Origin of the sequence: Sinomonas sp. R1AF57 (genome assembly GCF_002224485.1) — a bacterium.
Taxonomy (GTDB): Bacteria; Actinomycetota; Actinomycetes; order Actinomycetales; family Micrococcaceae; genus Sinomonas; species Sinomonas flava.
Genome location: NZ_CP022463.1, coordinates 580,804 through 684,018, shown reverse-complemented (window position 1 = coordinate 684,018; position 103,215 = coordinate 580,804). Strand labels below are relative to the sequence as shown.

The following is a 103,215-nucleotide window of genomic DNA, read 5'->3' as shown; positions in this document are numbered from 1 at the left end:
CCAGTTCCCGCCCTCCTTGCCCGCCACGGTGAACTCCCGCCCGTCCACGACCAGCTGGGCCCCGGCCTCGGCCGCGGCGGTGACGATGCCCTTCATCCGGTCCCTGGACGCGGCGGTGATGATCGGGCCCATCTCCGCGCCCGGGTCGGTGCCCTCGGCGACCTTGACCGCCTCGGCCCGGTCCTTGACCTTCCCCACGAGCGCGTCCGCGGCCTCCCCGACCGCGACCGCGACGCTGATGGCCATGCACCGCTCCCCCGCGGAGCCGAACGCGGCCGCGGCGAGGTGGTCCGCGGCGTTGTCCATGTCCGCGTCCGGGAGGATGATCGCGTGGTTCTTCGCCCCGCCCAGGGCCTGGACCCGCTTCCCGTGCGCGGTCGCGGTCTCGTGGACGTAGCGCGCGATCGGGGTCGAGCCGACGAACGAGACCGCGTCCACGTCGGGGTGGGTCAGGAGCCCGTCCACGGTCTCCTTGCCCCCGTGGAGGACCTGGAACACGCCCGCCGGGAGGCCGGCCTCGGCCCACAGCCGGGCAAGCAGCATCGAGGCGGAGGGGTCCCGCTCGGAGGGCTTGAGGATGAACGCGTTGCCGGTCGCGATCGCGACCGGGGCCATCCACAGCGGGACCATGACGGGGAAGTTGAACGGGGTGATCCCCGCGACCACGCCCACGGGCTGGCGGTAGGAGAACACGTCGATGCCGGTGGAGGCCTGGTCGGAGTAGGCGCCCTTGAGCAGCTGCGGGATCCCGCAGGCGAACTCGATCACCTCCAGGCCCCGCCCGATCTCCCCCTTCGCATCCGAGATCACCTTGCCGTGCTCGGCCGTGACCAGCGCGGCGAGGTCCTCCACATGGGAGGCGACCAGCTCGCGGAACCGGAACAGCACCGCGGTGCGCTTGGCCAGGGAGGTCTCACCCCAGGCCTCGGCGGCCTTGCGCGCGTTCGCCACCGCCGCCTCCAGATCAGCCCGGTCCGCCAGGCGCAGCTCACCCGTCTGGACGCCCGTGGCCGGATTGAACACCGGCTGCGTCCGCTCCCCGACACCGTTGGACTCCTCACCATTGAGGAAATGCGGAATGGTCTTGATGCTCATGTGCTTCGTACTCCTGATGGACTTTCGCGGTTCGTTCTGAGGGGTCAGCCGAGGAAGGGCCGCTGGCGGGACTTGTGGTCGATGTAGGTGGCGAAGGCCTGCTTGGTGGACTCGAGCTCGGAGGCGCCGGAGACGGGAACGTCCCACCAGGACTCCGAGCTCGGGGCGTCCACGAGCGGATCGGACTCGATGTGGATCACGATCGGGCCCGAGCCCTCGGGCGCGGCCTTGGCCTTGCCGATCGCGGCTTCGAGGTCGGCGATCGCGTTCGGTCCGGGCTCGATCCGGTACACGGTCACGCCGAGGCTCTCGGCGTTGGCAGCCAGGTCGATGGGGAGCTTCTCGCCGTCGTCGAACGTGTGGTGCTGACGGTCCAGCGTGCGGTACTTGGTGCCGAAGCGCTGCGAGCCCAGCTGCTCCGAGAGTGCGCCGATCGAGGCGTAGCCGTGGTTCTGGATGAGCACGGTGATGAGCTTGATGCCCTCCGCGACCGCCGTGACCAGCTCCGTGTGCATCATGAGGTAGGAGCCGTCGCCGACCATCACGACGACGTCGCGCGGCGCGTCCTCGCCGCCCCCGCCTCGCGCCGCCTCGTCCAGTGCCGCACGCTTGACGCCGAGGCCGCCGGGGATCTCGTAGCCCATGCAGGAGTAGGCGTACTCGACGTGGTAGCCGAACGGGTCCTGGATCCGCCACATCTTGTGCAGGTCGCCCGGCAGGGAGCCGGCGGCGCAGACCACGACGTCGCGCGGGTCCATCGCGCGGTTGACCGCGCCGATGATCGCGTTCTGGGACACGAGGGGCTGGTTGTCCTCGGCAAAAGCAGTGTCGACGGTGTCGTCCCAGCGGGCCTTCTCGTCGGCGACCACGCGCTCGAGCTCCGCGCCGACGCGGTAGCCGCCGAGCGCCGTCGTGAGCGCCGCGAGGGCCTTGCGCGCGTCGGCGACGATCGGCAGCGAGGTGCCGTGCTTGTAGGCGTCGATGGGAGCGACATTGATGTTCACGAAGCTCACGTCCGGGTCCTGGAATGCGGTGCGCGAGGCCGTGGTGAAGTCCTCGTAGCGCGTGCCGATGCCGATGACGAGGTCCGCATCGCGCACGACGGCGTTCGCGGCCGTGGTGCCCGTGGAACCGACCGCTCCGAGCGCCTGGGGGTGGTCCCAGGCGAGGGAGCCGACGCCGGCCTGTGTCCAGCCGACCGGGATGCCCGTGGCCTCGGCGAACGCGCGGAGCTGGTCCGTGGCGAAGGCGTAGAGGACGCCGCCGCCGGCGATGATGACCGGGCGCTTCGCGGCGCGGATGCGGCGGGCGGCCTCGGCGATGTCCTCGGCCTCGGGCTCGGGGCGGCGGATGCGCCATTCGCGCTCGGCGAGGAACTCCTCGGGAACGTCGAAGACCTCGGCCTGGACGTCCTGCGGGAGGGCGATGGTCACGGCTCCGGTCTCAGCCGGGTCCGTGAGGACGCGCAGGCCGTGCAGGAGCGCGGAGAAGAGCTGCTCGGGGCGGTTCACCCGGTCGAAGTACTTCGAGAGCGGCCGGAACGCGTCGTTGACCGTGATGTCGTAGCCGTGCGGCTGCTCGAGCTGCTGCAGGACCGGGTCCGCGGCGCGGGTCGCGAACGTATCGCTCGGCAGGAGCAGGGCCGGGAGGCGGTTGGCCGTGGCCAGCGCCGCGCCGGTGAGCATGTTCGACGAGCCCGGGCCGATCGAGGTCGAGATGGCGAACGTCTGCCGGCGGCGCGTATGGCGGGCGTAGCCCACGGCCTGGTGGACCTGCGCCTGCTCGTTGCGGCCCTGGTAGTACGGCATCAGCGTGGGGTCGACGACCTGCCACTGCTTGAGCGCCTGGCCCACGCCGGCCACGTTGCCGTGCCCGAAGATGCCGAACATGCCCGGGATGAGCCGCTCGCGGTAGGCGCCACCGTCTGGGCCGCCCACCGAGTCCACCGTGTACTGGCGGCCGAGGAACTCGACGAGGGCCTGGGCGACCGTCATCGTGCGGGTGGATGTCACTTCGATGCCTCCATTGGCTTGGCCGCCGCAGCGGGGGTGATCTCTTCGGCGCGCAGCAGCGATGCTGCGGCAGCGACGGCGCCGGCCACGTCGCCGTCGGCCGGGTACAGGAGGGTGCGCCCCACCGTGAGTCCCTGCACGCCGGGAAGGGCGAGCGCCCGGCCCCACGAGGCGAAGACCTCGTCCTGGTGGCCGGCCGGATCGCCGCCGAGGAGCACGGTCGGCATGGTCGTCGCCGCCATGACGCGCTCCATGTCCTGCACCACCGGCAGCTTCATCCAGGTGTACGCGCTCGTGGAGCCGAGGCCGGACGCGATCGCGACCGACTTGACGACGGCCTCAGTGGAGAGGTCGTTCTTGACCTTGCCATCGACCCAGCTCGAGAGGAAGGGCTCGACCATCGCGATGAGGCCGTGGGCGGCGAGCGAGTCCACGGCCTTGGCCGTGTTCTCGAGGATGGACGCCGTGGCGGGATCGCCGAGGGCGATGCGCGTGAGCATCTTCCCGCCGTCGGCTCCGAGGGCCGCGAGCGCCTCGGCGGTGTGGCCGGTGAAGCGGTCGTCGAGCTCGTTGACGAACCCGGCGAGGCCGCCGCGGTTCATCGAGCCGAAGACGAGCTTGCCCTCGAGCGCGCCGAGCAGGAGCAGGTCGTCCATGATGTCCGGGCTCGCGAGCACGCCGTCGACGGCCGGGTTCGCGAGGGCGATCCGGAGGCGGTCGAGGAGCTCGAGCCGGTCGGCCATGGCCTCGGGCTGGCCCTGCGCCGAGAGCGCCCCGCGGGCGGGGTGGTCGGCCGCGACGATGAAGTTCTGCTTCCCGAGGACGGCGCCCGGGTGGCGGTGGCGGGAGGCCGCTGCGCGGGCCACCGCCTGCGGGTCCTCGAGCCGGATCTTGGTGAGGTACTCGTAGCGGCGCGGGTCGTCGTCGTGCGCGTTGGCGAGGGCGGCCGACGGCGACCCGGCGGCGGTCGTGGAGCCGGCGGTCACTGGGCCACCGCCTCGGGGACGAGGCGGCCGCGTTCGGCCAGCAGCGAGGTGACTTCCTCCGGCGTCGGCATCGCGTCGGAGCAGGCGAGGCGGGAGGCGACGATCGCCCCCGAGGCGTTGGCGTAGTCGAGGACCTGGGCGAGCGGCCATCCGGCCAGGAGGCCGTGGCAGAACGCGCCGCCGAACGAGTCGCCGGCGCCGAGTCCGTTGAGGGTCTCGACCGGGACAGGGGCGGAGACGACGCGCTCGGTGCGGGTCTTGGCCATGACGCCTTCAGGGCCAAGCTTGACGACGGCGATCTCGACGCCCGCAGCGAGGAGGCGGTCCGCCTGCTCGTCCGGGGTGCCGTGGCCGACGGCGACCGCGCACTCCTCCTCGTTGCCGATCGCAACTGTGACGTGGGGCAGGACCTTGGCGACCTGCTCGCGGGCGGCCTCCTCGCCAGTCCAGAACATCGGGCGGTAGTCGAGGTCGAGGACGGTGAACTGGCCCGCTGTGCCTGTGGCCTCTGCGAGGCCCGCGCGCGGCCGTGCCTCATGCGCGGCGATGTGCGCGGACCGGCTGGGCTCCTGGCACAGGCCCGTGACCGTGGACCAGAAGATGCGCGCATCCCTGATGGCGTCGAGGTCGAGCTCGTCGGCCCGGATCTGCAGGTCCGGGGCGGTGGGGAAGCGGCCGTAGAAGTAGAGCGGGAAATCATGCGTGGCGGGCATGATCGCGCAGAACGTCGCCGGAGTCTGGAGGCCCGCAACCGGGGTCACGAAGCGGTCGTCGACGCCGAACTTGGCGAGCTCGCGGTGGAGGTACTCGCCGAAGGGGTCGTCGCCCGTGCGGGTGACGACGGCGGTGGCGCGCCCATGGCGCGCAGCTGCGACGGCGACGTTCGACGGCGAACCGCCCAGGTACTTGCCGAAGCTCGTCACGTCCGCCAGGCCGACGCCGATGTCGTTGGGGTAGATGTCGACGCTGATGCGCCCCATCGTGAGAACGTCGTAGGTCACTACTGCGCGCCTTTCCTTGGGAGCCCGGTGACCCGGGCCGGCTTCGCCGCCTGTGGCGGCGGCCACAGGTCCACTCTGCTACAGATTTAATGTCCTGTCAAAGGTTTGTACTGACAATTGGCTATTCTCATGCGAAGGTCTCAGCGCGAGGGACAGCCAGTTGCCCGGTGACGTACTGAGCCCGGCCGAAGCCGAAGGACCAGTCGCCGGCGGTGTTCTCGACGTAGCCGATGAACACGTCCTCGCCCGGCACGCCCGCCTCGCCGAGGTTCCGGGCGATCGCCTCGAACAGGCCCTCCTTGGCCTCCTGCCCCCGGCCGCCCTGGGTGAAGATCTGGATCATCACCACGCCAGAAGTCCGGTCGAAGCCGAGCCCGGCGTCCTGCGCCACGATCTGGCCCGGGGCATGCTCGGTGATGATGTGGAAGTAGTCGCGCTCGGGGATGCGGTACTCCGCGAGGACCGCGTCGTGGATGGCCCGGCTGATGGCTGCGAGCTCCTCGGGGCTGCGGCCTGCGGCGACGTCGATGCGGATGAGGGGCATGCGCTCAAATCTTTCGTTCGTACTTTGTCCTGACATAACTACAATATGAGAACCGGCCCCTGTCTGCAACACTTTGTCCTGACAAATTCTGCTGGCCTCCTCCCGGCCGTGAGAGAGTGGGAACGCCGCCCGGAACCGCATTCGACGTGGGAGCCCGCCGGCCGTCACCCGTCGAAAGGACTCCCCGTGACCAGCCGGATGAGCCGCGCCGCGGCGCTGGCCCTGCTCGCCGTCGGCCTCGTCTCGCTCAACGCCCGCGCGCCGCTCGTCGCGCTCGGCCCGGTGCTGCCGGACATCCAGAGCGGCACCGGCCTCGGGGCCGCCGTCGTCGGGCTCCTTACCGCGATTCCCGTCCTGTGCTTCGGGCTCATCACGCCGGCGGCGGCCTGGTTCATCGGCCGGATCGGGATCAACCATGCACTCCTGTACTTCTTCGGCGGCCTCGCGGCCGGCATCCTGCTGCGCTCGTACGGCGGGGCGGACGGAGCACTGGCGGGAACCGTGGCGATCGGAGCCGCGATGACCATCGTCAACGTCGCCACTCCCCTGCTCGTGGGCCGAGACTTCCCGCACCGTGCGGCGCTCATGACGGGGCTCACGACGGCGGCGGTCAACGTGGGCACGACCCTCGCCTCGGCGCTCACAGCGCCCCTCGCAGCTGCGGTCGGATGGCAGGCCTCGCTCGCCTCCTGGCTCGCGGTCACAGCAGTCGCGGCAGGCGCCTGGCTGTTCGTCTTCCCGCCCGGCAAGGACGGGCCGCGGTGGTCGGACGCGGACTTCCCCGGCCCGCTCGCCCGGGCGGCCGCGCGCCGTCGTGCGCAGGCCGCACCCACGCCGACGGTCCCGCGGGCGAAGGTGAGCCCGGCGAACAGGCGCATGATGTGGCTCTTCACCGTCACGTTCGGGCTGCACAATCTGGGCTACTACGCCGTCACGCTGTGGTTCCCCACGTTCCTGGTCGAGACCCGGGGCATGACGCCGTCCGAGGCCGGCCTCGCCGCCAGCCTGTTCCAGGTGCTCGCCATCGCAGGACCGCTGCTCGTCCCGGTGCTCGCGCACGCGTTCTCCTGGGGCCCGACCCGGCTCTTCGCCCTCGTCGCCGCGTGCTGGGTGGCCCTTCCGGCGGGCCTGCTCGCGGCGCCGGGTGCTTGGCTGGCCTGGGCCGTCCTCGGCGGCATCGCCCAGGGAGGGACATTCACGGTCGTGTTCACGGTGGTGATCCAGCGGGCCCGCACGCTCGACGAGAACCGCCGCATGACCGCCCTCATCCAGACCGTCGGCTACGCCGTCGCGTCCTCCGGGCCGATCGTGATGGGCGGCCTGCGTGCCTGGGCGGGCGGCTGGACCGCGCCGCTCGCCCTCATCCTCGTCGCCGTCCTCGTCATGGCTGCCAGCGGCTTCGCGGCGATCCGCACACGCTGACGCACGACGCCGCCCCTCCCCTCCTGCTCCCGGCGCGCCTAGCATCGTGTGGACGAGAGCGGGAACGGCCCACAACGGAAGGAGCCGGCCATGCTGCCGGAGTCAGTGCAGGCGTTCATCGACGCCGAGGTCGCGGCGAGCACCACGGACTTCTCGGACCTGAGGGCGGTGTACATCAACGGCACGCTCAAACCCAGCCCCGAGCAGAGCCATACCGACGGCCTCATCGCGGTCAGCAGACGGGTGGTCGAGGGCGTGGGCGCCAGCGTGGACGAGATCCGGACGGTGGACCACGACATCCCGCCGGGGGTCTACCCCGACATGCGCGAGCACGGCTGGCCCACGGACGCCTTCCCGGAGCTCTACCGCTCCCTCATCGAGCCCGCGGACATCGTCGTGCTCGCCACCCCGACGTGGCTCGGCGACCAGTCCTCGGTCACCCGGCTGATGGTCGAGCGGCTGTACGGCTACTCCGGCGAGGCCAACGAGAAGGGGCAGTGGGCCTATTACGGCAAGGTGGGCGGCGTCATCGTGACCGGCAACGAGGACGGCGGCAAGCACTGCGCCTCGCAGCTGCTCTATGCCCTGAGCCACATCGGCTTCACGATCCCTCCGCAGGCGGACGCCTACTGGAACGGGGAGGCAGGCCCGGGCCCGTCCTACCTCGACGACAACCGGGGCGCGCAGAACCACTGGACCACCCGGAACGCGGTGTTCGCCGCGTGGAACATGCTGCACACGGCCCGGCGCCTCAAGGACGCCGGCGGCATCCCGGCCCACGGCAACGTGATCTCGAACTGGGACCTGTCCAACAAGGATCACCCCAACCCCGAGTACCGCTGACGAACCCAGGCACGCGGGGGCGCGTTCGCGCGATGGCGGCGGGGGCGGCATCGGCGCACACTGTCCCCATGGACACCGCCGAACCCGCGGAGACTTCTGGGCCCCTGGACAGCGGCCATAGCGCACGCCGGGGCAGCGTGCTGACAGCGTTGGTCTTCGCCGGTGCGGTGGTCGTCACGGGAGGCAACGCCGTGGCGATCCGCGTCAGCAACCGCGAACTCGATCCCCTCTTCGGGGCGGCAGCACGGTTCGCCGCCGCAGCACTCGTGTTCGTGGTCATCATGGCCCTCAGCGGCAAGGCCTGGCCGCGCGGTCGGCAGCTTGCCGGGGCCCTCCTGTACGGGGTGCTCAACTTCGGGCTCGCCTACGGATTGATCTACGAGGGACTGCGCACCGTCCACGCGGGCCTCGCCCAGATCATCCTCGCTTCGGTGCCCCTGGCCACGATCCTCCTTGCCGCAGCCTTCGGGCTAGAGGTCTTCAGCTGGCGCCGGCTGCTCGGCACCGTCGTGGCGCTCGGGGGGATCGCCGTCGTCAGCGGGATCGGCACAGGCGGTGCGCCCGAGTTCTCGATCCTCGGCGTGCTCGCGATCACCGCGGCCGCCGTGTCGGTCGGCGCGGGAGCCGTCGTCGTCAAGCGGTTCCCGCCCCTGCCGATCGCGGCCCTCAATGCCATCGGCATGGCGGTCGGTGCCGGCCTCCTCGCCATCGCCTCCGTCGCAAGCGGCGAGCGCTGGGCGGTTCCCGCCGTTCCCTCGACATGGGTGGCCCTCGGCTTCCTGGTCGTGTCGACGGTGGCGATCTTCGCGGCGTTCCTGTTCGTCCTGCGGCGATGGAGCGCCTCCGCGACGTCGTACCAGTTCCTGCTGATCCCGATCCCCGCCATCGTGCTGTCCGCCCTCATCGACGCCGAGCCCCTCACCCCGGGCCTGGCGGTCGGCGGCCTGCTCGTCCTCGCGGGCAGCTGGGCGGGAATGCGGCCGGGGAAGGGCCGCTCCACAGCGCGTCAGACGAAGTCTGCGACGATGATCTCCACGTCCAGCCGGCGGATGAGCCGCTCGCGCTCCTCCTCGAGGACCTGATCCGGCAGCGGCGCCGCGCCGTGGGTGCGGGGCGCGACCGGGTTTCCGAGGCCGCGCGGAGCCCGCGGGATGCGCCGCTTCACCGCAGTCCCCCGATCGGGAACGGGCGGGAGTCCCGCATCGGGCCGAGCCCCTCGCGGGCCAGATCGTGGAGCATCTGGTGGTAGCTGGACAGCGCGAGCGGCGGCATCTGGTGGAGGTCCGCGATCGTGGCCTGCGGGCGGTCCACGCGGTAGAGGGCGAGGATCGCCTGGTCCTCCTGGGCGTCGTCGAGGGCCCGGTAAGGACCGACGGGACGATCGGCAGTGAGTGCTTGGGCGTAGCGGCCCAGTCGGTCATCCGGAGTTCCGTGACCGGCGCGGCTCCACACATGGACGACTTCGTTGACATCCACCATGGCCCCCGCCTCCTTAGGTCTTTCTCTGTGGCGGTCGGTCCGGGACCTCGATCCCTTCCCGCTGATATTTAAACTCTAAACCTGTGAGATCACATGTCAAGAGTTATACTGAAATCCTTCCGCGGGAGGAGGATGGGATCATGACCAGCTGGAGGGAACAGCTCGCGTTCGCCCCTTTGGAGACCGGCGAGCGCGGCGAGGAGATCGGGCGCCGGATCCGCCACGCCATCGAGCTGGGAGTCCTCGAGGACGGGGCCCAGCTGCCGAGCGAGAACGACCTTGCCGCGATGATGCGCGTCTCGACGCAGACGCTGCGGACCGCGCTTGCCGAACTGCGCCATCTGGGCCTCGTGGAGACCCGCCGCGGGCGCGGCGGTGGGAGCTTCGTCAAGGCGAACACCGGCGAGCTCGCCCGGGCGCGGCGGGAAACGCTCGCCGCCTACACGCTGGACGACCTGCGCGACATCCGCGAGTACCGCGCCGTCCTAGCCGGTTCGGCGGCGGCAGCGGCAGCGGCGAGGCCGCAGCAGATCTCCGTGGCGCGCCTGGCCTCGCTCGGCGCCATGGTCGAATCGGCCGCCGAGCCCGCCGGCATGGCCCGGGCGGACAGCAGGTTCCACCTCGAGTTGGCGGCAGCGTCACGCTCCGTGCGCCTCACGCGCCAGGAGATGGCGCTCCAGGCCGAGGTCGGGCCGCTCATCTGGACGAGCGCCGCGGGCAGCGGCGTCCGCGCCGCCCAGGAGCATGCCGCCATCGTCGAGGCGATCCGGCTCGGCCAGGCCGCCGAGGCACGCGTGCGCGCGGAAGAGCACGTCCGGCACGAGATGAACGCCCTCATCGACCTGCGCATGTCCATGGACGGTTCGGCACCGATGGCCCCGCGGCAGCGCCGTGCCGGGAGCGCCGAGTCCGAGGCGGTCGCCGGCATCGAGTCGTTGGCCGTCGAGATCGAGGAGCGCGCCGTCGCTGCGATCCGCGCTGTCGACGACACCGTCCTGGCGGCCCTCGACGCCGCGCCGGACAAGGGGCTCGCCGCCCTCGAGGCCGTCTACGGCGTCACGCTGGACTCCCTGATCGCGGCCCGTCCGGTGCTCTACGGGGTCGGTTTCCTCGCCGATGCGGCCTACTTCGGCGACACGGGGATCGTGTGGTCGTACGTGCCCGTCGGCCGGCAGGCACCCGAGCGGCTCGAGATGGACCTCCAGTACTACGACTACTCGAGCTCCGCCTGGTGGCCCAAGGATGAGAAGGGCAGTGTGCAGGCGAGCTACTCATACGTGGACGCGCTCGGCTCCAACGCGTACCTCGTCACGTTCAGCAAGCGGGTGGTGAAGGACGGCCGGTCGGTGGGCGTGGCGGCGGCCGACGTCCTTGTCTCACGGATCCAGGAGCAGTTCGCGCCCTTCCTCGAATCGCTTCCGGCCGGCTCATGCATTGTGGACCAGATGGACGTGGTCATCGCCGCCAACTCGGGCAGCCTCGTCGGCGACATTTTCTCCCCCGACGGCGCGGTGGCGCGGACCCTCGCACTCCCTGCCGTCCCCTGGCGCCTGCACGTGGCCGCCGCCGAATGACACGGCCGCTCACCTAGGCACGTCTGGCTGGGCCACCACCTAACCACGTCTGGGGGTCACCTCCTGATGGTCAATGTCGTGACAAAGACCATCGGGAGGTGACCCCCAGAACGTGACCCCTGGAGCGAGGGGAGGAGGAGCGGGCTGCTAGCGCAGCACCACCGTGCGGTTGCCGTTGAGGATCACGCGTCCCTCGCAGTGCCAGCGCACCGCGTTGGAGAGCGCCTTGCACTCGGCGTCGCGGCCCACGGCCACGAGGTCCTCGGGCGAGTGGGTGTGGTCCACCTCGATGACCTGCTGGGCGATGATCGGCCCCTCGTCGAGCTCGGCATTGACGTAGTGCGCCGTGGCGCCGACCGTCTTGACCCCGCGCTCCCACGCCTGGTGGTAGGGCTTGGCGCCCTTGAACGACGGCAGGAACGAGTGGTGGATGTTGATCACCCGTCCGGACATCCTCGTCGCGAGCTGGTCGGACAGGACCTGCATGTAGCGGGCCAGGACCACGAGCTCCACGCCGTACCCGTCCACGAGCGTCAGGAGCTTCGCCTCGGCCTCGGGCTTGTTCTCCTTCGTGACGGGGATGTGGTGGTACGGGATGCCGTGCCACTCGACGAGGCCGCGGTGGTCCTCGTGGTTCGACACGACGGCCACGATCTCGACCGGCAGTTCCCCGATCCGGGCCCGGAACAGGAGGTCGTTCAGGCAGTGCCCGAACTTGGAGACCATGAGCAGCACGCGGGTCTTCTCCCCTGCCGGCCGCAGCGTCCACTCCATGCCGAACTTCGAGGAGACCGGTGCGAACTCCTCCCGGAGGCGGTCGGCGGCGTCGGCGCTCCCCTGCTCGTCACCCGGGGCCTCGAAGTGCACCCGCATGTAGAAGTGGCCGCCGCGGCGGTCGCCGAACTGCTTGATGTCGATGATGTCGCACCCGCGTTCGGCCAGGAACCCCGAGACCGCGTACACGATCCCCGGCCCCTCGGCACAGTCCAGCGTCAGGACGTATTCGGTAGTCATGCTTTCACCGTACGCCCGCTGCTGCGGCGCCGCTGACCGCGAACTCGCGCATCGCGTCCACGAGCCAGCGGCCCACGTGGTCCGCGAACGAGGCCCGCGGCAGCACCCGGTAGGTGTCCTCGGCGGTCTTCCACAGGAGCACCGGCACGTGGTCCAGGACCGTCGCGATGGCCGTGCCCACCTCGAAGCGGCGCGGGTGCAGGTCGTAGGAGATGCCCTTCTCGAGCACCGCGAGCGCGCTCGGGCCGCTGAGCTCGAACGTGGTCCGGTTCGCGGAGAGGTCGACGACGGCGCCCGCGGCCCGCGAGCCGGCCTCGCCGAGCGCGTCGCCCACCCGGGCCGCCTCGGCCGGCCCGCGGTCCTCGAGGGCGGAGGTCGCCGTCTCGTCCGCCACCGCGAGGAACTCGTCGGGTCCAACCCACAGGAGGGTGTAGCCGCCGCCCGTCGTCGTGCGTCCGTGGCCCGACGGCAGGGGCGCGCCGAGCGCGGACTCGACGGCCGCGGCGCCGGCGGACCCGGGGACGGCGCGGACGCCGAGCTGGGTCAGGAACGGGACCTCGCGCACGGCCACGCCGCGCTCGCCCTGGACCGTCGCCGCCGCGAAGGCGTCCGCCAGCTGGGCGGCGGGGCTGCGGCGCAGGGCCGCGGCGCCTCCGCGGAGGGCGGTGGGAGCAGGAGCAGTCACTTCAATCGTCTCAGCCATCACGGCGCTTCCCTTCGGGGTCAAAGAGGACGGTCTCACCGACCAGGACATCCACGAGCCGGTCGCCGGCGACGGCGGTGAGGGTCTCGCCGATCCGGTTGCGGCCGTTCTTGATGAGCGCGAGCGCGAACGAGCGCCCGAGCGCCGCCGAGTGGTAGCTCGACGTGACGTGGCCCTGCATCGGCACGGGCCCGTACGCGGGGTTCGTGGAGATCCCCTGCTCGATCACCTGCGTGCCCTCCGGGAGGCGGAAGGACGGGTCCACCGGGAGCAGCGAGACCATGTGCTTGCGGTCGGTGCGGGCGGTGTCGAGGCGGGAGTAGGAGCGCTTGCCCACGAAGTCCTTGGCCTTGGACACGATCCACTCCATGCCCGCGTCCTGCGGGGTCACGGTGCCGTCGGTGTCCTGGCCGACGATCGGGTAGCCCTTCTCAGCGCGGAGCACGTGCATGGTCTCGGTGCCGTACGGGGTGATGTTGAACTCCGCGCCGGCCTCGGCCACATCCTCCCACACCTGCAGCCCGTACCAGGTGGCCACGTTGATCTCGAAGGCGAGCTCGCCGGAGAACGAGATGCGGCACACGCGGGCGGGGATGCCGGAGGCGAGGGTGGTCTCGCGCCAGGCCATGAACGGGAACGCGTCGTTGTCGACGTCGAGCTCCGGGGCCACCTTCGCGATGACCGCCCGGGACTTCGGGCCCACGACGGCGACCGTGGTCCACTGCTCGGTCACGGACGTGAAGTTCACGTCGAGCTCGGGCCACTCGGTCTGGTGCCACTCCTCGAGCCAGTCGAGGACCTTCGCGGCACCGCCGGTCGTGGTGGTCATGAAGTAGCGGTCCTGGTCCAGGCGCAGGGTCACGCCGTCGTCGAAGATCATGCCGTCCGGGCCGCACATGACGCCGTAGCGTCCCATGCCGGGGGCGAGCTTCTTGAACGCGTTGGTGTAGATGCGGTTGAGGAACTCGCCCGAGTCCGCGCCCCAGATCTCGATCTTGCCGAGCGTGGTGGCGTCCATGAAGCCCACGGACTCGCGCACGGCGGCGCACTCGCGCAGCACGGCCTCGTCCATGGTCTCCTCGCCCTGCGGGAAGTACCACGGGCGCAGCCACTGGCCGACGAACTCGAACTTGGCGCCGTGGGCCACGTGCCACGGGTGGATCGAGGTGATCCGCTCGGGGTCGAACAGCTCCCCGCGCTTCCGGCCGGCCATCGCAGCGAAGGCGACGGGCGCGTACGGGGCGCGGAACGTCGTCGTGCCGATCTCGCCGATGCCGGGGGCAGAGCCTTCACCCTTGAGCGCCGCCGCGATGACGCCGATCGCGTTCACGCCCGAGGTCTTGCCCTGGTCATTCGCCGTGGAGATCGAGGTGTAGCGCTTGACGTGCTCGACCGAGCGCATGCCGGCACCCGTGGCGCGGAGGACGTCGTGGACGGTCTGGTCGCGCTGGAGGTCCACGAAGTGGGTGTTCCAGTCGGCGGGCTCGCCGGTCTCGCCGGGGACGAGCCAGACCTGGCGGGTCGGGGCGGAGGCGACGGCGGGGCGGGACGAGACCGCCGTGGCGTGCTCGCCGGCCTCGGTCACGAAGCCCGCGTTGAACGCGGCCACCGCGCCCGCGTGCGCACCCTCGGAGACCACGTCGGAGGTCAGGTATGAGCCGCGGGCCGAGCCCACGATCTGCTGGCCGGTGACGGTGCCGGCCGGAACGAACCCGGCGAGGTCCTCGTCCCAGCGCAGCTTGCCCTGGCGCTGGCTGAACAGGTGAACCACCGGGCTCCAGCCGCCCGAGACGGCCAGGAGGTCCGCCTCGATGCGCTCGGCGTCGCCGGTCAGAGAACCGTCAGAGGCGAGGCCGCGCACGACGACGGCGCTCACCCTGCCGCTCTCGGCCGAGCCCTCGGTGCCGCTCACCACGGAGCCGGCGATGACGCGCAGGCCGGCGGCCTCGGCGGCGAGGGCCGCCTCGGTCTTCTCGGCGCGGGCGTCGACGACTGCCGCGACCGGGACGCCTGCGGCGGCCAGCTCGGTGGCGGTCGCGTAGGCGGAGTCGTTGGTCGTGAAGACGACCGCGGACGAGCCGGGGCGCACGCCGTACCGGTTGAGGTACGTGCGCGCCGCGGAGGCGAGCATGATGCCCGGGCGGTCGTTGTCCGCGAAGACGACCGGACGCTCGTGCGCGCCGGTCGCGAGGACGACCTGGGCGGCGCGGATGTGCCACAGCCGCTGGCGGGAGACGCCCTGGGCGCTGAGCTCGCGGGCCTTCTCGGCACCGAGGTGGTCGGTGCGGGACTCGAGGGCCACGATGTAGTTCGAGTCGTAGGAGCCGAACGCGTTCGTGCGGGTCAGGACCGTGACCTCGTCCCCGGCGGCGAGCTCGGCGGCCGCGGCCGCGATCCACTCGGGTGCCGGGACGCCGTCGACCGTCTCGCCGGGAGAGGAGAGCAGCGAGCCGCCCAGCTCGGGCTGGTCGTCGATGAGGATGACGCGGGCGCCGGTGGACGCGGCCTCGCGGGCCGCGGCGAGGCCGGCGGGGCCGCCGCCGACGACGAGGACGTCGGTGTGGACGTGCTTCTTGTCGTAGACGGCCTCGTCGGTGCGCGGATCGAGGGTGCCCAGGCCCGAGAGGTATGTGGCCGTCAGCCCTTCAGTGAGCTCGACGATCGTGGCCGGGAGCATCGTCTCGTCGACGCCGCCGGCGCCGCGGTCCTTGACGGTGAGCAGGCCGTTGGGCTCCTCGACGCCTGCGGCGAGGATGCCGCGCGGGCGGCCCAGGTACATGGACGGGCCGGTCTCGACGACGCCGTTGGCGAGGAGGGCCGAGGCGACGGTGTCGCCGGCGAAGCCCGTGTACTCGGTCCCGTCGACCGTGAAGCGCACGACGGCGTCGCGGTCGATCCGCGAGCCCGGCGCCTTCTCGGCGGGGAGACGGTGGCTCTGGCTGGTCACTTCTGGCCTCCATTCGTGGCTGCTGCGGTGGCTGCCGCTGGCGCGGCGCCGGTGTAGATGCTCTTGAACTCGTAAGTGACGGTGTCACGGATGGCGTTGAACCACTTGCGGCAGCCGCCGGTGTGGACCCAGCGCTCCGCGAAGGCGCCCTTCGGGTTCTCGCGGTAGAAGAGGTAGCGGGACCACTCGGCGTCGGTCAGCTCGGCGGGGTTCTCGGGGTAGGCCACGTGAGCCTGGCCGCCGTAGTGGAACTCGGTCTCGTCGCGCGGCCCGCAGTTGGGGCAGGTGATGAGCAGCATGCTCGTGCTCCTTTCTGTGTCTGTCTGAGCCTGTGGCTCAGTGGGCCACGGCGGCGGCGCCGTGCTCGTCGATGAGGGCGCCGGTCTCGAAGCGCTCGAGGGCGAACGGCGCGTTGAGGGCGTGCGGCTCGTCGGTCGCGATCGTGTGGGCCATGGTCCAGCCGGCGCCCGGGGTGCCCTTGAAGCCGCCCGTGCCCCAGCCGCAGTTGACGTACATGCCCTCGACCGGGGCCTTGCCCACGATCGGGGACGCGTCGAGCGTGACGTCGACGATGCCGCCCCAGGTGCGCAGCAGGTGTGCGCGGGCGAAGATCGGGAAGAGCTCGACGGCGGCGGCCATCTGCTCCTCGATGACGTGGAACGCGCCGCGCTGGCCGTAGCCGTTGTACGAGTCGATGCCGGCGCCCATGACGAGCTCGCCCTTGTGCGCCTGGGAGACGTACACGTGGACATGGTTGGACATGACGACCGTCGGGTGCACCTTGTGGTGGAGCTCGGAGACGAGCGCCTGGAGCGGGTGCGACTGGATCGGCAGGTCGAAGCCGGCGAGCTTGGCCAGGACCGAGGAGTGGCCTGCGGCGCAGAGCGCGACCTTGCCGGTATTGATCGTGCCGCGGTTCGTCTGGACGCCGACCACGCGGTTGCCGTTCTTGACGAAGCCCGTGACCTCGCAGTTCTGGATGATGTCGACGCCGAGCTCGTCGGCCTTGCGGGCGAAGGCCCACGCGACGTGGTCGTGCTTGGCGATGCCAGCGCGCGGCTGGTAGGTCGCGCCGAGGACCGGGTAGCGGATGTCCTCGCTCGTGTTGATGATCGGGCAGAGTTCCTTGACCTGGTCGGCGTCGAGCCACTCGGCGTCGACGCCGTTGAGCTTGTTCGCGCCGACGCGGCGGACGGACTCGCGCACGTCCTGGAGCGTGTGGGCGAGGTTCATGACGCCGCGCTGGCTGAAGAGGAAGTCGTACTCGAGCTCCTCGGGCAGGGCCTCCCACAGCTTGAGGGAGTGCTCGTAGATCGCCGCCGACTCGTCCCACAGGTAGTTCGAGCGGATGATCGTGGTGTTGCGGGCCATGTTGCCACCGGCGAGCCAGCCGCGCTCGAGCACGGCGATGTTGGTCATGCCGTGGTGGGCCGCGAGGTAGTACGCGGTGGCGAGGCCGTGGCCGCCGCCGCCGACGATCACGGCGTCGTAGGAGGGCTTCGGGTCCGGGTTCCTCCAGAGGAAGTCCGGGTGTTCGGGCAGGAGGTCCGCCATCACTGGGCTCCGTTCTCGGTTGCGGCCCCGGACTCGGCCGGGGTCAGGTGCGGGTAGAGGGGGTGCTTGTCGGCGAGGACGGCGACGCGGGACCGCAGCGCCGCGGCCAGCTCGTCGTCGAACTCGGGCTTGAGGGCGGCGGCGATGATGTCGGCAACCTCGGTGAACTCGGCGGCGCCGAAGCCGCGGGTGGCCAGGGCGGGCGTGCCGATCCGCAGGCCGGAGGACACCATCGGCGGGCGCGGGTCGAACGGGACGGCGTTGCGGTTGACCGTGATGCCGATCCGGTGGAGGCGGTCCTCGCCCTGCTGCCCGTCGAGCTCCGAGTGGCGCAGGTCCACGAGGACCAGGTGGACGTCGGTGCCGCCGTTCACGACGCCGATCCCCGCCTCCGTGAGGTCGGGCTGCGTGAGGCGGTCCGCCAGGATGCGCGCGCCCTCGAGCGTGCGGCGCTGGCGGTCGCGGAACTCCTCGGTCGCAGCGAACTTGAAGGCGACGGCCTTGCCGGCGATCACGTGCTCGAGCGGGCCGCCCTGCTGGCCGGGGAACACCGCGGAGTTGACCTTCTTGGCGAGGGCGGCGTCGTTGGTGAGGATGATCCCGCCGCGCGGGCCGCCGAGCGTCTTATGGGTCGTCGTCGTGGTGACGTGGGCGTGCGGAACGGGGTTCGGGTGCAGGCCGGTGGCGACGAGGCCCGCGAAGTGGCTCATGTCCACGAGCAGGAAGGCCCCGACCTTGTCCGCGATGCGGCGGAACTCGGCGAAGTCGAGCTGGCGGGAGTAGGCGGACCAGCCCGCGATCATGAGCTGGGGCCGGTGCTCGACGGCGAGCCGCTCGACCTCCGCCATGTCGATCCGGTGGTCCTTCTCGGAGACCTGGTACGGGACCACCTTGTAGAGCTTGCCGGAGAAGTTGATCTTCATCCCGTGGGTCAGGTGCCCGCCGTGCGCCAGGTCGAGGCCCATGATCGTGTCCCCGGGCTGGATGAGCGCGTGCATCGCCGCAGCGTTCGCCTGGGCGCCCGAGTGCGGCTGGACGTTCGCGTACTCCGCGCCGAAGAGGGCCTTGGCCCGGTCGATCGCGAGCTGCTCGATCACGTCAACGTGCTCGCAGCCGCCGTAGTAGCGCTTGCCCGGGTAGCCCTCGGCGTACTTGTTGGTCAGGACTGAACCCTGCGCCTCCATGACGGCCGTCGGGGCGAAGTTCTCCGACGCGATCATCTCGAGCGTCCCCTGCTGGCGCCCGAGCTCAGCGGCGATGGCTGCCGCGACCTCGGGGTCGGCCTGGACGAGCGGCAGGTCGAGAAGGTTCTCCACGGTGCCTCCTTGGTCTGTCGTCTGCTTGATACCGGAAGTGATATCTAACTAATCATCAACTGATATATTAGTTCTGGCATCGATACTATGGTTCACATCACAGGGGAGTCAAGCGCACCCCGGAAGGAGGCGAAAGGTGACCATCACAGCCCATGCCGAGACGGCCGGGGCGTCCGCCTCATTCGCCGAGCAGGCGTACCTGACCGTGCGGGACCGGCTCATCATGCTCGAGATCAAGCCCGGCGACCCCATCAACGACACCGCCCTCGCCGCCGAGCTCGGGGTCGGCCGGACGCCGGTGCGTGAGGCGCTCAAGCGGCTCGAGGTGGACCACCTCGTGGTGTCCTACCCCCGCCGCGGCACGTTCGCGACCATCGTGGACATCACCGAGCTCGCCGATGTCTCCGAGATCCGCGAGCAGCTCGAGCCCCTCGCGGCCCGCCGCGCCGCCCGGGACGCGTCGCCGGCGATGCGCGCAAAGCTGCGCGAGACTGCCGACCGCATCGAGTCGCTGTCAGAGCCGCTCGACCAGCGCGAGCTCATGCGCTACGACATCACGGTCCACCGGCTCATCTACGAGGCCGCCGGCAACCCGCACCTCACCGACACGCTCATCCGGTACGACAACCTCGCCACGCGCATCTGGTGCCTCGTCCTGGACAAGGTTCCCTCGGTGGCAGGGCACGTCAAGGAGCATGCCGATCTGCTGCGCGCGATCGCAGACGGTGACGAGGAGACCGCGGGACGCATGGCCCTCGAGCACGTCACGAGCTTCGAGACCACGATCCGCCAGGCCCTCTGACCCGCCGAGGTCACCCCCTGTGGCCCCGACGTCACCCCGTGTGAGCCCGGCGTCACCCCCTGTGGCCCCGACGTCACCCCCTCTGGCGCCGACGTCACCCCCTGTCGCGGCGAGGGCGGGGCGTGTGATGCCAGCGCCGCATCCCGGCCTCGCCTAGGCGGTCGGAAGTGCGGTTCCCATCCATAAGTCGCCGTTTCGACGACTTGTCCGCGCCAACGGCACTTGCCACGTCGGCCGATGCCCATCCCATAGACCCGATCCCACCCGCTCGGAGGCCCGAATCGCGGCATCGGGCGGCAGCCCGGCGGAGGTCAGGCCTCGGCGCGCTTGGCCCCGTACCCGAGACGCGCGGAGACCCGCCCTGCAGTCCCGACGACGGCCGCGGCCAGCCGCTCGGCGACCTCGCCCTGGGCCCGCGAGCGCGGGGCGGACGCCGTCACGCAGCCGACCATGCGCCCGCGGTAGTCCCACACGGGGGCAGACACGCCGAATTCCTCCGGCGTTGTGGCGCCGTCGTTCACCGCGACGCCATCCGCCGCGACCGTGGTGAGCACATCCAGCGCCCGCCGGGCGGCGGCAGTCTGGGGGCCGGCGTCGTGCGCCCCGGGCAGCACCACGGCACCCGAGGCGAGCAGCTCGCGCGCCGCGTCCGGGGTGAGCCCAGCGAGGAACACCTGGACTGAGGACGAGGCGAACTTGTTGTAGCGCGTACCGATCGACGCGGTGTGCTTGACCTGATGCGGGCTCGGGACCTGCTCGACGACGATCGCCTCCTCGCCGTTCCACACCGCCAGCGCGCTGGTCTCCCCGGTCTGCTCGGTGAGTTCCTCGAGGTAGGGCAGCGCGGCGCGGCGGACGTCGAGATCCGCGAGCAGGGGGCCGGACAGCGCGAGGAGTCCCAGCCCGAGGCGGTAGCGGCCGCTGGCCTCGTCACGCTGAACGTATCCCGCCTCCGCGAGGCCGGCGAGGATCCGGGAGACGGTGCTCTTGTGCAGCCCTACGCGCTGCGCGATCTCGGTGACGCCGAGGATGGGCTTCTCGATCGAGAAGGCCTCGAGCACGCCGAGGCCGTTGAGCAGGGATGCAGCCGCCCCCTGGGGGGCCTCATCGCTCGTGCGGGGGCGTCCTACCACAATGCACTTCCTAACGGTCGGCTCGGCTGAACCATCTTAGAGTCCACGATCATCTTCGCCGCAACCCTTGTCCGATGCTAGGGCAGCAACTACTTTGGTGTCACAGCAACATCATGTGTGATGCACCTCACGGTGCGAAATGTCTTACCCGCCCGAAACCTACGTTGCTCTCTGCGCAAATACCTTGTGGAGTGAGCAACCCGCTACGTGCCGATCAGCCCACGACCGGCAGCATCGAAAGGAAAGCCACATGAAGCGTATAGGCGTTGACGTCGGCGGCACATTCACCGACCTCTACTTCTCCGACGATGAAGTCGGGGCTGTCGTCATCGAGAAGGTCCCCTCCACGCCCGACGATCCCTCGCGGGCGGTGATCGACGGCCTCAACCGGCTCGTCGCGAAGGCCGGCACGAGCCTGGCCGAGATCGACCAGCTCGTCCACGGCACGACGGTGGCCACGAACATCGCCCTGACGCACACCGGTGCCGAGGTCGGCATGATCACCACCGAGGGCTTCCGCGACATCCTCCACATCGCCCGGCACAAGAAGCCCTTCAACTTCTCGCTCCAGCAGGACCTCCCGTGGCAGTCGCATCCTCTCGTGAAGCGCCGCAACCGCCTCACTGTCAAGGAGCGGATCACCGTTCCGAACGGGGACATCCTCGTCCCGCTCGACCCGGCCGAGGTGCGCGAGCGCGTACGGCAGCTCAAGGACGCCGGCGTGGAGGCCATCGCGGTGTGCCTCCTCCACTCCTACCTCAACCCGATGCATGAGCAGGCGATCAAGCAGATCGTCGCGGAGGAGTTCCCCGAGGCGTACCTGTCCGTCTCGAGCGAGGTCGTCCCGCTCTACCGCGAGTTCGAGCGATTCTCCACGACCGCCCTCAACGCCTATGTCGGCCCCAAGGTCTCCAGGTACCTCGACCGCCTCGCGAACGAGGTCAAGGCACTCGGCTACCAGCGCGAGGTCCTGCTCATGCAGTCCTCCGGCGGCATGACGCCCATCTCCCAGGCCGCCAAGCAGCCCGTGAACCTCCTCATGTCCGGCCCGGTCGGAGGCCTCATCGGCGGCATCTGGGCCGGCCGGCAGGCGGGCTTCGAGAACGTCGTCACACTGGACATCGGCGGCACCTCGGCGGACATCGGCGTCGCGCCGCAGGGCACCCTGCGCATGCGCCACCTCCTCGACACCAAGGTCGGCGACTACCAGGCCATGGTGCCGATGGTGGACATCGACACCATCGGCGCTGGCGGCGGCTCGATCGCGTTCGTCGACGACGGCGGCATCTTCCGCGTCGGCCCGCAGTCTGCGGGTGCCCGGCCGGGCCCCGCCTGCTACGGCCACGGCGGCACCGAGCCGACCTCGACGGACGCGCAGCTCGTCCTCGGCCGCCTCCGGGCGCGGCGCAGCCTCGCGGGCGGCGACATGAAGCTCGACGTCGACCTGGCCCGCGACGCGATGTCCAAGGTCGCGGACCGGCTCGGCATGAGCATCGAGGAGGCGGCGCTCGGAGCGCTCCAGATCCAGAAGTTCGGCATGAGCCAGGCCATCGAGCTCAACTCCGTGCGCCGCGGGTACGATCCGCGCGACTTCACGCTCGTCGCGGCGGGCGGCGCCGGGGCCCTCTTCGCCTGCGAGATCGCGGCCGAGCTCGACATCCCGCATGTCCTCGTCCCGGCCCACCCCGGCATCATCGCCGCGACGGGCCTGCTCGCCACGGACCAGAAGTACGAGTTCGTCGCGACCGCGCGCTACTCGCTGCCGGACGCGGACGCCGCCGGCCTCCAGTCCCGCTTCGACTCCCTCGCGCTCGAGGCCAAGCACCAGCTCTCCGCCGACGGCGTCCCCGCCGAGCGGCAGAAGCTGCGCCGCCTTGCGGACGGCCGTTACGAGGGCCAGGGGTACGAGGTCCGCTTCGAGGTCCCCGACGGCGAGGTCACGCCCGAGTGGCTCGAGGGCCTCGTCGAGCTCTTCCACGAGGCGCACGAGGCCGAGTACGGCCACCGCTTCGCCACCGGCGGCGTCGAGATCGTCAACATCCGGGTCGAAGGCATCGGCACAATGGACGAGCTGCCCGCACCGAAGGCCGAGGGCACGACGACGGCGCTCGCCGACGCGATCGTCGACCGCCAGTCGGTGGTCTTCGACGAGGGCGGGAAGGCCGTCGGCTTCGACACCCCGTACTACGACCGCTCCAAACTGGGCGCGGGGGTGCGCATCGAGGGCCCGGCCATCATCGAGCAGTACGACTCGACCGTCGTCGTGCCGCCGCACTTCTCGGCCGCGATCGATCCGCACGGCAACATCGTCATCGATTGCCCGAAGAAGGCCGCGGCCGACGCGGAGGGCGGCGAGCTTGCGACCCCCATCCTCATGCGCGTGATCGGCGGCGCGTTCAACTCCATGGCCAAGGAGATGGCCTCGGTCCTGTTCCGCATGTCCTACTCGTCGATCATCCGCGAGTCCGAGGACCTCGGCGCGGGCATCTTCGACGCCGAGGGGCACGTGCTCGCGGAATCCGACTCCACCCCGATGTTCATGGGCGCCATGCCCAAGATCGTCCGCGGCGTCATCAGCGTCCTGGGCGACGACATCCACGAGGGCGACATCATCCTCCACAACGACCCGTACCTCGGCGCGACCCACTCCCCCGACGTCGCGATCATCATGCCGATCTTCCACGAGGGCGAGCGGATCGGCTTCGCCGGCGCGTCCGGCCAGCTGCTCGACATCGGCGGCGCATTCCCCGGGCTCGCGATCGACATCGTGGACAACAAGGCGGAGGGCCAGATCTTCCGGGCGCTCAAGATCCAGGAGAAGGGCGTGCGGCAGGAGTCGCTCCTGAAGCACATCCTCGGCAACACGCGCACGCCCACCCACAACGCGGGCGACCTCGAGGCCATGATCGCCGCGTGCGAGCTCGCCACGAGCCGCTTCCTCGACCTCACGCGCCGCTACGGCCGCGAGGCCATCGAGCAGGCGGGCCAGGGCTGGATCGACTACTCGGAGAAGATGCTCCGCGCCGAGATCGCCAAAGTCCCGGACGGCGTCTACGAGACGGAGGTCGGCTACCTCGACGACGACGGCAAGAACTACGGCGAGAAGCTGCCGATCAAGGTCAAGGTCATCATCGAAGGCGACGAGATCACCTACGACCTCACCGGCTCGAGCCCCCAGGTGCCCACCGCGTACAACTGCCCGTTCGAGGGCACCACAGTGTCCGCGTTCACGTTCATCACGCGCATGATCTTCCTCGACGAGGTGGCCCACAAGGTCTTCGTCCCGCAGAACGAGGGCATGCTCAAGCCGGTGAAGGTCATCGCCCCCGAGGGCACGATCTTCAACCCGACGTACCCGGCGGCGTGCTTCGCGCGCTTCGCCCAGGTGCAGCGCGCCGTCGACCTCGCCCTCCGCGCCCTGTCCCCGGTCCTGCCGCAGCAGGTCACGGCGGGCAACTCGGCCCACATCCACTTCATCTCCTACTCGGGCTGGAGCGAGAAGGCGGGCGAGTACTGGGTGTACCTCGAGGTCAACGAGGGCTCGTACGGCGGCCGGCCGGACAGCGACGGCCTGGACTCCGTGGACAACCTCATCGCGAACACCCGCAACAACCCGATCGAGGAGCTCGAGTGGCGGTTCCCGATGCGCACGGACCGCTACGAGCTCCGCAGCGACCCCGCGGCCGCGGGCGAATTCCGCGGCGGGATCGGGATCGTCCGCGAGAACACGTTCCTCACCGACACGGTGGTCACGTGCGAGGGCGAGCGGCACGAGTCCGACGAGCCGTGGGGCGTCTTCGGCGGCCACGACGGGCTCAACGGCTCGCTGACCAAGAACCCGGGGCGCGCCGGCGAGGAGAGCTGGCCGTCCAAGGTCACCGCCCGCCAGCTGCACGCAGGGGACTCCCTCGAGATCACGGTCCCGAGCTCCGGCGGCTACGGCGACCCGCTCAAGCGCAGCCCGGAGCAGGTCCTCTCGGACGTCCTCGACGGCTTCACGACGCTCGAGCTCGCCGAGCGCGACTACGGCGTCGTGATCGACGCCGCGACGATGACGGTCGACGCCGCACGCACGGCGCAGCGCCGCTCCGCGGCGACGGTCCACGCCGCGTCGTGAGCGCGTTCTAGGAAAGAGCAACACCCAGCAGTACCGCACTGAATCCACTCACTGGGGCGGCCGGGGGGACGCACAGCGTCCCTCCCGGCCGCCCCTTTCCCTGCCCACTTCCCACCGATAACCGCCTCACCCCAGGAGTACTCATGGAACCGATGGAAAGCACCCTCGACCCGACCACGGCGTCTGGGTCACCGCGCACACGCACGACGGCGGCGCCTCCCCCCGCGGGAGAGCTCACCGCGCGCGACGTCCGCATCGCCACGTGGATCTGCTTCTTCGCCTGGACGTTCGCCGTGTACGACTTCGTCCTGTTCGGCAACCTGCTGCCCGTCCTCGCGGCGGAGGTCGGCTGGGCCCCCGCACAGTCCACGGAGGTCAACACCTGGGTGACGGCCGGGACAGCCCTCGTCGCATTCGCAGTCGGCCCGCTCGTGGACCGGATCGGGCGCCGCAAGGGCATCCTGATCTCCGTGATCGGTGCGGCGATCGCCTCGCTCCTGACGGCCGTCGCAGGGTGGGCTGTCGGCGTCGTGGGCGGGCTCGGGGTCGTGCTCCTCATCCTCGTGCGCTCGGCCGCCGGCCTCGGCTACGCCGAGCAGTCGGTCAACGCGGCGTACCTCAACGAGCTCTTCGCGCACGCCTACACGGACCCGGCCAAGGCGCGGCGCCGCGGCCTGATCTACTCCCTCGTGCAGTCCGGCTGGCCGATCGGCTCGGTGCTCGCGGCGGCGTCGATCTACCTCCTGTTCCCCGTGGGCGGGTGGGCGCTGTGCTTCATCGTCGCCGCCTTCCCGGCCGTCTTCATCGTCATCGCGGGGCGCTGGCTCAAGGAGAGCCCGCAGTTCGAGGCGCACCGGCACGCGAACACGGGCGGCGGGTCTCCCCTCGCCGAGGCGTTCCGGGGCGAGTCCCTGCGGTCGACCGTGGTGATCGGCCTGTCCTTCCTGCTCAACTGGGTCGGCGTCCTCGTCTTCGCCATCCTCGGCACGTCCCTGCTGAGCGCCCCGGACGGCAAGGACATCCCGTTCACGAACGCCCTGGTGATCCTCGTCGTCTCCAATGCCACCGCGTTCGCCGGCTACGTGTTCCACGGCTGGCTGGGCGACAGGATCGGCCGGCGCAACACGATTGCCCTCGGCTGGATCCTGTGCGGCGCGTCGTTCACGGCCATGCTCCTCGCGCCCTCGGGGAACTTTGGGATCGTCGTCGCGCTCTACAGCGCAGGGCTGTTCTTCCTCATCGGCCCGTTCTCCGCCCTGCTGTTCTTCAACGGCGAGAGCTTCCCGGTGCGGACCCGTGCCACGGGCGGCTCGATCATCAACGCCGGGGGGCAGGTCGGGGCCATCGTCAGCAGCTTCCTCATCACGCTCGCCCTGGGTGCCGGCTGGAGCTGGACTACCGCGGCCTTCTGGATCGGCTGTGTGCCGATCTTCGCCTCCGGGCTGCTCATCCTCGCCGCGAGGAACGTCAACCCCCGCACCGTCCGCCAGGACTAGCCCCCCGGGCGCGAGAAGAAAGTCCTCCGCACCTCTTGTATGTTGCTGAAAGAGCAAATAGATTGGTGATACAGCAACAGACGAGGTGCACATCACACAGCTACCAGATGTTGCTAAGACAGCAAATACCTACCGAGCAGAGCAAATGAAGGAGTACGCCATGAGCCAGGACGTCGCAGTGAGCCAGGACATCGAAGCCCGCCTTGCAGCAGTGCTGGAGGAGGCCTTCGAAGCCGGCACAGACATCTACAACGAGCGCGGCTTCAAGCGTCGGATCGGCTACGGCAACCGCCCCGCCGTCATCCACATCGACCTCGCGAACGCCTGGACCCGCCCGGGCCATCCGTTCAGCTGCCCGGGCATGGAGACGATCATCCCCAACGTCCAGCGGATCAACGAGGCCGCGCGCGCCAAGGGGGTCCCGGTCTTCTACACCACCAACGTGTACCGCAACCGCGACGCCTCCTCCGGGACGAACGACATGGGCCTGTGGTACTCGAAGATCCCCGTGGAGACCCTTCCGGCGGACTCCTACTGGGCCCAGATCGACGACCGCATCGCGCCCGCGGAAGGCGAGGTCGTGATCGAGAAGAACCGCGCCTCGGCGTTCCCGGGGACGAACCTCGAGCTCTTCCTGACCGCCAACCGCATCGACACCCTCATCGTGACCGGCGCGACCGCCGCCGGGTGCGTGCGCCACACCGTCGAGGACGCGATCGCAAAGGGCTTCCGCCCCATCATCGCCAGGGAGACCATCGGCGACCGCGTCCCGGGCGTCGTGCAGTGGAACCTCTACGACATCGACAACAAGTTCGGCGACGTGGAATCCACGGACTCGGTGGTGGAGTACCTCAACCGCCTCCCGCAGTTCGAGGACACGGTCCCCAAGACCCTCGCGGACCCCCAGCCCGAGGTCCAGGCCCCCGCAGACCCGGCCTGAGCCGCACCGTGCAGCGCCCGCCGTCTTCAGTGACGGCGGGCGCTGCGCATAATCTGGCGTCGAGTACCCCGGACGCCCGCAGATGATCCCCAGCCCCCGGGAGCCCTCCATGAACCCCGCAGTCCCCTCCACCCCTGGCGGCGCGACCGCCCCCGTCCCCCAGTCGGTGCTCCGCAAGGTCACCGGCGCCGCAGCCGCTGGCACCGTCGTCGAATGGTTCGACTTCGCCGTGTACGGCTTCCTCGCGACCCAGCTCGCCCACGCCTTCTTCCCCGCAGGAGACGACGTCGTGGGCCTGCTCCAGACCTTCGCCGTGTTCGCCGTCGCGTTTGCGCTCCGGCCCCTCGGCGGGGCCGTGTTCGGAGTCCTCGGCGACCGGATCGGGCGCAAGCGCGTGCTCGCCCTGACCGTCCTCCTCATGTCCGGCGCCACCATGGCCATCGGCCTCCTCCCGACGTTCGGTGCCGTCGGCGTCCTCGCACCTCTCCTGCTGACCCTCGCCCGGAGCGTCCAGGGCCTCTCCGCCGGCGGCGAGTACGCCGGCGCCGTCGCGTACGTGATCGAGCACGCGCCCGCCGACCAGCGCTCGCGCTACTCCTCCTGGATGCCCGCCGCCACGTTCGGCTCGTTCTCGGGCGCTGCCCTGCTGTGCTGGGGCCTCACTTCCGCACTCGGCACCGCAGCCATGAACGAGTGGGGCTGGCGCATCCCGTTCCTCGTTGCCGCGCCGCTCGGCATCGTCGCGTTCTACATCCGGCGGCGCCTCGACGAGTCGCCGGTGTTCCAGGAGGCCCTCGAGGCCCAGCGGGGCAAGGAGCATGCTCCGCTCCGGCGCACGCTCGCCCTCCAGTGGCGGCCCATGCTCATCCTGGGCGGATACATCGCCCTCACCGCGCTGAGCTTCTACACGTTCTCGACGTACATGACCACGTTCCTGCGCGAGGTGGTGAAGATGCCGGCGGACCTCGTGCTGTTCAGCAACGTCATCGCCCTCGCGTTCGCCGCCGCGCTCGCCCCGGTCCTCGGCCGCGTATGCGACCGGATCGGACGCAAGCCCACGATGGTCGCCTCGTCCGTGCTGCTCGGCGCACTCGCGGTGCCCGCGTACCTGCTGGCCTCCGGCGGGTCCTTCGGCATGGCACTCGGCGGACAGGCGCTGCTCGCCGTCGGCGCTGTGACGGCGAACGTCGTGACAGCCGTCCTGCTCTCGGAGGTCTTCCCGACCGAGGTGCGCTACACGGCGTCAGCCGTCACGTACAACGTCAGCTATGCAGTGTTCGGCGGGACGGCGCCGTTCGTCGCGACATGGCTGATCGCGGCCACGGGCAACCCCATGGCGCCTGCGATCTACCTGACGGTGATCGCTGCGGGGGCACTGATCGCGGCGTGGCTGCTGCCGGAGACGGCGCACCGCCCGCTCGACGCAGGCACGACGGCGCGCCACACCCCGGTCCACGATCGGGCCTGAGCGGCACAGCACGACGGACGCCCTGCCGCACAGGGAACGCCTTCAAGCGTTCCGCTCCGCGGCAGGGCGTCCTGTCGTCTGCGCAGGCGGCCTTCGGCGGCGCCTCGTCGAATGAACGAGACGTCAACCGCCGATGATCGATCGTCAGACGATGGCGGCCTTGAGCTGGCGGGCGGCCTCGGCCGGGTCCGCCGCGCCGTAGATCGAGCCGCCGGCGACGGCGACGTCCGCCCCCGCCCGCTGGACCGAACCGATGGTCGAGGCGTTGACGCCGCCTGCCACCGAGAACGGCACGCGGGCCAGCTCTCCGGCGGTCAGGAGCACGCTGAGGTCGTAGCCCGGCTTGGCCTGCTCGTCGAGGCCGGCGTGGAACTCGACGTACTTCGCCCCGAGCTGGCGCGCCTCCTGCGCGCGGGCAACCTTGTCCTGGACCCCGATGAGGTCCACGACGACGCCCTTGTTGTGCGCCCGCGCCGCCTTGACGGCGCCCGCGATCGTGGAGTCGTCGGCGCTGCCCAGGACCGAGACGAGGTCCGCGCCGGCCTTGAAGGCGAGCTCGGCCTCGAGTTCGCCGGCGTCCATCGTCTTCAGGTCCGCGAAGACCACCTTCGTGGGGTGGGCCTCCTTGACGGCGGTGACGGCCGAGAGGCCGGCGTTCTTCACGAGCGGGGTGCCCAGTTCGATGATGTCCACGTGCTCGGCGACCTGGGAGGCCAGCTCGAGGGCCTCGTCGACGGTGAGGACATCCATGGCGACCTGCAGCTTCATGTGGGTGTTTCCTTTTCTGTGTTTCCTGTGGCGGATGGGAGATGCGGGGGACGGCTATTCGATGTTGGCGTGCCGGAGCCAGAGCTCCTCGGCCGGCGTGCCGTCCGCATCCCAGAGGCTCTGGAACACGGCCTCCGTGGCGAGGAGCAGCACCTGCTCGAAGAGGCTCCCCGAGTATTGGCGCGAGACGGCGCCGCCGTGGTCGGTCTTCCGCGCTGCGGGGATCACGACGACGACGTCGGCCCGCGCGGCGAGCGGCGAGTCACGGTCGGTCGTGTAGGCGACGATGCGGGCCCCGACCGCGGCGGCGGTGCTCGCGGCCTTCACGACCCCCGCCGTGGCGCCCGAGCCGGAGGCCGCGATCAGCAGGTCCCCGGCGCGGATCGCCGGCGTCGTCGTGTCGCCGGCGACATGGACCTCGAGTCCGAGGTGCATGAGCCGCATCGCGGCCATCCGCAGCACGAGGCCCGAGCGGCCGGCCCCGGCGAGGAAGACGCGGGGTGCCTCGCCGATGAGGCGCGCGACGTCGGCCAGGTCGCCGCGGCGCAGCGCCCCGGCGGTGGTGAGGACCTCGCCGTGGATGAGGCCGAGGTTGTGATGGACGGCGTCCGCGGTGACGGGACGCGCCCGTGTGGTCGTCTGCACGCTCATACGCGCTCCTTTGCTGTCGGTCCGTGCATGCCTCCAGCATCCCGCCACCCACACGGGTGGGATAACTGCCCGGCCGGACGGTCGTGCCTACCCATTCGGGCAGTCGCAGCCCTAGACTGGCCCGATGGCCCCGACGCATGACGCACTCGCGCTCCTCGACGCCGCTGCGGACCTCGCCGACGCCCCGCTCCTGGGGATCGCGGAGGCGCTGCGGACCGCACTGGCACCGTATGTGCGCTGCTCCGCGCTCGTGATCTTCACCGAGGACTGCACGGGCCGCCCCCAGAAGAAGGCCGGGGCCGAGAACATCATCAGCCGGGTCTCGCTCGACGAGCTCGACGCGATCCGGTCCGCCCTTCCGGATCTGGCCCCGCGGCGCACCACAGAGCTCATTGCGGGCGAGCCGCGGCCCGTCCTGGCGGCACGGTCCACGACGAACGCGCTGCTGGTCCTGACCGACCCGGCCCCGGCGGCCGGGTGGCGGGACGAGGAGGCGATGCCCGCCGTCGTGCGCCTGTGGCACCTCGCGGCGGTGCGGATCCGCGACAAGGTGGCGGAAGCGGCGCCGTCGTACCTGCGGGAGTCCCGAGCGGCGAGCGCCGAGCGGTCCCGGCTCACGGCCGAGCTCACCGACCAGCACTCCACCACCCTCGAGACGGTCCTCGCCGCGCTGCGGTCCCCGCACCAGCCCGACGAGTCGGCACGGCGCGCGGCGACGGACATCGCGGCCGCGGCGCTCGTGCGGCTGAGAGCCTCGGCGGACCGCGCCGCCTCGCTGCTCGAGGAGCCGGTCGCGAGGGCCTTCGAGCGACTGCAGGCCGAGCTCCGCCCGCTCGAGCGCTTCAGCGGGATCTCACTGCAGTTCGTCGAGCCGCCCGCGGATGGGCGGGCGCTCCCCGGGGAGGTGGCGCATGCGGCCCGGGCGATTGTCAGGGCGCTCGTGCTCGCGATGGTCGAGCAAGACGAGGTGCGCCGGATCCGGATCCAGTGGGACTGCGACGGGACGAACCTCCTCATCGACCTCCGCGACGACGGGCAGGGAAGCCTCTGCCCCGCCCACGACGGCATGCGCCGCATCGAGCAGCGCGTCCAGGCCCTCGACGGGAGGCTCCGGATGGAGGCCATGCCGGGGTGGGGCGCGGACGTGTTCGTCTCCCTGCCCCTCGACGCGCCGAAGCCCCCATCCCGCGAGGCTGCGGAATGGGGGCTGGGCGAGCGCGAGGAACAGGTCCTCCAGCTCCTCGAGGGGGGCCTGCGCAACAGGGCCATCGCGGCAGAGCTGGGCGTCAGCGAGAACACCGTCAAGTTCCACCTGCGGAACCTTTTCAGGAAGCTCGGCGTGGGCTCGCGGGCCGAGGCAATCGCCGTCGCCGCCGAGGCCCGGCAGAGCGGCGCCCGCGCCTGAACCGTGGTCAGGCGGGGGCCGAACCCCCGAACCACCCGCTGGGGGCCGGGGCGATGTTCTGCCAGATGTGCTTTGCCTCGCGGTACTCGTCGAGGCCGGCGCGGCCGAGCTCCCGGCCGATGCCGGACTTGCCGAACCCGCCCCACTCCGCCTGGGGCACGTAGGGGTGGTAGTCGTTGATCCACACCGTCCCGTGCCTCAGCGCTGCCGCGACGCGCTGGGCGCGTGAGGCGTCCGAGGTCCACACGGCCCCGGCGAGGCCGTACTCGGTATCGTTGGCGATCGCGATGGCCTCGGCCTCGTCGCGGAACGTCTCGACCGTGAGCACGGGCCCGAAGGACTCCTCGCGGACCACGCTCATCCCGCGGCGGCAGTTGCCCAGCACGGTGGGCGGGTAGAAGAACCCGTCGGCCAGGGCGCCCTCGTCGGGGATGTACCCGCCGCACAGCAGCTCCGCCCCCTCGGCGAGGCCGGCCTGGACGTAGGCGTGCACCTGCTCGCGGTGCTTGGCCGAGATGAGCGGGCCGGCCTCTGCCTCGGGATCGAACGGTCCGCCGAGCCGGATCAGCTTCGCCCGCCGGACCACCTCGGCGACGAACCGCTCCGCGATCGGCTCCTCCACCACCAGCCGGGCCCCGGCCGAGCACACCTGCCCGGAGTGGAGGAAGACGGCGGTGAGGGCGTTGTCGACGGCGGCGTCCCAGTCCGCGTCGGCGAAGACCACGTTCGGGTTCTTCCCGCCGAGCTCGAACGCCACGCGCTTCACGGTCTGCGCGGCAGCGGCCATGATCGTCTGCCCGGTGGACAGCCCACCGGTGAGGGAGACCAGGTCCACGCGCGGATCTGCGCTCAGCGGGCCGCCCACCACCGATCCGCGCCCAGTGACGAGGTTCGCCACGCCAGCCGGCACGCCGGCCTCAGCGAGGGTCTCCATGAGCAGGATCGAGGTCGACGGCGTGAGCTCGCTGGGCTTGAGGACGAACGAGTTCCCTGCCACCAGGGCCGGGGCGACCTTCCACGCCGCCTGCAGCAGCGGATAGTTCCACGGGGCGATGAGCGCGCACACGCCCAGCGGCTCGTACACGACCCGACTGATCGCCCCCGGCCTGCCGGTGTCCACGACCCGGCCGGCGTCGAGTCCGGCGACCTTGCCGTAGTACCGGAAGCACGCGGCGATGTCGTCCAGGTCGTACTCGGCTTCGACCAGCCGCTTGCCGGTGTCCAGGGCCTCGGCGCGGGCGTAGGCGGCCTTGTCCCGCTCGAGGAGGTCGGCGACCCGCAGCATGACCGCGCCGCGCTCGGTGTCGGTCAGGCGCCGCCACGGGCCGTGGTCGAAGGAGGCCCGGGCACTGGCGATCGCCCGCTCGGCGTCCACGGCGCCGGCCGAGACGACGACGGCGACCTCTTGCCCGTCTGCCGGGCAGCGCACGGCAGAGGTGGCACCGTCCTGCGCGTTCTGCCAGGCCCCGTCCACGTACAGGCCCTTCGCGGGCCTGGCCGTTCGGTCCGGCGCCGTCGCGTCGCGGGTCTGTGCCCGGGGCTCCGTCGCTACTTCAGCCATGCCGCGACCTTGTCGGGGTTGGCGTCGATCCACTTCTTGGCGGCGGCAGCCGGGTCCATGCCGTCGCGGGCGATGTATCCGGAGACCGTGTTCTGGTCCTCATTGGTCCAGCTGAAGTTCTTGACCAGCTTGTACGCGGGGCTGCCTGAGTTGGCGAACTTCGTGGAGGCGATCTTGTTCAGGTCGTACTTCGGGTAGTCGCAGGCGACCTTGGCGGCGTCGGCGTCGCAGCCGTCGGTGTAGGCGGGGAGGTTGACCTTGACCAAGGGGACCTCGGCCATGAACCACTGGGGGTCGTAGAAGTAGCCGATGAGCGGGGTGTGGTTCTGCTCTGCCTGGCGGAACGCCTGGATCAGCGCGGGCTCGGAGCCGGCGTAGACCACCTTGAAGTTCAGGCCGAGGTTCTTCACGAGGGCCTCGTCGTTGGTGACGAACGAGGGATCACCGTCCAGGAGCTGGCCCTGGCCGCCGGACTCGGAGGTCTTGAACAGGTCCGCGTACTTGTTCAGGTTGGCCCCGTCGGTGATGTCCGGGTACTGCTTGGCCATCCATGGCGGGACGAACCAGCCGATCACTCCGGTGTTGCCGGTCGGGCCGGCGTCCACGGCCGTCTTCTGCTGCTTGATGTACTTCTCGGTCAGGTCGGGGTGGCCCCAGTTCTCGATGACGGTGTCCACCTCGCCGCTGCCGAAGCCCTGCCAGGCGACCTCTTCCTTGAGGGTCTTGTAGTTCACCGTGCAGCCGAGCTTCTCCTTGGCCAGCGTCCCGACGACGTAGGCGTCGGCCTCGTAGCCGACCCAGGGGTTCACGGCCATGTTGAACGTCCCGCACGGGGCGGCCCCGCCCGAGGAGGCGGTCGAGGCTGAGGAGATGTCCCCGCCGCAGGCGGTCAGGGACAGGGTCGCGGCGAGGACGACGGCGGCGGCGGCCTTCGCGGACCCGGTGCGCTTGAGCGGGCGGGTGCAGTGCTTGATCCAGGGTTTCATGGGGGTTTCCTTCGTGGGGGGGGGAGTTCGGTGGGACTAGACGCGGCCGTACCGGGCGGCGGCGTGCTGGGCGATGCGGTCGAGCATGACTCCGAGTGCGGTGATGGCGATTCCGGCGGCCAGGCCCTTGCCGAAGAGCTGGCCCTGGGAGAAGCCGGAGACGACGAGGTAGCCGAGGCCCCCGCCGCCGACGAGGCCGCCGACGACGACCATCGCGAGGACGTAGAGCAGGCCCTGGTTGGCGGCCAGGACGACCGCGGCGCGGGCCATGGGCAGCTGGACGCGGGAGACCATCTGCCACCCGGTCGTTCCCATGGACTCGGCAGCCTCCACGGTGACCGGGGAGACCCCGCGGATCCCGTCGGCGACGAGCTTGGTCGCGATCGGGACGCCGTACGCCAGGGCGGCGACGATGGCGGTGAAGCGGGTCGGGCCGAACAGGGCCAGGGCGGGGACGAGGTACACGAACGGGGGGATGGTCTGGAACGCATCCAGCACGGGGCGGATGGCCGAGTCGACGAGCCTGCTCCTGCCCATCCAGACGCCCACGGCGACCGCGGCGACGACCACTAGCAGGGTGGCCACGAGCGTGGTGGCGAGGGTCTTCATGCTCTCGTTCCACAGCCCGGTGCCCAGGATCACGGCCTCGCAGGCCAGGGTCACCGCTGCCGGGCGCCAGCCGCCGAGGGTGAAGGCGAGCGCGAGCAGCACCAGCGCCATCGCCCACCACGGCGACTGCGCCAGGAGCGACTCGAGCGGGTTGACCAGAACCGCGGTGACGGCCTCCCGGAGCCAGTTCGTGAAGCCCGAGAACGTCCCGACCGTCCAGTCCGTCGCGCCCGAGACCGCCTTCGCGAGCGGGCCGCCGAGGTCCGGCGAGGCGGGGAACTGGGCGAACGCGATGTAGGTGCGGGAGAGGTAGACGGCGACGGCGGCGGCGACGGCCCCGACGACGACGGCGATCCTCCTCCCGCGCCGGCCGCGCATCCCGGTCGGGGCGGTCCCGCGCTGGACGCGGGCCTCGATCCCCGAGCGCTCGGAGGCGGCCGTCGTCGTGCGGTCCAGCATGATCGCCATCAGCACGATCGCGAGCCCTGAGACGAACGCCGAACCGACATCAAGGGACTGCAGGGCCTGGAGCACGGGTCCTCCGAGTCCGGGGCCGTTGATGAGCGTCGCGATGGTGGCCATCGAGAGCGCCGCCATCGTGCACTGGTTGATCCCGACGACGATCGTGCGCCGCGCCATGGGCAGCTGGACCTTGAGCAGGGTCTGCCAGGCGGTCCCGCCCATGGACTCCACGGCCTCGAGCGTGACCGGGGAGACGGCGCGGATGCCGTGCTCGGTGATGCGCACGAGCGGCGGCAGCGAGTAGATGATCGTGGTCACGATGGCCGCGGCGGGGCCGATCCCGAACACGAAGGCGAGCGGGGCCAGGTACGCGAACGAGGGGAGGGTCTGCATGAGGTCCAGCACCGGGGTGACGACCGCGGCGGCCCTGCGGTTGCGGGCCGTGAGCACGCCCAGCGGGAGCCCGACGAGAGCGCAGATGGCGACGGCAACGAACGTCACGATGAGCGTGTCGATGCTCTGCTGCCAGTAGCCGAAGAAGCCGAACAGCAGCACGCACGCCGCCACGAGCAGCATCGACCGGACCCCGGCGGCCGCGAACGTCGCCCAGCCCAGGAGAGCGACGACGCCGAGCCAGCCGATCTCGGGCACGGGCCGCACCGCTGAGGGCTGGCTGAGCAGGTGCTGGAGGAAGGCGACGCCACCGTTGAGTCCGTTGGTGATCGGCTGGATGAGGTACTCGAACACGGCCGAGGTGCCCCGCGCGGCGTCGAAGCTGTCCCGGAGGCCGTTGAGCCACGTGTGGACATCGGTCCGCTCGGCCCCTCCCAGCTCGAGGGTCTGGGTGCCCCGCAGGGCCGCCCACGTCAGGATCCATGCGAGGACCACGGCGCCCAGCACGGCCGCGCGCCAGTGGCGGCGCAGTGCGCCGGTGCGTGTCGGCGGCCGCGTGGCGGGCTCGGCCGCGCGCTCCCGCGCACCGGCGGGCGCCGACACCGCGGCGTCCGCGCGGTCCGTGGTGACGGTGCTCATGCCGCACCCCCGGCCGCGGCCGCCGCCGCGCCGCCGAGCGCGGCGGGCTCCTCGGCGACGACGACGCGGAGGACGTCCTCGTCGTCGACCACGCCCAGGAACCGCTCCCCCTCGAATACCCTCACCGGCAGCGCCGAGGCAAGGACCTGCCGGGCCGCGTCCCGCACCACGCAGTCGGCCTGCATGACCGGGCCCTCGAGGGACTCGCCGGCCCGCGGGGGCCGGACCACATAGCGCAGCGTGAGCACGTGCGAGCGGGGCACGTCGGAGACGAAGTCGCGCACGTAGTCGTCGGCGGGGTTCGCCACGACCTCGGCGGGCGTGCCGATCTGGACGACCTCGCCGTCGCGCATGATGAGGATCCGGTCCCCGAGCTTGAGTGCCTCCTGGAGGTCGTGGGTGATGAAGACCATCGTCTTGCCCACCTCCTCGTGCAGGCGGCAGACCTCGTTCTGCATGTCGCGCCGGATCAGCGGGTCCAGCGCCGAGAACGGCTCGTCGAAGAAGAGGACCTGCGGGTCCACAGCCAGCGCGCGGGCGAGCCCGACGCGCTGCTGCATGCCGCCGGAGAGCTGGTCCGGGAAGGAGCCCTCGTAGCCGGACAGGCCCACGAGGTCCACCATCTCCTGGGCCCTCGCGAGCCGCTTCGGCTTCGACTCCCCGCGGACCTCGAGGCCGTAGGCCACGTTGTCGATCACCTTCCGGTGCGGCAGCAGGCCGAACTGCTGGAAGACCATGGCCATGTGGTTCCGGCGCATCTGGCGCAGCCTGGCCCTGCCCGCCCGGGTGACGTCCTCGCCGTCGATCGTGACGGTGCCCGCGGTGGGCTCGATGAGCCGGGTCAGCAGGCGCACGAGCGTGGACTTCCCCGAGCCGGAGAGGCCCATGACGACGAAGACCTCGCCAGGGGCGACCTCGAACGAGACGTCCTTCACCGCCGCCAGGCACCCGGTCTTGGCCTGGAGCTCCTTGCGGCCCAGATGCTCATCGGGGGAGCCGATGATCCTGTCCGCCTTCGCCCCGAAGATCTTCCACAGCCCCTCGACCTTCAGCGCGGGCTCTCGGGAGTCCCGGCCCGCGGCGGCGTGGCGTCCGGTCGAGGTGGGATCCAGGACGGTGGCGCTCATGCTGCCTCCTCGGTCTGGGCCAGTTCGTGGCGGTGGTAGGCGAGGTCCTCGGCGGGGAGTGCGCGTCCGAGGATGTGGTCAGCGGCCTTCTCGGCCAGCATCATGACGGGGGCGAAGATGTTCCCGTTGGTCACATAGGGCATCGCGGAGGCGTCCACGACGCGCAGGCCCTCGGTGCCGTGGACCTTCATGGTCAGTGGGTCCACGACGGCCATGGGGTCGGAGTCGGGGCCCATCTTGGCGGTGCAGGAGGGGTGGAGGGCGGTCTCGGCGTCGCGGGCGACCCAGTCCAGGATCTCCTGGTCGGTGGTGACTGCGGCGCCGGGGGAGATCTCCCCGCCGTTGAACGGGGCCATGGCCGGCTGCCGGAGGATCTCGCGGGAGACGCGGATGGCCTCTATCCACTCGCGGCGGTCCTGCTCGGTGGAGAGGTAGTTGAAGAGGATGGAGGGGCGCTCAGCGGGATCGGCGGAGCGGATCCTGAGGTGGCCGCGGGCGTCGGAGTACATGGGGCCCACGTGGACCTGGTAGCCGTGCTGGACGTCGGCCTTCTTCCCGTCGTAGCGCACGGCCACCGGCAGGAAGTGGTACATGAGGTTGGGGTAGCCCACCTCGTCGTTGGAGCGGACGAACCCGCCGCCCTCGAAGTGGTTGGTCGAGGCCGGGCCGGTGCGGCCCAGGAGCCATTGGAGGCCGATGAACGGCATCCTCCACAGGTCCAGGGACGGCTGCTGGGAGACGGGCTGCAGGCACGCGTGCTGGATGTAGACCTCGAGGTGGTCCTGCAGGTTCTCCCCCACCCCGGGCAGTGCGACGCGGGGCGCGACCCCGACCGACCGCAGGTGCTCCGGGTCGCCGATGCCTGCGAGCTGCAGCAGCTGCGGGGTGTTGAACGCACCACCGCACAGGATGACCTCCCCGCCCGAGACCACGTGCTCCTGCCGGCCCCGGCGGTAGCGGACGCCGGTGGCCCGCGTGCCGTCCATGACGATCCCGGTGACGAAGGACAGGGTCTGCACCGTGACGTTGGGCCGCCGGCGCGCCGGACGGAGGTAGCCGCGGGAGGCCGAGTAGCGCTCGCCCTTGTGCACATTGCGGTCGAACGGGCCGAAACCCTCCTGGCAGAAGCCGTTCACGTCCTCGGTGCGGGGGTAGCCGGCCTCGACGGCGGCGTCGAAGAACGCCTGGAACAGCGGGTTCTCCGCCGGGCCGCGCTCGAGGATCAGCGGGCCCTCGTGGCCGCGGTACGGGTCCTCCGGGGCTGCGGCGAGGCAGGTCTCCATGCGCTTGAAGTAGGGCAGGCAGTGAGCGAAGTCCCAGGTCTCCATGCCCGCGTCGGCGCCCCACCGCTCGTAGTCCAGCGGGTTCCCGCGCTGGAAGATCATCCCGTTGATGGAGCTGGACCCGCCCAGGACCTTGCCGCGGGCGTGCGCCACGCGCCGGCCGCCCATGAACGGCTCCGGGTCGGACTCGTAGCGCCAGTCGTACAGCGGGTTCCCACTGGGGAACGTCAGCGCCGCCGGCATCTGGATGAACAGGTCCCACGGGTAGTCGCTGCGCCCCGCCTCCAGGACCAGCACTGTGCGGTCCCCCTCCGCACTGAGCCTGTCCGCCAGGACCGAGCCGGCGCTGCCACCGCCGACGATGATGTAGTCGTACTGCTTGCCTGACATGATGTGCGCAGCTCCTTGAACGGGGGGTTTCTTTCCAGCGGGCATGCCTTCTCCTTCATCACTTGCAAAAGATGCAACAAGCTTCGGCATGCACAACAGTGATCTGCTTCACAGAGGGCTGTCAAGCGTTTCGGGAAGCCGGAGAAGAATGTCACGAGCCCGAAACACGGGCTGCGGCCAGAGCGTTGACCAGAGGCGAAAGGCTCCTTAGGCTGGGCAGGTATATCAGACGTGTACCTGAGCCGTGAGCGTCGATGCGTCCGCGCCCGAGCGGCTATGGTCGTCTAGGCACCGTCCCTCAGACCCATCTGGAGGTTCCTTCATGACCACCACCGCCAACGGAACGCAGCTGCACGAGGTGAGGGCCGTCGTCGTGCGCGAGAAGAACGCGCCCGCCACGGTCGAGACGATCCTCGTCCCGGACCCGGGGCCGGGCGAGGCCCTCGTCGACGTCCTCACCTGCGGGGTCTGCCACACGGACCTGCATTACAAGCTCGGCGGGATCGGGGACGACTACCCCTACCTCCTCGGCCATGAGTCCACCGCGGTCGTCTCGGCGGTCGGCCCGGACGTGACCGACCTCAAGCCGGGCGACCGCGTCATCCTGAACTGGCGCGCCGTGTGCGGCGAGTGCCGCGCGTGCAGGAAGGGCCAGCCGCAGTACTGCTTCGCGACCCACAACGCGACGCAGAAGATGACCCTGAAGGACGGCACGCCGCTCTCGCCCGCGCTCGGCATCGGATCCTTCGCCGAGAAGACGCTCGTCGCCGCCGGGCAGTGCACGAAGATCGACGACGACGTCGACCCCGCCGCCGTCGGCCTCCTCGGCTGCGGCATCATGGCCGGCATCGGCGCCGCGATCAACACCGGCGAGGTCAAGCGGGGCGAGTCCGTTGCTGTCATCGGCTGCGGCGGCGTGGGCATCGCCGCCATCGCGGGCGCCAAGCTCGCGGGCGCGACGACGATCATCGCCGTGGACCTCGACCCCGCCAAGGTCGAGCTCGCCAAGGGCCTCGGCGCGACGCACGGCGTGGTGTCGAAGGAGACCGACCCGGTCGAGGCGATCCGCGACCTCACCAACGGCTTCGGCGCGGACGTGGTGATCGACGCCGTCGGCCGGCCGGAGACGTACAAGCAGGCGTTCTACGCGCGCGACCTCGCCGGCCGCGTGGTCCTCGTCGGCGTGCCGACGCCCGAGATGACCCTCGAGCTGCCGCTCCTGGACGTGTTCGGCCGCGGCGGCTCGCTCAAGTCCTCCTGGTACGGCGACTGCCTCCCGAGCCGCGACTTCCCGATGCTCGTCGAGCAGTTCAAGCTCGGCCGCCTGCCGCTGGACGCGTTCGTGACCGAGCGGATCGGGCTTGACGACGTCGAGGCCGCGTTCGAGAAGATGCACCGCGGCGAGGTCCTGCGCTCGGTGGTCGAGCTGTGACGGCTCGGATCGATCGCCTGGTCACGTCCGGCACGTTCTCCCTCGACGGTGGCACCTGGGATGTGGACAACAACGTCTGGATCGTGGGCGACGACGCGGAGGCCATCGTCATCGACCCCGCGCACGACGCCGGGGCTGTCGCCGACGCCGTCGCGGGCCGCACCGTGACCGCGGTGCTGCTCACGCACGGGCACGACGACCACATCCGCCACGCGCGGGAGTTCGCCGACAAGGTCGGGGCGCCCGTGCTCCTGCACCCCGGCGACCTCATGCTGTGGGAGGACGTGTACCCCGGCACTGCGCCGGACGCGGAGATCGCCGACGGCGAGGTGTTCAGCGTGGGCGGGGCCGAGCTGCGTGCCCTGCACACGCCGGGCCACTCGCCCGGCTCGGTGTCGTTCTACGCCGAGTCGCTCGGGACGGTCTTCACCGGCGACACGCTGTTCGCCGGCGGCCCGGGCGCGACCGGGCGGTCCTACTCGGACTTCGGAACGATCATCGAGTCCATCAAGGGCCGGCTGCTCACGCTGCCCGCCGCGACCGTGGTGAACACCGGGCACGGCGACTCGACGACGATCGGCGACGAGGCCCCGCACCTGCAGGAGTGGATCGACCGGGGCCACTGACCCGACCCCGCCCGGCCCGGGGCCGCCCGGCCCGGGCCCGCGGAGGTCCGGCCCGGGCCCGCCGGGCCCGCCGAGGTCACCCCCAGTGGGCCCGAGGTCACCCCGTGTGGGCCCGAGGTCACCCCGTGTGAGGCCGAGGTCACCCCCAGTGGGCCCGAAGTCACCCCGTGTAAGGCCGAGGTCACCCCTTGCTGGCATCCAGAACGACCTGGACCGACGGACAACGGCCGGCACCTTCCCTGCGGAAGGTGCCGGGGTTGTTGTGCCTCAACCGCCCGTCATCTCGAAATCTCAGCTGGCACCGCTCGGGGTGACCTCGACGCCACACCCGGTGACCTCGACGCCACACCCGGTGACCTCGACGCCACACCCGGTGACCTCGGCGCTCCGGGGGCCGGCTCGACAGGTCTGGAAGAATCAGGCCATGAGCAGAACATCCGGCGACCATGATCCGGACGTGGGCCGCTCAGCCAATGGCGTCCAATCCGTCGAGCGCGTCGTCCAAGCCCTCGAGATCCTCGCCAGGGAGGGCAGCGCCGCCGTCGGCCACGTCGCGGACCGCATCGGCGTGCACAAGTCGACGGCGTCGCGCATCCTCGGCGCGCTCGAGGCCCACGGGTTCGTGCAGCAGAGCTCCCGGCGCGGCAAGTACCAATTGGGCGTTGGCCTCCTGCGGATCGCGAGCTCGATCCCGCGCCGCCTCAGCCTCGTCCACGCAGCCAGGCCCGTCCTCGAGGACCTCGCGCATCAGTTCGGCGAGACGGTCAACCTCGCCGTGCTCCGCGGCGGGTACGCGGTCAATGTCGACCAGGCCATGGGCCCCACTAACCTCGCGAGCTTCAACTGGATCGGCAACCTCACCCCCCTGCACGCCACCTCGAGCGGCAAGGTATTCCTCGCCTACATGCACCCGGGCCTGCGCGACGACGTGCTGCGGGATGCGCCTCCCGAGACGCTCACGCCGCGCACTCTCACGCGCCAGCAGCTGGACGAGCAGCTGCCCGAGATCATGCGTCTGGGCTACGCCGCGACCCACGGGGAGCTCGAGGAGGGCCTCAACGCGATCGCGGCCCCCGTCTTCGGGCACACCGGGGAGGTCATCGGGGCCGTGAGCATCTCCGGCCCTGCGTTCCGCTTCGACCCAGACGCCGACCCCGACCTCGTCAAGGCCGTGATCGCCGCCGGCGAGGAGATCACCGAACTCATGGGAGGTCCGGCCGCCCAGGATCGCTCCTGACCGGCCGGACGGTGATGTCCTCGCGCTCGGTCGGGTCAGACGGCGCGCCCGATCCCTGACGCGACCGGCCGCTCGCCGCACTCACGCGCCTCGCGCGCCGTCGTCTCCAGGTTCACGCCCTCCCCCGCCGAGGTCACCTGCTCTGACCGCGACGTCACCCCTTAGGGCGCCACACGGGGTGACCTCGGCGCCACACGGGGTGACCTCGGCGCCACACAGGGTGACCTCGGCGCCACACGGGGTGACCTCGCGGTGGGGGCGGCGGGATCAGGGACGGGCGTCGTCCCGGAGCTGGGCGTTGCCGCGCACCAGCTTGACGGCGAACGCGAGCGCCCCGAGCTTCCCCCGCCCCCGCGGGTCCCCGCCGAGCGCCGAGAAGATCCGCCGGAGCCGCTTGTGGAGCGACTGTCGCTCGAGGAAGAGGATCTCGGCCGCCTCAGTGGCATTGCATCCGGTGGTGATCCACACGTCGAGCGTGCGCACGAGCTCGCCGCCGTGGCGCTGGTCGAGGCGGATGAGCTCGCCGATGGACTCTTCCACGATGGCGTCCACGGCCCCCCGGGACAGCGAGCGCTCGGCCATCCGTTCCACGAGGAAGTCGGAGGCGTCGTGAATCGCGTCGGTCCACTTCGACGACCGGCCGATCCGCCACGTCGCCCTGGCCTCGGCCAGCGAGTATGCCGCCTGGCGGATGGTCGGGGCGGTGGGGCCGAGGGCACCCGTGAGCCCACGGCCCGCAACAGCCTCGCGCAGGACGGCGAGCACGCGCTCCCGGTCCTGGGACCCGGCGCCGGGAGGCAGGGTCATGAGGATGTCGACCCAGTCGCCGTCGACGGCCAGCAGTGCCGACGGAAGGGCGGTGCGGGCCCGCTGCTCGATGTCGGCGGACCGGTCGACGGGCCTGCGGACCACGGCCATGACGAGCGGCTGCTCGGGAGGGATGCCGGCGGCCTGGCTGAGTTCGAGCAGCCGGTCGCCGCCGCCGCCGGCGTCGATGAGCCGCAGGAGCTCGTCCTCGGCGAGGCGTGCGAGGCTCGGGCGGTGCTGCTGGGCCAGGGCGAGCGCCACGATGCTGCGGACCCGCGCGAGGACGGTCTCGAGAAGCTCGTCGTCGGCGTCGCGGCCCCCGATGAGCTCGAGCCGGGCTGCACCGATCCCGCCGACGGCGAGCTCGGTGTCGGGACCGTGCGCGCCCTCGCCCGGTTCCTGGCCCGCCGATGCGAGCACGGCGCCCCGCGTGTCGACCACCCGCACGTACACTCCCATCGTCTCGGCGATGAGCGCCACGAGCGGACCGAGCAGCGCGCCGGAGTTGGCAATGCGCTCGGTGAGGGCCTGCGAGAGGCTGTCCGCGAGCTGGAGCGCCGTGACCTGCCCCGAGACGATCCGCCGGTTGACGGACTCTGCCACTTCGACGAAGGGCACGACCTGTCTGAGCTCGATCAGCGGCAGGGCCGCCTCGTCCGCAGCAGCGACGAGCTCGGACGGCAGGCGCCTGCCGGTTCCCGCCGTCTGCACGGCAAGCGCCGCGACCCTCCGGTTCGACAGGCTCCAGATGTACTCGGACTGCGCGGCCGGCTTGAGCGCGAGGAGGGCGGACCCGCCGGTGAGCAGGAGCTCGCCGCCAGAGAGGAGCGGAGCGATCTCGAGGACTTCCGAGGAGTGCACCCATCGGACACGCGCCTGCTCCACCGCGGCACCGCCGCCCACCACGACCGGTGCGCCGACGGCGAGCACGCTGCTGGCGAGGACTTCGGTGAGAGGCAGGGCCACGGCAAATCCCATCGGAAGGAGACAGAGTGTCCCCCGCAACAGGAGCAGCAGGCGACAGAACGAGTCTAGGTGGTGACGTGGGGCACATCTACGCTTGAAGGCAGCCGGCTACTCGCTCCCCCAAGCGATACCTTCGAGAAAGTAGTCTCACATGAGCCTTCGCACTCAGAGCAAGACTGAGGACGCCACGCACGTCGTCGAAGACGTGCTGCAGCCCGTCCCCGAGTCCGCTCGCACCACCAAGGTCTCCGGGCAGTTCTGGATCTGGGCTGGGGCCAACGTAGCCCCCATCAACTGGATCCTCGGCGCCCTGGGCATCAACATGGGCCTCGGCCTCGCGGACACCATGACGGTGCTCGTCCTCGGCAACATCATCGGCATGGTCGGGTTCGGATTCTTCGTCCTCCTCGGCCAGAAGACCGGCGCGACCGGCATGCTGCTGGCCCGCGGCGCCTTCGGCCGCCGTGGAGCCTACGTCCCTGCGGCCATCCAGGCCATCGTGGCCGTGGGCTGGTCCGCGGTGAACACCTGGGTCATCCTGGACCTGGTCATGGCGCTGTTCGGCATGATCGGATGGGTCGACCCGGCCGAGGAGAACCTGGTCTGGAAGATCGCCGTCGCGGCGATCATCATGAGCATCCAGGTCGGCATCTGCTACCGCGGCTACGGCGCGATCGCCAAGTTCGAGCGGATCACCATGCCGCCCACGCTCCTGGTCCTCGTCGCGATGTCGATCATCGCGTGGACGCAGCTCCCCATCGACTGGTCCTACGCGGGCCCCGCCGGCGCCGTCCTCACCGGCGGCGAGCGCATCGCCGCGATGTCCGGGATCATGACGGCCATCGGCATCGGCTGGGGCATCGGCTGGTTCACGTACGCCCCCGACTACTCGCGGTTCGTGTCCAAGAAGATCCCGGCCCGCAAGCTCTACCTCACCTCGGTCCTGGGCCAGTTCCTGCCGGTCATCTGGCTGGGCCTCCTCGGCGCGAGCCTCGCGACCATGAACGGCACCGCAGACCCCGGCGAGCTCATCGTCAAGAGCTTCGGCGCCATGGCGATCCCGGTGATCCTGCTCGTGATCCACGGCCCGATCGCCACGAACATCATCAATCTCTACACGTTCGGCGTCGCGACGCAGGCACTCGACATCAGGATCTCCCGCAAGAAGATCTCGATCATCGTCGGCTGCTTCTCGATGTGCGCGGTCATCCTCTTCCTCTTCGCCGAGGACTTCGCGACCCTCCTGGACACCTGGGTCATCGCGATCGCGGCGTGGGTCGCGACGTGGGGCGGGATCATGGCGGTCCACTACTTCATCTTCGAGCGCCGCCACAAGAAGTTCGACTACCTCTTCATGAGCCCCCGCGACACCCACCTCAAGGCGGTGAACCCGTCCGCGCTCATCGCCTTCGCCCTGGGCCTCTTCGCGACCTGGCTCTTCATGTACGGCGCGATCCCGATCTTCCAGGGCCCGATCGCCACCGCGATGGGCGGCGTGGACCTCTCCTGGCTCGCCGGGACCGTCGTCGCCGGCGGCACCTACTTCGCACTCGGCTACCCGCGCTTCCGCGACCGGATCCACCACGGCGTCCCGCTGGGCATCCGCACCGACATCCGGGACGAGGAGTTCCTCGAGGCCCACGGCAACGCCGCGCACGACGGCGAGTCCCCGGCGTCGTCCGCGACGTCACCGGAGGTGCCGGCCGCCGCGCCGGCCGCCGCACCGACGATCCCCTAGCGTCCAGCGACACCACCTTCCGCCGGCGGCGGGGCACGACCCCCGCCGCCGGCGCCCTTCAGCACGCCTTCCCACACCCTGCACCCAGGAGGAACCATGGCCACCAGCGTCTTCATGGAGGAGCTCGACGCCTTCAGCTACCGGGAGGCAATCGCCTCGGGCGCCCCCGTCATCGTCCCCGTCGGATCCATTGAGCAGCACGGGCCGCATCTGCCGCTCAACACCGACGTCCTGCTGTCGAAGGCCATGGGCGAGCGCCTCGCAGCCTCGCTGGGAGGCCTCGTTGCCGCGCCGATCGTGTACGGCTACAAGTCGCAACAGCGTTCCGGCGGCGGCAACCACCTGGGGGGCACGACGAGCCTCGACGGCACGACGCTTATCTCCATCGCCAGGACGCTCACGCTCGAGTTCGCCCGGCACGGGGCGCGGCGGATCGTCTTCCTCAACGGCCACTTCGAGAACTACCAGTTCATCTACGAGGGCGTCGAGCAGGCCACCGCGGAGCTCGGCCTGCGCGGCCAGGACCTCTCCGCCGTCCTGCTCTCCTACTGGGACTTCGTGGACGAGGAGACGATCGAGGAGATCTACCGCGGCTCGTTCCCGGGCTGGGACGTCGAGCACGGCGGCGTCCTCGAGACCTCGCTCATGCTTCACCTCTATCCGCGCCTCGTCCAGCTGGACCGCGTCATGGACCTTCCCGCGGCCCAGCTGCCCCGATACGACGTGCTCCCTGTGCGGCCGGAGCTCACCCCGGCCTCGGGCTGCCTGTCCTCGGCCAAGGCCGCCTCGGAGGCGGCGGGGCAGCTCCTGCTCGAGCGCACGTCCAAGGCCCTCGCGGAGTCCATCGCCGCCGAGGTCAGCCGGCCCTGAGCACCGCAAAGTTGCGCTCATCGCAACCAAAGTGCACGTCGCTTGACCGTGACGCCCACCACAGCTAGTCTGATGCAACGAGGTTGCGGCTAACGCAACCGAAGACTTTCTCGCAACCACGCAACGATCCCTGAGAAGGAGACACCATGTCCGTCGACACGGCTTCCACGTCCGCCACCAGCGTCGCCGAGCTCGAGCGCCTCAAGGTGCTCCACAACGGCTCCAAGGGCAAGCTCACGTTCTCCGATGCGGAGTTCGAGCGCCGCCTGGGCGGCCTCCGCCAGATCATGGCCGCCAAGGAGCTCGACGCCGTCATCCTGACGAGCTACCACGGCATCAAGTACTACTCCGACTTCCTCTACACGACGTTCGGCCGCAACTACGCTCTGGTCGTCACCGCCGACGACTCGGTCACCGTCACCGCGAACATCGACGCCGGAATGCCGTGGCGCACCTCCTACGGCGAGAACATCGTCTACACCGACTGGCGCCGCGACAACTTCTACTTCGGCCTCCAGGAGGCCCTGCGCCAGCGCGGCGTCCGGGCCACCCGCCTGGGCGTCGAGGACGACGCGCTCCCGACCCTGACCCGCGAGAAGATCGCCGCCGCGTTCCCCGGCGCCGCGCTCCTGGACGTCTCCCAGGACGCCATGCGCCAGCGCATGATCAAGTCCGCCGAGGAGATCGAGGTCATCAAGCACGGCGCCCGCATCGGCGACCTGGGCGGCGAGGCCATCCGCAACGCGATCCGCGAGGGCATCACCGAGTACGAGGTCGCCCTCGCTGGCACCGAGGCCATGGTGCACGAGATCGCCAAGACGTTCCCCCACCGCGAGGTCCGCGACACCTGGGTCTGGTTCCAGTCGGGCATCAACACGGACGGCGCCCACAACTGGGCCACGACCCGCAAGCTCGAGAAGGGCGACATCCTCTCGCTGAACTGCTTCCCGATGACCTCCGGCTACTACACGGCCCTCGAGCGCACCCTGTTCCTGGGCCAGCCGGACGAGGAGAGCCTGCGCCTGTGGAACATCAACGTCGAGGTGCACCGCCGCGGCCTCGAGCTCATCAAGCCGGGCGCCGTCTGCAAGGACATCGCCGCCGAGCTCAACGAGATCTACATCGGCTACGGCCTCCTCCCCAACCGCACGTTCGGCTACGGCCACTCGTTCGGTGTCCTCTCGCACTACTACGGCCGCGAGGCCGGCCTCGAGCTCCGCGAGGACATCGAGACGGTGCTCGAGCCGGGCATGGTCGTCTCCATGGAGCCGATGATCACGGTCGCCGACGGCCTCCCGGGCGCGGGCGGCTACCGCGAGCACGACATCCTCGTGATCGGCGAGGACTCGGTCGAGAACATCACCAAGTTCCCGTTCGGCCCGGAGAAGAACATCATCGAGGCCTGATCCGGCACGCACGACGGCGCCGCACCCCGCCCGCGCGGGGTGCGGCGCCGTCGTCGTACGTGGCGGCAGTACCTGGAGGCAACCGAGGTGCGTTCTGCGCGTCACATGCACGAGTGATCTTGACCACAAGCGGTGGGCGAGCCTACATTGGTGCAATCGAGTTGCGCTAAACGCAACCCCAAGATACTGGTGGTTTCCTTTGAGCACTGAGAACTCCACAGCCCCCTCCGACATCCAGCAGGCCGACGGCATCAGCAAAGACGCACGCCGCCGCGTCCTGTGGGGCAGCTTCTTCGGCAACTTCGTCGAGTGGTTCGACTACGCGGTCTACGGGTACCTCGCGGCGACGATCTCCCAGGCCTTCTTCCCGGAGACGGACCGTCAGACAGCCCTCCTCGCAACGTTCGCGGTCTTCGCGATCTCCTTCTTCATCCGCCCGCTCGGCGGGTTCGTGTGGGGCCACATCGGCGACCGGCTGGGACGCCGCACTGCCCTGTCCCTGTCGATCCTGATCATGAGCGGCGCGACGTTCTGCATCGCGCTCATCCCGTCCTACGCGGTGATCGGCGTCGGGGCCCCGATCCTGCTCCTGGCCGTCCGGGTCGTGCAGGGCTTCTCCGCCGCAGGCGAGTACGCCGGGGCCTCCGCGTTCCTGGTCGAGTACGCCCCTGCCAACCGGCGCGGCCTCTACGCCGCAGTGGTGCCCGCCTCCACGGCCGCCGGCCTCCTGCTCGGCTCCCTCCTGGCCGCGCTCCTGTCCATCGTCCTGACTCCCGAGCAGATGACGGAGTGGGGCTGGCGCCTCCCGTTCCTGCTCGCGGCCCCGATGGGACTGATCGGGCGCTACATCCGCACCAAGCTCGAGGACACCCCGGCGTTCCGGGCGATCGAGGACCAGGCCGAGACCACCCACGCCCCGGTCAAGGACATGTTCTCCAAGCACTGGCGCGCGCTGCTCCTCGCCGTCGGCGCGGTGCTCCTGAACGCCGTGGGCTTCTATGTGATCCTCTCGTACATGCCCACCTACCTCTCCGAGGAGCTGGGCTTCGGCTCCACGGAGTCGTTCTTCGCCACGACAATCGCCCTGACGACCTACATAGGCTTCATCTTCCTCACGGGCCTCGCCTCGGACCGGTTCGGCCGCAAGCGGGTGCTCCTGACCGCCTCGGTGGCGTTCATCCTCTTCACCGTCCCGGCGTTCATGCTCCTTGACACGGGCAGCTTCGCGATGGTGCTCCTCGTCCAGATCGCCCTCGGCGCGATGCTCACCCTCAACGACGGCACGCTCCCGAGCTTCCTCGCCGAGCTGTTCCCCACCCGCATCCGCTACTCCGGCTTCGCGGTGAGCTTCAACCTGTCCAACGCGGTCTTCGGCGGCACAGCCCCGTTCATGGCGACCCTGCTCATCGGGATGATGCACACCAAGCTCGCCCCGGCGTGGTACCTCGTCGCCGCGGCTGCCGTCTCCCTCGTCGCCGTCCTGTGCGCGAAGGAGACGTCGAACAGGCCGCTCGCCCACTGACGTGCCTGAGAACGGGTGCGCGCACGACGGCGGTCTCCCACCCGCCGTCGTGCGCGCACCCGCCGTGTGGCCCCAGGCGTCCCTCATTCCCTAAGGTGTTGTCCCATGATCGAAAGCGTGAACGGCGAGGCCGCTGAGGCGCGCGGGTCGTCCCCCATCTCGAATGCCATCGCGGTGCTGCGCTGCTTCAGCGTCGACGAGCCCCTCATAGGGGTGACGGACATCGCCGCCCGCGTCGGGCTGCACAAGAGCTCTGTCTCCCGCATCCTGGCGACCCTCGAGTCGGAGGGGCTCGTGGAACGCGACGAGCCGACGCGGCGGTACCGGCTCGGCCTCGGGCTCATCGCCGTCGCCGGCCCCCTCCTGGCCGACCTCGACGAGCGCCGCGTGGCGTATCCGGTGCTGCGGGAACTCACGGAGCGGACCGGGGAGACGAGCGCGCTGCTGAAGTGGAACGGCCAGGAGGCCGTCTCCGTGGAGCAGATCCCGAGCCCGCACCAGGTCAAGCACACCACGACGCTCGGGACCCGCTACAGCACCGCCGTGTCCGCCTCGGTGCAGGTCTTCCTCGCGGCCGAGCAGCCCGAACGGGCCCGCGCGCTCCTCCGCGCGGGCACCGTCGCGCTGGCGGAGACGGACGACGCCGGCCTGGATGCCTTCGCGCGCCGCCTCGCCGAGGTGTCCCAGCGGGGGTACGCCCTCAACTACGGCGAGACCTCCGTCGAGGAGGTCGGCGTCTCCGCACCGGTCTTCGACCACCGCGGGGACGTCGTGGCCGCCGTGCTCATCTCGGCCCCCCGCTTCCGCATCTCCCCGGAGCACCTGCAGGTGCTCGGCGAGGCGTGCGCCCAGGCTGCCCGGGACATCACGCGGCGCCTCGGCGGCAGCCCGGTCGCGGCTGCGGCCAGCTAGGACACTGCTGCGGCAGCCTCGGGCCCAGGCGCCTCGGGCCCGAGCGCCACGGGCTCAGGCGTCCTCGCGCTCGGGGTTCTCGAGCTGGAAGAACGTCGACTGGCGCCCGTCGCTGCGCTGCTCCTGGTAGATGAAGTTGAGCCTGCGCTCGTCGAAGGTCGCGAACCATTCGTCCCAGCTGACTTCGCGGAGGGTGTCGCTGTCGCCCCCGAAGTCGATCCGCAGCACCCCGAGGCTGTCGCCGTGCTCGGTGCCGGGGACGGTCGCGGGGACACCGTTGCGCTCCTCGGCCCACTTCCGGATCACCTCGTGGTGCGTGGTGACGAGGCTGCGGCCCTCGCGCTCGGGCTCGTCCTCGGGCGAGGTCACTTCCTGCGAGTACTTGAGCGAGTCCGAGGTCCCGCTGCCGGTGCGGATCCGGCCCCCGTCGGGCCCTGCGCCCTCGCCTCCGTCCGTCCCGCCCGTGGCCTTCTCGCCCTTCGCGTCCGCACCGCCGCGTCCGCCGCCCGCCTCCGCCAGGGCGTGGACGAGCTCCTCCTTCTTCATCGTGGACGTGCTGCCGATCCCGGCCTCCTTGGCCTTGTGCCGCAGCTCGTCCACCGTCATCCCGCGCAGCTCGGTCTCGCTGACGTCGGGCGTGTTCGGGGTCTGGTTCCCGGGCTTGTCCGCCATGGCTCCTCCTCGTCCTCGGAACTGTGCCGAGGGGAACCTTCCCCCGCTGGACCGGCGCAAACCCCGCGGTCGCGGACCGGACTACTCGGCGATGTCCTCGGCCCAGAGCGCGGGCTGATCCCGCTGGAACGCCTCCATCATCTCCACGCACCGCGCATCGTCGAGGACCTCGACTTCGACACCGCGCGAGCGCAGGAGCTCCAGCTCGCCGGGGAAGGTGCGCTGCTCCCCGACCACGACGCGCGGGATCTTGAACTGGACGATGGTCCCGGCGCACATGGCGCACGGCGCGAGGGTGGTGTAGAGGACGGTGTCGCGGTAGGTGGACTGCCGGCCCGCGGCACGGAGCGCGGACATCTCCCCGTGGGCGATTGGGTCCCCGTTCTGGACCCGCTCATTGCGCCCGACGGCGAGGACCTCGCCCCCGCGGACGAGGGCGGCGCCGATGGGAATGCCGCCTTCCGCGAGCCCGGCCCGGGCCGCCTCGAGGGCCGCCTCGAAGCCGATGTCGCGCGTCACCGCTGCAGCCCGGGGACGAGCATGACCTTGACCGCGCGGCGCTCGTCCATGGCCCTGTAGGCCTCGGCGGCTTCCTCGAGCGGCATGACCGAGTCGAACACGAGGCCCGGGTTGATGTCTCCGGAGAGCACGTCCTCGAGCAGTTCGGGCAGGTAGTGACGGGTGGAGGCAGCGCCACCGGCCACGGAGATGTTCTTCGAGAACAGGGTGCCGATGGGCAGCTCCGCGCCGCCGGCGGGGACGCCGACGAACCCGAGGCTTCCGCCCGGCCGGGTGCAGCGGAGCGCCTGGTCCATCGACTCCTTCGTGCCCACGCATTCGAGGACGGAGTCGGCGAGCACCCCGCCGAGCAGCTCGCGGACCTTCTCGGCCGCCTCAGCGCCGCGTTCGGCGACGACGTCCGTGGCGCCGAACTGGCGTGCGAGCTCGGCGCGGTCCTCGTGCCGGGACATCGCGATGATCCGCTCGGCGCCCAGCCGCCTGGCCGCGAGGACCCCGGAGAGGCCGACGGCGCCGTCGCCCACCACCACCACGCTGCGACCGGGCCCGACGTGCGCGGCGACCGCCGCGTGGTGGCCCGTTCCCATGACGTCGGAGAGAGTCAGCAGGCTCTTGGTGAGCGCCTCGTCGGGGTCGGTCACGCCCGGCACGGCCACGAGGGTTCCGTCCGCCATGGGGACGCGGACCCGCTCGCCCTGGCCGCCGTCCACCGGGAGGCCCTGCTCGTCGCTGCCGCCCCAGGCTGCGCGGTGCTCGCACGCGACCTGGACGCCGTTGCGGCACGGCGGGCACGTCCCGCAGGAGACGGCCCAGGGCGCGATGACGAAGTCGCCGCGCTTCACGGCAGTCACCTCGTCGCCGACCGCCTCGACGACGCCGACGAACTCGTGCCCAATCGGCTTCGGCTCCGTCACCTCGCGCACGCCGCGGTAGGGCCACAGGTCGGAGCCGCACACGCACGCGGCCGTCACCCGGACCACGGCGTCGCCGGGCAGCAGCACCTCCGGGTCGGGGCGGTCCTCGACCCGGATGTCGCGGGTTCCGTGGATCATGGTGGCGCGCATGGATGCTCCTTGGTCGTGTGGGGGCACCGGGGCGAAGCCCGGCGGATCAGCCCGGCGGTCCGGCTCGGCAGTTCAGCTCCAACCTACTCCGATCTATCCTCGAAGCGTGGCGGTCCCCAGCTCCGTTCCGCTCGCAGCCGACGGCCGGCGGCTGTACGAGGCAGGGTCCTGGACCCGAGCCCTCGAGGCCTTCGAGCGCGCCGACTCGGACACACCGCTGCCCGGCAGCGACCTCATGCTGGCCGCGTTCAGCGCCTATCTCCTGGGGCGCGAGGACCGCAGCATCGACCTCTTCGGCCGCGCCTTCCGGGACTTCCTCGGGACGGACGACGCCGCCGCTGCCGCCCGCGCCGCCTTCTGGCTCTCCTTCGCGCACGACAGCCGCGGGGACCGGGCCCGCGCCGAGGCGTGGGGCCGGCGGCTCGCGGGGATCGTCGACGAGTCCCGGCTCGGTGCGGAGCGTGCCCTGCTGCTCTCGGGCCTGGGGCACCGGTCCCTCGCCTCGCCGGACCCTGCCGAGACGCGCCGGGCGCTCGAGCTGTCACGCGAGGCCATTGCGCTCGCGCGCCCCGTCCGGGACACGGACACCGAGGTCTTCTCGCGCCTGAGCGCCGGCTGGGCCCTCCTGCGGCTCGGCAGCACCGGCGAAGGCCTCGCCGAGCTCGACGAGGCGATGGCGACCGTGACCTCGGGCGAGGTGAACACGCCGATCGTCAACGGAGTGGCCTACTGCTCGGTGATCTCGGCCTCGCTGCGGTCCGAGGACCTCGCCCGCGCCCGCGAGTGGACGACCGCCGCCACCGACTGGTGCGCCCAGCACCCCGAGCTCGTGCCCTTCCGCGGGCAGTGCCTCGTGCACCGCTCCCAGGTGAAGATGCTCGACGGCGACTGGTCCGGCGCACTCGACGAGGCCGCCCGGGCGGTGCAGCGGCTCCTTCCCGCCGACACGGGTCTGGCCGGCTACCAGCTCGGAGAAATGCACCGGCTCACCGGGCGCTTCGCCGAGGCCGAGGACGCCTACCGCCTCGCGAACTCCGCAGGGCGCCGGCCCGAGCCGGGACTGATGCTCCTGCGCCTGGCCCAAGGGAGGGCGGACGCGGCAGCCGTCTCGGCCCGCCGGCTGAGCCTCGAGCTCACGCGGCGGTCCGAGCGCGCCGAGTTCCTCCCGGCGTACGTGGAGGTCATGGCCGCCGTCGGAGACATCGATGCCGCTCGGGCCGGCGCGGCCGAGATTGCCGCCATGGCCGAGAGGGCCGGGCCCTCGGGTGGGCCTGCCGCCGCCCTGTCCCGCGCTCGTGCGCTCACCGCGGAGGGCACGGTGTGCTGTGCCGCGGGCGAGGCGGCCCAGGCGGTGCGGAGCCTGCGGGACGCGTCGCTCGCGTGGCACGACCTCGGCATGCCCTATCCCGAAGCTCGCGCGCGGGTGACGCTCGGCCGCTGCTACGCCGCACTCGGGGACGATGAGGCGGCAGCCCTCGAGGTGGACGCCGCACGGGAGGCCTTCCAACGGCTCGGCGCGCAGCCGGACCTCGCGGCGCTGCCGGACGCCGGGCGCGGGCGGCGCCGCGCGCCGTCGCCCGTTCCCCTGACCGAGCGGGAGGTCGAGGTCGTGCGGCTCGTGGCCGCCGGGCTCACGAACCGCGCGATCGCGAACGAACTCGTCCTCAGCGAGAAGACGGTCGCCCGGCACCTCGCGAACATCTACGCCAAGCTCGGCATCGCCTCCCGCGCCGCGGCGACGGCCTATGCGTACGACCACTCCCTCGTCTAGGCCGCTCCCCACCTCCCCCCGTTGCGGGGTCGCGTCCCACCCCTTGCGAGGTCCCGTCCCTGCACACAAATGCCCATGCCGCCGGCCTCGCGGATACACGATCCGCCCGACGCGCCGCATGCATCCGTGGCCGTACCGTCGAGGCATGACCAGCACCCAGCCCCGCATTCCCTCCCCCGCTCCGGCCGGCAGCGCCGCGGAGCACCGCATCGGCACCGTGATCGTGGGCGGCGGCCAAGCCGGACTCGCCACGGCGCACTGGCTCGCCGACGCCGGCCTCGACTGCGTGGTCCTCGAGGCCCGCGACCGGATCGGCGACCAGTGGCGCGAACGCTACGACTCCCTGCGGCTCTTCACGCCCGCCCGCGTCAACGGCCTCCCGGGGATGCCGTACCCCGGGCCCAGATCTGCCTTCCCCACCGGCCGCGAGCTCGGCGACTACCTCGAGTCGTACGCCGCGCCGCTCGGCGCCCGCATCCGCACCGGCGTCCGCGTCACCTCGGTGGAGGCCCTCGACGGCGGCGGCTTCCGCGTGGCGACAGACGACGGCGAGCTGCGGGCGGACAACGTGGTGATCACGACCGGTGCCGATGCCGTGCCGAAGGTTCCGGCCGTCGCGGCGACCCTCGATCCCGGGATCCGCCAGATGCACTCGAGCGGCTACCGGAATGCCGGCCAGCTGCTGCCCGGGCCCGTGCTGGTGGTCGGTGCCGGCACCTCCGGCGCGGACCTCGCCCTGGATTCCGTCCGGGCCGGCCACGAGACGTGGCTCTCCGGCCGCCATCCCGGGGAGATCCCGGGGGGCGAGCGCGTCCGCGGGCCGCTCTTCTGGTTCCTCGCGAACTACGTCCTGACACTCCGGACTCCGGTAGGGCGCAGAGCGCGCCCCGCGATCCGCGGCGGCAGCGCTCCGCTCGTGCGCACGAAGCGCGCCGACCTCGACGCCGCGGGGGTCCACCGGGTGCAGGCCCGCACGGTGGGCGTGGTCGACGGCAGGCCCCAGCTCGACGACGGGACGGTGCTCGACGTGGCCAACGTCCTGTGGTGCACCGGGTACACCCACGACTACTCCTTCGTCCGCTCCCTGGACCTCGGGCCGGACGGCTATCCGGTGCAGACCGACGGCGCGGCCGAGGGCCTCCCGGGCCTCTTCTTCGTGGGCCTCCTCTTCCAACGCGGGCTCTACTCGCACCTCGTGGGCGGCGTCGGCAAGGACGCCCGACTCGTCGCGGAGAAGATTGCGGCCCGCACCCTCGCCCCCGTCTGAGCCGCAGCCCCGCCTGAACTGCAGAGCCCATCTGAAGGTCACCTCCTGGGGGTCACGTGATGTGACCCTCAGGACGTGACCCCCAGACGGGTCTGGCCGGGAAGCACGACGGCGGCCGGTCGCCTCCCGTGCGGGAAGGCGACCGGCCGCCGTCGTGGGCCGGGTCAGAACCTCAGAGGCTGCTGTCCGGGAGGTGCACCGGGTAGACGGAGCGGAGGAGGTGGGCGGTCTCGGACGGCGTCTTGCCGACCTTGACGCCGGCGGCCTCGAGGGCCTCCTTCTTCGCCTGGGCCGTGCCGGAGGAGCCGGAGACGATGGCGCCGGCGTGGCCCATGGTCTTGCCCTCGGGCGCGGTGAAGCCCGCGACATAGCCGACGACCGGCTTGGTGACGTTGTTCTTGATGAACTCGGCCGCGCGCTCCTCGGCGTCGCCGCCGATCTCGCCGATCATGACGATCGCCTTCGTGTCCGGGTCCTTCTCGAACGCGGCGAGGGCGTCGATGTGCGTGGTGCCGATGACCGGGTCGCCGCCAATGCCGATGGCGGTCGAGAAGCCGAGGTCACGCAGCTCGTACATCATCTGGTAGGTCAGCGTGCCGGACTTGGAGACCAGGCCCACGCCGCCCTTGCCGGTGATGTTCGCCGGGGTGATGCCCACGAGCGCCTCGCCCGGGGTGATGATGCCGGGGCAGTTCGGGCCGATGATGCGCGTGGTCTGGTTGCCCTCGGCGTCCTTCTTGGACTGCGCGAGCGCCCAGAACTCGGCGGAGTCCTGGACCGGGACGCCCTCGGTGATGACCACGACGAGGCCGATCTCGGCCTCGATGGCCTCGACCACGGCGTCCTTGGTGAAGGCCGGCGGCACGAACACGATGGACGTGTCCGCGCCCGTCTCGGCCATGGCCTCCTTGACGGAGCCGAAGACCGGGAGCTCGACCGGGTTGCCGTGCTGGTCGTTGTGGGAGACCGTGGTGCCGGCCTTGCGGGCGTTCACGCCGCCCACGATGTTGGTGCCGGCCGCGAGCATGCGGGCGGTGTGCTTGGAGCCCTCGCCGCCGGTGATGCCCTGGACGATGACCTTGTTGTCCTTGTTGAGGAAGATCGACATTTTTCTCTCGTCCCTTACTTCGCAGCGCCCGAGTTGGCGAGCTCGGCGGCCTTGTCGGCGCCCTGGTCCATGTTCTCGGCGAGGGTCACCAGCGGGTGGTTCGCCTCGTGGAGGATGCGGCGGCCCTCGTCGACGTTGTTGCCGTCGAGGCGCACGACGAGCGGCTTGTTCGCCGAGTCGCCGAGCTTGTCCAGCGCGCCCACGATGCCGTTCGCGACGGCGTCGCACGCGGTGATGCCCCCGAAGACGTTCACGAAGACGCTCTTGACCTGCTCGTCGCCGAGGATGATCCCGAGGCCGTTGGCCATGACCTCGGCGGACGCGCCGCCGCCGATGTCCAGGAAGTTCGCGGGCTTGACGTTGCCGTGCCGCTCGCCGGCGTAGGCCACGACGTCGAGGGTGGACATCACGAGGCCGGCGCCGTTGCCGATGATGCCGACTTCGCCGTCGAGCTTGACGTAGTTCAGGTCCAGGGCCTTGGCCTTGGCCTCGAGCGGGTCCTCGGACTCCTTGTCCACGAGCTCCTCGTGCTCGGGGTGGCGGAAGCCGGCGTTCTCGTCGATGGAGACCTTGCCGTCCAGGGCGATGATGTCTCCGGCACCGGTCTTGACCAGCGGGTTGACCTCGACGAGCGTGGCGTCCTCGCCCTTGAAGACGTCCCACAGCTTGACCAGGACAGCCGCGACCTTCTCGCGCAGCTCGGGGGCGAAGCCGGCGGCCTCGACGATCTCGGAGGCCTTGGCGGCGTCGATGCCGACGGCCGGGTCGACGGGAACCTTGGCCAGGGCCTCGGGGCGCTCGACGGCGAGCTGCTCGATCTCCATGCCGCCCTCGACCGAGCACATGGCCAGGTAGTTGCGGTTGGCGCGGTCGAGGAGGACCGAGAAGTAGTACTCCTCGGCGATGTCCGCACCGGCGGCGATCATGACCTTCTTGACCGTGTGGCCCTTGATGTCCATGCCGAGGATGTTGGTGGCGTGCTCGAATGCCTCGTCAGCGGTCTTCGCGACCTTGACACCGCCGGCCTTGCCGCGGCCGCCGATCTTCACCTGGGCCTTGACAACGGTAACCCCGCCGATCTTCTCGGCAGCAGCCTTGGCTTCCTCGGGGGTGTGCGCAACGATTCCGGCGAGCACGGGAACGCCGTGTGCCTCGAACAGATCGCGCGCCTGGTATTCAAACAGGTCCACGGTTCAGTGTCCTCTACGTCGAAGTAGTTCTGACTCGGAGCACGCGCCGCAGAGAGCCTCCCCACGGCGGGCCTGATGCTCCAAGGGGCAACTCTAGTCCCTCCGCCCCGCACCAGTCCGCCCCGGGAGCCGTTCGTGACCAACCGCACAGCTCTACAATTGGTAGAAATCAGGGGCGGTGCTGTAGGCGGGAGCCGACGGATTCGATGACCTCGATGCTCTCCGCGAGCGGGTCGTGCGCCGCGAGCTCGGCCCGCACGGCCGCGATGCGGGCGCGCATCGCGTCGTCGGCGAGCACACGGTCGACGGCGGCCCGGATCGCCTCGGCCCGCGGGCGCTCGGTGCGCAGGTCCTCGGCGAGGCCGCGGAAGGCGAGCCGCGCGTTGACGTCCCCCTTGCCCTCGTTGAGCCCGGCGACCACCATCGGCACGCCGTGCGCGATCGCCATGAGCACCCCGCCCTGTCCGCCGTTGGTGATGTAGACGTCGGAGGCGGGCAGGACGGCGTCGAAGTCGACGAACTCCTCGACCACGACGTCCGGTCCGCCGATCCGCTCCCGCACCGGCGCCGCCGGCTGCCGCCCCGTGGACACGACCAGCTGCATGCCGCTCCCCCGCAGCGCCTCGACGGCCGGGTACACGAGCTTGGCAAAGTCGGCGGTGTCGATGGTCCCCTGCGAGATGAGCGCACGACGCCGGTACCCGCCGAGCGGGACATCGGCGCCCCGGTCTCCGCCCGGGTCCCGCCACGGCAGGAGCGCACCCACGTGCCGCACCTTGGGGTTGACGCGGCTGCGCGGGAAGTCGAGGCTCTGCGTGCCGGTCTGGATGACGGCGGTCGCGTAGCGGTAGGGCAGGTCCGTCATGACGGTCCGCAGGCTGAAGGGCACCCCGTGCTGTGCGAGGATCTCGCGGTAGCGGACCTTGGCCGGGCGGAACACCACCTGGTTGGACAGGTAGCGCGCCGCGGCGTGCTTGGCGCGGTCGAGCCGGTTCCGTGCCTGCCCGAAGCCGAAGAACATCGGGGGCACGTCCGGGTCGCTCTCGATGTCCCCGATCACGTTGACCGGAACGGAGTGGACGCCGAGCAGCCGCACGGCGAGCTCGGCAGCGAAGAACCCGGTGTCGTGCACGAGGACCGTGAAGGGGAACTCGCCGTGGATCTCGCGCAGGTCCTCGAAGAACCGGCCCACGTTGTCGGCGAAGATGGCCCGGCCGTCGAAGGCGATCTGCCGGGGCCCGCTGAGCTTCACGCGCTCGGGGAAGACCTCGTTGATGTTCTCCGCCGTGATCTCGACGGCCCGCCTGTAGGGCTCATGCCGGACGCCCATGCGCGCGAGCTTCCCCGCGTAGAGGCTTCCGGTGTAGAACGCGACCTCGTGGCCCGCGTCCTGGGCAGCCGCGGCGATCCCGGTGAGCGGGTTGAAGTGGCCGTCCTGGGTGAGGCTGGCGAAGAGGATCTTCATGGCACGGCTCCGTTCACGCCCAGAGACCACTCCTACGGTAGGCCGGGTCTGCGCCCGTGAGAAGGGCTGCGGGGCGTGCCTGCCGCCTCAGCCCACCTTCGTCAGGGGCGCGTACCGCAGCAGGAGTCGCTTCTCGCCGACGTCGAAGCTCACCTTCGCGACGGTCTTGTCGCCCGCGCCCTCGACCCCGATCACGGTGCCGTCTCCGAACGCGGTGTGGTTCACCTTGTCCCCCACGCTGACGGAGATGACCTCCTTCTGCGGCTGCACGCGGCCCTTTTTCGTGGCCGAGGACGCGGGCGAGATCGTGGCAAAGCTCGCGTTCCGGCTCGCCCCGGCGCCCCACGACGAGCCGCCGTACCGGGACCCCGCGCCACCGTACCGGCCGTTGAAGCCGTCTCCGGCGGTGCCCACGGCCGGGGGCCGCTTGGAGCCCTCCCGCTTCCACTGGATGAGCTCGGCCGGGACCTCGCCAAGGAACTGGCTCGCCGGGTAGTACTCGCTCTGGCCCCAGAGGCTGCGGACCTCGGAGCGCGTGAGGTAGAGGCGCTTGCGGGCCCGCGTGAGGCCCACGTACGCGAGGCGCCGCTCCTCGGCGAGCTCGTCGGGGTCCGTGGCTGCGCGACGATGCGGGAACACGCCGTGCTCCATGCCGGTCAGGAACACCACCGGGAACTCGAGCCCCTTGGCTGTGTGGAGGGTCATCAGCGTCACGACGCCCTGCCGCCTCGCCTCGGCGACCGCCGCGTCGACCTCGGCCTGAGAGGCGCCGTCGGGCGTGTCCGGGATCTGGTCTGCGTCCGCCACGAGCGAGACCTGCTCGAGGAACTCCTCGAGGCTGCCCTCGGGGTTCTCGCGCTCGTACTCGCGCACGACGGCGACGAGCTCGGCCAGGTTCTCGACGCGCGACTCGTCCTGGGGGTCCGTCGAGGAACGGAGGCCGGCGAGGTACCCCGTCTGCTCGAGCACGGCCTCGAGCGCCTCGGCGGCGCCCGAGCCCTCCGCGACGGCCGCGAGGTCGTCGAGGAGCTTGACGAAGGCGTTCACCGCGTTGAGCGAGCGGGTCGCCATGCCGGGCGCCTCGTCTGCGCGCCGCATCGCCGCCATGAACGAGACGCGGTCCCGCTCCGCGAGCGCGGCGATCGTCCCCTCGGCCCGCTCGCCGATGCCGCGCTTCGGCTCGTTGAGCACGCGGCGGAGGTTGACGTCGTCGTCCGGGTTGACGAGCACGCGCAGGTAGGCGAGCGCGTCCTTGACCTCCTTGCGCTCGTAGAAGCGCGTGCCCCCCACGACCTTGTACGGCAGGCCGACCCGCATGAGGATCTCCTCGAGGCTGCGGGACTGGGCGTTGGTGCGGTAGAAGACCGCGACGTCGCCGGGGCGGAACTCGCCGGAGTCGGTGAGCCTGTCGATCTCCTTGGCGATGAAGCGTGCTTCCTCATGCTCGTTCTCGGCGGCGTAGCCGATGATCTTCTCGCCGTCGCCCTCCGAGGTCCACAGCCGCTTCTCGGGCCGGTTCGGGTTGCGCGAGATCACGGCGTTGGCGGCGGAGAGGATGGTCTGGGTCGAGCGGTAGTTCTGCTCGAGCTTGATGGTGCGGGCCTCGGGGTAGTCCTTCTCGAACTCGACGATGTTGCGGATGTCCGCGCCGCGGAAGGCGTAGATCGACTGGTCCGAGTCGCCGACCACGGTCAGCTCGGACGCCTCGTCCCCCTCCCCGACGATCTCCCGGACGAGCGCGTACTGGGCGTGGTTGGTGTCCTGGTACTCGTCGACGAGGACGTGGCGGAACCGGCGGCGGTACATCTGCGCGAGCGCGGGGAAGGCCCGGAACATGTACACGGTCTCGGCGATGAGGTCGTCGAAGTCCATCGCGTTGGCCTGGCGCAGGCGCTGCGTGTAGCCCTTGTAGACCTCGGCCACCCCTGCTTCGAAGGGGTCGTTCAGGTTGGCGCGCCCCGCGAAGTCGTCCGCGTCGATGAGCTCGTTCTTGAGCGAGGAGATCTTGTGCTGGACGGCCTTGGGTGCCACCTTCTTGGGGTCGAGCTCGAGGCCCTTGTGCACGAGGGTGATGAGCCGGAGGGAATCCGCCGAGTCGTAGATCGAGAAGTTGGAGTTCAGGCCCACGGACTTCGCCTCGCGGCGCAGGATCCGCACGCACGAGGAGTGGAAGGTCGAGATCCACATCCGCTGTGCCCGCTCGCCCACGAGCGCCTCGATGCGCTCGCGCATCTCCGCCGCGGCCTTGTTGGTGAACGTGATGGCGAGGATCTCCCCGTGGTGCGCCCGGCGCGTCGCGATGAGGTAGGCGATGCGGTGCGAGAGCACGCGCGTCTTGCCCGAGCCGGCGCCGGCGACGATGAGCAGGGGGCTCCCCGCATGGGTCACGGCCTCGAGCTGCTGGGGGTTGAGGCCCTCGAGCAGGCGCGCCGCCGACTCCTCGGCCTCGCGCCGGGCGTCCTCGGCGGGGTCGGAGGCCGGCAGCCAGCCGGCAGGCATGTCCTCGGGCGCGCCGTATTCCTCGTCGGGAACCGGCGGCAGCTCGTCGGGATCCGGTTCCTGCGCGCCCCCGGGCACACCGGGCTTGGGCACGTGGGCATAGGGATCGAAGAGCATATCCATGATCCCTCTATTTTAGGCCGCCGGTGCCGGCGGAGCGGCAGCCTGCGGGATCACCCGCCGGCGCCGTCCCTGCGCACCCCGTACCGGTGCCCCTCACTGTCCACCTCGACCTCGATCCCGTCGACCTCGTGCTGGGTCCTGAGGTCCTCCGGGTTGGGCCGGTGCCGCAGCTCCTCCTGGGCGATGCGCCGGTTCGCGGGCCCGTAGACGTCCCGCAGCCGGCCCATGACACGCATGAACGTGCTCACGCGCGTCTCCGGAGCGCCCGGCTCGTGCTGGTTCTCGTTGTGGTGTCTCATCGTTCCTCCCGTCGTGGCTCCCCCGCTCAGTGGTGCGTCAGCCCCTCAGGCCCCGCTCGGTCCGTCTCAGTCCGGCCGGGCCTGGACGGTGTCCCCGCTGGCGAAGACGGTGCGCATGAGCCCGAGCACCTGGTTGCGTGAGGAGAGCTGCTCCGCGACGCACTTCTCGAGGCGGTCCGCGACGTCCCCTTCGAGCCACTCCCTGGCGTAGACGGCGAGCGGCTCGTACGCCGCGATGGCCGCGTACTGGATCTCGAGCGCGAGCGGCAGGACCGCGAGGTCGAGGATGCCCTCGTCGGTCTTGCGGACCACGGAGTGGACCTCCTTGTCGAGCCCGTCCGCGGTATGCGCAACAGGAACGGCGACGTTGCGCTCCAGTTCGGCGAAGAGGTCCTCGAGGGCGGCAGTATGGGCCCTGGCCTCCTCGGACAGGTCCCGCATCAGGGCCCCGACCTCCGCGCGCTGCGCGTGCTGCTCAAGGGTCCCCAGGGTCACGATCGCCCGCCGGGTGGTTCCCCGGGCGATGCCCATCCGGTACACGAAGAGTTCATGGGCCTCGGAAAAGTGCTCAAACATGGCAGTCCGTCGCCTCCCAGCTGGCGTGCGGCGGGCGCGAAGCCTGTTGGCACTTCTTGCGGGGCGTCCGCCTCAGTCCTTGGGTCCATTGTCCCGCCGCCTCACAGGGGCTGCAACAATGGACGCGCCATCGCCCGTGCGGGCGGCCCGCGCCGCCTCAGCCGAGCCGCGCCGAGGCGAGCGCTGCCACGACCTCCCGCACCGCCGTCGTGCCCCCCGCCGCGAACCAGGTGAGCCCATTGACCTCCACGGTGGCGGTCGAGCCGCCCGCCGCGGTCACGATCGCCTTGCCGGGAAGCCAGTCCCACTGCGGGCAGGAGTGCTGGAACCAGACGCCGATCTCGCCGGTGGCCACGCGGGCCAGGTCGCACGAGCCGGAGCCGAGGATGCGGATCGACGCGGCCTGGACGGCCGCGGCGTGCCAGGGCATCGCGGACAGCGGCTGCTCGAGCCAGCGCGGCTGGATGGACGTCGCCGCGCCGAGGAGCCCGAGCCGCGCGTCGGCCGGCCCGGCGAGCGCCTCGCCGTTGAGGGTCGCCGGCGTGGCGTCGCCTCCCACCCACAGCTTGTCCTCCTGGGGCTGGTAGATCGCGCCGAGGAGGGACTCCGGGTCGGCGTCGCTGTCGGCCGCCTCGCCGCGCAGGGCGAGCGCCGAGCACCAGTAGCTCGAGCCCGTGAAGAAGTTGAGCGTCCCGTCCACGGGGTCGATCACCCACGTGCGCCCCGAGGCCGAGGGCACCTGTGCCCCCTCCTCGCCGAACACGCCGTCGTCCGGGCGGCAGCGCCGCAGCTGGGCCAGGACGTAGGCCTCGGCGGCCTTGTCGGCGGCGGTGACGATGTCCGAGACGGAAGTCTTGCGCTCGGCGTCGAGCCCGTCCTGCCGCATCCGCAGCGCGAGGTCGCCCGCGGCCCGCACGAGGGCGGCGGCCAGGTCCGCGTCGTTCAGACCGGGGTCGAGGTCGGGAAGGGAATCGAGGTGCTCGCTCATCTCAGCCACGGCCCCCAGCCTACCGGCGCCCAGTCCACCGGCGCCCGGGAGGCGATAATGGGACCATGTCCAAGACCCCCGCCCAGCGGGCGCGCAAGCACGGCGACCGGGCTGCGGTCCCGCCGGGAGCCCGTGCCGGCCAGCCCGTGAACCCGACGACCCAGCGGACGCCCGAGCAGGCCCAGGGCAACGCGAAGCTCATCATCATCGCAGGCCTCGTGGCGAGCGTCTTCATGTTCTGGTACCTGCACCTGCTGACCCTGACGCAGATGACCCAGCTCTCCGGCGGCCTCGCCATGCCGGACTCGCTCATCGGCGGGTTCTCCCCCGACTACATCTCCCAGCTGCGCGGGGCGATGGACGACGACGCCCTCGGCCAGCTCAACTACGTGCACAAGACCGCGGGGACCATCTTCCCGCTCGCGGCCGGGTTCACGTTCCTGCTGGTGTTCGGCTCCTGGCTCAAGGCCAAGGCCCAGCGATGGTCCGCGTTCGCGCTCGTGGCCGCATTCGTCGTCGTGCGCCTGGCGGGCAACGTGGCCGTCGACACCGCTCTGGGCTCACCCGCCGACACCGGGGCAGCCGTGCTCGCGTCGGTGCTCGTCGTGGCCGGGTGGGTGCTGCTGGTCCTCATGCTCGCGGCGGCCGCGGCTGCCGTCCTGCTGGCCAGGAGGCAGCGCACGACGGCGTGATCCCGGCGCTGCGGTCCGGCCGCCTCAGGCGCGGGCTCTGGCGAGCGCCCGCGCGGCCCGGGCGGGCACGCCCAGCCGCCACGCGAGGACGGCGCCCACGAGGGCGATGCCGATCGTGACCGGGTAGCCCATGAGCCGCTCGAGGGTGCCGGGTTCGGGCACGCGCATCTGCAGCGCGCCGCCCACGAGGGTCGAGGTGAGCGCCGTCGCGCCCAGGAGCAGGACCGGCCAGGCGGCGGCCGTGCGGCGCAGCCAGAGGAGTCCGAGGACCACGAGCGCGCACGAGCCGCCCAGGAAGTAGGCGGTGGCGCCCGCCAGATGGATGGACTCCACCGAATCCTGCGGGAAGAGTCCCACGACCGCCACCCCGATCCCCGCGGCCGCGAGCAGGAGCCGGACCGCGAGCGTGGCGAGCCGCGGGACGGCGACCGTCGCGTGGGAGGCGAGGGGCGGCGTCGTGCGCATCAGGGCGGCGGTGAGGCGGCGCTCGGCGAGCACGGCCGGCCACTCGGCGGCGACCCGGAGCACCGGGGACGTCAGGAGCAGCGCGGCGATGACCATGCCGATCCCCTGCAGCACGAAGGAGACGTCCATGAGGGCGTGGAGGGGCGAGCAGATCTCACGGGTGCCGTGGAGGCCACAGCTGACCTGGCCGAGGTCCGAGATGAAGCCGAGCCTGCGGCTGTACGGCGCGGGTCCGGCCCACTGGGCGATCGTGGCCGCCTCGGCGGCGAAGAACTGCACGACGCTCACGGCCGACCACGCGCCGAGGTAGAGCCGGATGCGTTCCGTCCGGCCGCCGTCGCCCGAACCCTGCCGAGACCGTGCCTGTGCCACGTCGCCAGCCTAGCCTCACGACCTTGTATGCTGGTGCGTGCCCGCTCTCGCGGGCGGGCCCCCGTAGCTCAGTAGGATAGAGCGGCCCTCTCCTAAAGGGCAGGCCATCGGTTCGATTCCGGTCGGGGGCACTTGTCGTATCCAGTGCCTGACCTGTACGCGTTCCTCCGCGGCACGTGGTCCGTCGAACGGACGATGCTGGACCGCGCGACCGGCGCCCGGGGCCGCTTCTCGGGCACGGTCACCTTCGCCCCCCTCAGCACCGATGCGGACGACGGCGCGCTGCAGCAGCGCGAGGAGGGCACCGTCCGCTGGGGCGCCCACGAGGGACCGGCGACGCGGGAGTACGTCTGGCGGCCCGGAGCGCACCCGGGCGCGATGGAGGTCTTCTTCGCCGACGGGCGCCCCTTCCACTCGGTCGACCTCACCCGCGCGGCCTCCGACGGCACCCACTGGTGCTCCCCCGACGACTACCGCGTGTACTACGAGGCGGTGGGCCCCGACGAGCTGCGCTGGACGTGGGACGTCACCGGCCCGGCGAAGGACCTGCTCCTGGAGAGCGTCCTGCGCCGGACCCGCTGACCCTGCCGTCCCTTCGCGTTGAGGGGTCATGTCCCTGTGCTGAGGGGTCATGTCCCTGCGCTGAGGGTCAGACCCCCTTGTTGTACACGTCGAGCCCGAAGCGGTTGAGGCCCGGGGCGCCGGCGTACCCGAGGTAGGGCAGGCCGTTGAGATCCTCGACGCTCGCGAGCAGGCTGTAGTGGTTGTACGGGGTCGTGGACCACGTCCCGCCCGCGGTGAACGGCGAGAGCACGAGCGCGCCGACGCGGCCACCGCCCATCCCCGTGATGCCGGGCAGCGCGGCGTTCGGGCCGGGCCCCTCGCCGCAGCACGCGCTCGCGTCCTGCTGCGGGCCGTCGGACTCGTCGAACGTGATGACCAGCACGCCGTCCTTCGTGAACGCGGGCGAGTTCGTGATGACGGGCACCCACTGCTTCAGCCAGGCGTCGGCCGAGACGAGGCCGCCGGGCTGGCCGTCCACGCAGGGGGAGTCATGCCCGTCATGGCAGAGGTTGGGGGTGATGAAGGAGACTGCCGGGGTGGTCGAGGCCGAGGCGAGGTCGCCGCTGAGGGCGGTCAGGTCGACGTCGTTCTTGGCGCAGTCCGGGGAGCGGGTGATGCCCGCGAAGTACACGAACGGATTGTGGCGCGCGGCGTACTGGTCGCCGACCCGGGCCTTCTGGGTGTCGTCCACCGCGCCGGGCTGGGGATGGCGGCAGGGCGTGCCCATGTCCTCCATGTAGCCCTTCCACGTCTTGCCGGCCGCGGTGAGCTGGTCCGCGACCGTCGGCACGCCGGACGGGTACACGCACCCGCTGCCCACCGCCTGGCCCTGGGCCGCGGTGCCGGTCTGGACGAACGGCGAGTAGGTCTGGCAGTCCGCCTGGGTCTGGCTGTTCGGGCCCTGGCCCGAGATCTGGGAGATGTAGTTGTCCAGGGAGTTGTGGCCGGTGCCGTAGTAGCTGTTCAGCAGGACGCCCTGCGAGCGCAGCGTCTGCGAGAGGTAGGGCGCCTGCGAGGACGCGCCCCACGTCTCGTCGTAGCCCTTGTTCTCGAGGTTGATGACGAACACGTGGGAGCTCGCGGGCAGGTACTGCGGCGCGGTGTCGGCCGCGCTTGCCTCTTGGCCCCCTCCGGCACGCACGAGCGCGACGGCGGCGAGCACCAGCACGGCGAGGGCTCCGAGCACGACGGCGAGCGGGCGCCGTCGTGCGGAGAAGGCAAGGGCGCCCGGGGCGAGCTGTGGGCGGTTCATGCGAGCTTCCATCCTTCCGCGATGGCGCGGTTCTTGAGCGGGTGCCACTCGTCCTCCGGGTCCCCGCCGGGGAGGGGCGTGCAGGGCGCGCCGGCGGCGAAGGGAGGGACCGTGTAGGCCGGGGCGGCGAGGTTGGGCGCCGAGGCGAAGTCGAGGACCTCGGCGATGTTGGCGGCGTTGGCGTCGCGTGGGGTAAGGGCCTGGAGGTTCCAGCGCCACTCGATGGCCTTGAGGACCGAGGTGTGGTCGTAGGTGCCGGACGCGACCGCGCCGCGGCGGGCGAAGGGCGAGACGACGAGGGCGGGAACCCGGAAGCCGCGCAGCGCCGTCGCCTGGCTGGTGTCGGGGGCGGTGGTCGGCGCGACGTGGTCGTAGAAGCCGCCCCACTCGTCGAAGTTGACCACGAGCATGGTGCGGGACCACGTCGGCGACGTCGTCACGGCGCGGTAGACCTCGTTGAGGAAGAGCTCTCCCGACCGGACGTCCGCGTGGGGGTGGTCGTCGCCGGATGTTCCCGAGCCCTCGTCCATGAAGCGCGGGTCGACGAAGCTGACCGACGGCAGGGTGCCGGCGGCGCAGTCGCTGAGGAACGCCGAGTACGGCGAGGAGATCGGCATGTACTTGGTCCCCCACAGCGCGAGGAACGGCACGTCGGAGTAGTAGTACTTCCCACTGACGCCGGCGGCGGCGAGACGGTCCCAGATGGTGGGGATGGTCGCGTTCGCGGAGGAGTTGTGGATGCGGTCCGTCTGGGCGGCGTGCTGGTAGAAGCGATTCGGGTACGTCTCTGCCATCACCGCCGCGAAGTAGTTGTCGCAGACGGTCCAGCCGGGCGCGGCCTGGGCGAAGAACGCGAGGTCGGCGTCCGTGTAGTAGCCGATGGCGAAGTCGTCGTTGTCGCCGGCGCGGAGCCAGCCGTCGCACCTGCCGTTGTTGAACTCGATCAGCCCGCCCTCCTGCGAGTGGTCGGGGTCGGGGTGGCTGCACCCCTGGTAGTCGGCCAGATGGTGCGTTCCGTGCGGGATGCCGTAGCGGTCGGTGTAGATGAGGCCGCTCTGCTTCCCGTCGGCGCCGGGGAGCCACCCGAGGAAGTGGTCGAAGGAACGGTTCTCCATCATCACGACGATGATGTGCTCGACCCCGGACGCGGCCGGGTCGGCGGGCAGGGCGGAAGGCGCGATGACCCGGGCGGCGGACGGCGCGGCGGCCCCGGTGAGGGCTGCGGCGCCGAGGGCGGCGAGGGACGCTGCTGAGAGGAAGCTGCGGCGGGTAGTGGTCACGGCCCACCAAGTTACCGGCGGGTAGTGCCGCAGGCGGCGGACTTCAGCGACTGTTCATGCCCGGTTCGCCGATTTCCCACCTGGCGCCCAGCTTCAGGAGGCTGCCCGCGTTGAGGGGTCATGTCCCTGTGTTGAGGGGTCGCGTCCCTGCCGCGCAAGCAGGGGAAGGACGTGGTCCGTCAGGAGCGGCGCCAGATCCTCCGACGGCTCGGCGTCGGGATCGATCCAGCGGAGCTCCTCGATCTCGGCAGCGGGATGGACCTCGCTCGGGTTGTGCTCCCCGGGCGCGGTGAACACCGTCGCCTCGATGTCGGTGGCGGCTTCATTCGCGGCGAGCGCAATCCAGGCGCCCAGCAGCACGAGGTCCTTGGCCGGGACGTCGATGCCCACCTCTTCGGACAGCTCACGGCTCGCGGCCTCCGCCGCGGACTCGCCCGGCTCGGGCTTTCCGCCCGGATGCATGAAGCGGTCGGTCCCCCGCTTGCGGACGGTTAGGAGGCGCCCCTCCGGCGAGTAGACGCACACGGCAGAGACGGTGATCCGGGCAGGCACAGTCAGAGACTATCCCGAGGACCGTCGGCGCAGGGACATGACCCCTCAACACAGGGACATGACCCCTCAACCGGGGCTACTGCGCGAATTCGTCCGCCACCGCAGATGCCTCCGCGAACTGGGTCGTGTACAGCTCGGCGTAGCGGCCGCCGGCCGCGAGGAGTTCGGCATGCGTCCCGCGCTCCACGATCCGGCCGTCCTCCACCACGAGGATCTGGTCCGCGGCCCGGACCGTCGAGAGCCGGTGGGCGATCACGACGGCGGTGCGGCCCTCGAGCGCCTCGGCGAGGGCCGCCTGCACGGCGGCCTCGTTGGTCGAGTCCAGGGCGGCGGTGGCCTCGTCGAGGATCACGACGCGGGGCGCGGCGAGCAGGAGACGTGCGATCGTCAGCCGCTGGCGCTCGCCGCCGGAGAGCCGGTAGCCCCGCTCCCCCACGATGGTGCCCAGACCGTCCGGCAACGAGCGCACCATCGCCTCGAGCCTCGCGCGGCGCAGCACGTCCCACAGCTCCTCGTCGGAGGCGCCGGGGCGGACGAGCCGCAGGTTCTCGGCGATGGTCTCGTGGAACAGGTGCCCGTCCTGGGTGACCATCCCGACCGTGCCGCGCATGGACTCGAAGGTCGTGTCCCGCACGTCGACGCCGCCGATGCGCACGGCGCCCGAGTCGACGTCGTACAGCCGGGCCACGAGCTGGGCGACCGTGGACTTGCCCGCGCCCGAGGAGCCGACCAGCGCCACCGTCTGCCCCGGGTCGACCCGGAACGAGATGCCGTGGAGCACCTCCTCGCCGCCGCGCGTGTCGAGCACCGCGACCTCCTCGAGGGACGCGAGGGAGACCTTCTCGGCGCTCGGGTAGGCGAAGCGGACGTCGTCGAACTCGACGGGCACCGCGCCCGAGGGCAGCGCCTTGGCGTCGGGCTTCTCGGTGATGAGCGGGGCGAGGTCGAGCACCTCGAACACCCGCTCGAAGCTCACCAGGGCGCCCATGATCTCCACGCGCGCGTTGGAGAGGTTGGTGATCGGCGCGTACAGGCGGGTCAGGAGCAGGGCGAGCACGACGACGTCGCCCGCCGCGAGCTGCCCGCCGATCGCGAGCCAGCCGCCCACCCCGTAGACGAGCGCGAGGGCGAGCGAGGAGACCAGGGTGAGCGCGGTGATGAACGTGAAGGTCAGCATCGAGGAGCGGATCCCGATGTCCCGCACACGCCTGGCGCGCACGGCGAACTCGCGCGACTCCTCGTTGGGGCGGCCGAACAGCTTGATGAGCGTGGCGCCCGGGGCGGAGAAGCGCTCGGTCATCTGCGTGCTCATGGCGGCGTTGTGGGCCGCGGCCTCGCGCCGCAGGTCGGCGACGCGGCCGCCCATGCGGCGTGCCGGGACGAGGAAGATCGGCAGGAGGATGAGCGCGAGGAGCGTCACGAGCCATGACTTCTGCGCCATGACGGCAACGGTGAGGACGAGGGCGACGGCGTTGCTGACGACGCCGGAGAGGGTGCCCGCGAACGCCGACTGGGCCCCGATGACGTCGTTGTTGAGCCGGCTCACGAGCGCGCCGGTGCGGGTCCGGGTGAAGAACGCGATGGGCATCTTCTGCACGTGGTCGAAGACAGCCCGGCGGAGGTCGAGGATCACGCCTTCGCCGATGGTCGCGGACAGCCACCGGGTCAGGAGTCCGAACCCGGCATCGGCGACCGCGACGACGGCAATGAGGACGGCGAGCCACACGACGGTGGAGACGTCCTCGCGCGCGACGATCGCGTCGACGACCTGCCCGGCCAGGACCGGGGTCGCGACCGCGAGCACCGCCGCGACGACCGAGGCGAGCACGAACGCCACCAGCCGCCCGCGGTGCGGCCTCGCGAAGCCGAGGACCCGGCGGAGGGTCTCGCGGTTGAACGGGTTCCTGCCGTCCTTGGCCCGCGTGATCTGATGCAGCGAGCTCCACGCCGCGCTGTACATGCTGCTCATGAACTCTCCCGAGAAAGTGAAAGACCCGCCGACTCGCGATTGGGGGGTGCGCGAGCCGGCGGGCTAAGACCAGCATAGGGCAGCCCCCGGACAACGTAAAATCGACACGCAGGACCAAGCCGCCCGCCCGGGGAGCTCTCGCGCGGCTGAAATGGAAGGAGGGGGTTCCGTGCCTGTCTCAGCGTTGGACTTCCGCCACTGGATGCAGGAACTCGCTCCAGGCAAGTCCGCCGCCGACATCTGCCGCAGGTCAGGCGTCAAGCGGAGCACCCTCGCCCAGCAGCTGGTCCGCGGGAAGGTCCCCGAGGCGACCGTCGTCGCAGTCGCCCGCGCGTACGGGCAGAACCCCGTCCTCGGCCTCGCGCGTTTCGACCCGTACCGCGAGCTCGCGGCGAGCACCGCGCCTCCGACCGACGCCGAACTTCTCAGCCAGGTCCCCACGGCCCGCTTCCTGCGCGAGCTGCTGGTCCGCAGCGGCGAGCTGGCCCCCAACGGCACGCACCCGGCGTCGGCCGCGGCGGGCCATCCGGATGCGGCGGTGCGCCAGTGGGTCGAGGCGATCGACGACGGCGAGCTGCGACAGCGTGTGAGCATCGCCTCCGGCGTGGCCCCCCAGAACTTCTCGGCCCAGCTGAGCGCGAACCGCCTGAGCCCCGAGCTCGCCGTCAGCACGGCGAGGGAGGCCGGGGTCGGCCTCCGGAACGGCCTCGTGGTCACCGGGCTGGTGACGGCAGGCGAGGCGGGATGGCCGCCCGAGGCCACCGAGGGCGCGCTCAGGCGGCTCCCCGACGCCGAACTGGTCCTCATGGCCTCCGAGCGGCTCGCGGCCCTGGGCAAGAACCTGCGGCGCGCCGCCACCGACGAGCGCGCCGCATCGCGCGTCTGGGAGCACCTCGGATGACCTGGCTCGCCTGGATCACGTTCGGCATCGCCGTCCTGCTCGCCGTCGTGCGGATCCCCGCGGCCCTCCGCGGGGAGAACCGCCTCATGATGTGGCTCTTCACCCTGTTCGCCGCCACCATCCTCCTCAGCATCGAGCGGCCCTACCTCGCCATCGACGCCCTGCTCGGCGGAGTGAACCTCGCCAACCTCCTCCTGCGCTTCTTCATCTACGCCGTGTGCCTGCTGCTGGCGGTGCGGATCGCGCGGGCCTTCGGGTCCCGCGGGGCCGAGCAGGCCCTGTACGGCCCCTGGGGCCTGGGCGCGCTGGGGGTCGTGGCCGCGGGGACGGTGGCGTCCTTCCTCCTCATGGGACTGCAGCCGTCGAGCGTGGGCCTGCACGAGGGCACCGACGAGGTCTGGTTCGGCGTCTACGCCGCCTTGGGGCGCGTGTACCCCACGTTCACCGGTGTGGTGCTCATCCCCTCGCTGGTCCGGGCGACGGTCGGGGCTGCCCTGCCGGCGCTGCGCGTTGCCGCCGGGCTGATCGGCGCGGGCTATACCCTGCTGATCTTCACGAACCTCTTCCCGCTCATGCCGCTCTCCTGGGTGCCCGTCATGCAGACGATGAACTATTCGGTGCTCCTGCTGCTCTTCGCCGGGCTGACGGTGATCTGGGTCGCCAGCCTGCAGGCCCGTCGCCGCGCCGCGTCCGCCCCGCGACGTCTCACAAGGTAAAAATCCAGCACATTGAGGAACTGAATTCACATTTTCATTAGGACGTGCCACAATCATGATTGTGTGAACACGGCCTGTCAGGGGGACAGGGTGGTTCTTCATTGGGGGGATGAGTGGCGGCGGCCTTCGGGCCGCCACCACTCAGCCATTTAAGGGCAAGCTCACACAGGCGCTGGGGCTTATGGACGGCGGAAGCGCAGCGTGACGAGCTCGAACGGGCGCACGCTGAGCTGGACCGTACGGCCCGTCGCGCCCGTGATGGGCGAGGGCGCTCCCGGCGCGAGCAGTCGCTCGAGCAGGTCGACCGCGTCGACCCCCGCGCACTCGAACCCCGCCTCGACCTCGGCCGCCGCTCTGGTACCGAGGGACTCGTAGAGCCGCACGACGACGTCGCCCGAACCGTCGGCGGCGAGCTTCACGGCCTCCACCACGAGCGAGGACTCCGAGACGGACACGAGCGCCTCGACGTCGCGCGCGCCCCGTACCGTCCGCTCGGGCAGGTTGAGCTCGTAGCCCTCGCGCAGCGCGTCGGCGATCCCCGCCCCCGGCGCGAGGACGACCGTGAACCGGTGCAGTCCGGAATCAGCCGCCGGGTCCGGGTACAGCGGCGACTTCAGCAGGGAGAGCCGCACGGTCGTCGTCGTGCCCCCGTCGCTGCGGACGGTGCGCGTGACGTCGTGGCCGTAGGTCGCGTCGTTCGCGAGAGCGACGCCGTAGCCCGGCTCGCCCACGTGGATCCAGCGGTGCGCGCAGATCTCGAACCTGGCCGCGTCCCACGACGTATTCACCGCGACGGGGCGCCGCACATGGCCGAACTGCGTCTCCGAGGAGCTGTGCTCGGCGCGGAGGTCGAGGCCGAAGCCGAGCTTGAGGAGCTTCTGGCGCTCGTGCCAGTCGACCTCGGTCTCGATACGCAGGGACGTCGCGCCGGGGGCGAGCACGAGGCGCTGGCGCACCCGCGATGCGCCGAAGGACCGCTCGACCACGAGCACCGCCTCCCCCTCCGCCCCGTCTCCCGGCCCCACCGCGTCCGCGCCCATGATCGCCTCGGCGCTGTTGCGGTAGAACTCGTCCAGGTCCCAGGCGTCCCACTCGTTGGGGGTGTCCCGGTGCAGCTCGAACAGGTTCGAGCGCGCCCCCGGGGCGATCGCGTCACGCCCCGACACCGCGTCCACGAGGCCCACGAGGAACCCCTCGCCGTCGACCTCCGCGCGCACCGCGCCGTTCTCGAGGACCCAGCCCCCGCCCCTCGCGGCGAGGGTCGCCGGCCGCTCGGGGCGCACGACGGCGCCCGCGGCCAGAGCCGGGACTCCCGCCCTGGCCCGGGGCGCGGCGTTGAGCAGGATCTCGCGGTCTCCCGCGCCCACGAGCGATTCCGCCGCACGCGCGATGAGTCCCTCGAGGCCGCGCTCGATCGCGGCGTAGTTCCGCTCGGCGTCGCGGTGCACCCATGCGATCGCGCTACCCGGGAGGATGTCGTGGAACTGCTGGAGGAGGGTGAGCCTCCACAGGCGCTGGAGCTCGTGCGCCGGGTAGGGCGCGCCCGCCCGGACAGACGCCGTGGCGCACCACAGCTCGGCCTCGCGCAGGAGGTGCTCGGAGCGCCGGTTCCCCCGCTTGGTGCGCGCCTGGGCGGTGTAGGTGCCGCGGTGCTTCTCGAGGTACATCTCCCCCGCCCACACGGGCGGAGACGCGTACTCCGCCTCGGCCTCGGTGAAGAACCGCCGCGGCGAGGCCACTTCGAAGCGGGGTGAGCCCTCGAGGTCGTCCCAGCGCCGCGCGGCCGCCATCATCTCCCGGGTGGGGCCGCCGCCGCCGTCGCCGTAGCCGAACGGGAGGAGGGACACCGTGGCGCGTCCGTGCTCGCGGAAGTTCCGCTCGGCGTGGGCGAGGTCAGAGGCGCGCAGGTCCGAGTTGTAGGTGTCCGCGGGCGGGAAGTGCGTGAACACGCGGGTGCCGTCGATCCCCTCCCAGAGGAATGTGTGGTGGGGGAAACGGTTGACCTGGTTCCAGGAGATCTTCTGGGTCAGGAACCACCGGTTGCCCGCCGAGCGGGCAATCTGCGGGAGCGCGGCCGAGTAGCCGAAGGTGTCGGGGAGCCAGGTCTCCTCGCATTCCGCCCCGAACTCCTCGAGCAGGAAACGCTTGCCCTCGAGGAACTGGCGGGCCAGGGCCTCCCCGCCCGGCATATTCGTATCCGACTCGACCCACATCCCTCCGACGAGGACAAAGCGCCCCTCGGCGACCTTCTCCTTGATCCGCTCGAACAGCTGAGGGTAGCCGTCGCGGATCCAGGCCAGCTCCTGGGCCTGCGAGCAGGCGAAGACCAGGTCCGGGTCCTCGTCCATGAGCGCGACCACGTTGGAGAATGTGCGGGCGCACTTGCGCTGCGTCTCCCGCACCGGCCACAGCCAGGCCGCGTCGATGTGGGCGTGGCCCGTGCCGATGATCCGGTGGGCGCTCGCCGTCGCCGGCTGCGCGAGGACGCCGGCGAGCGCGTCGCGTCCCGCAGGCGCCGTGCCTGCGACGTCGGAGGGGTCCACGGCGTCCGCCATGCGCTCGAGCGCGCGCAGGATCTGGTGCCGCCGCGGACGGTCGTCGGGAAGCTCATGCATCAGGGAGGTGAGGGCTGAGGCGTCCTGGAGGAGCTCCCATGCGGTGGTGTCCCGCTCTGCGAGGACCATGCGGCCGAGCCGGTAGAGGGGTTCGGTGCCCGCAGTGGCGGCGTCGCCGAGCGGGGTCGGCTGGAACGTCCACCCTTGGGCGATGTCAGGATTCGCCGCCGCCTCGACGTAGAACTCGACGTCGCGCCCTCCTCCCAGCGCTGCGAGCGGGACGTAGTGGTTGCGCGGGTTCAGGGCCTTGACGGTCGTGCCGTCGGCGCGCCACACGAGCCCTTCGCACTGGAAGCCGGGCAGTTCGGTGGTGAATCCGAGGTCGACGACGGCCTCGAGGTCCGTGCCCGGGCCTCCCCACCCGGGGGGAACCTCGCCGGTGAGGCGCAGCCATGTCGTGCTCCACGGCGGGCCCCATGGGGCTCCTTCTGCCGCCGGGACGAACGCCTGCCGCAGGGCCTCTGCGACGGGCACGGGTTCCCCCGGCGCGTCCCAGCGTTCGACCGTCAGGGGGATGGAACGGCGGTAGACGGCGCGCTGCAGGCGCTCCCGGATGAACCTGTCGATGCGCGCCTCGATGATCCGGCGGTCGTCATGCACGGAATATCCAATCAGTTGACAAACCTGTGGACATCAAAGCTACTCCGCCGTATCCCCCGGCGGAACGGACGGCCGGTCTCATTTCGGTACAGATCCGAGAGGGACTACGAGGCGACCAGCCGCTCGTGTCCCGCGTAGACGTTGAAGCCGTCCCCGCGGCTGAAGCCGATGAGGGTGACCCCGGACTCTTCGGCCAGCTCCACTGCCAGCGTCGACGGAGCGCTGACGGCTGCCAGGACGGGGATGCCGGCCATCGCAGCCTTCTGCACGAGCTCGAAGGAGGCGCGCCCGGAGACCTGCAGGACGGTCCCGGCGAGCGGCAGCCGGCCCTCGCGGAGGGCCCAGCCCACGACCTTGTCCACCGCGTTGTGACGCCCAACGTCCTCCCGGAGGCAGAGCAGCTCAGCCGAGGTGCCGTCGTCGCCGACCGAGAACAGCCCGGCGGCGTGCACCCCGCCGGTCCGGTCGAAGAGCGCCTGGGCCGCGCGCAGGCGGGCGGGCAGGCCGGCGACGAGCTCGGGGAGCAGCCGCACGCCGTCGCCCGCGGGGCTGTGGTGGGAGGAGCGCCGCACCGCCTCGATCGACTCGGTCCCGCAGATCCCGCACGAGCTCGACGTGTACACGTTGCGGCCGGTGGCGGGCAGCGGCACGCCGGGGCGCAGCTGGGCGTCGACGACGTTGAACGTCTGCCGGCCCTGCTCGTCCTCCCCCGCGCAGAAGCGCTCGGAGACGAGCTGCCCGGACTCCCACACGACGCCCTCGGAGACGAGGAACCCGGCCACGAGGTCGAAGTCGTCCCCGGGCGTGCGCATCGTCACGCTGTAGGTCATGCCGCCCAGCGGCGTGGACAGCCGGATCTCGAGCGGCTCCTCGACCGCTAGCACGTCCTCCTTGTGGCGCACGGGGTGCTCGCTGCCCAGGACGTACTTGTGCACCTTGCGGCGCTGGCTCAACCGGCCCATCACGGCCTCCTAGCTCGGTTCTGGCGGCATGCGTCAGCTCAATTGTCCCGCGCGCGCCTCGTCCTCAGCAGCTGCGTGGCGCTCAAAGCGGACGGTGATGGCCTTGAAGCCCGGCGTGTTGGACTCCCTGGCCACGTTGTCGCGGTGCACGAGCGCGTTCGCCTCCGGGAAGTAGGCTGCCGCGCAGCCCCTCGCAGTGGGGTAGGCGACGAGCCGGAACCGCTCGGCCCGGCGCTTCTCGCCGCGGAACACGCTCACGACGTCGACCAGCTCACGGTCCGCGAAGCCCAGCTCCGCGAGGTCTTCGGGGTGGACGAGGACCACGCGGCGTCCGTCGCGGATGCCCCGGTAGCGGTCGTCGAGCCCGTAGAACGTGGTGTTGTACTGGTCGTGGCTGCGAATGGTCTGGAGGACCAGATGCCCGTCGGGCGCATCGAGGTACTCGAGCGGGCTCACCGTGAACTGGCCCTTGCCGGCCTCGGTGGCGAAGGTCCGCGTGTCCCGCGGGGGGTTCGGCAGGACGAACCCGTTCTTCGTGCGGATCCTGGCGTTGAAGTCCTCGAAGCCGGGCAGCACGCGGGAGATGTGGTCGCGGATCACGTCGTAGTCCTCCGCCATGGCGCGCCAGTCCACGGGATGGTCCTCGCCGAGGGCCGCGACGGCCATGCGCGCGACGATGACGGGCTCGGCCAGCAGGTGGTCCGAGATGGGCTCGAGCCGTCCCTGCGTCGCGTGGACCATGGACATGGAGTCCTCGACCGAGAGGAACTGTCGGCCCTTCGGGTGCTTGTCGTCGCGGTCGGTGCGGCCGAGCGTCGGAAGGATCAGCGAGGTCTTCCCGTGCACCACGTGGGAGCGGTTCGGCTTGGTCGAGATGTGCACGGTCAGGCCGGCGCGCTGCATGCCCGCCTCGAGCGCCTCGGTGTCCGAGTTGGCCTGGGCGAAGTTGCCGCCCAGCGCCACGAACACGTCCACCTCGTCCTTCTCGAACGCGTGCAGCGTCTCCGTGGAGTCGAAGCCGTGCTCGCGCGGGGAGGCGATCCCGAACTCCTTGTCCAGCGCCGCGAGGAGCCACTCCTTGGGCTTCTCCCAGATTCCCATCGTCCGGTCGCCCTGGACGTTCGAGTGGCCGCGGACCGGGCACGCGCCGGCGCCCGGCTTGCCGAAGTTGCCCTGGAGCAGGAGCAGGTTGATGATCTCGCGGATCGTGTCCACCGAGTGCGGCTGCTGCGTCAGGCCGAGGGCCCAGCACACCACGGTGGCCTTGGACTTGGCGAGGAGGTTGGCGACCGTGGCGATCTCGAGGCGGGACAGGCCGGTGGCCCGTTCCGTCTCATCCCAGTCGATCTGGGCGCGCGCGGCCGCGTACGCCTCGAAGCCCACGGTCTGCGCCTCGATGAAGGCGCGGTCCACGACCGTCCCGGGCGCGCGCTTCTCCTCCTCCAGGAGGAGGTGGCCGAGGGCCTGGAACAGCGCGAGGTCGCCGCCGACCTTGATCTGCAGGAACTCGTCCGAGATCGTTGCGCCCTCACCGACATAGCCCGAGAGGTTCTGCGGGTCCTTGAAGTGCAGGAGGCCGGCCTCGGGCAGCGGGTTCACGGCCACGACCTTCCCGCCCTTCGCGCGGCACTCGGCGAGCGCGGACAGCATGCGCGGGTGGTTGGTGCCGGGGTTCTGCCCCACGACGAGGATCAGCTCCGCCTCGTGGATGTCCTCGAGGGACACCGTGCCCTTGCCGATCCCGATGGTGGGGTTGAGCGCGGAGCCGGACGACTCGTGGCACATGTTGGAGCAGTCGGGGAGGTTGTTCGTCCCGAGGCTGCGGGCGAACAGCTGGTACATGAAGGCGGTCTCGTTGGCCGTCCGGCCCGAGGTGTAGAAGACGCAGCGGTCCGGCGTCGTCGCCCGGATGTGCTCGCCCACGAGGTCGAACGCCTCGCTCCAAGAGATGCGGCGGTAGCGGTCGTCGCCCGGGCGCAGGACGACGGGCTCGGTGATGCGCCCCTGCTTGGAGAGCCAGTAGTCCGTCTTGTCGCGCAGCGTCTCGATCGGGTGGGATTCCCACCACTCGGGGGTCACGGCGGAGACCGAGGCCTCCTCCGCGACTGCCTTCGCGCCGTTCTCGCAGAACTCCGCGGTCTTGCGCTTGCCGTCGGATTCAGGCCAGGCGCAGCCCGGGCAGTCGAACCCGCCGCGCTGGTTGATGCGCAGCAGCGAACGGGCGGTGCGCCACGGCCCAGCCTGCTCGAGCCCGCGCTGGAGGGCAACCGTCACCGCCTTCAGCCCGGCGGCCGCCGTCTCGGGGGCCTCGACGTGCAGGGAATCCTCGTTGATGTCCGTCACCGGCGAGTCGTGGGTCATGGCACCATCGTGCTGTACGCCACAGGAGAAGGCGAATCGCCGCCCACGATGCGGGCAACGGCACGCTCAGGCGTCCAGGCCGCTCCAGTCCACGGGCTCCTTTGACGCCGCGGAGCGCCGCCTGCCCTTCGCGGCCGCGGGCTTGGCTGGCGTGTCGAGGGGGCGGCCCCACGGCAGGGGCAGGCACGCAACCGGCTGCGCGAGCTCGAGTCCGTGCGGAGGCACGACCATGAAGCCGTCCGCCCGCGCGAGGCCCCGCAGCATGCCCGACCCGATGCCGGTCGCCGGAGAGGCCATGCCGTACATCCGGCGGAACGGGAGCACCCGGGTGCGCTTGAGCTCGGCCTCGAACGCCTCCCCCGAGGGAAGCTCGACGACGGCGAGCGGCTCCCGCCCGCACAGCGCGGCGAACAGCGGCTCGCCGACCGTCACGAGCCCGACGACGGCGGCCAGCGGGTTGCCCGGCAGGCCGAGGAAGAAGCGGCCGTCGGGGAGTTCGGCGAGCACCGTGGGGTGGCCCGGACGCATGGCCACGCCGTCGATGAGGAGCCGGCCGCCGAGCTCGGCGACCGTGGCACGGAAGTAGTCCGAGCCGCCGAGCCCGGTGCCGCCCGTGGTGATCACGACGTCGGGCGGCGGGGCGTCGCCGTCGCGCCCACCGGGCGCGCCGCTGGCGGAGGGCGTGTCGGCCATCGCTGCCGCCCACTCGTCGGCGCCGTCGCCGATCTTCTCGTGGACGGCGAGGATCCCGCCGTAGGCCTCGACAAGGGGCGGGATGAGATAGCTGAACACGTCCCGCACACGGCCTGGGCCGGGCAGGCCCGCCTCGGTGACCTCGTCGCCGGTGCGCACCAGCTTGACCAGGGGACGGCCCGTGACGGGGACCTCGTCGTACCCGGCGAGCGCGGCGAGCGCGACCTGCGCCGGGCCGAGAGACGTACCGGAGCGAAGGAGCACCTCGCCCTCGCGGGCTTCCTCCCCCGCGGGCCGGATGTCCGCGCCGCCGGATGGCGAGCCGGGCGGTGCGGCGGGGCCGAGTCGCAGGTGCGGGAGGCCGTCGTCGTCCGGGGCCACCTCTCCGTACTCGCGGCGGAGGACGGCGCGCGCACCGGGCGGGAGCGCGCCGCCGGTCACGATGGTGCTCGCCTGGTGGGCGTGCAGCGGCTCCCCCGGCTCGGCGAGGATCCACGGGCCGGTCCCGGACACGGCCCATCCGTCCATCGCGGACGAGGCGTAGTGCGGCATGTCGCGCAAGGCCACCAGGTCCTCGGCGAGGGTGCGGCCCGAGGCCCGTTCGAGGGGGGCGGACGACGGCGGGAGCGGGCCTGCCGCGGCGGCCGCTGCCGCCCGGGCCTCGGCCCAGGAGTGCTGGAGCGCGTGGTGGGAATCGGCCGCTGGCGGGCCTGGTGTCATCCCTCGGTCCCGGCCGTCCCGTGTGCCTTGGCCAGCCGCAGGGCGATCTGGCCCGGGGTCTCGGCCTCCGGGCCCAGCTCGGCATCGGCGCTGGTGGCGGCGAGGCCGGCCGCGTAGCCGACGAGGTACGTGGTCAGTGGCGCGGCCGGGCGGACGATGGAATGCGCCGCGACCCCGGCCAGTCCGAGCACGGCATCGATGTCGACGTCGATCTCGAGCCCCAGCGCCTGCGCCAGCTCGGCGCACCAGGTCCGCAGCACGGCGTCCTGGTCCGGGGCGCCGTCCTGGCGGCCGCCCTCCGGCCCGCCCGCTGTCGAGGGCTCAGTCATCACAGGTCCTCCTGCCGTGCCGTCCCGCCCGGGGCATCCGGGCGTCCGATGCCCCAGCGCTCCGCGGCGTCCCACGTGTCGACGTCGTCGGAGAGGCCTGCTGGGAGGCGCAGGGGCAGCAGGTCCAGCCTAGCAACGAGGTCCCGCATCGGGCGGTCGGTGAGCCCGCCCTCGCGGGCGAGTCCCGCGAGCACCCGCGTGAGGGGACCACGGCGGTAGGCGGCCAGGAGCGGCTGGATGCGCCCGGCGTCGTCCTCCGCGACGATTGCTTCGGGCCCCCGCCCGCCCTCGGCAGCGGCGGCCGCCCGCGCGGAGCCCACCGCCGCGTCGAGGAGGAGGGGCACCGCATCGGCGGACCGGGGGACGTCGACCGCGAGCACGACCACCCACGGCGCCCCGTCCGGCGCACGTCGCCCCAGCTCCGCGACTCCGGCGCCGAGCGCGGCGAGTGGGCCGCCGAAGCGCGGCTCCTCGAGGACGAAGCGCACCGCCGGCGGCGCGCCGACGGCGTCGGGGCCGGGGCCTACGACGACGGACTGCCTGGCGGCGGCGACCGCGGCGAGGGCGCGCTCGAGGAGGGTGGCTCCTTCGAAGACCAGGAGGGGCTTGGGGAAGCCGCCGAGGCGCGTGGCGCGGCCGCCGGCGAGGACGACGGCGTCGAACGGCGGAGGGGCTTCCTGGCTCAGGCCGCCGACTCCGGGACGAGGAACGGGCTCCACTGGGCTGCCGGTTTCTCGAGTTCCTTGATCTGCCACACCACACCCACAGGCGGAGAGGGGCTGAAGCGCAGCTTCCACCCCATCTCCGCGGGCGTGTGGTCGCCCTTGACGTTGTTGCACCGCAGGCAGCAGGCCACGAGGTTCTCCCACGAGTCCGCTCCGCCGCGCGAGCGCGGGAGCACGTGGTCGACGGTGTGGGCTGACTTGCCGCAGTACGCGCAGGCATGCGCGTCCCGTCGGAGCACGCCGCGTCTGCTGACGGCGGTGGTGTAGGTCCGGCGGGGCCTGATGTACCGGTTCAGCAGGATCACGGACGGGCGCCCCAGCACTTCGCGCGGTCCGACGACTGGATCGCCGTCTTCCGCCACGACGCTCGCCTTCCCGGCGAGCACCAGCACGAGGGCGCGGCGGAACGTGACCACCGCGAGCGGTTCATAACCAGCATTCAGAACGAGTGTGCGCATGCGCGTTCCTCTTCACGGCCGCACCCGGTCAGGGGCACAGGGCCGGCTGCCCTGTGCGTAGCCGGGCTGGATCGACTCTCCAAGAGTACTGAACGGTTGCGTGATTAAACGAACAGGCGGCATGCGGCGCCCCAACCGTCGGCCGAAGTTCACGCGCGCGACATGTTCTGACCGGTGCGGATTAAAACCCTCAGGCGCCCCATTCCTCGCGGTATGGGGCGCCTGAGGCGCACGTTCCCGGGGCCGTTCGCAGTGCCCGGGAGGGCGGTGTCGTTTGGGTCAGCCGCCGACGCGGATGAAGACCGGGCCGGAGCCCACGTTCACGCTGAACAGCGCGGTGGTGCCGCCGTTCCAGCCGCCGTGGACGGCCATGCCGTTGCCGACGTACACGGCGATGTGGGCCAGGCCCATGCCGCCGTTGGCGTAGTAGGCGAGGTCGCCGGGCTGGGCCTCGGCGGCGCTGACCGTGCGGCCGAGGGAGAGATAGCCGGCCGGCCAGCCGTGGTAGTGGATGCCGACGGCGGCCAGCGAGTTGGTCACGAGCATCGTGCAGTCCTGGGCGACACCCAGCTGGGCGTACGCGGCGGCGGCGATGGCGGCACCCTGGCCGCTCGCGGCGGCGGGGGCAGGGGCGGGAGCCTGCACCGCGGTGCTGGCCGCGGCCTGCACCTTGGCGGGAGCCGGAGCCGGAGCCTGGGCCTGCGGGGCAGCCTCGGCGACGGGGGCCGGGGCCGGCTTCTCGACGACCGGGGCGGCGACGGACTCGACCGCGGGACGCTCGAAGGTGACGGCGGCCGTCGTCTCAGCCGAGATCGGCGCCTGGACGGCGCTCTCGACCTCGAGGGCAACCGGGGCCGACGCCTCGCGCTGGGACGAGACCTCGGCAGCGTTGGCGGCGACGCCGCTGGTCAGGACGAGGCCGCTGGCAGCCGCGATGACGGCGGCCTGGCGGCCGACGCCGCCGGCGTTCTCGGTGACAGCCTTGGCGATGATGGCAAGGGAGGAGGTGTTGTCGGCGCGGTGGCGCCCGATTCCTGCACGGGTGGTCATACGGGTGAGTTCTCTCTCTCGTGTCCCTCAGGCCGCAGGGGGACGGCCCTCGGAGGGCGCCGCAGCGGGGGTCACCGCCGCGCCCGGAAGTGGATGGTTCTCAGCTGAGGGTGTAGAAGACGGACGAGCCGGTCGCGGCCACGGCGTGCAGCAGCGTGCCCTGCGAGGGGTTGAGCGCGCTGATCATCATCCCGTTGCCGACGTAGATGCCAACATGGGCGCCGCCGTTCTGGACCACGAGGTCACCGGGGGCCGGAGTGGCGGTCTGGCGCATGATGCTCCATGCCTGGACACGCGGGATGCTGATGCCTGCCTGGGCGTAGACCCACTGGGTGAAACCCGAGCAGTCCCAGCCGGCAGGGGTGTTGCCGCCCCAGACGTAGGGGTGGCCGATGCCCGTGTAGGCGATCGCCGCGAGGCTCGAGCCGGCGGCGTTCACGGTGGCGTCCACAGCGGGCGACGACTTCGTCGCGACCGCGGCCTGCGCGGTAGCGGTCTGCGTCTGTGCGGCCGGAGCGGTGGACTGGGTCTTGACGGGCTCGACGACGGGCGCGGCGACCGACTCAACGGCGGGGCGCTCGAAGGAGACCTGGGCATCGGTGGACGCGACGACGCTCGGCACAGCAGTGCTGGCCACGTCGGAGAGGGCGGAAGCCTCGCGCTGGGCTTCTGCAGCCTGCGCGGGGAGCCCGGCGCTGATGATCAGCCCGGACGCCGCGGCGATGACGGCCGCCTGGCGGCCGATGGTGCCTGCATTGTCGGACACCGCCTGCGCGACAGCCTCGAGCGGACGGGTGCGGACCGGTACGGCGCGATGGCGCGCAGTCATGGTGCGTGACGACACAGAAGTAGCCTCTCCCAGTGCCTACGAGGTGAGCTGTCGGGTTCGGATTGGAAGTATCCGGCCTCCCGGCTCGCGCCGGGCTGCTTAACCCCAAGGCCCTCCCTGAAGAGGACCAGAAGTGGTTCCCCCGCCTCTGCCAAGCGGTGTGTGCGAACGGCTTCGGAGAGTGGCAGAGCTAGGCATTCTCTCCGAATGTTCCAACTTGGTAGGAGCTGGAACAGGAACGACCCTACAGGACACCGGACCATATGTCACATTCGGATCACGGTGTGTTTATCGAGGATCACGAAAAGGACACGACGAAGGGCGCGCGCCCGAAAGCACGCGCCCTGGAGGGCAGGAGAGGGCCGCTGAAGCGGCTCAGAGCCAGCCGTTGGGGTCGACGACGTCGCCGTTGACCATGACCTCGAAGTGGAGGTGGCAGCCGGTGGAGGCGCCGGTCGTGCCGCTGAGGGCGATGAGCGCCCCGCGGTCCACCTTCTGGCCCACAGAGACCGAGAACGAGGAGAGATGGTTGTAGGTGGTCTCGAGCCCGTTGCCGTGGTCGATCACGACCCGGTTCCCGCCGCCATAGGGATGCCATCCGGCGAAGGTCACGGTTCCGCCGGCGGCTGCCTTGACTGCGGTCCCGCACTGGGCGGCGAAATCCTGCCCGCGGTGGAACTCGGCGGCCCACCCGCTGATGGGGCTCACGCGGTAGCCGAAGGGCGAGGTCTTCTCCATGGAGTCGAGGGGGGCGCCGAGGGAGTGCTGGGCCTGGGCCGGAGTGACACCCTTGGCAGACTCGGCTGTGAGCATCTGCTGGAGCTGGCCGTCGGGGTTGAGCGCACTGCCTACGGAGGCCCGGCTGAAGGCGACGGAGGCGTCCTCTGGCGCCGTGACTGCAGGCAGGACGGCCGTGTCGACGACCTGGGAAGCCTTCGAGGCGGCGCCGGCCTCGATGGCACCGGTGGCGGTGGGGACCGTCACGGTCAGGACAAGGCCCGTCGCGGCGAGCGCGACCCCGGCCTTCTGCCCGACCCCGGCGACCGAGGCGATCTCGGCGAGCTGGCGGACGGGGCTCTGCCGCTCGGCGGCGCGGCGGCCGCGTCTGCTGGCGTCCCGCGGGCGCAGGCCCGCTGCATGGTCGACCTCAGCGAACGACGGCGACTGGGCGCGACGTCGACCGCGGACAGCTTGCTGGCTCAAGCGAATTCCCTCTCTCGTCAAGCGCCTGCGAAGTTAGCTGTCGGGTTCGAGCCAGAGAGTCCGGACTCGGCCCAGCCGCACGGGTCTGGGCACACGGGTATCCACGGATGGATCCTGCATGCCAGTGTCCCGAGCGTGCTGCGGGCTTCACCCCAAGGCGGCCTCGGCCGCCGCTGGTGGTTCCCCCGCCTCTGCCTTGGATTGCTGCATCCCGGTCCGCTGGCAGAGCTCGGCGTGCGGCTGGGATCACGCCGAAGTCTCGGCGCTTGTCTTCCAGCATAGAGGAACTCAAACCCGATGTAACGCTTTCGTGACCTTTAGTGAGAGGAAGCTCACATCAAATTGGCGTCTGACGGGTTACTCCACCGAGTAGAGGTTTTGTCCTCTTGTGTGAGGCCTTGTGCGACTCCCCAGTAACTACGCGCCTGGTGGGCCAGCTATGCCACCGAGACGAAGACGTGCGCCGCAACCTCGACCGGCAGTTCCAGCGCGCCGTCGACCATTGCCACGCGCACCGAGATGTAGTCCCCCACCCGCTCGAGGGCGACCGTGGCGCCCGGACGGATGCCGCCCTCATCGAGCTGGGCCAGCAGCTCCGGGTCCACCTGGATCGGCTCGGCGAGCCGGCTCACCACAACCCGGGAACCCGGGGCATAGGTGTCCATCGCCTCCACGAGCGTGACGACGCCGTCGGCGAACCCCTCGGAGGGGGTGCCGCCGAGGGCCTCGAGGCCAGGAATGGGGTTCCCGTAGGGCGACTCGGTGGGCCGTCCGAGCAGCTCGTACAGCCGGCGCTCGACGCGCTCGCTCATGACGTGCTCCCAGCGGCACGCCTCGTCATGGACGTAGGGCCAGTCCAGCCCGATCACGTCGGAGAGGAGACGCTCCGCGAGGCGGTGCTTGCGCATCACCTCGACCGCCCGCCTGCGGCCGTCGAGGGTCAGCTGCAGGTGCCGGTCTCCCGAGACGACCACGAGGCCGTCGCGTTCCATGCGCGCCACGGTCTGGGAGACGGTGGGGCCGGAGTGGCGGAGCCGCTCGGCGATGCGCGCGCGCAGTGGGGTGATGCCCTCCTCCTCGAGTTCGAGGATGGTGCGCAGGTACATCTCGGTGGTGTCGATGAGGTCGGACATGCGGTGCTTCGAGCTCCTCGGGCGGTGGGGCGGTGCGGACGGCGTCGCTGCCGCAATTCTAGCTTATTTTGAACCGCTCAGATTAGACGGGACTCCCGGGCGCAATGGTTCGCGACACCAATGCCGGTGCGGCAGACTTGACCCGGGGCGAAGGGCACGGCCTCCGCCTCCACCCTGACCCACAAGGAGGCTTCACCGTGGCCGAAACCAGCCAGCTTCAGATCCCCGCCGAGCTCCTGCCTTCCGATGGACGCTTCGGAGCAGGGCCATCCAAGGTGCGTCGAGAGCAGGTCGACGCGATCGCGGCGGCGGGTGAGAAGCTGCTCGGCACCTCCCACCGGCAGGCCCCCGTCAAGAACCTCGTCGGCAGCGTCCGCGAGGGCCTCAAGGAGTTCTTCTCGGCGCCCGAGGGCTACGAGGTGGTCCTGGGCGTCGGCGGCTCGACGGCGTTCTGGGATGTCGCCTCCTTCGGCCTCGTCCGCTCCAAGGCACAGCACCTCTCCTTCGGCGAGTTCGGCTCGAAGTTCGCCAAGGCCACGGACAAGGCGCCGTTCCTCGAGCGCTCCTCGATCATCGCCTCGGAGCCGGGGACGCGCCCCTCCCCGAAGGCCGAGGCCGGCGTCGACGTCTACGCGTGGCCGCAGAACGAGACCTCCACCGGCGTCGCCGCCCCCGTGAAGCGGGTCGAGGGCGCCGATGCCGGCTCGCTCGTCGTCATCGACGCCACGAGCGCCGCGGGCGGCCTCGCCGTCGACGTCTCCGAGAGCGACGTGTACTACTTCGCCCCGCAGAAGAACTTCGCGTCCGACGGCGGGCTCTGGCTCGCGCTGTTCTCTCCCGCCGCGCTCGAGCGCGCCGAGGAGATCAAGGCCTCCGGCCGGTGGATCCCGGACTTCCTGGACCTCAAGACGGCGATCGACAACTCGAAGCTGAACCAGACGTACAACACGCCCAGCCTCACGACCCTCGTGGGCCTGAACGCCCAGGTCGAGTGGCTCAACGGCCAGGGCGGCCTCGACTGGGCTGCCAAGCGCACTGCTGACTCCGCGGGCCGCGTCTACTCCTGGGCCGAGGCCTCGGCCTTCGCCACGCCGTTCGTGGCCGACCCCGAGGAGCGCTCGAACGTCATCGCGACCGTCGACTTCGACGGCTCGGTCGACGCCGCGCAGGTCGCCAAGGTCCTCCGCGCCAACGGGATCGTGGACACGGAGCCGTACCGCAAGCTCGGCCGCAACCAGCTGCGCATCGCCACGTTCGTGGCGATCGAGCCGGACGACGTCACCAAGCTCACCCAGTCCATCGACTGGGTCGTGGGCCAGCTCCAGGGCTGAGCACCGTCCGACGCACGACGGCGGGCCTCCACCTTCGCAGGTGGAGGCCCGCCTTCCGTCAGGGCTGGGTCGCTCAGTCCTCAGCGGCAGGCGCGGCCTCCTCGGAGCCGCCCTCCGCTCCGGCCGCGGCAGGCGAGCCCTCAGCCTCGGGCGAGCCGTCGCCGTCGTGCGCCTGCTGAGCCGGGGCAGCCTCGGCGACCTCCGCCTCGGCGCGGGCACGGTCCTCCGGACGCACGCGGTCCGCCCACGGCACCCACTCGGGAGCGAGGACCGAGTCCTTGGACGGGACCAGGCCCACCTCGCTCACCGTGACCACCTTGGAGCGGGAGGTGCGCGCGACCGTCACGAACCACTGCCAGCCGCGGTAGCCGGGCAGCAGCGACTCGAACAGGTGGGTGACCACGCGCTCGCCCTCGCTCTTGGCCGCGACGTGCTCCCCGATGTCCTCGGGACGGGCCACGTCGGCGAGGGCCGCGCGCGCCTCGCCCACCGCGGCGGCCAGGAAGGCATCCGGCTTGCCGATCCGCCAGATGGGGATGCCATCGGCGGTGGTCGGCAGGCCCTTCGGGGCGGTTCTCCTCGCGTCGGCCATGTCTACGCTTCGAGCTGGTCCGCGACCCGGCGGAGCACGGCGGCGATGGAGGCACCCTTGTCCGGGTACGTGCCCTTGGACAGCTGGCCGGAGAGGTTGTCCAGGACGCTGACGAGGTCCTGGACGATCGGGGCGAGCTCACGGGCCGGCATGCGCTTGGCCCGGGCGACGGAGGGCAGCTTCTCGAGGACCCTCGCGGACAGCGCCTGCGGGCCGCGGCGGCCGTCGGCGATGCCGTACTCGAGCCTCGTCCCGGTCTTGATCTCGGCGTCGGCGGGCACGGCGGACCCGGGCAGGAAGACCTCCTGACCGTCGTCGCCGGCGATGAAGCCGAAGCCTTTCGCCTTGTCGAAGAACTTGACCTTGCCAGTGGGCACTGCCACAACCCCCATCTGTGAGGACTCGAAGGAAAGCGCCGCCGTGGCACGGCGGGTCGGCGGGCGCAGAGGCCTGCCCGGGCCCGTCACGGGCGCTTGCTGTACTGCTCCTAGGTTACTGGCTCACGCGCGCAAAGTAGGCCCCTTGCCCGTCGGCCGGGCAACTCACTGTTAGGTTTAGGCCATGGTGCCTTCTCACTCGGACGGGGGACCCGCCGACAGACCGGCAGGGGCGGGCCCGGGGATGCACGACGACGTGCGCGGACGGCTGCGCCTCCTCACCGTGGTCGGCGGAGTCCTGGCGGTGGTCTCACTGGGAGCCTGGGCGGTGACCCTCGGCCTGGCGGCGTCCGGGAGCGCGGCGCCGACCTGGGTCGCGTCGGTCGCCCTGTACGGGCTGCCGGTCGCCTTCCTGATCATGGCCGCGGCCGTCGTCTGGACGGTCCTCGAGAGGAAGCGGCGCTGAGATGTCCTCGATCCGCGCGCTCGCCGAAGAGCTCTCCGCACGGGGCAACGACTCCCTGAGGCACCTGTTCGCGGCACGGCCGGACCTCATCATGCCTGGGGTGCCGGACTTCGCAGCGCTCGCCGCGCGGGCCTGCGCGAGGGTCAGCCTGCAGCGCGCCCTCGAAGCGCTGTCCAAGCCCGAGCTCCAGGTGCTCGAGGCGCTCGTGCTGACCACCAACGAGGACGAGGGCCGCAGCGGCAGCGCCGTCGAGCTCCGCCACGCCGTGGGCAACGCGACGCTGGGGACGCTCGAGTCCGTCCTGGCCGCCCTCTCGCAGCTCGCCCTCATCTACCGGGCGGACCCGCCGGACACCATCCACTCGGCCTCCGGGAGCCGGCGCCGCTACTACCTGCCCGTCGCCAGGATCCGCGAGGTGCTCGGAAGCTACCCGGCCGGGCTCGGCCGCTCCTACACGGACCTGACCGCGGCGTCAGCCCTGTTCTCGGACCGGGCCGCGGCGATCGTGAACGCGATCCCCGGCGCCGTCCAGCAGCAGCCTGTGGAACACCACATCGCGGCCGCGTACGCCCTCGAGCGGTGGGCGGCCCTTCCGGAGGCCCTCGAGGGCGCTCCGCCGCGGACCGCCGAGGTCCTGGCGAAGTTCGAGAACTGGCCGGTGGGCGCGGTGCCCCATGCGCTTGCCCGCATCCGCCCCGGCCGCCGGACCGACAACCCGGTGGACTGGCTCCTCTCCCGCGGCCTCCTGGTCCCGCTCGACGACGAGCACGTGGAGCTTCCGCGCCCGGTGGGCCTCGCACTGCGCGGTGGCAGGATCGTGCCAGAGCTCTCCCTCACGCCGCCTCCCGTGGAGACCACGACGACGACCGAGGCGCTCCGCCGCAACGCTGCCCTCGGGGCCATCGGAGACGTCCTGCGGACGGTGAGCGCGCTCGCGGTCGAGGCCTCGGAGCGCCCCATCGAGACGCTCCGCGCCGGTGGCGTCGGCACGAGGGAGCTGCGGCGGCTGGCAACGGCGCTGCGCACGGACCCGGACCCCGCGGTGTTCGCCCTCGAGCTCGCCTCGGAGGCCGGCGTGCTCAGCCTCGACCCGGACACTTCGACATGGCGTGCCACGGGTGCCGAGGCGTGGCTCGCGCTGCCGCGGCCCGAGCAGTGGCTCATCCTCGCGACAGTCTGGCTCGACACGCACCGGGTGCCCTCCCTCGCGATGTCCGCCGAGGGCAGCGACCAGCTCTCCCCGCTCTCCGGGGAGGGCCAGCGCCCGGACGCCCCGGCCGTGCGGCGCCGCGTGCTCGAGGTCATGGCGCAGATCGCGGCAGAGTCCGGTGCGCGCGGCACAGCGCAGGCCAGGGGCCGGTGCACGGTGGCCGGGCCGGAGGCCCTGCGCCAGCGGATCGACTGGCTCCAGCCGCGGCTGGGGCGCAGGCTGCGCGGCCTGCTCGACATGGTCCTGGGTGAAGCGGCGCTCTTGGGCTTCACCGGATCTGGGGCGCTCACGTCCGTGGGCGAGGCCGTGCTCCGGGACGACTTCGACGCGGCACGCGAGTGCCTCGAGGAGTTCCTTCCCGCGGGGGTGGACAAGGTCCTGCTGCAGGCGGACCTCACCGCCGTGGCGCCCGGCTACCTCGACCCGGTCCTCGCGCGGCGCCTCGCGCTGCTGGCGGTGCCCGAGGGACGCGGTCCCGCGACGATCTACCGCTTCTCTGCCGCGAGCCTGCGCCGGGCCCTCGACGCCGGCGAGGACGCGGCGTCGATCCACGCCTTCCTCGCCGAGCACTCGTCGACCCCGGTCCCCCAGCCCCTCGCCTACCTCGTGGACGACACGGCAGCGCGCCACGGGCGGATCCGCGTCGGCCGTGCGGGCAGCTTCATCGCCAGCGACGACGAGGCAGCCCTCGCGGGCCTCCTCGCCGACCCGGCTGCGCGCCCGCTGGGCCTGACGCAGATCGCCCCGACCGTCGTCGTGAGCAACGCCTCACCGAGCGAGGTCGCCGTGGTGCTCCGCGAGCTGGGGCTCTCCCCCGCCGTCGACGCGTCGCTGGACCCGGTGGTCCGACTGCGGCGCCGCACCGCGGCGAGCCCGCTCCCCACGCCCGCGCCGCGTCCGAAGCAGCCGGACAGCGAAACCGTGGAGGCCCAGCTGGCGATCCTGCGCACGCAGTCCCCCGTCGGCCTCAACGGGGACGAGGCAGCTCCGCTGATGGGCATCGAGACGCTGCAGAAGGCGATCCGGCTCAAGCGGGCGGTACGCTTGAACATCGTCGACGCGCTCGGCAATTCGAGCGTCGAGGAGCTCCGGCCAGTGTCGATCTCTGCCGGCCGCGTGCGCGTCTTCGACCCAGAACGAGAGACCGAACGCGTGCTGAGCGTGCACCGGATCATCGACGTCGAGCTGGCCTGACGGTCCGCGGCGCCGGGCCGCCGCCGCGATCGCCGGAAGGAGGCCCGCATGGGCGACGGACCGCTCATCGTCCAGAGCGACAAGACGATCCTCCTCGAGGTCGACCACCCGCAGGCCACCGAGGCCCGCCACGAGATCGCGGCGTTCGCGGAGCTCGAGCGCGCGCCCGAGCACGTGCACACCTACCGGCTCACACCGCTGGGGCTCTGGAACGCGCGCGCGGCGGGCCTCGACGCCGAGCAGGTCCTCGACACGCTCCTGCGCTTCTCGCGCTACCCCGTCCCGCACGCCCTCCTCATCGATGTCGAGGAGACGATGTCGCGCTACGGGCGGCTGCGGCTCGAGAAGGACCCGGTGCACGGGCTCGTGCTCCGCTCGGATGACTTCCCCGTGCTCGAGGAGGTCCACCGGGCCAAGAAGATCGTCCCCATGCTGGGCCCGCGGATCGACCCCCAGACCACCGTGGTGCACTCCTCCCAGCGCGGAGCGCTCAAGCAGGCGCTGCTCAAGCTCGGGTGGCCTGCCGAGGACCGTGCCGGGTACGTGGACGGGACGCCGCATCCCATCGCGCTCACCGAGACCGTGACGGCCGCCCCCGGCACCGACGCCGCCGGTGGGACGCACGACGGCGGCGGGTCGCCGGCGTCGTCCGCGGGTGCGGGCGGCGGGTGGTCACTGAGGCCGTACCAGCGGGTGGCGGCGGAGAACTTCTGGGCGGGCGGCAGCGGCGTCGTCGTGCTTCCGTGCGGTGCCGGGAAGACCCTCGTGGGGGCGGCGGCGATGGCGCAGTCCTCGACCACCACGCTCATCCTGGTGACGAACACCGTCTCGGCGCGGCAGTGGCGGGACGAGCTCCTCAAGCGCACGACGCTGACCGAGGACGAGATCGGCGAGTACTCGGGCGCGGTGAAGGAGGTCAAGCCGGTCACGATCGCGACCTATCAGGTGCTCACCGCCAAGCGCGGCGGCCTCTACCCGCACCTCGAGCTGCTGGACGCGAACGACTGGGGCCTCATCGTCTACGACGAGGTGCACCTGCTCCCCGCGCCCATCTTCCGCATGACGGCGGACCTGCAGGCCCGGCGGCGCCTGGGCCTCACGGCCACGCTCGTGCGGGAGGACGGTCGCGAGGGCGAGGTGTTCTCCCTCATCGGGCCGAAGAGGTACGACGCGCCGTGGAAGGACATCGAGGCCCAGGGGTACATCGCACCGGCAGACTGCATCGAGGTGCGGGTGGACCTGCCGCGCGACGAGCGCATGGCGTACGCAATGGCGGAGGAGGCGGACAAGTACCGGCTCTGCGCCGCGAGCGAGTCGAAGACCGACGTCGTGGAGCGGCTCGTGGCCAAGCACGACGACGAGCAGCTGCTCGTGATCGGGCAGTTCCTGGACCAGCTGGCGGAGATCGGCGAGCGCATCGGCGCGCCCGTGATCACGGGGGCGACCAGTGTCAAGGAGCGGCAGAGGCTTTTCGACGCGTTCCGCGCAGGCGAGGAGCGGCGGCTGGTGGTGTCGAAGGTGGCCAACTTCTCCATCGACCTGCCGGAGGCGTCGGTGGCAATCCAGGTGTCGGGCTCGTTCGGGTCGCGGCAGGAGGAAGCGCAGCGGCTCGGGCGGCTTCTGAGGCCCAAGGCTGACGGCCGCGGCGCCCGGTTCTACGCGCTCGTCGCGCGCGACACCCTCGACGCGGACTTCGCCGCGAAGCGGCAGCGCTTCCTCGCCGAGCAGGGGTACGCCTACCGGATCCTCGACGCCGGGGAGATTGCATAACAGGCGTTTTCCCAGCTCATTGTGAGCTACGTCACAGATGAGTAGATGGCCGATGGCTGGGACGTACCGCTTCGGCGGTCCCACGGACGGCAGCTGGGGCCGGACCGCTTCTCGTGAAGAAACCCGCGAAAGCACATCCCCCATGAAACTCACACACCGCACCCGGTGGGGTGCTTGTATCGCCGTGACCGCCCTCGTGATGGCAGGCGCGACGTCGGCGCAGGCGAACCTCAGTGGCAGCCTATTCGAAGGCTCCGACGGGAACCTGGCCGTCAACACTCCCGGCAACACCGACTGGGCCAATGTGGCCGGCCTCAACACCGGCGTCGACAAGCCCTCGGGCAGCACCGACAACTCGTTCGGCCAAGGGACCAAGGAAGACGACCCCAACGCCACGGTCGTGACCGGCTCCATTCCGCCCAACAAGAACGATCTCACCAGGTTCTACGAGGCGTCCGAGACCGGATCCAACGGCCACGTCTACCTCTATTTGGGCTGGGAACGGCTCGTCAACATCGGAAACGCAAATCTCGACTTCGAAATCAGCCAGAACCCGACCACAGGGTTCACGGCATCAACTACGGGACCGGTGAGCCTGAACCGGACAGCGGGCGACCTCTTGGTCACCTACGACTTCGGCGGCAGCGGCACCCCGACGCTTGGCATCAACACGTGGCTCACGGCCGCCGCAGGCAACACCGTCGGCCAATGCTTCTCCGCGAACGCCCTGCCGTGTTGGGGCAAGCACGCAACACTGACAGGAACGAACGCCGAGGGCGCTGTGAATAGCGCTTCCGTGTCCGAGCCGTTCCTCAACACGAACATCGGCACCGGCCTGTTCGGCGAGGCAGCGATCGACCTGACCGGCGCCGGCGTCATCCCTGAAGGGACATGCGAGTCCTTCGGCAGCGCCTTCGTCAAGAGCAGGTCGTCGTCCTCGTTCACGGCGGAACTCAAGGACTTCATCGCACCGATTCCCGTCAACATCTCCAACTGCGGAACGATCACGATCCACAAGGTCACCGAGAACGGAGACTCGACCTTCAACTACGCGCCGACGGGCAAGATCGGAACCAGTGCCTTCACCCTGAGCAACGGCGGACAGAAGCAGTACACTTCCGTCGCCGCGGGAGCATCGTCAGTCACCGAGAATCTCACCGCCGCACAGGTTACAGCAGGTTGGACGCTCAAGAGCGTTGCCTGCACCGCAACCGGCTCGGGCACTAGCTACGCAGTCAGCGGCGCCACCGTGAACGTCACGATGGGCTTGGGCGGCAATGTCGACTGCACCTACACGAACCACATCAACGTCAGCCCGACGATCGCGACCACGCTCTCCGCTACTTCGGTCGCGGTGGGCACCGCCGTCCATGACTCCGCCGCCCTCACGGGAGCGACGGCCACCGCTGGCGGCACCGTCACGTACACGGTCTACAGTGACAGCGCCTGCGCCAAGAACGCACAAGCCGCCGGTACCATGACCGTCACCAACGGCGTCATCCCGGATTCGAACGCCATCACGTTCAACTCTGCGGGCGACTACTACTGGCAGGCGGTCTACAGCGGCGACGCCAACAACAACGGCGCCTCCAGCACCTGCACCGAGGAGCATCTCGTCGTGACCAAGGCGCAGCCGACCGTGGCCACCGCCCAGGACCTCATCCCGAATGACAACTTCACGCTGTCCGGCGGATTCGGAACCCCTGGCGGGTCGATCACCTTCAACCTGTACGCTCCGACCGACGCGACCTGCTCCGGCACACCGGCCCTCACGCAGACGGTGCCCGTCAGCGGCAACGGCACGTACAGCACCACCAACAGCACGTTCCACGCCGCCACGGCAGGAACATGGCGCTGGGCATCGACTTACTCGGGCGATGCCAACAACCTGACGGCCTCGTCAGCCTGCGGCGTTGAGAACTTCACCATCACCAACGGCTGAGCCCGTCTAGAACACCAGAAAGGACAGCGCCCCCGACCCACAGAACCGGGGGCGCTGTACCGCTTAGGGAACCTCCTTCGAGTTCATCAATCAATTAGCTAAACCATCTTTACAACGCGTACCCACCGGCCTACCCTGAAGGTGCTGGGAATGTTCTGAGGCCTCGTCATGAGCGCTCTGGCCGGAGCGCGAGGCCTCGGCCGACGGCCCATACCGGACACTCGCACTCTCCCCTGGAGCCCCCCATGCGCAAGGCATTCCTCGTCGTCGCTGCCCTCCTCTTCCTCGACACCATCGCCCAGCTCTACCTTGCCGCGTTCGGCACGTTCGCCCTGGACCTCATCCCCAACCACGAGTCCTTCGACTACCACGCCTTCAACGGACAGGTCGTCCTGCGCCTCCTGGCACTCGTGGCCATCCTGTGTGCCGCGCTCGCGAAGGCGGGCAAGAACACCATCTGGCTCACCGTCGGGATCTTCGCACTCACCTGGGTCCAGCTGCTGGTCTTCATCGTCGGCGGCCTGCTCACCGGCGCCGGCCCGGACAACCCCACCATCGCCGGCGCGTGGGCCGTCGCGACCCACGCGGTCACGGGCCTGCTGATCATCTTCTGCTGCTACTGGCTGCTGCTGCGGGCCCGCCGTCTCGACAAGACGGGAGCCACGCCGAGGCCGGCCGCCACGCCCGCCGAGACAGCCGCCGCCTGACCAGGCGGCCCCAGGAGGCACCCCATGGCCGGATCGGCCGTCCTCGGCATCGACCTCATCCTCGCCGCCGCCTGCGCGGCGGCATGGATCGGGGCGCTGGCCGCGGCGGTGCTCAGACGCAGCCCGACGGCCCCGGGCTGGCTCCCCGTCTGGACACCCACCGCGGCCGCGGTGCTCGCGGTCGCCCTCGGGGTCCTGCGGTTCGGGCTGCTGCTCGCGGCCGTCCCGGCCCTCGTGGGCGACCGCCTCCTGGGGGCCACAGCGCTCACCGCACCGGGCTGCCTGGCCGGCCTCGCCGCCGTCGTGCTTCCGCCGCTGATCCCCCCGTCGGCCCCGCGGCTGAAGCTCCCTGCCCTGGCCTTGGCGGCAGCCCTGACGACGGCCGGATTCCTCGCCGTCGTGACACTCGGAACGCCGGCCGGCTGGCTTCCGGCCGCCGTTCTGGCGGCGGTCGCGCTCCTGGGCGCGGCCGCCGCGGCCACCGGGTTCGCCCGAGGCTGGCGGCATCGCGCCATCAAGGCCGCGGGCGTCCTCGGCGTGGCCCTCATCGCCGGGTCGCTCGCGGTGGCGTGGATGGACAGCCGCGCGGCCGCACCGTCGGCCTTCCATGCCGCGTCCCATCACTCGACCCTTGCCTCCACCACCACGTCCACCGACGCGCCTCCTCGCGGCGTCGACACGCTCCGCGCAGGGGCGCCGCAGGGGCCAGTGCGCGACTACACACTCCACGCCAGGAGCGAGCGGGTCACCCTCGACAGCGGCCAGACCGTCGACGCCCTCACGTTCGGCTCCCTCCCCGGCCCCGCACTGCGCGCCACCGAGGGCGACACGGTCCGGGTCACCCTGGTCAACGACAGCGTCCCCGATGGCGTGACGCTCCACTGGCACGGCTACGACGTCCCCAACGCCATGGACGGTGTCCCGGGCGTGACGCAGGACGCCGTGATGCCGGGCCAGTCGTTCACCTACGAGTTCCCGGCCGTGCAGACCGGCACCTACTGGTACCATACGCACCAGAACGCGGCCGGGAACGAGCCGCTGGGCCTCTACGGCAGCCTCGTCGTCGACCCTGCCGACGGGCGCGACCCCTCCGTCGCCGACCTCACCGTCCCTGTGCACACCATCGGCGGGGCCACCCTGTTCGGGAGCCATGCCGGCGTGTGGACGGAGACCGTCGCTTCAGGCCGCCAGGTGCGCGTCCGGCTCATCAACACGGACCAGCTCACCCAGCGCTTCAGCGTCGCGGGAGCCGCCTTCCGGCTCGCGGCAGTCGATGGCGGCGAGCTCCCCGGCGGCGCGGAGCTCGCCCAGACGGTCCTGCCGCTCGCAGCGGGTGGCCGCTACGACGTCGTGCTCACCATGCCCGACCACCCGGTCCAGGTGGCCGTGGAGGGATCACGCGGCGGCGCCCTCGTGCTCGCACCGGACGGGACGCCGGCTCCCGCTTCCGTGCCCCGGTTCGTCCAGGGGCCTGAGATCGACCTGGCCGGGTACGGGGCGCCCGCGGCGCAGCCCTCTCCGGCACCGGACCGGACAGTGGCCTACACGGTGGACAGGCTCCTGCGCTTCGTCGACGGCGTGCCCCGGTTCGCCTTCACCGTGGACGGCGCGGTGTACCCGAACATCCCGCCCCTGGTGGTCCGCGAGGGCGAGCGCGTCCAGCTCACGGTCATCAACCGCAGCAGCGAGGTCCACCCGATGCATCCGCACGGCCACCACGTGCGCGTGCTGAGCGTCGACGGCCGTGCAGCCGCCGCGGACCTGCGGATGGACAGCCTCGACGTCCGGCCCGGCCAGATCTGGACAGTCCTCCTGACCGCGGACAACCCCGGCATCTGGATGGACCACTGCCACAACCTGCAGCACGCCCGCGAGGGGATGGTCTTCCACCTCGCCTACGACGGCGTCGAGACCCCCTTCCGGCACGACGCCGGCTCCGCGAACCGCCCGGAGTAGTGCGCGCCCCGGCCTACGCGGTCTCGCGCACCGCATCGAGGAGGAACCGGGCCATCCCCGCGCGCGTGCGCAGGCGCTCGCGCAGGGCCGGCGAGTCGCCGTCGGCCAGCTCGCGCGGCGAGAGCGCGGAGAGGCAGTTGAAGATCGCCATCGAGAGCACGTGGCCGCGGCGCACGACGGCGCGCGAGATCCTCGTGCCCGCATCCTCCAGCCCGCGGGCGTACTCGTCCTGGACGAGAGGAGCCAGTGCCCGGAGGGCGTCGGGTCCGAGCTCGCCGCTGTTGATTCGCCCGGCGAGCAGCTGGCCGAGGTCGAACCCCACCGGCTGAAGCGAGTAGGAGCCCCAGTCGATGGCGGTCATAGAGCCGTCCGACGCGAAGAGGTTCTGCGGGCTGGCGTCCCCATGCGCGCGGAGTCGCGGCAGGGCCTCGAGCTCGGCGAGGTAGTCCTCGGCGCGGAGCGCGAAGGCGCGCAGGTCCGCAAGGAGCGCCGGGTCGGCGGCCTGGGCGATGACCGGGTTGTCCTCCGGCTCCCGGCTGAGGAGCCGCGGGATGAACACGTGCCGCGCCGCGCCCTCGTAGAAGAACCGGAGCGGCCGCTCCGGTGGGCGCTGCACGCCGGGGGTGCCGGCGAAGCGGCCCAGGAGGTAGCCGGCGCGGGCGAAACGCGCCTCGTCCCACGGCTCTGGGCCTTCGAGGACGTCCTGCATCCAGATGGCGGCGTACTCCCCGGGCAGCTCCCGGACGAGATAGACGACGGGCATGGCCATGCCCTCCGGGAGGGTCGAGGCCAATTGGCCGGTATAGGCGTCGAGCTCAGTCCGCCAGTTGATCACCTGGGCGAGATACTCCCGGAGAGCCTCGGGGACCTGCGCGATGCCGGGCCAGTAGAGCGGGCTGCGGCAGACCTTGACGATGAGGGAGAACGGGAGTCCGTCGACGGTCCCGCCGACGCGGTGGAGGCATTCGGTGGTCATGTTGTAGACCTCGCCCGGCACGGGCTCGACCGTCAGCCGCTCAAGCTGCCGCGCGCCGTCGTGCGTTCCCGCCGCGCGGGCCGCTATGGCCGCGAGCTCATCGAGGGCGATCTGCGCCCGGCCCAACTTCGCCGCCTGAGCCTCCTGAGAGGCGTCCATGCCGAAAGTAAAGCATGTTTACTTTCCCCTACACTAGGGGGATGGCGGAGAACATCGCGAATCTCCTGGGGGCGGTCTTCGAAGCGTTCCGCGCCGAGCTCTACGCGAGGGACCGCAGCGGGCTGAGGTCGTCACAGCTGCGCTACCTGACCCTCGTTCCGGACGACGGCGTGAGGGTGGGCGACATGGCTGCGCTGGCCAGCATGAGCAAGGCCGGGGCGGGGCAGTTCGCGGCCGCGCTCGAGGAGCAGGGACTCGTCGAGATGCTTGCCGACCCCGCCGATTCCCGGGCCAAGATCGTCCGGCGCACGCCCGCGGGACGCCGCATCGCGTCGAAGGCCCTCGCCGCCGTCGAGGAGATCGAGGCGGCATGGGGCGCCGCGATCGGCGCCGAGCGGTACACGGCGATGCGCGCCGCCCTCGAGGAGATCGCCGGCCTCAGCCAGACGCCGTCGCCCGCCGAGCCGAATGCGGCAGCGCCGGCGCCGCCGGCACCTGCCGTCTAGGCCAGCCGCAATCAGCACACAGCAACCATCCAGAAAATTCTCAGAAACTGAACGCACCATGGGAAGCGTGAAGAAGACCGAACCCGAGGCGAAGCTGCTCGTCGTCGACGACGAGCCGAACATCCGCGAGCTCCTGTCCACCTCCCTGCGCTTCGCCGGCTTCGAGGTCATCGCCGCCGGCAACGGCCGGGAGGCGCTCACCGCGGCGGAGGAGCAGGCTCCGGACCTCGTCGTGCTGGACGTCATGCTCCCGGACATGGATGGCTTCACCGTCACACGGAAGCTGCGCGCGGCCGGGCGCCACGTGCCCGTCCTGTTCCTCACCGCCAAGGACGAGACGGAGGACAAGGTCCAGGGGCTCACCGTCGGCGGCGATGACTACGTCACCAAGCCGTTCAGCCTCGACGAGGTCGTCGCGCGCATCCGGGCCGTCCTCCGCCGCACCCAGCCGCTGCTGGACGACGACGCCGTGCTCCGCGTCGACGACCTCGAGCTCGACGACGACGCCCACGAGGTGCGGCGCGGCGGGGTCACGATCGACCTCTCCCCCACCGAGTTCAAGCTCCTGCGCTACCTGATGCTCAACCCGAACCGGGTGCTGTCCAAGTCCCAGATCCTGGACCACGTGTGGGAGTACGACTTCAACGGCGACGCCTCCATCGTGGAGTCGTACATCTCCTACCTGCGCCGCAAGGTCGACGCGAACGGGCCGAGCCTCATCCAGACCAAGCGCGGAGTGGGGTACGTGCTGCGGACGGCGGAGAAGCGCTGACCGTGCTGGCCGCGTGGAAGAGGACGTCGCTGCGGACGCAGCTCGTCGCGATCATGATGGTCCTGCTCACGAGCGCCATCTTCTTCACGGCCGCGGCCACCGTCACCCAGCTGAAGACCTACCTGATCGGCCAGCTGGACCTCAAGCTCGCTACCGCCTCCGGGTTCGCGCGGGACAACCAGAACATCCAGCTCCTGACCGAGGTCAATCCCCTCATCCCGCAGGACTACATCCTCGTGCTGTACCCCGAGGGCGGGTCTCCGCAGACGTACATCCAGCCTGAGGACACCGAGGGGCGCCCCGACGTCCCCGCGATGAGCGTCGCGGACGCCGCAGCCATCCAGAAGTCGGGGCAGGTGCTGCAGACGCGCGGCACCGACCGGGCCATCGACTGGCGCTACACGGCGATTCCCGTGCGGATCATCGAGACCAACCAGCCCGCGGCGATGATCATCGGCCTGCCGCTGACCAGCGTGGACCAGGCCGTGGCGCACACGCTCTCGCTCACCGCGGGCGTCGGGATCATCACGCTCGCCACGGCGTTCGTGATCGCCACCTGGACGGTGACCCGGGCCTTCCGGCCGCTGCGCCGGGTCGAGAAGACGGCTGCCGCGATCGCCGCAGGGGACCTCTCCCAGCGCGTCGACGAGGAGGCGCCTGGCACTGAGCTGGGGCGGCTCTCCTCGTCGCTGAACGCGATGCTGTCCCACATCGAGGTGGCGTTCCAGGCGCGGATGGCCTCCGAGGCCCGCATGCGGCGCTTCATCTCCGACGCCTCCCACGAGCTGCGCACGCCCCTCGTGACCATCCGCGGCTTCTCCGAGCTCTACCGCCACGGGGCCCTCGCCAAGGACGAGGACGTGGCCACCGCGATGGGCCGGATCGAGAGCGAGGCGAAGCGCATGGGGACCATGGTCGAGGACCTCCTCACCCTCGCCCGCCTCGACGAGCAGCGCCCGCTCCAGCTCCGCCCGGTAGACCTCCTGCCTCTCGCGCACGACGCCGTCGTGGACGCCCAGGCCTCGGCCCCCCAGCGCGCGATCCGGCTCGTGGGACTCGAGGACGGCGCGAGGCCGGCGGCCGCCCCGACGCTGGGCGACGAGGCCCGCCTGCGTCAGGTCATCGGGAACCTCGTGGGGAACGCCCTCCGGTATACGCCGGGCGGCTCGCCGCTCGAGATCGCCGTCGGGACGCGGGCGGCCGGCGGCCGGTACGTCGCCGCCGTCGAGCTGAGGGACCACGGGCCCGGGATCGCCGAGAAGGACGCCGCGAAGATCTTCGAGCGGTTCTACCGGGCGGACACCTCGAGGGCGCGCGACACCGGCGGGACCGGCCTCGGGCTCGCGATCGTCGCCGCGATCGTGGCCTCGCACGGCGGTTCTGTGCGGCATCAGGACACCCCCGGCGGCGGTGCCACGTTCGTGATCGAGCTGCCGTACGTCGTCGTGCCCGAGCGCCCGGCCGAACCGCCCACGTCCACCGGCGTCGCGCGCGAGGAAGCCGGCAGCCCCGGGACGGCGCCGCGCACGACGGCGGGTGGCGGGCGGGGCGCATAGCGCGCCTCCCACTGGTCCTCCACAGGCCCAGACTCGCGCCATCTGTCCACATAGGAGTCCTCTGCGCTGCTCTCCGGTGGCAGGCCTTCCTAGGCTCGGCAGGGTAGGCGCGGCGAGGGCCGCGGATCCTGACGGAAGGCGGAGTGAGATGGCGATCATGAAGGTGGACACCGAGGCGATCGACTCGAGCGCCCAGGCGGTGCTGGCGACCTCGGAGCGGGTGAGGGCGGAGGTCCAGGCGCTGCGGAACAATCTCGAGGCCCTCCGTGGGAGCTGGGAGGGCCAGGCGTCGAACAGCTTCCAGATCCTGGCCGGGGATTGGGCGCGGACCCAGGCGCAGGTCGAGACGTCCCTGGGCCAGATCGGCGCCGCGCTGCGCAGCGCCGGGTCGGCCTACGGCGCCATCGAGACCGACAACGCGCGCCGCTTCGCCGGCTGATCGTGCCTCCGCGGCGACCCGCTCCGCAGCTGGGGACGGGCCGCCCGGGCTGTCGGCCGTGTCTGGCAGGATGGAGGCCATGACCATCACCGCCGCCGCCGACGGCTCCGCCCTCGGCAACCCCGGCCCGGCCGGCTGGGCCTGGTACATCGACGAGGAGCGCTGGCACGCCGGGGGCTGGCCGCACGGGACGAACAACCAGGGCGAGCTCATGGCCGTCCTGGACCTGTTCCGGTCCACGGCCCACGTCCCCGACGAGCCGCTCCACGTCCTGTGCGACAGCCAGTACGTCATCAACTGCGTGACGAAGTGGATTCCGGGGTGGAAGCGGCGCGGCTGGAAGAAGGCCGACGGGAAGCCTGTGCTCAACGTCGACCTCCTGCGGCAGATCGACGCCGAGCTGGTCGGGCGGAAGTACACCTTCGAGTGGGTGCGGGGCCACGCGGGCCACCAGCTGAACGAGGCCGCCGACGGGCGCGCGCGGGCCGTTGCCCTCGCCTACCAGTCGGGAGCGGAACCGGCCGAGGGACCTGGGTTTGCCGCTGCACGCCGCCCGGAGGCTCCGGCCTCCGGGGCCGGCCCGGCTCCGACCATCGACCAACCCGAGCTCTTCGCGGGCCCCGGCGACGAACCGGCCGACCGCGGGGACGACCGTGACGTCACCGCAGTCGTAGAACTCGAGCAGGAACTGCTCAACCCCGAGGTCCGGGCCGACTACGGCCAGCTCGCCTACCTCCTCCACCCGGAATATCGGGAGGTCGGCGCGTCTGGCCGGATCTGGGGCCGCGAGGAGCTGATCGAGGAACTGGTCGATGCGCCGGACCTGCAGGTCCGGTTCGAGCTCATCGACGCATCCCCCATTTCGGAGGACGCGATCCAGGTGCTCTACCGCGCCGTCGGGGCGGCGGGGGCGACCCTGAGGAGCTCCCTCTGGCAGCGCAGCGACGACCGGTGGCGCCTCCGCTTCCATCAGGGCACCCCAGAATCCTGAGCCCCTTCCCCCCCGCCCACCCGCCGCTGTGCCGACCGGGAGGAGCAGGTTTC

General features: G+C 71.1%; 86 protein-coding genes, 1 tRNA gene and 2 riboswitches. Of the genes, 37 read left to right on the top strand and 50 right to left on the bottom strand.

The features are described 5' to 3' along the window. The 5 genes from mmsA to CGQ25_RS03155 form a co-directional block, all read right to left on the bottom strand. On the bottom strand, nt 1–1,095 hold a 1,095-nt coding region (gene mmsA, locus CGQ25_RS03175; protein WP_255405538.1), incomplete at its 3' end, for a CoA-acylating methylmalonate-semialdehyde dehydrogenase. 44 nt (nt 1,096–1,139) lie between these two features. Continuing rightward, nucleotides 1,140–3,089, bottom strand: coding sequence for a 3D-(3,5/4)-trihydroxycyclohexane-1,2-dione acylhydrolase (decyclizing) (gene iolD / locus CGQ25_RS03170; protein WP_208712846.1), 1,950 nt, complete (start codon nt 3,087–3,089; stop codon nt 1,140–1,142). Between the two features lie 14 nt (nt 3,090–3,103). Next, nucleotides 3,104–4,093, bottom strand: coding sequence for a deoxyribose-phosphate aldolase (locus CGQ25_RS03165; RefSeq protein ID WP_208711775.1), 990 nt, complete (start codon nt 4,091–4,093; stop codon nt 3,104–3,106). Then, the gene (iolC, locus tag CGQ25_RS03160) at nt 4,090–5,094 is read right to left on the bottom strand and encodes a 5-dehydro-2-deoxygluconokinase (RefSeq protein ID WP_208711774.1); all 1,005 of its coding nucleotides are present in this window, start codon (nt 5,092–5,094) and stop codon (nt 4,090–4,092) included. Before iolC ends, CGQ25_RS03165 begins: the two co-directional genes overlap by 4 nt. 127 nt (nt 5,095–5,221) lie before the next feature. Beyond that, a complete protein-coding gene (locus CGQ25_RS03155) occupies nt 5,222–5,638 on the bottom strand; it encodes a tautomerase family protein (protein ID WP_208711773.1) in 417 nt (138 codons plus the stop codon). A gap of 186 nt (nt 5,639–5,824) precedes the next feature. Here CGQ25_RS03155 and CGQ25_RS03150 point away from each other — a divergent pair, with 186 nt between their 5' ends. From CGQ25_RS03150 to CGQ25_RS03140, 3 genes are all read left to right on the top strand, one after another. Next, nucleotides 5,825–7,060, top strand: a complete 1,236-nt coding sequence (locus tag CGQ25_RS03150) for an MFS transporter (protein WP_208711772.1) — start codon at nt 5,825–5,827, stop codon at nt 7,058–7,060. A gap of 90 nt (nt 7,061–7,150) precedes the next feature. After that, the gene (locus CGQ25_RS03145; RefSeq protein WP_208711771.1) at nt 7,151–7,903 is read left to right on the top strand and encodes a flavodoxin family protein; all 753 of its coding nucleotides are present in this window, start codon (nt 7,151–7,153) and stop codon (nt 7,901–7,903) included. Between the two features lie 68 nt (nt 7,904–7,971). Continuing rightward, complete coding sequence (locus CGQ25_RS03140; protein WP_208711770.1) at nt 7,972–8,985, top strand: DMT family transporter; 1,014 nt, start codon at nt 7,972–7,974, stop codon at nt 8,983–8,985. Nucleotides 8,986–9,064: 79 nt separating this feature from the next. On the opposite strand, the gene CGQ25_RS03135 is transcribed toward CGQ25_RS03140, so the two are convergent. Next, nucleotides 9,065–9,382 carry a hypothetical protein gene (locus tag CGQ25_RS03135; protein WP_208711769.1) on the bottom strand — a complete coding sequence of 106 codons (318 nt, stop codon included), beginning with the start codon at nt 9,380–9,382 and terminating at the stop codon, nt 9,065–9,067. A gap of 140 nt (nt 9,383–9,522) precedes the next feature. Here CGQ25_RS03135 and CGQ25_RS03130 point away from each other — a divergent pair, with 140 nt between their 5' ends. Continuing rightward, nucleotides 9,523–10,956, top strand: a complete 1,434-nt coding sequence (locus CGQ25_RS03130; protein ID WP_208711768.1) for a GntR family transcriptional regulator — start codon at nt 9,523–9,525, stop codon at nt 10,954–10,956. Between the two features lie 147 nt (nt 10,957–11,103). Here the strand turns inward: CGQ25_RS03130 and purU are convergent, their stop codons facing one another. The 6 genes from purU to glyA are packed head-to-tail and all read right to left on the bottom strand — an operon-like array spanning nt 11,104 to nt 18,490. Then, a complete protein-coding gene (purU, locus tag CGQ25_RS03125; RefSeq protein ID WP_208711767.1) occupies nt 11,104–11,970 on the bottom strand; it encodes a formyltetrahydrofolate deformylase in 867 nt (288 codons plus the stop codon). A 4-nt stretch (nt 11,971–11,974) separates the two neighbouring features. Next, nucleotides 11,975–12,673, bottom strand: coding sequence for a sarcosine oxidase subunit gamma (locus CGQ25_RS03120; protein ID WP_208711766.1), 699 nt, complete (start codon nt 12,671–12,673; stop codon nt 11,975–11,977). Further along, nucleotides 12,666–15,620 (bottom strand): 2Fe-2S iron-sulfur cluster-binding protein, encoded by a 2,955-nt coding sequence (locus CGQ25_RS03115; RefSeq protein ID WP_208711765.1) that lies wholly within the window; start codon nt 15,618–15,620, stop codon nt 12,666–12,668. The genes CGQ25_RS03120 and CGQ25_RS03115 overlap by 8 nt, the downstream gene beginning before the upstream one ends. Further along, entirely contained in the window at nt 15,617–15,919 is a 303-nt protein-coding gene (locus tag CGQ25_RS03110; protein ID WP_208711764.1) for a sarcosine oxidase subunit delta, read from the bottom strand. The genes CGQ25_RS03115 and CGQ25_RS03110 overlap by 4 nt, the downstream gene beginning before the upstream one ends. Nucleotides 15,920–15,956: 37 nt before the next feature. Further along, entirely contained in the window at nt 15,957–17,174 is a 1,218-nt protein-coding gene (locus CGQ25_RS03105) for a sarcosine oxidase subunit beta family protein (RefSeq protein WP_208711762.1), read from the bottom strand. Then, complete coding sequence (gene glyA, locus CGQ25_RS03100; RefSeq protein ID WP_208711761.1) at nt 17,174–18,490, bottom strand: serine hydroxymethyltransferase; 1,317 nt, start codon at nt 18,488–18,490, stop codon at nt 17,174–17,176. Before glyA ends, CGQ25_RS03105 begins: the two co-directional genes overlap by 1 nt. Nucleotides 18,491–18,632: 142 nt before the next feature. Between glyA and CGQ25_RS03095 the strand changes: the two genes are divergently transcribed. Then, a complete protein-coding gene (locus CGQ25_RS03095) occupies nt 18,633–19,292 on the top strand; it encodes a GntR family transcriptional regulator (RefSeq protein WP_208712845.1) in 660 nt (219 codons plus the stop codon). Nucleotides 19,293–19,603: 311 nt separating this feature from the next. Here CGQ25_RS03095 and CGQ25_RS03090 read toward each other — a convergent pair whose 3' ends face one another. Beyond that, on the bottom strand, nt 19,604–20,425 hold the full coding sequence (locus CGQ25_RS03090) for an IclR family transcriptional regulator (protein WP_208711760.1): 822 nt from the start codon (nt 20,423–20,425) through the stop codon (nt 19,604–19,606). 250 nt (nt 20,426–20,675) lie between these two features. Here CGQ25_RS03090 and CGQ25_RS03085 point away from each other — a divergent pair, with 250 nt between their 5' ends. The 4 genes from CGQ25_RS03085 (at nt 20,676) to CGQ25_RS03070 (ending at nt 28,446) form a co-directional block, all read left to right on the top strand. Further along, nucleotides 20,676–24,542 carry a hydantoinase B/oxoprolinase family protein gene (locus CGQ25_RS03085; RefSeq protein ID WP_208711759.1) on the top strand — a complete coding sequence of 1,289 codons (3,867 nt, stop codon included), beginning with the start codon at nt 20,676–20,678 and terminating at the stop codon, nt 24,540–24,542. Between the two features lie 143 nt (nt 24,543–24,685). Further along, complete coding sequence (locus CGQ25_RS03080) at nt 24,686–26,038, top strand: MFS transporter (RefSeq protein ID WP_255405536.1); 1,353 nt, start codon at nt 24,686–24,688, stop codon at nt 26,036–26,038. 160 nt (nt 26,039–26,198) lie between these two features. Then, complete coding sequence (locus CGQ25_RS03075) at nt 26,199–26,978, top strand: N-carbamoylsarcosine amidohydrolase (RefSeq protein ID WP_208711758.1); 780 nt, start codon at nt 26,199–26,201, stop codon at nt 26,976–26,978. Between the two features lie 109 nt (nt 26,979–27,087). After that, complete coding sequence (locus CGQ25_RS03070) at nt 27,088–28,446, top strand: MFS transporter (RefSeq protein WP_208711757.1); 1,359 nt, start codon at nt 27,088–27,090, stop codon at nt 28,444–28,446. 144 nt (nt 28,447–28,590) lie between these two features. On the opposite strand, the gene hxlA is transcribed toward CGQ25_RS03070, so the two are convergent. Together hxlA and hxlB are read right to left on the bottom strand one after the other, a co-directional pair. Then, nucleotides 28,591–29,214, bottom strand: coding sequence for a 3-hexulose-6-phosphate synthase (hxlA, locus tag CGQ25_RS03065; protein ID WP_208711756.1), 624 nt, complete (start codon nt 29,212–29,214; stop codon nt 28,591–28,593). Between the two features lie 54 nt (nt 29,215–29,268). After that, a complete protein-coding gene (gene hxlB, locus CGQ25_RS03060; RefSeq protein WP_208711755.1) occupies nt 29,269–29,865 on the bottom strand; it encodes a 6-phospho-3-hexuloisomerase in 597 nt (198 codons plus the stop codon). A 124-nt stretch (nt 29,866–29,989) separates the two neighbouring features. Here hxlB and CGQ25_RS03055 point away from each other — a divergent pair, with 124 nt between their 5' ends. Next, a complete protein-coding gene (locus CGQ25_RS03055) occupies nt 29,990–31,270 on the top strand; it encodes a LuxR C-terminal-related transcriptional regulator (protein WP_208711754.1) in 1,281 nt (426 codons plus the stop codon). A gap of 7 nt (nt 31,271–31,277) precedes the next feature. Here the strand turns inward: CGQ25_RS03055 and CGQ25_RS03050 are convergent, their stop codons facing one another. From CGQ25_RS03050 to betA, 5 genes are read right to left on the bottom strand one after another with little or no spacing between them, the layout of a single operon-like run. Further along, nucleotides 31,278–32,831, bottom strand: a complete 1,554-nt coding sequence (locus tag CGQ25_RS03050) for an aldehyde dehydrogenase family protein (protein ID WP_255405535.1) — start codon at nt 32,829–32,831, stop codon at nt 31,278–31,280. After that, nucleotides 32,819–33,817 carry an ABC transporter substrate-binding protein gene (locus CGQ25_RS03045; RefSeq protein WP_208711753.1) on the bottom strand — a complete coding sequence of 333 codons (999 nt, stop codon included), beginning with the start codon at nt 33,815–33,817 and terminating at the stop codon, nt 32,819–32,821. Before CGQ25_RS03045 ends, CGQ25_RS03050 begins: the two co-directional genes overlap by 13 nt. 36 nt (nt 33,818–33,853) lie before the next feature. After that, the gene (locus tag CGQ25_RS03040) at nt 33,854–35,920 is read right to left on the bottom strand and encodes an ABC transporter permease subunit (protein ID WP_208711752.1); all 2,067 of its coding nucleotides are present in this window, start codon (nt 35,918–35,920) and stop codon (nt 33,854–33,856) included. Next, complete coding sequence (locus CGQ25_RS03035) at nt 35,917–37,047, bottom strand: glycine betaine/L-proline ABC transporter ATP-binding protein (RefSeq protein ID WP_208711751.1); 1,131 nt, start codon at nt 37,045–37,047, stop codon at nt 35,917–35,919. Before CGQ25_RS03035 ends, CGQ25_RS03040 begins: the two co-directional genes overlap by 4 nt. Continuing rightward, the gene (betA, locus tag CGQ25_RS03030) at nt 37,044–38,720 is read right to left on the bottom strand and encodes a choline dehydrogenase (protein WP_208711750.1); all 1,677 of its coding nucleotides are present in this window, start codon (nt 38,718–38,720) and stop codon (nt 37,044–37,046) included. The genes CGQ25_RS03035 and betA overlap by 4 nt, the downstream gene beginning before the upstream one ends. A gap of 322 nt (nt 38,721–39,042) precedes the next feature. Between betA and CGQ25_RS03025 the strand changes: the two genes are divergently transcribed. From CGQ25_RS03025 to CGQ25_RS03015, 3 genes are all read left to right on the top strand, one after another. Further along, on the top strand, nt 39,043–40,152 hold the full coding sequence (locus tag CGQ25_RS03025) for an S-(hydroxymethyl)mycothiol dehydrogenase (protein ID WP_208711749.1): 1,110 nt from the start codon (nt 39,043–39,045) through the stop codon (nt 40,150–40,152). Next, complete coding sequence (locus CGQ25_RS03020) at nt 40,149–40,778, top strand: MBL fold metallo-hydrolase (protein ID WP_208711748.1); 630 nt, start codon at nt 40,149–40,151, stop codon at nt 40,776–40,778. The genes CGQ25_RS03025 and CGQ25_RS03020 overlap by 4 nt, the downstream gene beginning before the upstream one ends. A gap of 424 nt (nt 40,779–41,202) precedes the next feature. Further along, nucleotides 41,203–42,015, top strand: coding sequence for an IclR family transcriptional regulator (locus CGQ25_RS03015; protein ID WP_208711747.1), 813 nt, complete (start codon nt 41,203–41,205; stop codon nt 42,013–42,015). A 267-nt stretch (nt 42,016–42,282) separates the two neighbouring features. Here CGQ25_RS03015 and CGQ25_RS03010 read toward each other — a convergent pair whose 3' ends face one another. After that, nucleotides 42,283–43,788, bottom strand: coding sequence for a PucR family transcriptional regulator ligand-binding domain-containing protein (locus CGQ25_RS03010; RefSeq protein ID WP_208711746.1), 1,506 nt, complete (start codon nt 43,786–43,788; stop codon nt 42,283–42,285). Between the two features lie 151 nt (nt 43,789–43,939). On the opposite strand from CGQ25_RS03010, the gene CGQ25_RS03005 reads away from it, so the two are divergent. The 5 genes from CGQ25_RS03005 (at nt 43,940) to CGQ25_RS02985 (ending at nt 50,236) form a co-directional block, all read left to right on the top strand. Next, nucleotides 43,940–45,526 carry a cytosine permease gene (locus CGQ25_RS03005; protein WP_208711745.1) on the top strand — a complete coding sequence of 529 codons (1,587 nt, stop codon included), beginning with the start codon at nt 43,940–43,942 and terminating at the stop codon, nt 45,524–45,526. A 96-nt stretch (nt 45,527–45,622) separates the two neighbouring features. Beyond that, nucleotides 45,623–46,396 (top strand): creatininase, encoded by a 774-nt coding sequence (locus CGQ25_RS03000; protein ID WP_208711744.1) that lies wholly within the window; start codon nt 45,623–45,625, stop codon nt 46,394–46,396. 146 nt (nt 46,397–46,542) lie between these two features. Beyond that, nucleotides 46,543–47,802, top strand: a complete 1,260-nt coding sequence (locus CGQ25_RS02995; protein ID WP_208711743.1) for an aminopeptidase P family protein — start codon at nt 46,543–46,545, stop codon at nt 47,800–47,802. 199 nt (nt 47,803–48,001) lie between these two features. Next, entirely contained in the window at nt 48,002–49,324 is a 1,323-nt protein-coding gene (locus tag CGQ25_RS02990) for an MFS transporter (protein WP_208711742.1), read from the top strand. 105 nt (nt 49,325–49,429) lie between these two features. Next, entirely contained in the window at nt 49,430–50,236 is an 807-nt protein-coding gene (locus tag CGQ25_RS02985; protein ID WP_208711741.1) for an IclR family transcriptional regulator, read from the top strand. A gap of 54 nt (nt 50,237–50,290) precedes the next feature. Here CGQ25_RS02985 and CGQ25_RS02980 read toward each other — a convergent pair whose 3' ends face one another. The 3 genes from CGQ25_RS02980 to CGQ25_RS02970 all read right to left on the bottom strand — a co-directional run bounded on the left by CGQ25_RS02980 (nt 50,291) and on the right by CGQ25_RS02970 (nt 52,491). Next, entirely contained in the window at nt 50,291–50,908 is a 618-nt protein-coding gene (locus CGQ25_RS02980) for a Rho termination factor N-terminal domain-containing protein (RefSeq protein ID WP_208711740.1), read from the bottom strand. 81 nt (nt 50,909–50,989) lie between these two features. Continuing rightward, complete coding sequence (locus CGQ25_RS02975; protein ID WP_208711739.1) at nt 50,990–51,427, bottom strand: nucleoside deaminase; 438 nt, start codon at nt 51,425–51,427, stop codon at nt 50,990–50,992. Then, nucleotides 51,424–52,491: a zinc-dependent alcohol dehydrogenase family protein gene (locus tag CGQ25_RS02970; RefSeq protein ID WP_208711738.1), complete on the bottom strand. Its 1,068-nt coding sequence runs from the start codon at nt 52,489–52,491 to the stop codon at nt 51,424–51,426. The genes CGQ25_RS02975 and CGQ25_RS02970 overlap by 4 nt, the downstream gene beginning before the upstream one ends. Nucleotides 52,492–52,597: 106 nt before the next feature. On the opposite strand from CGQ25_RS02970, the gene CGQ25_RS02965 reads away from it, so the two are divergent. Continuing rightward, the gene (locus tag CGQ25_RS02965) at nt 52,598–54,262 is read left to right on the top strand and encodes a helix-turn-helix transcriptional regulator (RefSeq protein WP_208711737.1); all 1,665 of its coding nucleotides are present in this window, start codon (nt 52,598–52,600) and stop codon (nt 54,260–54,262) included. 145 nt (nt 54,263–54,407) lie between these two features. Further along, on the top strand, nt 54,408–55,529 hold the full coding sequence (locus CGQ25_RS02960) for an NAD(P)/FAD-dependent oxidoreductase (RefSeq protein WP_208711736.1): 1,122 nt from the start codon (nt 54,408–54,410) through the stop codon (nt 55,527–55,529). A gap of 172 nt (nt 55,530–55,701) precedes the next feature. On the opposite strand, the gene sucD is transcribed toward CGQ25_RS02960, so the two are convergent. The 7 genes from sucD to CGQ25_RS02925 all read right to left on the bottom strand — a co-directional run bounded on the left by sucD (nt 55,702) and on the right by CGQ25_RS02925 (nt 63,777). Continuing rightward, on the bottom strand, nt 55,702–56,637 hold the full coding sequence (gene sucD / locus CGQ25_RS02955) for a succinate--CoA ligase subunit alpha (RefSeq protein ID WP_208711735.1): 936 nt from the start codon (nt 56,635–56,637) through the stop codon (nt 55,702–55,704). A gap of 14 nt (nt 56,638–56,651) precedes the next feature. Next, nucleotides 56,652–57,827, bottom strand: a complete 1,176-nt coding sequence (gene sucC / locus CGQ25_RS02950; RefSeq protein WP_208711734.1) for an ADP-forming succinate--CoA ligase subunit beta — start codon at nt 57,825–57,827, stop codon at nt 56,652–56,654. A 169-nt stretch (nt 57,828–57,996) separates the two neighbouring features. Continuing rightward, nucleotides 57,997–59,292 carry a glycosyltransferase gene (locus CGQ25_RS02945; protein ID WP_208711733.1) on the bottom strand — a complete coding sequence of 432 codons (1,296 nt, stop codon included), beginning with the start codon at nt 59,290–59,292 and terminating at the stop codon, nt 57,997–57,999. Nucleotides 59,293–59,379: 87 nt separating this feature from the next. Beyond that, entirely contained in the window at nt 59,380–61,914 is a 2,535-nt protein-coding gene (gene pcrA, locus CGQ25_RS02940; RefSeq protein ID WP_255405534.1) for a DNA helicase PcrA, read from the bottom strand. 50 nt (nt 61,915–61,964) lie between these two features. Continuing rightward, nucleotides 61,965–62,213, bottom strand: coding sequence for a hypothetical protein (locus tag CGQ25_RS02935; RefSeq protein WP_208711732.1), 249 nt, complete (start codon nt 62,211–62,213; stop codon nt 61,965–61,967). Nucleotides 62,214–62,279: 66 nt separating this feature from the next. After that, a complete protein-coding gene (locus tag CGQ25_RS02930) occupies nt 62,280–62,789 on the bottom strand; it encodes a DUF892 family protein (RefSeq protein ID WP_208711731.1) in 510 nt (169 codons plus the stop codon). Nucleotides 62,790–62,946: 157 nt separating this feature from the next. Next, nucleotides 62,947–63,777, bottom strand: a complete 831-nt coding sequence (locus CGQ25_RS02925; RefSeq protein ID WP_208712841.1) for an inositol monophosphatase family protein — start codon at nt 63,775–63,777, stop codon at nt 62,947–62,949. A gap of 65 nt (nt 63,778–63,842) precedes the next feature. Between CGQ25_RS02925 and CGQ25_RS02920 the strand changes: the two genes are divergently transcribed. Further along, entirely contained in the window at nt 63,843–64,469 is a 627-nt protein-coding gene (locus CGQ25_RS02920) for a hypothetical protein (RefSeq protein ID WP_208711730.1), read from the top strand. A gap of 24 nt (nt 64,470–64,493) precedes the next feature. Here CGQ25_RS02920 and CGQ25_RS02915 read toward each other — a convergent pair whose 3' ends face one another. Then, nucleotides 64,494–65,306 (bottom strand): DUF998 domain-containing protein, encoded by an 813-nt coding sequence (locus tag CGQ25_RS02915; protein ID WP_208711729.1) that lies wholly within the window; start codon nt 65,304–65,306, stop codon nt 64,494–64,496. A 57-nt stretch (nt 65,307–65,363) separates the two neighbouring features. Between CGQ25_RS02915 and CGQ25_RS02910 the strand changes: the two genes are divergently transcribed. Both CGQ25_RS02910 and CGQ25_RS02905 read left to right on the top strand, forming a co-directional pair. Beyond that, nucleotides 65,364–65,437 (top strand) — tRNA-Arg (locus CGQ25_RS02910). Between the two features lie 13 nt (nt 65,438–65,450). After that, complete coding sequence (locus CGQ25_RS02905; RefSeq protein ID WP_255405533.1) at nt 65,451–65,888, top strand: DUF6314 family protein; 438 nt, start codon at nt 65,451–65,453, stop codon at nt 65,886–65,888. Between the two features lie 67 nt (nt 65,889–65,955). Here CGQ25_RS02905 and CGQ25_RS02900 read toward each other — a convergent pair whose 3' ends face one another. The 4 genes from CGQ25_RS02900 to CGQ25_RS02885 all read right to left on the bottom strand — a co-directional run bounded on the left by CGQ25_RS02900 (nt 65,956) and on the right by CGQ25_RS02885 (nt 70,923). Continuing rightward, complete coding sequence (locus tag CGQ25_RS02900; protein WP_208711727.1) at nt 65,956–67,122, bottom strand: alkaline phosphatase family protein; 1,167 nt, start codon at nt 67,120–67,122, stop codon at nt 65,956–65,958. Next, on the bottom strand, nt 67,119–68,402 hold the full coding sequence (locus tag CGQ25_RS02895; RefSeq protein ID WP_255405532.1) for an alkaline phosphatase family protein: 1,284 nt from the start codon (nt 68,400–68,402) through the stop codon (nt 67,119–67,121). Before CGQ25_RS02895 ends, CGQ25_RS02900 begins: the two co-directional genes overlap by 4 nt. Before the next feature lie 93 nt (nt 68,403–68,495). After that, nucleotides 68,496–68,954: an NUDIX domain-containing protein gene (locus tag CGQ25_RS02890; RefSeq protein WP_208711726.1), complete on the bottom strand. Its 459-nt coding sequence runs from the start codon at nt 68,952–68,954 to the stop codon at nt 68,496–68,498. A gap of 76 nt (nt 68,955–69,030) precedes the next feature. Continuing rightward, complete coding sequence (locus CGQ25_RS02885) at nt 69,031–70,923, bottom strand: ABC transporter ATP-binding protein (protein WP_255405531.1); 1,893 nt, start codon at nt 70,921–70,923, stop codon at nt 69,031–69,033. Nucleotides 70,924–71,092: 169 nt separating this feature from the next. On the opposite strand from CGQ25_RS02885, the gene CGQ25_RS02880 reads away from it, so the two are divergent. Together CGQ25_RS02880 and CGQ25_RS02875 are read left to right on the top strand one after the other, a co-directional pair. Then, entirely contained in the window at nt 71,093–71,824 is a 732-nt protein-coding gene (locus CGQ25_RS02880) for a hypothetical protein (RefSeq protein ID WP_208711725.1), read from the top strand. Further along, the gene (locus CGQ25_RS02875; RefSeq protein WP_208711724.1) at nt 71,821–72,540 is read left to right on the top strand and encodes a hypothetical protein; all 720 of its coding nucleotides are present in this window, start codon (nt 71,821–71,823) and stop codon (nt 72,538–72,540) included. Before CGQ25_RS02880 ends, CGQ25_RS02875 begins: the two co-directional genes overlap by 4 nt. A gap of 179 nt (nt 72,541–72,719) precedes the next feature. On the opposite strand, the gene CGQ25_RS02870 is transcribed toward CGQ25_RS02875, so the two are convergent. From CGQ25_RS02870 to CGQ25_RS02820, 11 genes are all read right to left on the bottom strand, one after another. Further along, entirely contained in the window at nt 72,720–75,755 is a 3,036-nt protein-coding gene (locus CGQ25_RS02870) for a glycoside hydrolase family 38 C-terminal domain-containing protein (protein ID WP_208711723.1), read from the bottom strand. Nucleotides 75,756–75,859: 104 nt separating this feature from the next. Next, nucleotides 75,860–76,717, bottom strand: coding sequence for a formate dehydrogenase accessory sulfurtransferase FdhD (gene fdhD / locus CGQ25_RS02865; protein WP_208711722.1), 858 nt, complete (start codon nt 76,715–76,717; stop codon nt 75,860–75,862). Between the two features lie 33 nt (nt 76,718–76,750). Next, on the bottom strand, nt 76,751–79,078 hold the full coding sequence (locus tag CGQ25_RS02860) for an FdhF/YdeP family oxidoreductase (RefSeq protein WP_208711721.1): 2,328 nt from the start codon (nt 79,076–79,078) through the stop codon (nt 76,751–76,753). A gap of 66 nt (nt 79,079–79,144) precedes the next feature. After that, nucleotides 79,145–80,491, bottom strand: coding sequence for a molybdopterin molybdotransferase MoeA (locus tag CGQ25_RS02855; protein WP_208711720.1), 1,347 nt, complete (start codon nt 80,489–80,491; stop codon nt 79,145–79,147). Further along, nucleotides 80,488–80,820 carry a DUF6457 domain-containing protein gene (locus CGQ25_RS02850; protein ID WP_208711719.1) on the bottom strand — a complete coding sequence of 111 codons (333 nt, stop codon included), beginning with the start codon at nt 80,818–80,820 and terminating at the stop codon, nt 80,488–80,490. Before CGQ25_RS02850 ends, CGQ25_RS02855 begins: the two co-directional genes overlap by 4 nt. Further along, entirely contained in the window at nt 80,820–81,539 is a 720-nt protein-coding gene (locus CGQ25_RS02845) for a molybdenum cofactor guanylyltransferase (RefSeq protein ID WP_255405530.1), read from the bottom strand. The genes CGQ25_RS02850 and CGQ25_RS02845 overlap by 1 nt, the downstream gene beginning before the upstream one ends. After that, the gene (locus CGQ25_RS02840) at nt 81,503–82,003 is read right to left on the bottom strand and encodes an HNH endonuclease (RefSeq protein WP_208711718.1); all 501 of its coding nucleotides are present in this window, start codon (nt 82,001–82,003) and stop codon (nt 81,503–81,505) included. The genes CGQ25_RS02845 and CGQ25_RS02840 overlap by 37 nt, the downstream gene beginning before the upstream one ends. 279 nt (nt 82,004–82,282) lie before the next feature. Further along, nucleotides 82,283–83,053, bottom strand: a complete 771-nt coding sequence (locus tag CGQ25_RS02835; RefSeq protein ID WP_208711717.1) for an NlpC/P60 family protein — start codon at nt 83,051–83,053, stop codon at nt 82,283–82,285. A gap of 100 nt (nt 83,054–83,153) precedes the next feature. Further along, a complete protein-coding gene (locus CGQ25_RS02830) occupies nt 83,154–83,882 on the bottom strand; it encodes a C40 family peptidase (protein WP_208711716.1) in 729 nt (242 codons plus the stop codon). Between the two features lie 19 nt (nt 83,883–83,901). Next, nucleotides 83,902–84,079: riboswitch (cyclic di-AMP (ydaO/yuaA leader) on the bottom strand. Between the two features lie 178 nt (nt 84,080–84,257). Next, nucleotides 84,258–85,085 carry a M23 family metallopeptidase gene (locus CGQ25_RS02825; protein ID WP_208711715.1) on the bottom strand — a complete coding sequence of 276 codons (828 nt, stop codon included), beginning with the start codon at nt 85,083–85,085 and terminating at the stop codon, nt 84,258–84,260. 6 nt (nt 85,086–85,091) lie between these two features. Continuing rightward, nucleotides 85,092–85,330, bottom strand: a riboswitch (cyclic di-AMP (ydaO/yuaA leader). 192 nt (nt 85,331–85,522) lie between these two features. Next, nucleotides 85,523–86,218, bottom strand: coding sequence for a metal-dependent transcriptional regulator (locus tag CGQ25_RS02820; RefSeq protein ID WP_208711714.1), 696 nt, complete (start codon nt 86,216–86,218; stop codon nt 85,523–85,525). Between the two features lie 197 nt (nt 86,219–86,415). On the opposite strand from CGQ25_RS02820, the gene serC reads away from it, so the two are divergent. Further along, entirely contained in the window at nt 86,416–87,549 is a 1,134-nt protein-coding gene (serC, locus tag CGQ25_RS02815; RefSeq protein WP_208711713.1) for a phosphoserine transaminase, read from the top strand. Nucleotides 87,550–87,622: 73 nt separating this feature from the next. Here serC and CGQ25_RS02810 read toward each other — a convergent pair whose 3' ends face one another. Together CGQ25_RS02810 and CGQ25_RS02805 are read right to left on the bottom strand one after the other, a co-directional pair. Beyond that, entirely contained in the window at nt 87,623–88,141 is a 519-nt protein-coding gene (locus tag CGQ25_RS02810; protein ID WP_208711712.1) for a DUF3027 domain-containing protein, read from the bottom strand. A gap of 2 nt (nt 88,142–88,143) precedes the next feature. Beyond that, nucleotides 88,144–88,518, bottom strand: coding sequence for a cold-shock protein (locus tag CGQ25_RS02805; RefSeq protein WP_208712837.1), 375 nt, complete (start codon nt 88,516–88,518; stop codon nt 88,144–88,146). 184 nt (nt 88,519–88,702) lie between these two features. Here CGQ25_RS02805 and CGQ25_RS02800 point away from each other — a divergent pair, with 184 nt between their 5' ends. From CGQ25_RS02800 to CGQ25_RS02775, 6 genes are all read left to right on the top strand, one after another. Further along, nucleotides 88,703–88,984: a hypothetical protein gene (locus CGQ25_RS02800; protein ID WP_255405529.1), complete on the top strand. Its 282-nt coding sequence runs from the start codon at nt 88,703–88,705 to the stop codon at nt 88,982–88,984. 1 nt (nt 88,985) lies between these two features. Beyond that, a complete protein-coding gene (locus tag CGQ25_RS02795; protein WP_208711711.1) occupies nt 88,986–91,388 on the top strand; it encodes a helicase-associated domain-containing protein in 2,403 nt (800 codons plus the stop codon). Between the two features lie 48 nt (nt 91,389–91,436). Continuing rightward, on the top strand, nt 91,437–93,158 hold the full coding sequence (locus CGQ25_RS02790; protein ID WP_208711710.1) for a DNA repair helicase XPB: 1,722 nt from the start codon (nt 91,437–91,439) through the stop codon (nt 93,156–93,158). A 184-nt stretch (nt 93,159–93,342) separates the two neighbouring features. Next, nucleotides 93,343–95,100, top strand: coding sequence for a hypothetical protein (locus CGQ25_RS02785; protein ID WP_208711709.1), 1,758 nt, complete (start codon nt 93,343–93,345; stop codon nt 95,098–95,100). Nucleotides 95,101–95,345: 245 nt separating this feature from the next. Further along, nucleotides 95,346–95,807 carry a DUF6220 domain-containing protein gene (locus CGQ25_RS02780; RefSeq protein ID WP_208711708.1) on the top strand — a complete coding sequence of 154 codons (462 nt, stop codon included), beginning with the start codon at nt 95,346–95,348 and terminating at the stop codon, nt 95,805–95,807. A gap of 24 nt (nt 95,808–95,831) precedes the next feature. After that, the gene (locus CGQ25_RS02775; protein ID WP_208711707.1) at nt 95,832–97,763 is read left to right on the top strand and encodes a multicopper oxidase family protein; all 1,932 of its coding nucleotides are present in this window, start codon (nt 95,832–95,834) and stop codon (nt 97,761–97,763) included. 13 nt (nt 97,764–97,776) lie between these two features. On the opposite strand, the gene CGQ25_RS02770 is transcribed toward CGQ25_RS02775, so the two are convergent. Next, a complete protein-coding gene (locus tag CGQ25_RS02770) occupies nt 97,777–98,898 on the bottom strand; it encodes a phosphotransferase (RefSeq protein ID WP_208711706.1) in 1,122 nt (373 codons plus the stop codon). A gap of 41 nt (nt 98,899–98,939) precedes the next feature. Here CGQ25_RS02770 and CGQ25_RS02765 point away from each other — a divergent pair, with 41 nt between their 5' ends. The 5 genes from CGQ25_RS02765 to CGQ25_RS02745 all read left to right on the top strand — a co-directional run bounded on the left by CGQ25_RS02765 (nt 98,940) and on the right by CGQ25_RS02745 (nt 103,162). Next, nucleotides 98,940–99,404, top strand: a complete 465-nt coding sequence (locus tag CGQ25_RS02765) for a MarR family winged helix-turn-helix transcriptional regulator (RefSeq protein WP_208711705.1) — start codon at nt 98,940–98,942, stop codon at nt 99,402–99,404. A 58-nt stretch (nt 99,405–99,462) separates the two neighbouring features. Next, on the top strand, nt 99,463–100,176 hold the full coding sequence (locus CGQ25_RS02760; protein WP_208711704.1) for a response regulator transcription factor: 714 nt from the start codon (nt 99,463–99,465) through the stop codon (nt 100,174–100,176). A gap of 2 nt (nt 100,177–100,178) precedes the next feature. After that, the gene (locus tag CGQ25_RS02755) at nt 100,179–101,732 is read left to right on the top strand and encodes a cell wall metabolism sensor histidine kinase WalK (RefSeq protein ID WP_208711703.1); all 1,554 of its coding nucleotides are present in this window, start codon (nt 100,179–100,181) and stop codon (nt 101,730–101,732) included. A 148-nt stretch (nt 101,733–101,880) separates the two neighbouring features. Continuing rightward, a complete protein-coding gene (locus CGQ25_RS02750) occupies nt 101,881–102,171 on the top strand; it encodes a WXG100 family type VII secretion target (protein ID WP_208711702.1) in 291 nt (96 codons plus the stop codon). A gap of 79 nt (nt 102,172–102,250) precedes the next feature. Next, nucleotides 102,251–103,162: a ribonuclease HI family protein gene (locus tag CGQ25_RS02745; RefSeq protein ID WP_208711701.1), complete on the top strand. Its 912-nt coding sequence runs from the start codon at nt 102,251–102,253 to the stop codon at nt 103,160–103,162. The last annotated feature ends 53 nt before the right edge of the window (nt 103,163–103,215 follow it).

Excerpts from the sequence above, each read along its gene's own strand:
- iolD (WP_208712846.1), bottom strand. The coding sequence starts at position 3,089 with ATGACGGTCGCCCAGGCCCTCGTCGAGTTCCTCGGCCGCCAGTACACG.
- CGQ25_RS03155 (WP_208711773.1), bottom strand. The coding sequence starts at position 5,638 with ATGCCCCTCATCCGCATCGACGTCGCCGCAGGCCGCAGCCCCGAGGAG.
- CGQ25_RS03145 (WP_208711771.1), top strand. The coding sequence starts at position 7,151 with ATGCTGCCGGAGTCAGTGCAGGCGTTCATCGACGCCGAGGTCGCGGCG.
- CGQ25_RS03140 (WP_208711770.1), top strand. The coding sequence starts at position 7,972 with ATGGACACCGCCGAACCCGCGGAGACTTCTGGGCCCCTGGACAGCGGC.
- CGQ25_RS03135 (WP_208711769.1), bottom strand. The coding sequence starts at position 9,382 with ATGGTGGATGTCAACGAAGTCGTCCATGTGTGGAGCCGCGCCGGTCAC.
- CGQ25_RS03130 (WP_208711768.1), top strand. The coding sequence starts at position 9,523 with ATGACCAGCTGGAGGGAACAGCTCGCGTTCGCCCCTTTGGAGACCGGC.
- purU (WP_208711767.1), bottom strand. The coding sequence starts at position 11,970 with ATGACTACCGAATACGTCCTGACGCTGGACTGTGCCGAGGGGCCGGGG.
- CGQ25_RS03120 (WP_208711766.1), bottom strand. The coding sequence starts at position 12,673 with ATGGCTGAGACGATTGAAGTGACTGCTCCTGCTCCCACCGCCCTCCGC.
- CGQ25_RS03110 (WP_208711764.1), bottom strand. The coding sequence starts at position 15,919 with ATGCTGCTCATCACCTGCCCCAACTGCGGGCCGCGCGACGAGACCGAG.
- CGQ25_RS03105 (WP_208711762.1), bottom strand. The coding sequence starts at position 17,174 with ATGGCGGACCTCCTGCCCGAACACCCGGACTTCCTCTGGAGGAACCCG.
- CGQ25_RS03085 (WP_208711759.1), top strand. The coding sequence starts at position 20,676 with ATGAAGCGTATAGGCGTTGACGTCGGCGGCACATTCACCGACCTCTAC.
- CGQ25_RS03080 (WP_255405536.1), top strand. The coding sequence starts at position 24,686 with ATGGAACCGATGGAAAGCACCCTCGACCCGACCACGGCGTCTGGGTCA.
- CGQ25_RS03075 (WP_208711758.1), top strand. The coding sequence starts at position 26,199 with ATGAGCCAGGACGTCGCAGTGAGCCAGGACATCGAAGCCCGCCTTGCA.
- CGQ25_RS03070 (WP_208711757.1), top strand. The coding sequence starts at position 27,088 with ATGAACCCCGCAGTCCCCTCCACCCCTGGCGGCGCGACCGCCCCCGTC.
- hxlA (WP_208711756.1), bottom strand. The coding sequence starts at position 29,214 with ATGAAGCTGCAGGTCGCCATGGATGTCCTCACCGTCGACGAGGCCCTC.
- hxlB (WP_208711755.1), bottom strand. The coding sequence starts at position 29,865 with ATGAGCGTGCAGACGACCACACGGGCGCGTCCCGTCACCGCGGACGCC.
- CGQ25_RS03055 (WP_208711754.1), top strand. The coding sequence starts at position 29,990 with ATGGCCCCGACGCATGACGCACTCGCGCTCCTCGACGCCGCTGCGGAC.
- CGQ25_RS03050 (WP_255405535.1), bottom strand. The coding sequence starts at position 32,831 with ATGGCTGAAGTAGCGACGGAGCCCCGGGCACAGACCCGCGACGCGACG.
- CGQ25_RS03045 (WP_208711753.1), bottom strand. The coding sequence starts at position 33,817 with ATGAAACCCTGGATCAAGCACTGCACCCGCCCGCTCAAGCGCACCGGG.
- CGQ25_RS03040 (WP_208711752.1), bottom strand. The coding sequence starts at position 35,920 with ATGAGCACCGTCACCACGGACCGCGCGGACGCCGCGGTGTCGGCGCCC.
- CGQ25_RS03035 (WP_208711751.1), bottom strand. The coding sequence starts at position 37,047 with ATGAGCGCCACCGTCCTGGATCCCACCTCGACCGGACGCCACGCCGCC.
- betA (WP_208711750.1), bottom strand. The coding sequence starts at position 38,720 with ATGTCAGGCAAGCAGTACGACTACATCATCGTCGGCGGTGGCAGCGCC.
- CGQ25_RS03025 (WP_208711749.1), top strand. The coding sequence starts at position 39,043 with ATGACCACCACCGCCAACGGAACGCAGCTGCACGAGGTGAGGGCCGTC.
- CGQ25_RS03015 (WP_208711747.1), top strand. The coding sequence starts at position 41,203 with ATGAGCAGAACATCCGGCGACCATGATCCGGACGTGGGCCGCTCAGCC.
- CGQ25_RS03005 (WP_208711745.1), top strand. The coding sequence starts at position 43,940 with ATGAGCCTTCGCACTCAGAGCAAGACTGAGGACGCCACGCACGTCGTC.
- CGQ25_RS03000 (WP_208711744.1), top strand. The coding sequence starts at position 45,623 with ATGGCCACCAGCGTCTTCATGGAGGAGCTCGACGCCTTCAGCTACCGG.
- CGQ25_RS02995 (WP_208711743.1), top strand. The coding sequence starts at position 46,543 with ATGTCCGTCGACACGGCTTCCACGTCCGCCACCAGCGTCGCCGAGCTC.
- CGQ25_RS02985 (WP_208711741.1), top strand. The coding sequence starts at position 49,430 with ATGATCGAAAGCGTGAACGGCGAGGCCGCTGAGGCGCGCGGGTCGTCC.
- CGQ25_RS02980 (WP_208711740.1), bottom strand. The coding sequence starts at position 50,908 with ATGGCGGACAAGCCCGGGAACCAGACCCCGAACACGCCCGACGTCAGC.
- CGQ25_RS02970 (WP_208711738.1), bottom strand. The coding sequence starts at position 52,491 with ATGCGCGCCACCATGATCCACGGAACCCGCGACATCCGGGTCGAGGAC.
- CGQ25_RS02960 (WP_208711736.1), top strand. The coding sequence starts at position 54,408 with ATGACCAGCACCCAGCCCCGCATTCCCTCCCCCGCTCCGGCCGGCAGC.
- sucD (WP_208711735.1), bottom strand. The coding sequence starts at position 56,637 with ATGTCGATCTTCCTCAACAAGGACAACAAGGTCATCGTCCAGGGCATC.
- CGQ25_RS02945 (WP_208711733.1), bottom strand. The coding sequence starts at position 59,292 with ATGAAGATCCTCTTCGCCAGCCTCACCCAGGACGGCCACTTCAACCCG.
- pcrA (WP_255405534.1), bottom strand. The coding sequence starts at position 61,914 with ATGGATATGCTCTTCGATCCCTATGCCCACGTGCCCAAGCCCGGTGTG.
- CGQ25_RS02935 (WP_208711732.1), bottom strand. The coding sequence starts at position 62,213 with ATGAGACACCACAACGAGAACCAGCACGAGCCGGGCGCTCCGGAGACG.
- CGQ25_RS02930 (WP_208711731.1), bottom strand. The coding sequence starts at position 62,789 with ATGTTTGAGCACTTTTCCGAGGCCCATGAACTCTTCGTGTACCGGATG.
- CGQ25_RS02925 (WP_208712841.1), bottom strand. The coding sequence starts at position 63,777 with ATGAGCGAGCACCTCGATTCCCTTCCCGACCTCGACCCCGGTCTGAAC.
- CGQ25_RS02920 (WP_208711730.1), top strand. The coding sequence starts at position 63,843 with ATGTCCAAGACCCCCGCCCAGCGGGCGCGCAAGCACGGCGACCGGGCT.
- CGQ25_RS02900 (WP_208711727.1), bottom strand. The coding sequence starts at position 67,122 with ATGAACCGCCCACAGCTCGCCCCGGGCGCCCTTGCCTTCTCCGCACGA.
- CGQ25_RS02885 (WP_255405531.1), bottom strand. The coding sequence starts at position 70,923 with ATGAGCAGCATGTACAGCGCGGCGTGGAGCTCGCTGCATCAGATCACG.
- CGQ25_RS02875 (WP_208711724.1), top strand. The coding sequence starts at position 71,821 with ATGACCTGGCTCGCCTGGATCACGTTCGGCATCGCCGTCCTGCTCGCC.
- fdhD (WP_208711722.1), bottom strand. The coding sequence starts at position 76,717 with ATGGGCCGGTTGAGCCAGCGCCGCAAGGTGCACAAGTACGTCCTGGGC.
- CGQ25_RS02860 (WP_208711721.1), bottom strand. The coding sequence starts at position 79,078 with ATGACCCACGACTCGCCGGTGACGGACATCAACGAGGATTCCCTGCAC.
- CGQ25_RS02855 (WP_208711720.1), bottom strand. The coding sequence starts at position 80,491 with ATGACACCAGGCCCGCCAGCGGCCGATTCCCACCACGCGCTCCAGCAC.
- CGQ25_RS02850 (WP_208711719.1), bottom strand. The coding sequence starts at position 80,820 with ATGACTGAGCCCTCGACAGCGGGCGGGCCGGAGGGCGGCCGCCAGGAC.
- CGQ25_RS02840 (WP_208711718.1), bottom strand. The coding sequence starts at position 82,003 with ATGCGCACACTCGTTCTGAATGCTGGTTATGAACCGCTCGCGGTGGTC.
- CGQ25_RS02835 (WP_208711717.1), bottom strand. The coding sequence starts at position 83,053 with ATGACCACCCGTGCAGGAATCGGGCGCCACCGCGCCGACAACACCTCC.
- CGQ25_RS02830 (WP_208711716.1), bottom strand. The coding sequence starts at position 83,882 with ATGACTGCGCGCCATCGCGCCGTACCGGTCCGCACCCGTCCGCTCGAG.
- CGQ25_RS02820 (WP_208711714.1), bottom strand. The coding sequence starts at position 86,218 with ATGTCCGACCTCATCGACACCACCGAGATGTACCTGCGCACCATCCTC.
- CGQ25_RS02810 (WP_208711712.1), bottom strand. The coding sequence starts at position 88,141 with ATGGCCGACGCGAGGAGAACCGCCCCGAAGGGCCTGCCGACCACCGCC.
- CGQ25_RS02800 (WP_255405529.1), top strand. The coding sequence starts at position 88,703 with ATGGTGCCTTCTCACTCGGACGGGGGACCCGCCGACAGACCGGCAGGG.
- CGQ25_RS02795 (WP_208711711.1), top strand. The coding sequence starts at position 88,986 with ATGTCCTCGATCCGCGCGCTCGCCGAAGAGCTCTCCGCACGGGGCAAC.
- CGQ25_RS02790 (WP_208711710.1), top strand. The coding sequence starts at position 91,437 with ATGGGCGACGGACCGCTCATCGTCCAGAGCGACAAGACGATCCTCCTC.
- CGQ25_RS02780 (WP_208711708.1), top strand. The coding sequence starts at position 95,346 with ATGCGCAAGGCATTCCTCGTCGTCGCTGCCCTCCTCTTCCTCGACACC.
- CGQ25_RS02775 (WP_208711707.1), top strand. The coding sequence starts at position 95,832 with ATGGCCGGATCGGCCGTCCTCGGCATCGACCTCATCCTCGCCGCCGCC.
- CGQ25_RS02770 (WP_208711706.1), bottom strand. The coding sequence starts at position 98,898 with ATGGACGCCTCTCAGGAGGCTCAGGCGGCGAAGTTGGGCCGGGCGCAG.
- CGQ25_RS02765 (WP_208711705.1), top strand. The coding sequence starts at position 98,940 with ATGGCGGAGAACATCGCGAATCTCCTGGGGGCGGTCTTCGAAGCGTTC.
- CGQ25_RS02760 (WP_208711704.1), top strand. The coding sequence starts at position 99,463 with ATGGGAAGCGTGAAGAAGACCGAACCCGAGGCGAAGCTGCTCGTCGTC.
- CGQ25_RS02750 (WP_208711702.1), top strand. The coding sequence starts at position 101,881 with ATGGCGATCATGAAGGTGGACACCGAGGCGATCGACTCGAGCGCCCAG.
- CGQ25_RS02745 (WP_208711701.1), top strand. The coding sequence starts at position 102,251 with ATGACCATCACCGCCGCCGCCGACGGCTCCGCCCTCGGCAACCCCGGC.